Source organism: Streptomyces sp. NPDC006335, assembly GCF_040612795.1.
Lineage (GTDB): Bacteria > Actinomycetota > Actinomycetes > Streptomycetales > Streptomycetaceae > Streptomyces.
The window spans coordinates 167677-277341 of the sequence record NZ_JBEXQX010000002.1; the positions used below are offsets into that span (position 1 = coordinate 167677).

The window sequence follows — 109665 nt, forward strand, 5'->3', positions numbered from 1 at the left end:
CCGGCCCCGGTGCCGGTGACCGCGTGCCAGTAGGCGGCCGCGTCACCGGGGTGGCGGACGAGGATGCCGGGGGCGGTGAGGTCGGGACGGGGGGAGGCGGGTCGGCCGGGGTCGGCGCCCTCACCGGTACCGATGGCGGCGCCCGCACCGCCGCTACCGGTGGGGGCGCGGTCCGCGCCTCCGTGGCCGGCGTTCGTGGTCTTGAGACCGATCACCCCGCACCAGGCCGCCGGGAGCCGTACCGACCCCGCCCCGTCGCTCCCCGTCGCCATCGGGACGAGTCCCGCGGCCACCGCGGCCGCGGAGCCCGCCGAGGAACCGCCCGGGGTGCGGTCGGCGCGCCAGGGGTTGACGGTACGGCCGTGGGCGCCGAGTCCCCAGGTCTGCCAGGGCGTTCCGGGACCGGGCACGGAGGTCGCGCCGACCGGTACGCACCCGGCCGCGAGGAGCGGTGCCGCAGCGCGCAGCCCGTGCCGCCCCTTCACCCCGATCGGCACCCCGGCGAGCGGCGGCCGCTCACCCGCGGCGACACGGACGTCGATCTCGCGGGCCCGCCGCAGCCCCTCCTCCTCCCACACCTCGGCGAACGCGCACAGCTCCCGGTCCACGCGCCGGATCCGTTCCAGGGCTTGGGCGACGACGTCGACGGCCCGCAGCGAACGCGAACGCACCGCCGCGGCCAGGTCCACGGCGGACAGGTCGGCGGTGGCCGTCACGGGGCGGTGGCGCGGGTGAGCCGGGCCAGTGCCCCGGTGGCCCGCGGGGGCGTCCCGGCCAGGTCGCCGAGGCGCCACGCGGGCACCCAGGGCACGCGGTACACGTCGACCGTGGACTCGATCTCCTTGACCTGCTGGGCGAGCGGGCGCGGGAGCCGGCCGGGAGCGTCCGCGACGAGGACGACGGCGTCGAGGTCGAGCCCCCGCGGGTGCTCCCCGCGCCGGAACAGCTCCAGGGCGCGACGGGCGGCGCGCAGGCCCGTGGCGTGCGTACGGGCGACCAGGAGGACGGAGGTCGGGGCGCCGGGACCGGGCCAGTCGCGTCCGCAGTCGTGACCGCCGTAGACGGCGGCCAGGGTGGAGACGCCGGCGCCGCCGTGCGTGCCGACCCACGCGAACCGCCTCCCGGTCGGGGCCACCGGCCCGCGGATCCAGATCTCCGGCCCCTGCTGCACGCTCTCCGCCTTTCTCCGCACGGCAGTTCGCCTGCCCGTGCTCCGACCCTGTCATCCCACCCGCCCACCGCCTCCTGGAACAGGCCTGTGACATCACGGTGACGTGAGAACCGGGGGCGAGCGGAGAGACTCGACAGTACGTGCACGACCGTGAGGGATGAGATGTCTCGACTGAGCCGCGACAAGAAGCGGGACCACCAGCGGGGGGCCGCCCCGATCGACGTCCACGTCCCCCTGGCGGGTGAGTCGGCGACGGTGGCCGGAACACCGGTCACCGCGCCGCCCGGCGAGGAACTCCACCAGACCGTCCTGACCCACCTCCACGACCTCGCCCGCACCAGCGGCCACCCCGTCCACGCCACGATCCACGACGCCCGCATCGGCTATGTGGTCCCGCTGGAAGTCGCGACGGACGGCGCCAGCCGCTTCACGGCGGAGCCGGTGCGGATGGCTCCGCGGGGGCCCGCCGAGCAGGGGGACCGTCCGGAGCCGTCCGGCGAGGGTGAGGAGCCGGTGGTGCGGCCCTGGCCGCCCGCTGCCCCCGCCGCCCCGGAGGGCACCGGCTATGTGGTCCCCCTCGATGTAGCGCCGAGCGCCGGCCGCTTCACGGCGGAGCCGGTACGGAAGGCCTCGCAGGGGCCCGCCGAGCAGGGGGACCGTCCGGAGCCGTCCGGCGCGGGCGAGGAGCCGGTGGCGCGGCCCTGGCCGCCCGCTGCCCCCGCCGCCCCGCACGAGCGGCCCACCCGTCTCCTGCGGCGACTCGACGACCCCGCGCAGGACCCCGCCCCCGCCTTCCGGCCGCCGAACCCGCCCGAGCCGCAGCCGACGGACACCGAAGCGCCCCCGACCCAGGTCCTGCGGAAGCTGCCGGACCCGCAGGCCACCGGCCCGGCTCCGGCTCAGGCCCCCGGGACGGTCGTACCCCCGACGGGCGAGTTCGGCCCACCGCCCGTGATGGACTCGATCCCGTCCTCCACCCCGGCCCCGCAGCCACCCACCGACCTCGCCTGCACGTCCGGGCCCCTGCCGCCGACCGGCCCTGTCCGGACACCGTCCGGGCCGCAGTCCGGTCCGGTCCACACCCCCGCGACGCCGGCGTCGGGCACCCCTGCGTCGCCTCCTCCGTCCGACCCCGGCCCTGGTCGCGAGGCCGAGGCCGAGCCCGCGCCCACACCCATGCCGACGTCCGGTTTCGCCGCCGTCGTGCCCCAGCCGCTGCCGTCGGCCGCGCCCGCCCCGCGGACCACCGCGCCCCTCATCGATCCGGTCCCGCTCCTGGACGACCCCGGCCGCGAGCCGACCCCCGTGCGGGGGTTCGACGCCGTGGCCGAGGCCCTCCTGGGGGAGGGTCTGGTGGTCGAGGAGAGCGCGGTGCTCGCGGAACCGGTCGGCCGGATCAGCGAGGCCGTACGGGAGGGGCGGACCGACGTGGCCGCGGAGCTGGCGGAGCAGGTGGTCGGCGAGGCGTCCGAGACCCTGGGCGCCGAGCACCCCGACGTGCTGCGGGTGCGTGAACTCGCCGCGTACATCGCCTACTTGGGCGGAGAGCCGGTCCAGGCCGCGGAGATCTCCCTCGACCTGGCCGGCATCCTCCACCGCGCCGGGGACGCCGAGGCGGCCTACGGCAACGTGCAGAGCGCGGCCACCGCGTGGAAGGCCGTACGGGATCCGCTGCGCGGCCTGGCCCTCGGGCGCGAACTGCTCACCCTGTGGACGGAAATGGCCGCCGGGGAGGGCCCGGCGGCCGAGGACCTGGACAAGCTGGAGTCGGCCCGCACCCGGATGCTGCGCCTCGCGGAACGCGCCCGGAAGGCCGATCAGTAGCCGGGGGCCCGTTCAAGTAGCCGGGAGGGCCGTTCAGTAGCCGGGAGGGCCCGTTACCGCGACAGCTCCCACACCGCGTACGCCACCGCGTCGCTGTTGCGGTCCAGGGCCGTGTCGTTGATGTTGGCCGTGGTGTCGCACGACGAGTGGTAGCAGCGGTCGAAGGCCAGCCCCGAGGTACCGCCCCACTTGGCGGCCTGCGCCGCCGTCTTGACGTAGTCGGCGCCACTGAACAGGCCGCCCACCGGCACGCCCGCGTTCTTGAACGGCGCGTGGTCGGAGCGGCCGTCGCCCTCGGTCTCGATCTCGGTCGGGACGCCGAGGCCGGCGTAGTACGTCTTGAAGGTCTTCTCGATGGCCGGGTCGTCGTCGTAGACGAAGTAGCCGGGGTTCGGCGAGCCGATCATGTCGAAGTTGAGGTAGCCGCTGATCCGCGAACGGTCCGTGGTGGACAGGCGGTTGACGTAGTACCGGGAGCCGACCAGGCCCAGCTCCTCGGCGCCCCACCACGCGAACCGGAGGTGCTTGGCGGGGTGGTAGCCGGCCCGTGACACGGCGAGCGCGGTCTCCAGGACGGCCGCCGAACCGGACCCGTTGTCGTTGATGCCGGCGCCCGCGGTCACGCTGTCGAGGTGCGAGCCGGCCATGACCACCTGGCCGGTGTCGCCGCCCGGCCAGTCGGCGATCAGGTTGTAGCCGGTGCGTCCGGAGGACGTGAACTGCTGGACCGTGGTGGTGAATCCGGCGGCGTCCAGCTTGGCCTTCACATAGTCGAGCGAGGCCTTGTAGCCGGCGCGGCCGTGCGCGCGGTTGCCGCCGTTGGCGGTGGCGATGGACTGGAGCTGGGTCAGGTGCGCCTTCACGTTGGCCACCGGGATGTCCGGGGCCGCGGCCACCGCGGGCTGTCCCGCGGGGGCCGCGCCGGCTATGGATCCGCCGGCCAGGAGGGAGACGGTGGCGACGACGGCGGTGGCCGTGACGCGTCCGGGAACCGAGAGCTTCATGTGGGGGGCTCCGAATTCCGTGGGAACCCCTGAAGTCACAGGGATTCCACAGCGAATGGGTGCCTGGATCGTGAAGCTGAGGTTGACTCACCGTCAAGGGCGGAATCCGGTCAGCCCGTTCGTATAGCGGACCCCTGGGCCCGCCCGCGCTCACTGCACGCAGAACTCGTTCCCCTCAGGGTCCGCCATCACGACCCACTCGCCGCCCCTCTCCCTCACCTCGCGCAGCACGCTCGCCCCGAGCTCCGTCAGCCGCTCGACCTCGGCCGCCCGCCGCCCCTCCGGCGCGTGCACGTCCAGATGGAGCCGGTTCTTGACGGTCTTCGCCTCCGGCACCCGCTGGAACAGCAGCCGCCGCCCCAGCCCGGTCCCGGTGTCCTTGTCGTACGGGTCGTCGGGATGCCGTACGGCCACCAGGTCCCGGAAGGCCAGCCGCGCGTGGTACTCCACGGTCGCCTCGCGCGGCAGCGCGCCGAGCTCCAGCAGCCGCTGGATCAGGGCGTCGTTGTCCTCGGTCTCGTAGTGCAGCGCGGCGGCCCAGAAGTCGGCCTGGGCGTGCGGGTCGCCGGCGTCGACGACCAGTTTCCAGTGCAGGGGTGCGGGTGCGGTCTGCGTCATGGAGCCACTTATAGCGGCGAAAGAGGTCACGTGCCGTCCTAAAGGGCGCGGTCGCCGAGTCCGAGCAGGGCTCCGCTTCGAGCGGGCTGCCGCATACGGCGACCCCGTACGGCCCGGCGGTGGGGATCTCGGCGGTGGGATCTAGACGGTTGGGATCGGCGGTTGGGATCGGCGGTCGGAGCTCGGCGGCGGGATCTAGGCGGTCGTGAGCTCGGCGGCGGGATCTCGGCGGTGGGATCTCGGCCGTTGGGATCGGCGGTCGGGGCTCGGCGGTCGGGAGCTCCGTGGTTGGGATCGGCGGTCGGGAGCTCTGCGATCGGTTCCTGCGGCGCTCGCGATCCACGGCGATCGGGATCCACGGCGCTCGGTATCCGCGGCGATCGGGATCAGAGGGCGACCGCGGTCTACGGCCGGGCGGCGGGCGAGTCCAGCGGCTCCGGCTCCGCACCCGAGGCCAGGCTCTCCGCCTTCCGTACGGGGCCGACCGTGCCTGTGGGCATGGTGGTGCCGGGCCTGCCGATCTCCCTCCTGTGCGTCCGCGCGGTGCGCAGGGCGTCCCAGGTGAGCAGCGTCAGCGCCAGCCAGACCAGCGCGAACCCGGCCCAGCGCTCGGGCGGCATGGCCTCGTGGAAGTAGAAGATGCCGAGCAGGAACTGGAAGACCGGGGCCAGGTACTGGAGCAGTCCCAGCGTGGACAGCGGCACCCGGATCGCGGCGGCGCCGAAGCAGACCAGGGGGAGCGCGGTGACCACGCCGGTCGAGGCGAGCAGGGCCGCGTGCCCCGGGCCCTCCGCGGCGAAGCTGAGGTCACCCCGGCTGCTCAGCCACAGCAGATACGCGAGGGCGGGCAGGAACTGGATCGCGGTCTCGGCGGCCAGCGACTCGACTCCGCCCAGGTTGACCTTCTTCTTGACCAGGCCGTAGGTGGCGAAGGAGAAGGCGAGCGTGAGGGAGATCCACGGCGGTCGCCCGTACCCGACGGTGAGGACGACCACCGCGGCGGCGCCGATCCCGACCGCCAGCCACTGCACGCGCCGCAAGCGCTCCTTCAGCAGCAGGACGCCCATCGCGATGGTGACCAGCGGATTGATGAAGTACCCGAGCGAGGCCTCGACCACATGGCCGCTGTTGACGGCCCAGATGTAGACGCCCCAGTTCACGGTGATGACGGCGGCGGCCACGGTGACGAGCGCCAGCCTGCGGGGCTGCCGCAGCAGCTCACCGGCCCAGGCCCAGCGCCGTACGACGACGAGCGCGACGGCCACGAAGACCAGCGACCACACCATCCGGTGGGCGAGGATCTCGGCGGCTCCGGCCGGCTTGAGCAGGGGCCAGAACAGGGGCACGAGCCCCCACATCCCGTACGCGGCGAAGCCGTTCAGCAGACCTATGTGCCGCTCGCCTCTCGACTTCACGGGCTCTCCTCCTCGCACTGTGCTCGCCTGCACGAAGGTAACGCCGAGCACCCCCGACTGTCATGCCCGTATCGCCATACGGTCATGACAGTCGGGGGTGGGGCGCCCAGGGCCCGCCGGGGGAGTGTCAGCCCTTGAGCGCGGCCTCGATGGAAGCGGCGATCGGAGTGGCGGGACGGCCGGTCAGCCGGGCCAGGTCGCCGGAGGAGATGACGAGCTCGCCCTTCTCGATGGAGGCGTCGACACCGGCGAGGATCCCGGCGAAGGGCGCGGGCAGCCCGGCACCGGTCAGGATCTCGATGTAGGCCTCGACGGGGACGGCGTTGTAGACGATCTCCTTGCCGGTCTGCCGGCTCAGCTCGGCCGCGTACTCGGCGAAGCCCCAGGGCTCGTCGCCGCCGAGCTCGTACGTCGTGTTCTCGTGGCCCTCGCCGGTCAGTACGGCGACGGCGGCGGCCGCGTAGTCGGCGCGCGAGGCGGTGGAGACACGGCCGTCACCGGCGGCCTGGACGACCGCGTTGTACTGCAGGACGGGGGCGAGGTTCTCGGTGTAGTTCTCGTTGTACCAGCCGTTGCGCAGCAGCGAGTACGGCAGACCGGAGGCGAGCAGCGCCTTCTCGGTGGCCCGGTGGTCGTCGGCGAGCGCGGCGGTCAGGGCGCCGGGGGCGCTGGTGTACGCGAGGAGCGCCACGCCCGCGGCCTTGGCGGCGTCGATGACGACCTGGTGCTGGGCGGGACGGCCCTTGTCGAACTCGTTGCCGGAGATCAGCAGCACCTTGTCGCCGGCCGCGAAGACGCTGTCGAAGGTCTCGGGGCTGTTGTAGTCGGCGACCGCTATCTTCACGCCCTTGGCCGCGAAGTCGGCGGCCTTCTCCGGGGTGCGGACGACGGCGGTGACCTGCTCGGCCGGAACCTTCTCGAGCAACTGCTCGATGACGTGACGGCCGAGGTTTCCGGTGGCTCCGGTGACGACGATGCTCATGGTGTGCGATCTCCTTGTGGGGTGCGTTGGCACTAACCCTAGAGGAGGCGCTAACTCTGCGAAAGTACCCACTTTGAAGTAAGGTACTGGCATGACGGTAAGTGTTGAGCGGATTCCGGTGGACGCGGCGGCGACGGAGGCGGCGGGCGAGGCGATGTGCCCCCACCGTCTGGTCCTGGAACACGTGACGAGCCGCTGGGGCGTCCTGGTCCTGATCCACCTCCTGGACCGTCCCCACCGCTTCAGCGAGCTCCGCCGGGCGATCGGCCGGGTGAGCGAGAAGATGCTGACCCAGACCCTCCAGACCCTGGAACGCGACGGCCTGGTCCACCGTGACGCCAAGCCGGTGATCCCGCCTCGGGTGGACTATTCGCTGACGGACCTGGGGCGCGAGGCTGCCGAGCAGGTGCGGGGGCTGGCGGAGTGGACCGCGCGGCGGATGGCGGCGGTGCAGGAGGCGCGGGAGGCGTACGACGCGCAGAAGGGGGACGCCGGGCAGGGGTGAACGCGAGCGGCGCGGCCTGACACCTCTTCCTCGTCACCGGTGGAAGTGAACCGACACCCTCCACGTGCCCACGCGTCGGGGGCGTCCCGCGGGGAAAGGGCCCGGAAGCAGAAGTCGCCTCCGGGCCCTCCGTGTGCCGCGCGCCGCTCAGCCCAAGACCGTCCAGGTGTCGCCCCCGGCCAGCAGCGCCCCCAGATCCCCCTTGCCGTTCTGTTCGATCGCCGCGTCGAGCTGATCCGACATCTGCGTGTCGTACACCGGCCGGTCCACCGACCGCAGCACCCCGATCGGCGTGTGGTGCAGCGTGTCCGGGTCGGCCAGGCGGGACAGGGCGAACGCGGTGGTCGGGGAGGCCGCGTGGGCGTCGTGGACGAGGACCTGGTGCTCGTTGTCCGGCGTCACCTGCACCACCTTCAGGTCCCCCGTCGCCGGATCCCGCACGACCCCCTTGGACAGCTCCGCCCCGAAGCGGATCGGCTGCCCGTGCTCCAGGCGGATCACCGCCTCCTCGGCCTGCTGCTTGTCCTTCAACGCCTCGAAGGCACCGTCGTTGAAGATGTTGCAGTTCTGGTAGATCTCGATCAGGGCCGTGCCGGGGTGGGCGGCCGCCTCCCGCAGCACCGACGTGAGGTGCTTGCGGTCCGAGTCCACCGTCCGCGCCACGAAGGACGCCTCCGCGCCGAGGGCGAGGGACACCGGGTTGAACGGGGCGTCCAGGGACCCCATCGGCGTCGACTTCGTGATCTTGCCGACCTCGGAGGTCGGGGAGTACTGCCCCTTCGTGAGGCCGTAGATCCGGTTGTTGAAGAGCAGGATCTTCAGGTTCACGTTCCGGCGCAGGGCGTGGATCAGGTGGTTGCCGCCGATGGACAGGGCGTCACCGTCACCCGTGACCACCCACACCGACAGGTCGCGCCGCGAGGCCGCGAGGCCCGTCGCGATCGCCGGCGCCCGCCCGTGGATGGAGTGCATGCCGTACGTGTTCATGTAGTACGGGAACCGCGACGAGCAGCCGATGCCCGAGACGAAGACGATGTTCTCCTTGGCCAGCCCCAGCTCCGGCATGAAGCCCTGGACGGCCGCGAGGATCGCGTAGTCACCGCAGCCGGGGCACCAGCGGACTTCCTGGTCGCTCTTGAAGTCCTTCATGCTCTGGCGCGCCTCGGCCTTGGGGACGAGTGAGAGTGCCTCGATCGTGCCCGTGCCTTCCGTGGACGTCTCAGCCATCGATGGCCTCCTTCAGAGCCGTGGCGAGCTGTTCGGCCTTGAACGGCATGCCGTTGACCTGGTTGTAGCTGTGCGCGTCGACCAGGTACTTCGCCCGCACCAGAGTGGCGAGCTGCCCGAGGTTCATCTCGGGGATCACGACCTTGTCGTACGCCTTCAGCACCGCGCCCAGGTTGCGCGGGAAGGGGTTGAGGTGGCGCAGATGGGCCTGCGCGATCGACTCACCGGCCGTCCGCAGCCGCCGTACCGCCGCCGTGATGGGCCCGTACGTCGATCCCCAGCCCAGCACCAGCGTGCGCGCCTCGTGCGGATCGTCTACCTCGAGATCCGGTACGTCGATCCCGTCGATCTTGGCCTGGCGGGTGCGGACCATGAAGTCGTGGTTGGCCGGGGCGTAGGAGATGTTGCCCGTCCCGTCCTCCTTCTCGATGCCGCCGATGCGGTGTTCGAGACCGGGTGTGCCGGGAACGGCCCACGGGCGGGCCAGGGTCTGCGGGTCGCGCTTGTACGGCCAGAAGACCTCGGTGCCGTCCTCCAGGGTGTGGTTCGGGCCCTGCGCGAACTGCACGGTCAGGTCCGGGAGTTCGTCGAGCTCGGGGATGCGCCAGGGCTCCGAGCCGTTGGCCAGGTAGCCGTCGGAGAGCAGCATCACCGGGGTGCGGTACGTCAGCGCGATCCGGGCCGCCTCCAGCGCCGCGTCGAAGCAGTCGGCCGGGGTGCGCGGGGCGACGATCGGCACCGGCGCCTCGCCGTTGCGCCCGAACATCGCCTGCAACAGGTCGGCCTGCTCGGTCTTGGTCGGCAGACCGGTCGACGGCCCGCCTCTCTGGATGTCGATCACGAGGAGCGGCAGCTCCAGGGAGACCGCGAGGCCGATGGTCTCCGACTTCAGCGCCACGCCGGGACCGGACGTGGTCGTCACGGCCAGCGAACCGCCGAAGGCGGCCCCCAGCGCCGCGCCGATGCCCGCGATCTCGTCCTCGGCCTGGAAGGTCCGCACGCCGAAGTTCTTGTGCTTGCTCAGCTCGTGCAGGATGTCCGAGGCCGGGGTGATCGGGTACGAGCCCAGGAACAGCGGCAGGTCCGCCTGGCGAGACGCGGCGACCAGCCCGTAGGACAGCGCGAGGTTCCCGGAGATGTTGCGGTAGGTCCCGACCGGGAAGGCCTTCGTCGCCGGGGCGATCTCGTAGGAGACGGCGAAGTCCTCGGTCGTCTCGCCGAAGTTCCAGCCCGCCCGGTAGGCCGCGAGGTTCGCCTCGGCGATCTCCGGCTTCTTCGCGAACTTCGTCCGCAGGAACTTCTCCGTGCCCTCGGTGGGCCGGTGGTACATCCACGACAAGAGGCCGAGCGCGAACATGTTCTTGCTGCGCTCGGCCTCCTTGCGACTGAGGTCGAAATCCTTGAGGGCCTCGACGGTCAGCGTGGTCAGGGGGACCGGATGAAGGCTGTAACCGTCGAGCGATCCATCCTCCAGCGGCGAGGCCGCGTACCCCACTTTCTGCATCGCCCGTTTGGTGAACTCGTCCGTGTTGACGATGATCTCCGCACCCCGCGGCAGATCGGCGATGTTGGCCTTGAGAGCGGCCGGGTTCATGGCCACCAGCACGTTCGGCGCGTCGCCCGGCGTGAGGATGTCGTGGTCGGCGAAGTGGAGCTGGAAGGAGGAGACACCCGGCAGGGTTCCGGCAGGGGCCCGGATCTCGGCGGGGAAGTTGGGAAGGGTGGACAGGTCGTTGCCGAAGGACGCGGTCTCCGAGGTGAAACGGTCCCCGGTGAGCTGCATCCCGTCACCGGAGTCGCCCGCGAAACGAATGATCACCCGGTCGAGGCGGCGGACGTCCTTCGCGCCGGCCCCTTTGCGCTGCTCTCCCACGACGGCTTCGTCGGCCTGCTCCGCTGGGCTGCTGACCTGACTGGTCACTGAACTGGACCTCCCTCTGGGCGGCTGTTCGGGAGCGGCCTTCCCGCAGGCCTTCCCAGGATCAACCCTACGACCGCAAGGGTCGCCTTCCCTCGGCCATTCGCATGATGGACGTGGATTTGAGACGGTACGACGCCCTGACTTGTCACCATTTGCTCGCCCCCCGGCGCTTTCCTCGAAGACGCTCCCTCGTCGTGCTCTGGTTCTCGGTCCGTCCTGATCGTCTGGACCGATCGTCGTCTGGCGCGGTGTCGGACGATCAGGAGTTCAGGTAGGTCAGCACCGCCAGCACCCGCCGGTGGTCCCCGTCGCTCGGTGACAGCCCGAGCTTCGAGAAGATGTTGCTGACATGCTTCTCCACGGCCCCGTCGCTCACGACGAGCTGCCGCGCGATCGCCGAATTGGTACGCCCCTCGGCCATCAGTCCCAGGACCTCCCGCTCCCGGGGCGTGAGATGGGCGAGCACATCCTGCTTACGGCTGCGCCCCAGCAGCTGGGCGACCACCTCGGGGTCGAGGGCCGTGCCGCCCTCGGCCACCCGCACCACCGCGTCCACGAACTCACGCACCTCCGCGACCCGGTCCTTGAGCAGGTACCCCACCCCGCGACTGGACCCGGCCAGCAACTCGGTGGCGTACCGCTCCTCCACGTACTGCGACAGTACGAGTACCCCGAGTCCGGGATGTGCCTTGCGCAGTTGTACGGCGGCTCGCACGCCCTCGTCCGTGTGCGTCGGAGGCATCCGCACATCGGCGACCACGACGTCGGGCAGCTCGCCCCCGGCGTCCAGCTCGGCGATGGTCTTGATCAGTGCCTCCCCGTCGCCCACCCCGGCCACGACGTCGTGCCCGCGGTCGGTCAGCAACCGGGTCAGGCCCTCCCTCAGCAGCACTGAATCCTCGGCGATGACCACCCGCACCCTGTCCTCCACGACTCTCGGCCCCCCAGCCCACTGCCTGCCCACCCGCTGGACAAGTCCAGCATTCCAGCATTCGGATGCGGAGGGGCGCGGGCAACGGGATTAGGGGGCCGCAGATACGAACAAAGGCCCGAGAACGGCGGCTGGACCACGAAATCCAGCCACGTCTTGGTGCCGGGCTCAGGCGAAGTCAGCCCGTCCGGCGTTGGTCAGCCCGTCCGGCGTTCGAGGACGAGGCCCCTTCAGGGCTGGTGGGGGTCTGGGGGGGCGCAGCCCCCAGGGGCCGGCCGGCCGGGGTCGAAGGGGTGGCAGCCCCTGGGGAGGAGACGGGTAGGGGCGGCGGGGCGAAAACCCCCACCGCCCGCTCACACCCGCCGGCTCAAACGCCCCGGCTCAAACGCGCCCCGTCATACCCGCTCCCCCCGCCACGGCAACTCCGCCGTCACCCGGGTAGGCCCCCCGACCGGCGAATCCACCACCAGGATCCCGTCCACCGCGTCCAACCGCTCCGCAAGACCCGCCAGCCCCGACCCGCCGGACACATCGGCCCCACCCACACCGTTGTCCACGACCTGGAGCAGAAGCCGGTCCTCCACCCGCCACACATCCACCCCGGCCCACGTCGCCCGAGAGTGCTTGCTGATGTTCTGGAGCAGCTCGGAGACGGTGAAGTACGCGATCCCCTCGATCGCCGGCGCCGGCCGCGACGGCAGATCCACCTCCACCTGCACCGGCACCGTGCACCGGGAAGCCACCGCCGACAGCGCCGCGTCCAGCCCCCGGTCGGTCAGCACCGCCGGATGGATGCCCCGCGCCAGATCCCGCAGTTCCTGAAGCGCCGTCTTCACCTCACCGTGCGCCTCGTCCACCATCCGAGCCGCCGCCTGCGGATCCTCCGAGAGCTTCTCCTTCGCCAGCCCCAGATCCATCGCCAGCGCCACCAGCCGGGCCTGCGCACCATCGTGCAGATCACGCTCGATCCGACGCAGATCCGCAGCGGCCGTGTCCACCACGACCCCCCGGTCCGACTCCAGCTCCACCACCCGCGCCGACAGCCGGGTCGGCCCCAGCAGCCCGTGCACCATCACCCGGTCCACCGTCGTCAGCGCCCGTACGATCCACGGCGTGGCCAGCGTGAACAACAGTCCCACCAGCGCGGTCACGCCGATCTCGAACGGGTTGTCCAGATAGACGTGGTGGGTCTCGTCACCGTAGAGCTGGAGCCCGTCCTGACCGACGTAGGCCGGGAAGACCCAGAACCACAGCGGATACGTCAGCAGCGCCCAGCCGTACACCCAGAAGTTCACGGCGACGACGAACGAGAACAGGGCCCACGGCAGGTGCACCACGGAGTACAGCAGCGTCCGCCAGGACGTGCCGCTCTTGAGGACCGCCCCGATCCACGCCATGAAGCCGGACTTCCGCATCCTGAGCGGTTCCGGATCGCCGATCTCGAGACCCAGCAGACCCCGCGCCCGGGCCCGCTCCAGCGCTCCGAGCCCCCGGCACCCGGCGAGCCCGGCCGCGAAGACCGGGATCCCCAGGAAGGTCACGAGGAGGCCGGCCCCCAGCGAGATCATCGTGATGGCGTAGGTGAACATCAGGACACTGATCGGCAGGCTCAGCAGCACATAGCCGAACTCCCGCCACGTCCGCCCCTCGAACGGCGCCCGCAGTCCGGCCGGCACCCGGTGCCGCCGTACCGCCTCGGGGAACCCGAGCCCACTGTCGTACCCGTAGTCCGTGGCCATCGACGTCGTCCTTCTTCTCTCGTCCCGCGCCTGTGGTGTCGTACCTCCACCCTGCTGGGCCGCAGCTCAGCGGACCATGGAGGCCGTCGGCCTCTTGGAAGGGGGGTTTTCCCTACCTCCTGTCCGCGGCCCGGTCCCGCCACGGCAGCTCCGCAGTGACGACCGTCGGGCCGCCCGGCGGCGAGTCGATGACGAACAGCCCGTCGACCGCGTCGAGACGCTCCGCGAGCCCGCGCATACCGGTGCCGCCGTCGAGCCGGGCGCCGCCGCGGCCGTCGTCCCACACCTGGATGAGCAGCCGGTCCTCCGACCGCCACACGTCGACGGAGGCCGACCGCGCCCCGCTGTGCTTGCTGACGTTCTGGAGCAGCTCGGAGACGGTGAAGTACGCGATCCCCTCGATCGCCGCGACCGGCCGCGCGTCGAGGTCGGCGGTCACCTTCACCGGCACCGTGCAGCGCGAGGCCACCGACGAGAGGGCGGCGTCGAGCCCGCGGTCGGTCAGGACGGCCGGATGGATGCCCCGAGCCAGGTCCCGCAGCTCCTGAAGCGCCAGCTTCACCTCGCCGTGCGCCTCCTCGACCATCGCCTGCGCGTACTCCGGGTCCTCCAGGAGCTTCTCCTTCGCGAGGCCGAGCCCCATGGCCAGGTTGACGAGCCGGGCCTGCGCCCCGTCGTGCAGGTCCCGCTCGATGCGGCGCAGGTCGGAGGCGGCCGCGTCGACCACGACCCCCCGGTCCGACTCCAGTTCGGCGATACGGCGTTCCAGCTCGTCGGAGGGCGACAGCAGACCGCGCACCATCGCCCGGTCGACGTTGGCGAGGCCCCGCGCGATGAACGGCAGCACCGGCCACAGCACGAACAGCGACGTCAACGTGATGGTGAAGGTGAGCACCCCCCACGGCAGCCGGATGAAGTCGTACAGCGCGGTCCGCCAGCCCACGGGGTCCTTCACCCCCAGCCACAGCTGCGCGAAGAAGCCGTTGCCGCCGTTCTTGGCGCGCCACGGCAGGGGGCTCGGCTCGTCCACCCGCACACCGAGCAGCGCCCGGGCGCGCGCCCGCTCCAGCTTGCCGAGTTGCCGCGCGCCCAGCAGACCCGCCGCGAGCAGCGGGAACCCGATCACCGTGACGGTCATCCAGAAGCCGATGGACAGCACTGTCACGACGTAGGTGAAGCCGAGGAGGGACACCGGAAGGTTCGCCAGGAGATGTGCGATCTCCTTCCAGGTGTGCGCGTCGTAGGCGAGACGTGCCGGCGGCGGCCGGCCGTCGTCGGATGTGCCGTCTCTGCCGCTGATCACGGCACGGCTCGGGGACGAGTGGCGTTCGGTCATACGGGTTAGCGTGCCGGGCGAGACCGCCGCGCGCCATGAGGCGGACCGCCGCGGTGTGCTGGGGAAAACCCCACCCCGGGCTTTCGGATGGTTTTCCTCGGGTGACGGGCTGCTTACCGTCCCTTTATCAGGGCCTAGACTCCCGTGCGTACAGATCGAACAGTGGTGTTCAGCGTGGCCATGGTGTTCAACGTGTCCAGCACGTGCAGCGTGTCCAGCACGTGCAACGTGCTCAGCATGTTCAGCGTGTTCACAGGGAGCGAGGGGCGGACGTGCCGGAACCGATCGTCGTCGATGCAGCCGTCGTCGATCCGACCGTCGTCGCGGCGGACTACTTCCAGTCGTACTCGGTCGTCGGACTGCTCGCCGTCGTCGGCGTGCTGTTCGTCGCGGTCGCCTTCGGCGCCGGACGACTGCTGCGACCCGTGGTCCCCACCCCCGAGAAGCTGCTGACGTACGAGTGCGGAGTCGACCCCGTCGGCGAGGGCTGGGCCCACACCCAGGTCCGCTACTACGTCTACGCCTTCCTCTACGTCATCTTCGCCGTCGACTCGATCTTCCTGTTCCCGTGGGCCACGATCTTCGCCGCCCCCGGCTACGGCGCGACGACCCTCGTCGAGATGTTCATCTTCCTCGGCTTCCTCGCCGTGGGACTGCTGTACGCGTACAAGAAGGGTGTCCTGGCATGGACGTGAACCCCACGGCCGACTCCCGTACGACCTCCGCCGCCGGTTCCGCCGGTTCGGCTGCGAGCTTCGCCGCCACGGAGCCCGTTCTGCTCCCGGAGCCGAAACGGCTGGGCGCCCTCGCCCGCCTGGCCCCCGAGCCGATGAAGGTGATCCTCAACTGGGGCCGCCGGTACTCCCTCTGGGTCTTCAACTTCGGCCTCGCCTGCTGCGCCATCGAGTTCATCGCCGCGTCCATGGCCCGCCACGACTTCATCCGCCTCGGCGTCATCCCCTTCGCCCCGGGCCCCCGCCAGGCCGACCTGATGGTCGTCTCCGGCACGGTCACCGACAAGATGGCACCGGCGGTGAAACGCCTGTACGAACAGATGCCGGAGCCGAAGTACGTCATCTCCTTCGGCGCGTGCAGCAACTGCGGTGGCCCGTACTGGGACTCCTACTCCGTCACCAAGGGCGTCGACCAGATCATCCCCGTCGACGTCTACGTCCCCGGCTGCCCGCCCCGCCCCGAGGCGCTGCTCCAGGGAATCCTGAAGCTCCAGGAGAAGATCGCGAGGGAGTCGCTGGGGGAGCGGTACGGCACTCCCGCGACCCGCCCCTCGACGGCCGCGCTGCAGAGCGGGCTGGTCAGGCCGCCGGCGCCGGTCTCGGACGAGGGGGACGCACAGTGACCGCCGTCGGCTGGCTCCCCGCCCCCGCCGAGGAACTCTTCGGCCCCGAGGCCACCGCCGAGGAGTCCTACGAGGTCCTGACGGTCGACGTCCCGCCCACCACCTGGCTCACCGCCCTGCGCGCCGCCCGCGACGAACTGGGCTGCACCTACTTCGACTGGCTCAGCGCCGTCGACGAGCCCGGCACCGGCTTCCGCGTGGCCGCCCACGTGGCAGCCCTCGCCCCGGTACGGCGCCTGCTCCTGCGCACGACGATCTCCCACGAGACCCCGGTGCTGCCCTCCGCGGTCGACATCTACGCGGGCGCCGCCTGGCACGAGCGCGAGACCCACGAGATGTTCGGCGTCACCTTCGAGGGCCACCCCTGCCTGGACCACCTCCTCCTGCCGGAAACCTTCGAGGGCCACCCCCTCCGCAAGGACTTCGTCCTGGCCGCCCGCGTAGCCAAGGCCTGGCCCGGCGCCAAGGAACCGGGCGAGTCCGAACACGGCGGCCCCAAACGCCGCCAGATGCTCCCCCCAGGCGTCCCCGACCCGAACGAATGGGGCCCCCTGAAGGGCCAACTCCCCCCCGCCCCCACCCGCGGCCCGGCCCGCACACCGGCAGAACGCCCACCCCGAGCCACAGGCGACCGCCCAACCCGCCGCACCCGCACGGCCGGCCAGGGCTCAGCGAGCCAGACGGAGAGTGCCGGTGCGTCGGGTCCGGCGGGTGCGTCCGGTACCTCGGGTGCGGCGGGTGCGGCGGCTGCCTCGGGTACGGCGGCTGCCTCGGGTACGGCGGGTGCCTCGGGCACGGCGGGTGCGGCGGGCGCTGGCCCGCGTCGGGCACGTTCGGCTGCGGAGGGGTCGGTGAGCCAGGCGGAGTCGTCTGCCGCGTCCGCCGGGGCTGGGGCTGCGGCTGGGGCTGGGGGCAGCGGTCCGCGTCGGGCACGTTCGGCAGCTCAGGGCTCGGCGAGTCAGACGAGGGCGTCCGGGAGCGCGGGCGCGGAGGGCTCGGCGAGTCAGACGGAGGTGTCCGGGAGCGCGGGCGCGTCTGAGGCTGGTCCGCGTCGAGCGGGCGCGGCGGGCGCGGCGGGCGAAGGCTCGGCGAGCGAGACCGCACCCGGGGCCACCGAGGATGCTGCCGCAACCCCCTCGACGAAGGGGCCCCGTCGGGCACGTACGGCCTCGGGCGGTTCCGCGAGTCAGAGGGCCACCACGACCGGCTCCGATCCGTCGACCGACGACACGAGCACGAACCCCGCGTCCCCGAAAGCCCCCGTGGCTCCGCGCAGCCCAGACGCGCCGTGGCACCACGCCCGCCCGGCCTTCGACGACCCGGAACCCAAGCGGACGGCCACACCCGAGGACACCGGAGCCTTCGAACACCCCGCCGAGCTCACGGACACCGGAGCTTCCGAACGCCCCTCCACGCCCAAGGACAGCGGAACCTCCGAACGTCCTGAGGAACCCGGCGCTCGCAAGACCTCCGGGGAGCCAACGGCGTCAGGAGCCTCGGCCCCCGCAGAACTCGCGCCCGCCGAAGAACCCACGGGCGCCGAAGAACCCACGGGCGCCGAAGAACCCACGGGCGCCGAAGGCCAACAGGTTCGGGAGGAGCCAACGGCTCTCAATGAGCTGCCCCCCGGAGACTCCGCGACCCCTGATCCCACCGCCCCGACCCCTGTAAACCCGGCTCCCGAGAACCCGGCTCCCGAGGACCCCACCCCGGACCAGCCCTCCACACCCGAAACCCCCACCCCCGACAAGCCCGCAGGAGGCCCGCAGTGAACGACGCTCTCGACGTCGCCCTGCGACTCCTGATCGTCTTCGTCGTCTTCCTCACCTTCCCCCTGATCATCGGTCAGACCGAGCACAAGGTGATGGCCCACATGCAGGGCCGCCTGGGCCCGATGTACGCCGGCGGCTTCCACGGCTGGGCCCAACTCGTCGCGGACGGCGTGAAGTTCGCCCAGAAGGAAGACGTCGTACCGGCGGGCGCGGACCGCCGTGTCTTCCAACTCGCCCCCGCCGTCGCCCTCCTGCCCTACCTCATCGTCCTCCTCGCCATCCCCATCGGCCCCGGCGAGGGCGCCGTCGGCGAGGTCGTCGACGCCGGCGTGTTCTTCGTGCTCGCCGTGATGGGCGTGGGCGTCCTCGGCTCCCTCATGGCAGGCTGGGCCTCCGCCAACAAGTTCTCCCTCCTCGGGGGCCTGCGCACCGCCGCACAGCTCCTCGCCTACGAACTCCCGATGCTCCTCACCGCCGCCTCGGTGGCGATGGCGGCCGGAACCGTCTCCCTCCCCGGCATCCTCGACGCCTTCGAGTGGTGGTGGCTGCCCTGGCAGATCGTCGGCGCGATCGTCTTCTTCGTGGCCGGACTCGCCGAACTCCAGCGCCCTCCCTTCGACATGCCGGTCGCCGACTCGGAGATCATCTTCGGTGCCTACACCGAGTACACCGGCCTGCGCTTCGCCCTGTTCCTCCTCGCCGAGTACGCCGGAATCGTCGTGCTGTGCGGCCTGACCACCGTCCTCTTCCTGGGCGGCTGGCACGGCCCCTGGGGCGCCGACGGTCTCGGCTGGGTCTGGACCCTCCTCAAGACGGCCGTGCTCGCCTTCGTCGTCATCTGGCTCCGCGTGACCTACCCCCGCCTGCGCGAGGACCAGCTCCAGAAACTCTCCTGGACCCTCCTCGTCCCCCTCTCCCTCGCCCAGATCGCCCTCACCGGCATCGTCAAGGTGGTGATCCAGTAGCTATGGCCCCGATTCCCGGCAGTGGCCTCGCCAAGGGCCTGGCCGTCACCCTGCGCACGATGACGAAGAAGACCGTCACCGAGCAGTACCCCGACGCCCAGCCCGACCTCCCGCCCCGCACCCGCGGGGTGATCGGCCTGTTCGAGGAGAACTGCACGGTCTGCATGCTCTGCGCCCGTGAGTGCCCCGACTGGTGCATCTACATCGACTCCCACAAGGAGACGGTCCCGGCGGCGACCCCTGGTGGCCGCGAACGCAGCCGCAACGTCCTCGACCGCTTCGCCATCGACTTCTCCCTCTGCATGTACTGCGGTATCTGCATCGAGGTGTGTCCTTTCGACGCCCTGTTCTGGTCACCGGAGTTCGAGTACGCCGAGACCGACATCCGCGACCTCACCCACGAGCGGGACAAGCTCCGGGAGTGGATGTGGACCGTCCCGGCCCCACCGGCCCTCGACCCCGGCGCCGAGGAACCGAAGGAGATCGCCACCGCCCGCAAGACCGCCGAGAAGCTGGCGGCGGCCCGGGCCGAACCGACCGCGCCGGCCGACCCGCAGGGGGACGAGTCGTGAACCTCGCCCAGGAGGCGCACGGCTTCCTCTCCCCTACCGGCGTCGAGATCGCCTTCCTCCTCGTCGGCCTGGTCACCTTCGGTGCCGCGATCGTCACCGTCACCACCAAGCAGCTCGTGCACGCCGCCCTGTGGCTGGTGGTGGCCCTCGGTGGCCTCGCCGTCGAATACCTCCTGCTCACCGCCGAGTTCATCGCCTGGGTGCAGGTCCTCATCTATGTGGGTTCCGTCGTCGTCCTCCTCCTGTTCGGTCTGATGCTCACCAGGGCCCCCATCGGCCGCTCCCCGGACGCCGACTCCGGCAACCGATGGGCCGCCCTCGTTGTGGCCCTAGCCGCAGCGGCCGCTCTGGTCTGGGTGGTCGTCGACGCCTTCCGCACCACCTGGATCGATCTGGACGGACCCGCCGCCGGCTCCACCGAGGCCACCGGCGCGAGCCTCTTCCAGAACTGGGTCCTCCCCTTCGAAGCCCTCTCCGTCCTCCTCCTCGCGGCACTGGTCGGCGCGATCGTCCTGTCCCGCAAGGCGAAGGCCGAGTCGAGCTCTCCCCCTGTGAACTCCCGAGCTGCGACCGGTGGTTCCCCATCCGTCCCGGATTCCCGTAATCACCCGATAGGGCGAAATGGGTCGGTCGCGGGAACCGAGACGGCCAAGGAGAGCGAGACGGCCGAGGAAACGCCCTCGAAGGGCACGGCCTCGAAGGGAACGGCCTCGGCCGACGGAACCGAGTCCGCCGAGCAGGAAGGCGCCCGCTGATGCACCTCGCCTATCCCGCCGTACTCTCCGCCCTCCTCTTCTGCACCGGCCTCTACGGCGTCCTCGCCCGCCGCAACGCGATCCTCGTCCTGATGTCGGTCGAGCTGATGCTCAACGCCGTCAACCTGAACCTGGTCGCCTTCGACGTCTGGCTCAGCAAGGCCGCCGAGGAGACCCTGCACTCCGGCCAGGCCCTCACCCTGTTCACCATCGCCATCGCCGCCGCCGAGATCGGTATCGGCCTGGCGATCGTCCTCGCCGTCCACCGCAACGGCGGCACCGCCGACATCGACAAACTCCGCGACACGGCCGAGGGCCACGACCTCGACGACCGCGACGACTCCGACAGCGAAGCCCCCCGGGCCGAGCAGGCCGCACGATCCGGGCGGACCGGGAAGGCTGAGGCCAGCGCGTGACCACGACCACCCTCGCCGTCCTCGTCCCGCTCCTTCCCTTCCTGGGCGCCGCGGCCGGCCTGCTCCTGGGCCGTACGGCCCCCGGCTTCGTCCGCCCGCTCGCCGTCCTGCCTCCCCTGGCCGCCCTCGCGCTCGCCGCGGTGGTCGCCGTACGCCAGGGCGGCGACCAGGCGGTGAACGCCGCCACCGAACTCACCCCGACCGGCTCGGTCCCGATCGAACTCGCCCTGCACATCGACGGCTTCGCCGCCCTCGTCGCCATCCTGGTCGGCCTCGTCGCCACCTGCGTGCAGATCTACTCGACGGGCTATCTGCGCGACGACCCGCGCTACCCCTCGTACGCCGCTCTCGTCTCCCTTTTCACCTCAGCGATGCTGCTCGTCGTCTACTCCGGCGACCTGATCGTGCTGCTGGTCGGCTGGGAGATCATGGGCATCTGCTCGTACTTCCTGGTCGGCCACTACTGGGAGACCCCGGAGGCCCGCGCCGCCTCCCTCAAGGCCTTCCTGGTGACCAAGCTCGGTGACGTCCCCTTCCTGATCGGCCTGTTCGCGCTGGCCACGGACGCCGGCTCGTTCCGGATCACGAAGGTTCTCGACGCCGTCGCGCACGGCGGACTCGACCACCCGACCCTGATCGCCCTGCTGCTCCTCGCCGGCGTGGCCGGCAAGTCGGCGCAGTTCCCCCTGCACACCTGGCTGCCGGACGCGATGGCCGGCCCCACGCCCGTCTCCGCGCTGATCCACGCCGCGACGATGGTCGCCGCCGGTGTCTACTTCATCGCCCGTCTCCTCCCTGTCTTCGAGGCGTCCCGGGCCGCGATGGTGGTCCTCGCCGTCATGGCCGCCGTCACGATGCTCGGCTCCGGTGTCGCCGCGCTCGCCCAGGACGACATCAAGCGCGTCCTCGCCTACTCGACGATCGGCCAGCTCGGCTACATGACCGGCGCCCTCGCCGTCGGCGACCGCGGTGCCGCCGTCTTCCACCTCCTGTCCCACGGTGCCTTCAAGGCGCTCCTGTTCCTCGCGGCAGGCGTGATCATCCACGCCTCCGGCACCAACTCGCTGGCCGCCATGTCCCGCATGAAGGACCTGCGCGCCCGCGTCCCCGACGCCTTCTGGACGATGACCGTGGCGCTCCTCGCGCTCGCCGCGATCCCGCCCTTCAGCGGCTTCTTCTCCAAGGAGTCCGTCCTCGGCGCCGCCGAACACGTCGCCACCGGCCACACCGAGCACGCTCCCGGAGCCGCGGGCTGGATCACCCTGGTCGCCGGCCTCCTCACGGCCCTGCTGACCGCCGCGTACGCGACCCGCCTGTGGCTGCTCGCCTTCCACGGACGCGGCGCCGAGGCCCCCGACCACGGCCGTCAGCCGCTGACGATGAACGTGGTGCTGTGGGTCCTCGCGGCCCCCTCCCTGGCCCTCGGTGCCTTCGCCTACCGCGTGCTGCCCGACTGGTTCGACGGCCGTGACCTCACCCCGACCCTCACCACGTCCGTCGTCGGCACGGGCGTGGCCCTGATCGGTGGCATCGTCACCTACGCCGCCTGGCGGCACACCAGCGCGGTCGCGGCCCGCGTCCCGCTCGGTGCGGTCGCCGCCCACCCCGAGGGCGACGCCGGACTGGTCGAGGCCGAGGCCATCGCCACCCACGAGCCCGCCTACGGAGACGTGGCCCACGCGCCCGACCCCGCCGACCCCGGACGACTGATGCTCGGCCCGCTGCACCGCCACGCGGCCGCCGGCTTCCACCTGGACGCCCTGTACACGGCCCTGTTCGTCCGCCCGGTCCAGTCCGGAGCCACCCTCGTCCGGTTCCTGGACCGCGAGGTCGTCGAGACCTACGTACGCGGCGCGGGAGCACTGCCCCGCTGGCTCGGCACGGCCGTACGACGCGCCCAGACCGGAAATCTCCAGACCTATGTGAGCGCGCTGCTCGCCGGCACCGTCGTCCTCGCGGTCGCCGTCGTCCTCGTCGCCACGGGAGCGTGAGCAGGCGTGATCGATATCAACGAGTCCGTGATGCAGTTCCTTCTGGCGTTCGTCGTGGCCGGCCCGCTCCTCGGCGCCGTCACGGCCCTGCTGCCCGCCCCGCCCGGGCTGAAGGGGAAGTCACCCGACCAGGCCGTACTGCGGCACGGCGTGACCGTCACCGGCGTGATCCTCATCGCCGCGATCGTCCTGGCGCTCGGTTTCGACCACGACCATCCGTCGAAGATGCAGGCCACGACCGACATCAGCTGGATCCCCGCACTCGACGTGCGCATCCACCTCGGCATCGACGGCATCTCCCTCCCCCTTCTGGTCCTGACCGCGCTGCTGACCTTCCTCTGCGCGCTCTACTCCTATTTCAAGATGCCGTCGGGCCCCTCCCCGAAGGCCTTCGTCGCGCTGCTGCTGGTCCTCGAGTCCGGCACCCTCGCGACCTTCGCCGTCCTCGATCTGCTGCTGTTCTTCCTCGCGTTCGAGATGGTGCTCATCCCGATGTACTTCCTCATCGCCCGCTGGGGCGGCGCGGACCGCCAGGCCGCCGCCTGGCGCTTCATCCTCTACACACTGCTCGGCTCGGTCGTCATGCTGCTCGGCCTGCTCCTGATCGGGATCAAGGCGGGCACATTCGACATGGTGGCACTCGCCACTGACAACGGCCGGTCGCTGACCACATCCGTGCAGGTCATCGCCGTTCTGGCGATCGGGATCGGCCTCGCGGTCAAGACCCCGATGTGGCCCCTGCACAGTTGGCTGCCCGATGCCCACACCGCCGCCCCGACCGTCGGCTCGGTCCTGCTGGCCGGCGTCCTGCTGAAGATGGGCACGTACGGGTTCGTCCGCATTCTGCTGCCGATCGCGCCCGACGGCTTCCGCGACTTCGCGCCCTATCTCGCCGCCTTCGCCGTGGTCGGGATCATCTACGGATCACTGGCCTGCCTCGCCCTCGCCAAGCGGGGCGCGAAGGGTGACCTCAAACGCCTCATCGCCTACTCCTCCGTCGGCCACATGGGCTTCGTCCTGCTCGGCATCGCCACCATGACCCCGACCGGCGTGAACGGCGCCCTGTTCGCCAACATCGCCCACGGCCTCATCACCGGACTCCTGTTCTTCCTGGTGGGCGCCCTGAAGGACCGCACCGGCACCACCGACCTCGACACCCTGGCCGAGGAGACCGGCGCCGCCCTGTACGGCAAGGCCCCCCGCCTCGGCGGTCTGCTGGCCTTCGGCGCGGTCGCCTCGCTCGGCCTGCCCGGTCTCGCCGGATTCTGGGGCGAGATGCTGGCGCTCTTCGGCGCCTTCAAGCCCGCCGACGAGCTCAGCCGCCCCGCCTTCCTCACCTTCATGGCGATCGGCGCGTTCGGCACCCTCCTCACGGCCGCCTACATGCTCGTCGTGGTCCGCCGCGTCTGCATGGGCGCCGTACCCCAGGACGCCCCCCGGCTCGCCGACGTCCACACATACGAATTCGCGGCATGGACGCCGCTCGTCGCCCTCACCGTCGTGGCGGGCCTGTGGCCGAAGGCCCTCCTCGGCCTCACCGACCCGGCCGTCCAGCAGCTCCTCGCAGGAGGCAACCGATGAGCACCCTGGCCGCCATGGCCCCGCCATTGGCTTCGTCGGCCGAGCCGCTGACCACGACAGCCGCGAACCTCGTCCAGTCCGTCGACTGGCTCGCGATCGCCCCGCCGACCGTCGTGGCGGTCGTCGGACTCGTCGTTCTCGTGGCCGACCTGTTCGTCGGTGAACACAAGAAGGCCCTGCTCGGGTGGGTCTCGGTCGCGGGCCTGGCCGCCTCCGCACTCCTGCTGCTGCCTCTCCTGGACGGCGACCGCAGCACGTTCTGCCTGACCGGCGACGACGGCGTCTGCAGCTACACGGCCGACCGCTTCACGCTCGTCATCCAGGTCCTCGTCCTCGGCGGAGCCCTCCTGGCCGCCCTCCTGTCGGTCACCACCCTCAAGGACGCCGAGAAGAGGCTCCCCGAAGGGGAGTACTGGTTCCTGCTGCTCTCCTCCGCGGCCGGTGCCGCCCTCCTGCCCGCCTCCCGCGACCTGGCCACCCTGATCGTCGCCCTGGAAGTCGCCTCCCTGCCCGCCTTCGCCCTCGTCGGCATCCGGCACGGCGACAGGAAGTCCTCCGAAGCGGCCCTCAAGTTCTTCCTGTCCTCGGTCACCGCGACCGCGGTCAGCCTCATGGGCATCAGCTTCGTGTACGCCTCCACGGGCACCCTCTACCTCACCCAGGTCGCCGACCGCATCCAGCACGTCGACGGACAGCTTGAGACCCTGGCCCAGACCGGCGTCGTCCTCACGCTGGTCGGCTTCGCCTTCAAGACCGCCGCCGTGCCCTTCCACTTCTGGGTGCCCGACACCTACGTAGGCGCGCCCCTCCCGATCGCCGCCTACTTGTCGGTCGTCGGCAAGGCGGTCGGCTTCTCCGGCCTGATCCTCGTCACCGTCGTCGCCCTGCCGTCGTACGCCGACGTCTGGGGCCCCGCGCTCGCCGCGCTGGCCGCCCTCACCATGACCGTCGGCAATGTCGGCGCCCTCCGACAGCAGGCCACGCGCGCGTACAGCGCGGTACGGCTGCTCGCCTGGTCCTCCGTCGGCCAGGCAGGCTACCTCCTCGTCCCGATCGCCGCCGCCGCGTACTCCGACGACGCCGAGCGGTCCATCGGCTCCACCGTCGCCTACGCCCTCATGTACGCCGCCGTGAACCTCGGCGCCTTCGCGGTGGCCGCGCTGGTGGGCCGTACGAAGACCGCGAACCGCATCTCCGACTACCGGGGCCTCTACGCGACCAACCCCCTCGCAGCCCTCCTCCTGGCTTTCTTCCTGCTCTGCCTGGCCGGCCTGCCGCCGGGCATCATCGGTCTGTTCGCCAAGGTCACCGTCTTCTCGGTGGCCGTCGACGCGGGCCTCGGCTGGCTCGCCGTGGTCATGGCCGTCAACGTCGTGATCGCGCTGTTCTACTACCTCCAGTGGACGACCCTGCTGTTCCGGGCCCCGGAGGGCGAACCCGCCGCGCACCGCGTCCCCGCCCCCCTCACGATCGCGCTCACCCTGACCGGCGTCCTGGGCGTCGCCCTCTCGGGCGCGCCCCAACTCGTGCTGCGCTTCGCCGACACCGGACTCTTCTGAACCCGCCCCTTCCCGAACTGAACCGCCTCCCCGAACCCTCACCCGGACGGCCCACCTGGGCCTCCGTACGCACAAGGGAACTAGTGGCACTCGCCTGGCGTTGAGCAAGACGGGAAGGTCCACTGGACGTGACACCACGGACCGGTGACACCGGAAGACATCGGAGACCAGCAAGCAAAGGGTTCCCCTGCTGCACCACTTGGAGGGCGTACCGTGCACCGCCGGCACAACGGGCTCAGGACCGCAGTCCTCCTCGGGGGACTGTCCGCACTCATCATCGTCATCGGCAGCTTCTTCGGCCGTATGGGATTGGTCGTGGCCGTCCTGATCGCGCTGGGCACCAACGCGTACGCGTACTGGAACAGCGACAAGCTGGCTCTACGCGCGATGCGTGCCCGCCCGGTGAGCGAGTTCGAGGCACCGGCCCTGTACCGCATGGTCCGCGAACTCTCCACCCAGGCCCGTCAGCCCATGCCGCGCCTGTACATCTCGCCCACCGAGGCACCCAACGCCTTCGCGACCGGCCGCAACCCGCGCAACGCCGCCGTGTGCTGCACCGACGGCATCCTGCGCATGCTGGACGAACGCGAACTGCGCGGTGTCATCGGCCACGAGCTCAGCCATGTCTACAACCGCGACATCCTGATCTCGTCGGTCGCCGGCGCCCTCGCCTCCGTGATCATGTTCCTGGTCAACTTCGCCTGGCTCATCCCGATCGGCCGCTCCGACGACGATGACGGCCCGGGGCTCCTCGGCATGCTGATGATCATGATCCTCGGACCGCTGGCGGCCACTCTCATCCAGATGGCCATCAGCCGCTCCAGGGAGTACGAGGCGGACGCGTCCGGCGCCCAGCTCACCGGCGACCCCCTCGCGCTCGCCAGCGCTCTGCGCAAGCTCGAAATGGGCACCAAGCAGCTGCCGTTGCCTCCCGAGCCGCGCATCGAGACCGCGAGCCATATGATGATCGCCAACCCGTTTCGCCCTGGCCAGGGACTGTCCAAGATGTTCTCGACGCACCCGCCGATGGCGGAGCGCATCGCCCGGCTCGAGAAGATGGCAGGTCGCTCCCAGTGAAAACGATCCTGAACGTCATTTGGCTCGTCCTGAGCGGCTTCTGGCTGTTCCTCGGCTATCTGGCAGCGGGCGCGCTGCTCTGCATCACGATCATCGGCATCCCGTTCGGCATAGCGGCCTTCCGTATCGGCGTCTACGCCCTGTGGCCCTTCGGGTACACCACGATCGAGCGTCGCGACGCGGGCGCGCCCTCCTGCGTGGGCAACGTCCTGTGGCTGGTCCTCGCCGGCTGGTGGCTGGCCCTGGGTCATATCGCCACGGGTCTCGTCCTGTGCATCACGATCATCGGAATCCCGTTCGGCATCGCCAACTTCAAGCTGATCCCCGTGTCCCTGTTCCCACTGGGCCGCGAGATCGTCCCCACGGACGAGCCGTTCGCGACCCGCTGACTTACGCGCCGGGGGAGCGGGGCGCCGAAGTACGCCCCGCTGCCCTGGGCGAAACCGTGAAGGGCCCGGCGGCTGCTTCGGCCGGGCCCTCGCCGCCCTGGACGACTGTCCGGCGGGCCACCGAGGCGCCGCCCCACCCCTCAGCCTGGTCCGGCACGACTCCGAGGCCGTCCGCAGAAGCCTTGGCGTCACCCCGCAGGCCCCTCACCGCCCTTCGGCCTACGAGGAACTCCTCGCCTCTCTCACCGAGGGCGGACGCGTCGGCATCCACCTCGTCCGAGCCGAGGTGAGCCCGGAGTTTTCCACAACTCGGAGGTTGTCCACAGGCCTGCCCCGCTGTCAGTGCCGCCCTGCATCATGAATGCATGACCGAGAGCGAGCAGTTGCTGGCACGGGTGGCGGACAAGGCCCGCAACACCCGTCCGTGGGGCTGGCCTTCCCTCCCCGAGCCGGTGGACCCGGACACCCTGGCCCGTGCAGAGGCCGCGTTGGGCTTCCGCCTGCCCCGGCTGCTCGCCGACCTCTACCTGCGGATAGGAGACGGCGGATTCGGCCCGGAGTACGGCCTGTTGCCCCTGCTCGACAGTCCTCCGGCAGGCGAGCCCGCAGCCGTCGTGCAGTACCTGGCCAACCGCAAGAGCGGCCGCAAGGACCCCGACTGGCCCTGGCCCGAGGGTGTCCTGCCGATATCCCACTGGGGCTGTGCGATGTACGCGTGTGTGGACTGCCACAGCCCGGAAGCCACCGTCCTCCTCTTCGAGCCGAACGGCGGCGACCGGGACCACTCCTGGTTCGTGGACGCCCGCTCCCTCACCGACTGGCTGCGCGCCTGGGTCGACGGCACGGGCTGGTACGAGGAGATGAACGAGGAGCTGGAGATGGCTCCTTGGGCGGAGTTCCGCATACGCACGGCACCGCCGACCCACGCGACCTGATTGCCCCTTCCGGGGCGCGACCTACCGCCCCGCCAACACCTTCCGCACCCCGTACGCCACCACCCCGACCGCCAGCACTCCCGCGCCCACGACGACGGAAACGCCCGGCAGGGCGAACGCCAGCACCACGCACCCCAGCAGTCCCACGACCGGCACCACTCGGGCCGCCGGAGCCGAACCGAGTGTCCAGGCCGACGCGTTGGCCACCGCGTAGTACGCGAGCACACCGAAGGAGGAGAAGCCGATCGCGCCCCGTACGTCCACCGTGGCGGCGAGGACCGCGACCACCGCACCCACGGCCAGCTCCGCCCGGTGCGGCACCTGGAACCGGGGATGCACGGCGGACAGAGCGCCCGGCAGATGCCGGTCCCGGGCCATCGCCAGCGTCGTCCGGGAGACGCCCAGAATCAGGGCGAGCAGCGAGCCGAGCGCGGCCACGGCGGCACCCACCCGCACCACCGGCACGAGTCCCGGCACCCCGGCCGCCCGCACCGCCTCGGCCAGCGGCGCGTCCGCACGGCCCAGAGCACCGGCGCCCAGCACGGAAAGGACAGCCACAGCCACACCCGCGTACACGACCAGCGTGATGCCCAGAGCAAGGGGGATCGCGCGGGGGATGGTGCGCGCGGGGTCCCGTACCTCCTCACCGAGGGTCGCGATACGCGCGTAGCCCGCGAACGCGAAGAACAGCAGACCGGCCGCCTGCAACACCCCGCCCGCACCGCCGGAGACCCCGGCGTCCAGCCGCCCGGCCTCAGAGGCCCCGGACCCCAGACACACGACCACCACGGAAGCGAGGACAGCGAGAACCACCGCCACGATCGCCCGGGTCAGCCAGGCGGACTTCTGGATCCCGCCGTAGTTCACCGCGGTCAGCGCCACCACGGCCGCGACGGCCACGGCATGGGCCTGCCCCGGCCAGACGTACGTGCCCACCGTCAGCGCCATCGCGGCACAGGATGCCGTCTTCCCGACCACGAACGACCAGCCCGCGAGATAACCCCAGAAGGGTCCGAGTCGCTCCCGCCCGTACACGTAGGTGCCGCCGGAGGCCGGGTAGAGGGCCGCCAGCCGGGCCGAGGACGTGGCGTTGCAGTAGGCGACCACGGCGGCGACCGCGAGTCCGAGCAGCAGCCCCGATCCGGCCGCGCGCGCTGCCGGCCCGAGGGCGGCGAAGATCCCCGCGCCGATCATCGAGCCGAGCCCGATGACGACGGCGTCCCCTACCCCCAGCGTGCGCCGCAGTTCGGCACCGGAATGCGTCATGTGCCGCACCCTACTGATCCCGTGCAACCGCGGGACGCGCGCCTGACGTCCTGTTCAGCAACAAGACGCGAACACTCGCTCGACGAACACCGCACAAGCCGCACACGAACGATGTACGACCCACGTGCACGAGCGCGAGTCCGGACTGCCGGGACGTAGATCACAGTTCTCGGACAGTACGGGCACAGCGCGGAAGGGCAGGTTCAGGGCATGAGCATCATCGGCTGGATCATCCTGGGGCTGTTGGCCGGAGCCATCGCCAAGTTCCTGCTGCCGGGCCGCGACCCGGGCGGCTTGATCGGGACGACCCTCATCGGCATCGCCGGCGCGTTCACCGGCGGCTGGATATCGGCCCGCTGGCTGGACCACCCGGTCACCAAGAGCTTCTACGACGGGCCGACCTGGGCCGCCGCGATCGGCGGCTCCCTCGTGCTCCTGATCGCCTACCGTCTCGTGTTCGGCAACTCGCGCGACTGACCCTGAACCGCAGCCAGCAGGCGAGAAGGGTGGGCACCGGCCAGGTGCCCACCCTTCCTCGTGGATCGGTGCCGATCGGTGAATCAGCAGCTCACCGGTAGTTCACGAACTGGATCGCGAAGTCGAAGTCCTTGCCCTTGAGCAGGGCGATGACGGACTGCAGGTCGTCACGGCTCTTCGAGCTGACCCGCAGCTCGTCGCCCTGGACCTGGGCCTTCACGCCCTTCGGGCCCTCGTCACGGATGATCTTCGCGACCTTCTTGGCGTTGTCCTGGGAGATGCCCTCCTCGATCGACGCGAAGATCTTGTACTCCTTGCCGGAGAGCTGCGGCTCGCCCGCGTCGAGTGCCTTCAGCGAGATCCCACGCTTGATCAGCTTGGACTGGAAGACGTCGAGGACGGCGTTGACCCGGTCCTCGGAGTTCGCCTCCATCAGGATCTTGTCGCCGGACCACGAGATCGAGGCACCCACGCCCTTGAAGTCGTAGCGCTGGGAGATCTCCTTGGCGGCCTGGTTGAGGGCGTTGTCGACCTCCTGCCGCTCGACCTTCGAGACGATGTCGAAACTGGAGTCGGCCATGTCCTGTGGCTCCTTGTATCGGGGTGCGTATCGGCGTGCGTACGGATGCGTATCGGCGTACGTGGGGGCGGCGCCGAGCCCGGCGTGAACCCGGGCCGCATCCGCCCAAGCCTAGTCACCCCATGCCCCCAGGGCGCAGATCAATCGGGTGGCGAAGCACCCCTCGGCATCGGGTATTGTTTACGTCGTTGCCACGGAGCACCGCCGAAAGACGGTTCGAAGGGCAGCAACCCCGGCGGTGTGCCCGAGCGGCCAAAGGGAGCAGACTGTAAATCTGCCGGCTCAGCCTTCCCAGGTTCGAATCCTGGCGCCGCCACGCTGAGAGAGACCCCCTCCGAACTGCGGAAACGCAGAGCGGAGGGGGTCTCTTCGTGTGTTCACTCGTCGGTGCGGCGGAGTCAGGGCACGCGTTCGTGTTCCTCCCGCAGTGCTGTGCGCATGAAGTGGAAGCGGTCCAGGGCCCGCCGTCGCAGCCAGGCGACCCTGCCGCAGAAGCCGATCATGCCGACCGCGAAGACGAGCGGGAAGACCACTGATCCTTGGCCACCCCGAGGGCGAGCAGGGCTGCCGCAACCAGGCCCACGAAGCCCAGCCAGTACGGCAGCCATCGACCCTTGCGTTCCAGCAGGTTCAGCTGGTCGTCGACCAGCCGGCGCATGGACTCCCGTTCCTCGGGGTCGCGCGGCACGTCGTGATGCCGGATCCTGCGGCTGAGCTCGACGAGTCCGCGCGGGTCGGTGCCTGCCGCACGGTTCGCCCGACGACGCTGCACGGCCACGAACGTGACGCGATGACGGTGCAGAAGTCAGCGCTTGAAGGAGCGCACGGCGCGTACCTCCTCGGCGCGGCGGAAACCGCTGTTGCCTTCGAGTACCCCTTCGGCAGCGGCGTATTGGCGGCGGCCAGAGTCGGCAGAAAGCCCCTGCGCACAGCCCGCTCCCATGGACCGCGACGGCATCAACCCGCCCCGGCCCCCCACGCCCCGTCGGCCCAACCGCCCACTTCAGACGCACGAACCCCGTCCGTCCGGGGCACACTGACTGCATGTCCAGTCGCCGCAGGCTCTGCCCCGAATGCCGTCGCGAGATCGCCGTCGTCGCCGGCCGCTTCGCCCGGCACGACCCGCCCGGCGCGCGCGAGAGAGGCCAGCTCGTCTCGTGCCCGGGTTCTCGCAGACAGGCGGAACTCGGGGCCGTGCAACCGTCGTTGGACGGGTACGCAGCCCCTGTCGTGCCCGGCCAGTTGCCGCTGTTCTGACGCACCTACGCGCCCATACGCACCCCTACGCCCCCGCCCGCACGTCCATTCGCGTGACCAGCCCGTCCGCCCCGAACGTGTACACGTGCTCGACCGTTTCCTCGGCCCACTGCTCGCCCGACGTGTCGCGCAGCCCGAGTCGTACGGTCACCACCACCGTCCCGGCAGAGCCGCCAGGCCGCAGCCCCTCCAGTCGTACGAGGGGGTGACCCGCCGCGAACTGCCGTGCCCAGTAAGCCCGTACTGCTTCGTGTCCGTGCAGCCGGCCGCCGTCCAGCATGTTCGGCCAGTCCACGTCCGGAGCCAGGCAGTGCGGTACGAAGGCGTCCCGTTCGTCCGTCGCGAAGACCTCGTACATCCGCCGCAACAGAGCCTCCCGCGCGGCCGGCACACCCTCGCTCGGCACCCCCTCGACAGACATCCTCAGTTGCCCGCCACCGACTTCACCGCCACCGACACCGGCACGGAGCCGCTCACCAGCTCCAGCGTCAGCCCGGCCGTCGCGGGCGTGTCCAGCAACTCCGCCAGTACGGCGGCCACGTCGTCGCGCGGGATCGGACCACGGCCGGTGTGCGCCTCCAGGCGGACGAGGCCCTGGCCGGCGTCGTCCGTGAGCGCGCCGGGACGCAGGATCGTCCAGTCCAGGGCGTCCAGGCCGCTCACATGGGCGTCGGCCTCGCCCTTGGCACGCAGATACGCGTCGAAGATCTCGTCGCCCTCGTGCCCCGGGTCCGCGCCCATGGAGGACACGATCACGAAGCGTCGTACGCCCGCCCGGACCGCCGCGTCCGCGAACAGCACCGCGGCGGCCTTGTCCACGGTCTCCTTGCGGGACGCGCCGCTACCGGGGCCCGCGCCCGCCGCGAAGACCGCAGCGTCCGCGCCCCGCAGAGCCTCCGCGACCTCTTCGACCGAGGCCGACTCCAGGTCCAGCAGGACCGGTTCGGCACCGGCGTCCCGCAGGTCGTCGCCCTGTTCCGGGCGGCGGATGATCCCCGCGACCTCGTCCCCGCGCGCGGCGAGCAGCCGCTCCAGCCGCAGCGCGATCTGACCATGACCACCAGCGATGACAATGCGCATGCCTTCGACCGTACGCCGGAACGCCCGCGAACGCCGTGTCGGAGGAGCACCCTGAGTCAGAAGGGGCCCCTACGACACGTCCCCCCTCCCCTGCCGAGGCAACCCCAACTCCTCGGCCGCCGCAGAGTTGCAGTACTCGCGCACCGCGCTCGTCCGTGCCACCACGCGCCCCCGGTGCACCACGATCCGGCTGTACGCCAGGGACAGCGCGCCGGCCAGGCGGTCGCCGCGTACCGCGAGTAACTCGGCCGGAAAGCCTGCCTCCACGCGGACTTCGGGCAACCCGAGGACGGCTCGCGCCGACGTGCTCACCGCGTCGTAGGCGTCCTCCGGCCGCAGTCCGTACCGGGAGGCCAGCAGGTACGCGGCCTCCAGCGGGTCCCCGCGGCCCACCGGGTTGCAGGCGTCCCGCAGCGCGCCGCTGCCGGCGGCCACCCGGACCCCGGCCGCGCGCAGCAGCCGTACCGGAGCCGTGCCCCGCCCGTCCACGCCCGCGCAGCCGCCCTGCGGCAGGCACACCACGGCGACCCCGGCCGCGGCGAGTTGGTCGGCGGTGCGGGAGACGACCTCCGAGGGGAGCCGGTCGAGGCCCGCGCAGGGGCCAAGGGTCACCCCGGGCCGCAGCCCCCCGGCCATGGCGGCGAGGCGGGCGAGCCGGGCCGGGTCGGTGGCGTCGGTGTGCAGGTCGACGGGGCAGCCGTGCTCCGAGGCGACCTCCAGGACCGCCTCCGCGTACCCGGTCGGATCGGGGTCGAGATCCGGACAGCCGCCGACCACCGACGCGCCCATCTTCAGCGCGTCCCGCACCATGGCGAGCCCCTCCGCCCCGGCCGTCCCGGTCAGCACCCTGGGCATCGCCACGGCCGTCAGCTCGGTGAGCCCGCGCAGCGACCGCCGCGCCTGGAGTACGGCGGCCAGCGCGCCCAGCCCTTGGACGTCACCCACGCGCACGTGTGCCCGCAGCGCGGTCGCCCCGTGCCCGAGCTGGAGGAGAGCGGCCTCCGTGGCCCGGCGCTGGATGTCCCGGGGGTCGGGGGAGACCGGCCCCTCGGCGTCGGCCGACAGCGCGGTGTCGCCGTGGGCGTGCGGCTCGGCCGGGGCCGGCAGGAGCAGGTAGCCGCTGAGGTCCACGCGCGCACCGCACGCGCGTGTGCCGCCCCCGGCCGGGGTCCCGGCCAGGCTCCCGGCCGTACCGACTGCCTCGATGCGCCCGCCGCCCAGCCGTACGTCCACGGTCCTGCCGTCGGTGAGCCGGGCCCCGCACAGCAGGACACCGGCCCCCTCGGCGCGGCCCGACGACGCGGCACCCGACGAGGACGAGGAGTGGGGCGGCTGCGGCTGGCTGTCGGGCATCGCGCTCCAGGGGCTCGGGGCTGCGCAAGCCCGGAGCCGCCGGAACCGCGCAAGGGACGAAAGATCACGCAGAGTGAGTCGAGCCTAGGGTGGCAGCGCGGCCGTGACGGGGAGGAGCGCAATAGTCGTACCGGTGTGGCCCGCCGTACGGGAGGGGCTGTCGAGGCCTCGGAGAACCCCGTCGATCAAGGCACCCAGGGCGCCACGAAACGGATTTGGGTGAACGGCGGCGGAGCGTGTAATGTCTTCATCGCTCGCCCCAATAGCTCAGTCGGCAGAGCGTCTCCATGGTAAGGAGAAGGTCTACGGTTCGATTCCGTATTGGGGCTCTGGTGTGTGAGGTTCCCGTCGCGAGGCGGGAACGGATCGCATCACAGCGGTGTAGCTCAGTCGGTAGAGCAAGCGGCTCATAATCGCTGTGTCACCGGTTCAAGTCCGGTCACCGCTACAGACAGTAGCCGATTGTGGGGTCGGTCCTTCGATCGGCTACTCTTCTATGCGTTAATCGTCCCATCCGTTCGTCAAGGAGCACTCCTGTGGCTGCCACCGACGTCCGCCCGAAGATCACGCTGGCCTGCGTGGAGTGCAAGGAGCGGAACTACATCACCAAGAAGAACCGGCGTAACAACCCGGACCGACTGGAGATGAAGAAGCACTGCCCGCGTTGCAACGCGCACACCGCGCACCGCGAAACGCGATAAATCAGGCTCGTACACGAGGCCGTCCCCGAGAGATCGGGGGCGGCCTCGCGTCGTTGAGAGACCCGATACCGGTCAGTAAAACAGCGCAGAGCTACCAGGAGGTGCCGAGGCCCATGGCGCTCGACCAGTCCTTCGTGGGGCGGACCTACCCGCCCACCGACCCCTATGAGGTGGGCCGGGAGAAGATCCGTGAGTTCGCCGAGGCGGTGGGGGACACCAACCCCGCGTACACGGACCCGGAGGCCGCCAAGGCACTCGGCCACCCCGATGTCGTCGCCCCGCCGACCTTCGTGTTCTCCATCACCTTCAAGGCCGCGGGACAGGTCGTGCAGGACCCGCAGCTCGGCCTGGACTACAGCCGCGTGGTGCACGGCGACCAGAAGTTCGCCTACGTCCGCCCCGTGCGCGCCGGTGACCGTCTGACCGTCACCTCCACCATCGAGGCGATCAAGTCCATGGCGGGCAACGACATCGTGGACATTCGCGGCGAGGTCCACGACGAGGCCGGCGAGCACGTCGTGACCGCCTGGACCAAGCTCGTCGCGCGCGCGGCCGAGGGGGCGTGAGAAGAAGATGACGGCGAAGATCGCATACGACGACGTCGAGGTCGGCACCGAGCTGCCGGCCGGGACCTTTCCCGTGACCCGCGCCACGCTCGTCCAGTACGCGGGCGCCTCCGGGGACTTCAACCCCATCCACTGGAACGAGAAGTTCGCCAAGGAGGTGGGTCTCCCGGACGTCATCGCGCACGGCATGTTCACCATGGCCGAGGCGATCCGCGTGGTCACCGACTGGGTCGGCGACCCGGGCGCGGTCGTCGAGTACGGCGTCCGCTTCACCAAGCCCGTCGTCGTCCCGAACGACGACCAGGGCGCCACGATCGAGGTCAGCGGCAAGGTCGCCGCCAAGCTCGACGACAACACCGTGCGCGTCGACCTCACGGCGACCAGTGCCGGCCAGAAGGTGCTGGGGATGTCGCGGGCGGTCGTTCGACTGGCCTGACCGCCGGATACGGCTGTCGAGGTAAGGGGCGCCCTCCATGGTGGGGCGCCCCTTACTAGTCGCAGGCTTGTTCCACCGCATCTCGGTGCAGCCCATGACGGCCTAACCGCACGCGCTGCACAAACCCCCACCGAACCGCACCGCCCGCAGGCGCCCCCGCCCCACCGCCGAAGGCCCCCGTAGGCTGTACCGCGTGCAGGAACGACACGACGCCCCCCTCGCCCCGCTGACCACCTTCCGCCTCGGCGGCCCCGCCACCCGGCTCGTCACGGCGACGACCGACGCCGAGGTGATCGAGGTCGTCCGTGAGGCCGACGCCGCCGGCACGCCGCTGCTGGTCATCGGCGGCGGGTCCAACCTCGTCATCGGGGACAAGGGCTTCGAGGGCACCGCGCTCGTCGTCGCCACCAAGGGCTACGAGCTCACCGGCACCCACCTCGCCCTCGCCGCCGGCGAAGTGTGGAGCGACGCCGTCGCCCGCACCGTGGACGCCGGGCTCGCCGGGATCGAGTGCCTCGCCGGCATTCCCGGCAGCGCGGGCGCGACCCCCATCCAGAACGTAGGCGCCTACGGCCAGGAGGTGTCCTCCACCATCACCGAGGTCATCGCCTACGACCGCCGCGACGGCGAGACCGTCACCCTCACCAACGACGACTGCGCCTTCTCCTACCGCCACAGCCGCTTCAAGGAAGACCCCGCCCGCTACGTCGTCCTGCGCGTCCACTTCGAGCTGGAGGACGCCGACGGCCTCTCCGCGCCGATCAAGTACGCCGAGACCGCCCGCGCCCTGGGCGTGGAACCCGGCGACCGCGTTCCCCTCACCGACGCCCGCGCGACCGTCCTGAAGCTGCGCGCCGGCAAAGGTATGGTCCTGGACCCCGACGACCACGACACCTGGTCGGCGGGCTCCTTCTTCACCAACCCGATCCTCACGGCCGCCCAGTTCGCGGAGTTCCACGCGCGCGTGAAGCAGCACCTCGGCGAGGACGCCGAGCCCCCCGCCTTCCCCGCGGGCGAGGGTCACACCAAGACCTCCGCGGCCTGGCTCATCGACAAGGCAGGCTTCACCAAGGGCTACGGCACGGGCCCGGCCCGCATCTCCACCAAGCACACCCTGGCCCTGACCAACCGGGGCCACGCCACCACGGAGGACCTGCTCGTCCTGGCCCGAGAGGTCGTGGCGGGCGTACGGGACACGTTCGGGATCACGTTGGTCAACGAGCCGGTGACGGTGGGCGTAAGCCTGTAGCCGACCGGGCCCGAAAGGCTCAGTAGGCCACTCCCACCCCCTGCTTCACCACCCCCGCGTCCCCGACCATCCCCAACATCGCGTGCGCCACGTCCGCCCGCGAGATGAACCGGCCCCGTGCCGGGAACCCGCCGGTCACCACCCGGTACACGCCGGTCACCGGCTTGTCCTGAAGGCGCGGCGGACGTACGGCCGTCCAGTCCGTACCGCTCGCCGCCAACTCCGCCTCCATCTCGCTCAGGTCGGCGTAGACGTCCTTCAGCACGGCGGACACGAGCCCCCGCATCCACCGGTCCAGGACCCCTTCGGGCACCGGCGGCGGCCCGACCGGCCCCGCGCTGACCACCAGCACCCGCCGCACCTGCTCCGCCTCCATCGCGGCCAGCAGGACCCGGGTCAGCCGTGCCGCGATCCCGGCGTCCTTGCGGGCACGCGGACCGAGCCCGGACAGCACCGCGTCCCGCCCGGCCACGGCGGGCCGGAGCACCTCCGGGTCGGTGAGATCGGCACGGACCACCTCCAGCCGCTCACCCGTGACGGTCAGCCGGGCAGGGTCCCGTACGACCGCCGTGACCTCGTGTCCCGCCGCGAGGCCCTGTCGAACCAGCTCCCGCCCTATGCCCCCGGTGGCGCCGAAAACGGTCAGTCTCATGGGCACTCCCACACATGAAGAGGGGTGGGTGAGTATTCACTCACCCTGCTTTCCTCTAGGGTGGGTAAGCACTCACCCACTCGTCAAGCCCGCCGCCCGACCCAAGGGGACGAACCAGCGATGGAGCCCAAGCCCGCCCCGGCCCGCGTCCGCATCCTCGACGCCGCCCACGAGCTGATGCTCACCGTGGGGCTGGCGCGGACCACGACCAAGGAGATCGCCAGGGCGGCCGGATGTTCCGAGGCCGCGCTGTACAAGCACTTCGAGAGCAAGGAGGAGGTGTTCATCCGCGTCCTGACGGAACGCCTCCCGAGACTCGCCCCGCTCCTGCACGCCCTCGCCGCCGAACCGGGCCGTCACACCCTGGAGCACAACCTCACCGAGATCGCCCGCCAGGCCGCCCTCTTCTACGAGCAGAGCTTCCCGATCGCCGCCTCGCTGTACGCCGAGACCCAGCTCAAACGGCGCCACGACGACGCGATGCGCGAGCTGGAGTCCGGCCCGCACAAGCCCATCGAGTGGCTCGACGCCTACCTGCGCGCCGAGCAGTCCACCGGCCGCGTGGCCCCCGACGCCGACACCTTCGCCGCCGCCTCCCTGCTGCTCGGCGCCTGCGCGCAGCGCGCGTTCGCGTACGACGCCACACAGGACGGCGTCCGGCCCCCGGTGGACGACTTCGCCGCCCGGCTGGCCCGGACCCTGCTGGGCGGAATCTCGGTTGCCGGGGAATCGCCGGGCCCGACACCCTGAACCCATGACGACCTGGGCGCCCGCATGCGGCTGAGACTCACCGAGTTCAGACCCCGCAGCGGCCCCCACGAACACCGCGTCGTCCAGCCCCGCCACACCCTGCGCCACACCTCGCTGACCGCACCGGAACCGATCGGCCTGCTCCTCGGCGACCACGAAGGACTGAACCGGCTCGCCGGCCTGTTCTCCTTCGCCGCCTACTCGCGCCACACCATCGTCCACATACCGCTACGGGACGGGGTCCCGCCGGACGAGGGCTGGGGTGAGCGCGTCGACCTGGTCCTCGCACACCACTCGTACGGCCTACGCCCCAGCAAGTGGCCCGAGCTGCGGCGCGCGCTCAAGGCCGGCGCCCCCCTGTCCGTGGGGACGGACGAATCCCGTACCCGGAGAGACGCCGACGCCTGGCGGCAGCGACAGACGCACGCGGACTTCCGGGACGAGCTGCGGCACGCCACGCACGCGCGTACGGTCTTCCTCTTCGGCAGCCGGGACGCGTTCGCCCTGACGGCTGTGAACCTCTCCTACGCGGCCGGCTGGGGACCGCGGCAGAAGGGCGTCACCGAAGGACGCTCGGCGATGATGACGGGCATCTGGCTGAAGGACAGGCCCCGCGGCGGACACCCCGACGAGATCCTCATCTGCTTCAAGCCCCATCCGCCCTACGTCCACTTCAGGAGGCCAGGCGTCAGGAGACCGGGCCGTTGAGCCAGTCGTCCACGCCCGACAACAGCTTGGTCTTCACGTCCTCCGGGGCCGCCGAGGCCCGTACCGACTGCCGGGCCAGCTCCGCGAGCTCCGCGTCCGTGAAGCCGTGATACCGCCGGGCGATCTCGTACTGCGCGGCCAGCCGGGACCCGAACAGCAGCGGGTCGTCGGCGCCCAGCGCCATCGGCACCCCCGCCTCGAAGAGCTTCCGCAGCGGCACGTCCTCATGCTTCTCGTACACGCCGAGGGCCACGTTCGAGGCCGGGCACACCTCGCACGTCACCTGCCGGTCCGCCAGCCGCTTCAGCAGCCGAGGGTCGTCGGCCGCGCGGACCCCGTGCCCGATGCGGTTCGCGTCCAGGTCGTCGAGACAGTCCCGTACCGACGACGGTCCGGCCAGCTCACCGCCGTGCGGCGCCGACAGCAGCCCCCCCTCACGCGCGATGTTGAAGGCCCGGTCGAAGTCCCGCGCCATGCCCCGGCGTTCGTCGTTGGAGAGTCCGAAGCCGACCACGCCCTTGTCCGCGTACCGCACCGCGAGCCGGGCCAGGGTGCGCGCGTCCAGAGGGTGCTTCATCCGGTTCGCGGCCACCAGCACCCGCATCCCGAGCCCCGTCTCGCGCGAGGTCGTCTCCACCGCGTCCAGGATGATCTCCAGCGCCGGGATCAGCCCACCGAGCCGGGGCGCGTACGACGTCGGGTCGACCTGGATCTCCAGCCACCCCGAACCGTCGCGCACGTCCTCCTCGGCGGCCTCCCGCACCAGTCGGCGGATGTCGTCGGGCTCCCTGAGACACGAGCGCGCGGCGTCGTACAGCCGCTGGAACCGGAACCAGCCCCGCTCGTCCGTCGCCCGCAGCCTCGGCGGCTCCCCGCTGGTCAGCGCGTCGACCAGCGCCTCGGGCAGTCGTACACCGTACTTGTCGGCCAGTTCCAGAACCGTCCCCGGGCGCATCGAGCCGGTGAAGTGCAGATGCAGATGGGCTTTCGGCAGCTCAGAGACATCACGTACACGCTCCATTCCGGAATCCTGCCGTACGCCACTGCCGTCCCGGTACCACTTTCCCCTTTAGTGGTCTTGCTCGCACAGAAAAAGCACCCCCTCACGGGAGGGGGTGCTTCCGGTGCTTGCGGTACGGCGACCTCAGTCGCGCGCCTCCGCCAGCAGCTTCTGGATCCGGCTGACGCCCTCGACGAGATCCTCGTCACCCAGCGCGTACGACAGCCGCAGGTAGCCCGGCGTGCCGAAGGCCTCGCCGGGGACGACCGCGACCTCGGCCTCCTCCAGGATCAGCGCGGCCAGCTCGACGGTGTCCTGCGGGCGCTTGCCGCGGATCTCCTTGCCGAGGAGGTCCTTGACGGAGGGGTAGGCGTAGAAGGCGCCCTCGGGCTCGGGGCAGAGCACGCCGTCGATCTCGTTGAGCATGCGGACGATCGTCTTGCGGCGGCGGTCGAAGGCGGTGCGCATCTCCGCCACCGCGTCCAGGTTCCCGGAGACCGCGGCGAGGGCGGCGACCTGGGCGACGTTCGACACGTTGGACGTGGCGTGCGACTGGAGGTTGGTCGCGGCCTTGACGACGTCCTTCGGGCCGATGATCCAGCCCACCCGCCAGCCCGTCATGGCGTACGTCTTCGCGACACCGTTGACCACGACGCACTTGTCGCGCAGCTCGGGCACGAGCGCGGGCAGCGAGGTGAACTTCGCGTCGCCGTAGACGAGGTGCTCGTAGATCTCGTCGGTCAGCACCCACAGGCCGTGCTCGACGGCCCAGCGGCCGATCGCCTCGGCGTCGGCCTGGCTGTAGACGGCACCGGTCGGGTTGGAGGGGGAGACGAAGAGGACGACCTTCGTCTTCTCGGTGCGGGCCGCCTCCAACTGCTCGACGGAGACCCGGTAGCCGGTCGTCTCGTCGGCGACCACCTCCACCGGGACACCGCCGGCCAGCCGGATCGACTCCGGGTACGTCGTCCAGTACGGCGCCGGGACGATGACCTCGTCGCCCGGGTCGAGGATCGCGGCGAACGCCTCGTAGATCGCCTGCTTGCCGCCGTTGGTGACGAGGATCTGGGACGCGTCGACCTCGTAGCCGGAGTCGCGCAGCGTCTTGGCGGCGATCGCGGCCTTCAGCTCGGGGAGGCCGCCGGCCGGCGTGTAGCGGTGGTACTTCGGGTTCGAGCAGGCCTCGATCGCGGCCTGGACGATGTAGTCCGGGGTCGGGAAGTCGGGCTCACCGGCGCCGAAGCCGATCACCGGACGACCTGCGGCCTTGAGGGCCTTGGCCTTGGCGTCCACGGCGAGGGTGGCGGACTCGGAGATCGCGCCGACTCGGGCGGAGACCCGGCGCTCGGTGGGAGGGGTTGCAGCGCTCATGGGGCCCATCGTTCCAGACCGGAAACTTCCCCGGCACACGGGTTTCACGGACTGAACAACCGCTGAACAACCGTCCGGATTCGCCCCGCACGCTGGGCGATCTTGCGTCCCCAAGGCCCCTACGGGCGCTTTCTGTTCGACGAGGGGCCGTGGACCACGTACACTCTCACCTCGTTGGCCTTCAGCAGCCGCCCGCCCAGGTGCACACCGAGCACCCGGTTGGATGCGGTACGTTGGGGGACACACAAAGGGTCGTAGCTCAATTGGTAGAGCACCGGTCTCCAAAACCGGCGGTTGGGGGTTCAAGTCCCTCCGGCCCTGCTACACACACCTTCGCCAGGATGTGTGCGCATGTACGTACAGCAATGCACCGCCGTGCGGCTCCAACCGGGCGCGGCACGGCCACGACCCGGGAACAGGTGAGGACGAATGGCGGATGCCGTGGGCTCCATCGACACGCCTGGCGCCCAGGACGAAGTGCCGGAGTCCAAGAAGAAGGCCCGTAAGGGCGGCAAGCGTGCCAAGAAGGGCCCGCTGAAGCGTCTTGCGACCTTCTACCGGCAGATCGTCGCAGAACTCCGCAAGGTCGTATGGCCGTCGCGGAACCAACTGACGACGTACACGACCGTGGTGATCGTCTTCGTCCTCGTCATGATCGGCCTGGTGACCGTGATTGACTATGGACTCAACCACGCCGCCAAGTACGTATTCGGCTGAGCACAGAGCGAAGGGCGCCGAGGTTACCGGCGCCCCTTTTCGCATGTTCCACCCCATGTATCCAGGAAGAAGCAGCCACCGTGTCTGACCAGAACCTGAACGACGCCATCGAGCCCGACGAGTCTGTCGACGACGAGCTCGACATCGTCGAGGGCGCGGACGAGGACCTGGACGAGGTCGAGGCTGCCGACGCCGAGGCGGGCGAGCCCGCCGAGGAAGCCGCGCTCCACACCGAGGACGAGTCCGAGACCGAGTCCGGCGGCGACATCGAGGCCGTCGAGGACGAGGACGAGGAAGAGCTCGTCGAGGAGGAGCCGGCCGAGCCGGTCGACCCCGTCGCCGCCCTGCGCGAGGAGCTGCGGACCCTTCCCGGCGAGTGGTACGTCATCCACACCTACGCCGGTTACGAGAACCGCGTGAAGACCAACCTCGAACAGCGTGCCGTCTCGCTGAACGTCGAGGACTTCATCTTCCAGGCCGAGGTGCCGCAGGAAGAGGTCGCGCAGATCAAGAACGGCGAGCGCAAGACCATTCGCCAGAACAAACTCCCCGGCTACGTGCTGGTGCGCATGGACCTGACGAACGAGTCCTGGGGCGTCGTCCGCAACACCCCCGGCGTCACCGGCTTCGTGGGCAACGCCTACGACCCGTACCCGCTGACCCTGGACGAGATCGTCAAGATGCTCGCCCCCGAGGCCGAGGAGAAGGCCGCCCGCGAGGCCGCCGAGGCCGAGGGCAAGCCGGCTCCGGCCCGCAAGGTCGAGGTCCAGGTCCTGGACTTCGAGGTCGGCGACTCGGTCACCGTCACCGACGGCCCCTTCGCCACGCTCCAGGCCACGATCAACGAGATCAACGCCGACTCGAAGAAGGTCAAGGGCCTCGTCGAGATCTTCGGCCGCGAGACCCCGGTCGAGCTGAGCTTCGACCAGATCCAGAAGAACTAGTTCTTCGCAGAAGGCTTCCGACCAGGTCAGGCGGGCTGTTCCTAGCTTGCCTGACCTGCTCGGTTTTTGGCCGCGCATCTATACCCGCTATCGTTGTGCGGTATGCCTGCGTTCGGGTGGTCCCCGTACGCGGGCAGGACCCGAATCGAAAGGACCCGGAGAGCTATGCCTCCCAAGAAGAAGAAGGTCACGGGGCTCATCAAGCTCCAGATCCAGGCCGGTGCCGCCAACCCGGCTCCGCCGGTCGGCCCCGCGCTGGGTCAGCACGGCGTCAACATCATGGAGTTCTGCAAGGCCTACAACGCGGCCACCGAGTCGCAGCGTGGCTGGGTGATCCCGGTGGAGATCACGGTCTACGAGGACCGCTCCTTCACCTTCATCACCAAGACCCCGCCGGCCGCGAAGATGATCCTCAAGGCCGCGGGTGTGGAGAAGGGCTCCGGCGAGCCGCACAAGACCAAGGTCGCCAAGATCACCCAGGCGCAGGTCCGCGAGATCGCCACCACCAAGATGCCCGACCTCAACGCCAACGACCTGGACGCCGCCGCGAAGATCATCGCCGGTACCGCGCGTTCCATGGGCGTCACGGTCGAGGGCTGAGCCCCACCCCCCCGTACACCAAGCAGAAGTGGCAGGGCCTGCTCGGCCCGTACCACGACTCCTTTCAGAACACACAGGAGCAGTTGTGAGCAAGCGCAGCAAGGCCCTTCGCGCTGCGGACGAGAAGATCGACCGGGAGAAGCTGTACGCCCCGCTCGAGGCCGTCCGTCTCGCCAAGGAGACCTCCACGTCCAAGTTCGACGGCACCGTCGAGGTCGCCTTCCGTCTGGGTGTCGACCCGCGCAAGGCCGACCAGATGGTCCGTGGCACCGTGAACCTCCCGCACGGCACCGGTAAGACCGCCCGGGTCCTGGTCTTCGCGACCGGTGACCGTGCCGAGGCCGCTCGTGCCGCGGGCGCCGACATCGTCGGCGCCGACGAGCTCATCGACGAGGTGGCGAAGGGCCGTCTGGACTTCGACGCCGTCGTCGCCACCCCGGACCTCATGGGCAAGGTCGGCCGCCTCGGCCGCGTGCTCGGTCCCCGTGGTCTCATGCCGAACCCCAAGACCGGCACCGTCACCCCCGATGTCACCAAGGCTGTCAACGACATCAAGGGCGGCAAGATCGAGTTCCGCGTCGACAAGCACTCGAACCTGCACTTCATCATCGGCAAGACGTCGTTCGACGACACCAAGCTGGTGGAGAACTACGGCGCCGCGCTGGAGGAGATCCTCCGTCTGAAGCCGTCCGCCGCCAAGGGCCGCTACATCAAGAAGGCCGCCATCAGCACCACGATGGGCCCCGGCATTCCGCTGGACTCCAACCGCACCCGCAACCTCCTCGTCGAGGAGGACCCGGCCGCGGTCTGAGCCACCGGCAGGTTCACGGGCCCCACACCTTTCGAGGTGCGGGGCCCGTTCCCATGTGCGGGGACTGTGCTCTGAGTTAGCGTGCGAGCAGGGCACTTGCACCAGGGGGACGCATGAAGAGGACGACGGTCTGGCTCACCACGGCCGCCGCACTGGCGGGACTCGCCGCCTGTACGTCCTCCGGCTCCTCCGACCGGTCGGGCAAGGAGACGCCCACGGCCTCGGCCCCCGCCTCCCTCCCGGCCCTGCGCAGCGCCGAGCACGCCACCGAGCGGGCCCGGAGCGCCCGGGTGAGGTCCACCACCGTGATGGGCACCCAGCTCTCCCTCACCGCCGACGGCGTCCTCGCCTGGCGCGACGGCCTCTCCGGCGCCCTCACCATCCACTACACCGGCGGCACCGCCGCCGAGACGATGCGCGACCTCGGCGTCACGTCCATGGAGGCCCGCTACCTCTCCGACGCCTACTACGCGCGCATGGGCGACACCTTCGCCGCCAAGACCGGCGGCAAGCACTGGCTCAGGTACGCCTACGACGACCTGAAGACCCTCGGCGGGGGCGCCGACCTCGCCGACCAGATGCGCTCCACCACCCCCGGCCAGTCGGTGCGGCTGCTGCTGGACTCCGACGACGTGCGCGAGCTCGGCCAGGAGACCGTGGACGGCCAGAGGACCACGCACTACGCCGGCACCGTGGACGTCCAGGACGTCACCGACAGCGAGCTCCGGCAGCGCCTGCAGGCCGCCGACGTCACCGCGGAGACCGTCGACATCTGGATCAACGAGAAGAACCTGCTGGTCAAGAAGGTCGAGAAGACCAGCACGGCGAACGGCAGGGTGACCCAGACCGCCCACTACGGCGACTACGGCGTCAAGGTGGCCGTACAGAAGCCGCCGGCCGCCGACACGACGGACTTCAAGACCCTCCTGTCACAGTCGGGCACCAACTCCTCCTGAGCCCCCAGGAATTCAGGGACCGCTCCCGTCCCTCTCGGTTAAGCTCGCGGTCTTGCTGTGAATCGACCATGTGTTCCTTGGGGGGAATCAATGGCTACTTCTGTACGACGTTCCGCGCACCGCCGTGTCATGGGCGCCGGCCTCGCCGCCGTGGCGCTCGCCGCGGGTGCGGTGAGCTGTTCCAAGGGGGGCGAGGAATCGCCGAAGATGACCCCCGCGGCGGCGGTCGCCAAGGCGGCGAAGAACACGGAGGACATCACCTCCTTCCACTACCGCATGAAGGGCGAGATGCCCGGCCAGGGCAAGGTCCAGGCCGAGGCCGCCATGCGCACCAAGCCCGACATCGCGATGAGCATGAAGATGACCGCGGCCGGCCAGGGCTCCGCGGAGATCCGCCTCGTCGACAAGGCCATGTACATCGGCGGCAACGCCGAGATGGCCAAGGAGATGGACGGCAAGAAGTGGATGAAGTTCGACCTGTCCTCGCTCGGCAAGGACGGGGACCTCGGCGCGGCCGCGTCCGGCGCCGGCCAGGCCGACCAGAACCCGGCCTCCATGTCCTCCTTCCTCAACGGCGCCAAGGACGTGAAGAAGGTCGGCACCGAGACCGTCGACGGGGTCGAGACGACCCACTACGCGGGCGACGTCACGCTGGCCGAGCTCAAGGCCTCCTTCAAGGACGCCGACAAGTCGGTCCGTGAGCAGCGCGAGAAGAGCACCGAGCAGCTCGAGAAGCTGGGCCTGGACAAGTTCACGATGGACATGTGGGTCGACGGCGAGGACCACGCCAAGCAGTTCCGCATGCAGGGCGACGCCGACAAGGGCAAGTTCGACATGACCTTCACCTTCCTCGACTACAACAAGCCGGTGACCGTCACCGCGCCGCCCGCCAAGGAGACCGCGGACCTGGCCGCGATGATGAAGGAACTCCAGAGCAGCTGAGCGTCGTGAGGACCGGATTTGCTTGACAGGGATCCGGTCACGTACGCTCCTACAGAAGCCAAAGACCGCTGGTCGTTGCCGTGTCCTCGTTGGAGGGGGCGGTGGCCGAAGGATCCGCTGAAGACTGCGGACGACCCGCGCAGGTGACTGTGGATGTGCTCCCGGAACACGTGCCTCGTGTATGTGACTGCGGTCGAGCTACGCCCCGTGCGCCTGCGCCGGGGCGTTTCGTTTTGTGCAGCCCCTTCTGAGCGGTCCTCATCACCCGGAAGGAGGCCGACGCTCTATGGCAAGGCCCGACAAGGCTGCCGCGGTAGCCGAGCTGACGGAGCAGTTCCGCAGCTCGAACGCCGCCGTGCTGACCGAGTACCGGGGTCTCACCGTGGCGCAGCTCAAGACGCTGCGTCGTTCGCTCGGTGAAGACGCCCAGTACGCCGTGGTGAAGAACACGCTGACCAAGATCGCGGCCAACGAGGCCGGGATCTCGACGCTCGACGACCTGTTCAACGGTCCGACGGCGGTTGCCTTCATCACCGGTGACCCGGTGACGTCGGCGAAGGGTCTTCGTGACTTCGCCAAGGACAACCCGAACCTCGTCATCAAGGGCGGTGTCCTTGACGGCAAGGCGCTGTCCGCCGACGAGATCAAGAAGCTTGCGGACCTCGAGTCCCGCGAGGTTCTGCTCGCCAAGCTGGCGGGTGCCTTCAAGGGCAAGCAGACTCAGGCTGCTCAGGTCTTCCAGGCGCTCCCGTCGAAGCTCGTCCGCACCGTGGACGCGCTCCGTGCCAAGCAGGGCGAACAGGGCGGTGCCGAGTAACTCGGCTCGCATCATGACCGCCGCCTGAGGCAGCCCGCCCCAGGAAGCGGTCGTAGCGGGCCGAACGTACGCCCGCCAGACATGTACATCCGGCACCAGCCGAATTAGTGGAAGGATCGCCCTCATGGCGAAGCTCAGCCAGGAAGACCTGCTCGCGCAGTTCGAGGAGATGACCCTCATCGAGCTCTCCGAGTTCGTGAAGGCCTTCGAGGAGAAGTTCGACGTCACCGCCGCCGCCGCGGTCGCCGTGGCCGCCCCCGCCGCCGGCGGTGCCGCCGGTGGTGCCGAGGCCGCTGAGGAGCAGGACGAGTTCGACGTCATCCTCACGGGTGCCGGCGACAAGAAGATCCAGGTCATCAAGGTCGTGCGTGAGCTGACCTCCCTGGGTCTGAAGGAGGCCAAGGACCTCGTGGACGGCGCCCCGAAGCCCGTTCTCGAGAAGGTCGCCAAGGAGGCCGCCGAGAAGGCCGCCGAGTCCCTCAAGGGCGCCGGCGCCTCGGTCGAGGTCAAGTAACACCTCACAGGTCCCGCTGGACCTGTAACGCGCAAGCACCGAAGAGCGATCATCCATCCGGGTGGTCGCTCTTCGGCGTTCCTGGAGGCGCGCTCACGGTTGCCTTGCGGCCTCGAGGGCGAGGGGTATGGTGATCTTCGTCGTGTCTCCCGGAACCTACGGTTCCGGCAGGGGGGCCTTGACGAACCGCACGCAGCGCGCAATTCTCAGGACGCGTCGCCAGAACGGTCCGAATCCGAGGCATGGATCGGCGACGAAGAGGGCAGTATCAACGTGCGTTGAGGGCACCATGCCGAGGACGTTGAGGGCAGCGAGAGTTTTTGAAGACTGGGCAGAAAAGCAGGGCTGGACATCAGTGCGCCAAGTGGCTACACTGACCCTTTGCGCTGCCTGTTAGCTGTCCCCTGCCCGTCACCAGGGGTCTGCCCTCGCCTCAGCATCGACGACCGGATCATCTTCGACCTGGCCTTTTGGCCAAATCGGAGAGACCTGTCCTCTGTGCCGCGGAGGAGGGCCCGGGGAGCGCGTAGTGAGTCCGAGCCCTCGGAAGGACCCCCTCTTGGCCGCCTCGCGCACTGCCTCGACCGCGAATACGAACAACGCCGCCAGCACCGCCCCGCTGCGCATCTCTTTTGCAAAGATCAAGGAGCCTCTCGAGGTTCCCAACCTGCTCGCGCTGCAGACCGAGAGCTTTGACTGGCTGCTCGGGAACACCGCCTGGCAGAGTCGGGTCGAGGAGGCTCTGGAGTCCGGTCAGGACGTCCCCACCAAGTCCGGTCTGGAGGAGATCTTCGAGGAGATCTCCCCGATCGAGGACTTCTCCGGGTCGATGTCGCTGACGTTCCGCGACCACCGTTTCGAGCCGCCGAAGAACAGCATCGACGAGTGCAAGGACCGCGACTTCACGTACGCGGCCCCGCTCTTCGTGACGGCCGAGTTCACCAACAACGAGACCGGCGAGATCAAGTCCCAGACGGTCTTCATGGGCGACTTCCCGCTCATGACCCACAAGGGCACCTTCGTCATCAACGGCACCGAGCGTGTCGTGGTGTCGCAGCTGGTCCGCTCGCCGGGCGTCTACTTCGACTCCTCCATCGACAAGACGTCCGACAAGGACATCTTCTCGGCCAAGATCATCCCGTCCCGGGGTGCCTGGCTGGAGATGGAGATCGACAAGCGCGACATGGTCGGTGTCCGCATCGACCGCAAGCGCAAGCAGTCCGTCACCGTGCTCCTGAAGGCTCTCGGCTGGACCACCGAGCAGATCCTGGAGGAGTTCGGCGAGTACGAGTCGATGCGCGCCACCCTGGAGAAGGACCACACCCAGGGCCAGGACGACGCGCTGCTCGACATCTACCGCAAGCTGCGTCCGGGCGAGCCCCCCACGCGTGAGGCCGCGCAGACGCTTCTTGAGAACCTGTACTTCAACCCGAAGCGCTACGACCTCGCCAAGGTCGGCCGCTACAAGGTCAACAAGAAGCTGGGTGCGGAGGCTCCGCTCGACGCGGGCATCCTGACCGTCGAGGACATCATCTCGACGATCAAGTACCTGGTGAAGCTGCACGCGGGCGAGACCGAGACGGTCGGCGACAGCGGCACGAACATCGTCGTCGAGACCGACGACATCGACCACTTCGGCAACCGTCGTCTGCGCAGCGTCGGCGAGCTCATCCAGAACCAGGTCCGCACGGGTCTGGCTCGTATGGAGCGCGTCGTCCGCGAGCGCATGACGACCCAGGACGTCGAGGCGATCACGCCGCAGACCCTGATCAACATCCGGCCGGTCGTCGCCTCCATCAAGGAGTTCTTCGGCACCAGCCAGCTGTCGCAGTTCATGGACCAGAACAACCCGCTGTCGGGTCTCACCCACAAGCGCCGTCTGTCGGCTCTTGGCCCGGGTGGTCTCTCCCGTGAGCGGGCCGGCTTCGAGGTCCGTGACGTGCACCCCTCGCACTACGGCCGCATGTGCCCGATCGAGACGCCCGAAGGCCCGAACATCGGTCTGATCGGTTCGCTCGCCTCCTACGGCCGCGTCAACGCGTTCGGTTTCGTGGAGACGCCGTACCGCAAGGTCGTCAACGGTCAGGTCACCGACGAGGTGGACTACCTCACGGCCGACGAGGAGGACCGCTTCGTCATCGCGCAGGCCAACGCCACGCTCAACGACGACATGCGGTTCGAGGAGTCCCGGGTCCTGGTCCGCCGTCGTGGCGGCGAGGTCGACTACGTCCCCGGTGACGACGTCGACTACATGGACGTCTCGCCGCGCCAGATGGTGTCGGTCGCGACCGCCATGATCCCGTTCCTCGAGCACGACGACGCCAACCGTGCCCTCATGGGCGCGAACATGATGCGTCAGGCCGTGCCGCTGATCAAGTCCGAGGCCCCGCTCGTCGGCACCGGCATGGAGTACCGCTCCGCCGTCGACGCCGGTGACGTGGTCAAGGCCGAGAAGGCGGGTGTGGTCCAGGAGGTCTCCGCGGACTACATCACCACCGCCAACGACGACGGCACGTACATCACGTACCGCCTGGCCAAGTTCGCCCGCTCCAACCAGGGCACCTCGGTCAACCAGAAGGTCATCGTCAACGAGGGCGACCGGATCATCGAGGGCCAGGTCCTGGCCGACGGTCCGGCCACCGAGAACGGCGAGATGGCGCTGGGCAAGAACCTGCTCGTGGCGTTCATGCCGTGGGAGGGTCACAACTACGAGGACGCGATCATCCTGTCGCAGCGCCTCGTGCAGGACGACGTCCTCTCCTCGATCCACATCGAGGAGCACGAGGTCGACGCCCGTGACACCAAGCTCGGCCCCGAGGAGATCACCCGGGACATCCCGAACGTCTCCGAGGAGGTCCTCGCCGACCTCGACGAGCGCGGCATCATCCGTATCGGCGCCGAGGTCGTCGCCGGCGACATCCTCGTCGGCAAGGTCACGCCCAAGGGTGAGACCGAGCTGACGCCGGAGGAGCGCCTGCTGCGCGCGATCTTCGGTGAGAAGGCCCGTGAGGTCCGTGACACCTCGCTGAAGGTCCCGCACGGCGAGATCGGCAAGGTCATCGGCGTCCGCGTCTTCGACCGCGAGGAGGGCGACGAGCTTCCCCCCGGTGTGAACCAGCTGGTGCGCGTGTACGTGGCGCAGAAGCGCAAGATCACCGACGGTGACAAGCTCGCCGGCCGGCACGGCAACAAGGGTGTCATCTCCAAGATCCTGCCCATCGAGGACATGCCGTTCCTCGAGGACGGGACCCCGGTCGACATCATCCTCAACCCGCTCGGTGTCCCGTCCCGAATGAACCCGGGACAGGTCCTGGAGATCCATCTCGGCTGGCTCGCCAGCCGCGGCTGGGACGTCTCCGGTCTCGCCGAGGACTGGGCGCAGCGCCTCCAGGTGATCGGCGCCGACTCCGTCGCCCCGGGCACCAACGTCGCGACCCCGGTCTTCGACGGTGCCCGCGAGGACGAGCTGGCCGGTCTGCTCCAGCACACCATCCCGAACCGGGACGGCGAGCGCATGGTGCAGCCGACCGGTAAGGCGAGGCTGTTCGACGGCCGCTCCGGTGAGCCGTTCCCGGACCCGATCTCGATCGGGTACATGTACATCCTCAAGCTGCACCACCTGGTCGACGACAAGCTGCACGCCCGCTCGACCGGTCCGTACTCGATGATCACCCAGCAGCCGCTGGGTGGTAAGGCCCAGTTCGGTGGCCAGCGCTTCGGTGAGATGGAGGTGTGGGCGCTGGAGGCATACGGCGCCGCGTACGCCCTCCAGGAGCTGCTGACCATCAAGTCCGACGACGTCACCGGCCGCGTAAAGGTCTACGAGGCCATCGTCAAGGGCGAGAACATCCCCGAGCCCGGCATCCCCGAGTCCTTCAAGGTGCTCATCAAGGAGATGCAGTCTCTCTGCCTGAACGTGGAGGTGCTGTCCAGCGACGGTATGTCCATCGAAATGCGTGACACCGACGAGGACGTCTTCCGCGCGGCGGAGGAGCTCGGCATCGACCTGTCCCGGCGCGAGCCGAGCAGCGTCGAAGAGGTCTGACGGGAGTCCGGCCGGAGGCCCTGGTGAGGAACCTCCGGCCGGCCCCAGGACCCCCGTATCAGACCCCTAAGACTTACAACCCTGAGAGGGATTGACGCATAGTGCTCGACGTCAACTTCTTCGATGAGCTCCGGATCGGTCTGGCCACCGCTGACGACATCCGTCAGTGGAGCCACGGCGAGGTCAAGAAGCCCGAGACCATCAACTACCGCACCCTCAAGCCCGAAAAGGACGGACTCTTCTGCGAGAAGATCTTCGGTCCGACCCGGGACTGGGAGTGCTACTGCGGCAAGTACAAGCGTGTCCGGTTCAAGGGCATCATCTGCGAGCGCTGCGGCGTCGAGGTCACTCGCGCCAAGGTGCGGCGTGAGCGGATGGGCCACATCGAACTGGCCGCCCCCGTCACGCACATCTGGTACTTCAAGGGCGTCCCGTCGCGTCTGGGCTACCTGCTCGACCTGGCTCCCAAGGACCTCGAGAAGGTCATCTACTTCGCGGCGTACATGATCACGTACGTCGACGAGGAGCGCCGCACGCGTGACCTGCCCTCCCTGGAGGCGCACGTCTCCGTGGAGCGTCAGCAGGTCGAGAACCGTCGCGACGCCGACCTCGAGGCCCGCGCCAAGAAGCTGGAAAGCGACCTGGCCGAGCTGGAGGCCGAGGGTGCCAAGGCCGACGTGCGCCGCAAGGTGCGCGAGGGTGCCGAGCGTGAGATGAAGCAGCTGCGCGACCGTGCGCAGCGCGAGATCGACCGTCTCGACGAGGTGTGGACCCGCTTCAAGAACCTCAAGGTCCAGGACCTCGAAGGTGACGAGCTGCTCTACCGCGAGCTGCGTGACCGCTTCGGCACGTACTTCGACGGTTCGATGGGTGCCGCGGCGCTGCAGAAGCGCCTGGAGTCCTTCGACCTCGACGAGGAGGCCGAGCGCCTCCGCGAGATCATCCGTACCGGCAAGGGCCAGAAGAAGACCCGTGCGCTGAAGCGGCTGAAGGTCGTGTCTGCCTTCCTGCAGACCTCCAACAGCCCCAAGGGCATGGTTCTCGACTGCGTCCCGGTCATCCCGCCGGACCTTCGCCCGATGGTGCAGCTGGACGGTGGCCGCTTCGCGACCTCCGATCTGAACGACCTGTACCGCCGTGTGATCAACCGCAACAACCGTCTCAAGAGGCTCCTCGACCTCGGCGCTCCCGAGATCATCGTCAACAACGAGAAGCGCATGCTTCAGGAGGCTGTTGACGCCCTCTTCGACAACGGTCGTCGCGGCCGTCCGGTCACCGGTCCCGGTAACCGCCCGCTGAAGTCCCTCAGCGACATGCTGAAGGGCAAGCAGGGTCGATTCCGTCAGAACCTGCTCGGCAAGCGTGTGGACTACTCCGCGCGTTCCGTGATCGTCGTCGGTCCGCAGCTCAAGCTGCACCAGTGCGGTCTGCCGAAGGCGATGGCGCTGGAGCTCTTCAAGCCGTTCGTGATGAAGCGCCTGGTCGACCTGAACCACGCGCAGAACATCAAGAGCGCCAAGCGCATGGTGGAGCGCGGCCGCACGGTCGTGTACGACGTCCTCGAAGAGGTCATCGCCGAGCACCCGGTTCTCCTGAACCGTGCTCCCACCCTGCACCGCCTCGGCATCCAGGCCTTCGAGCCGCAGCTGGTCGAGGGCAAGGCCATCCAGATCCACCCGCTCGTCTGCACCGCGTTCAACGCGGACTTCGACGGTGACCAGATGGCCGTACACCTGCCGCTGTCCGCGGAGGCGCAGGCCGAGGCGCGCATCCTGATGCTGTCCTCGAACAACATCCTCAAGCCCGCCGACGGCCGTCCGGTGACGATGCCGACCCAGGACATGGTTCTCGGTCTGTTCTTCCTCACCACCGACGGCGAACTGCGTGACACCAAGGGCGAGGGCCGCGCGTTCGGCTCCACGGCCGAGGCGATCATGGCGTTCGACGCCGGCGAGCTGGCGCTCCAGTCGCCGATCGACATCCGCTTCCCGGTGGGCACCATCCCGCCGCGTGGCTGGACGCCGCCGGCGCAGGAGGAGGGCGAGCCGGAGTGGCAGCAGGGGGACACCTTCCGCCTGCGCACCACCCTGGGCCGCGCGCTCTTCAACGAGCTGCTGCCCGAGGACTACCCGTTCGTCGACTACTCGGTGGGCAAGAAGCAGCTCTCCGAGATCGTCAACGACCTGGCCGAGCGCTACCCCAAGGTCATCGTGGCGGCGACGCTCGACAACCTGAAGGCGGCCGGCTTCTACTGGGCGACCCGTTCCGGTGTCACCGTGGCCATCTCCGACGTCGTCGTTCCCGAGGCGAAGAAGGAGATCGTCAAGGGCTACGAGGCGCAGGACGAGAAGGTCCAGAAGCAGTACGAGCGCGGTCTGATCACCAAGGAAGAGCGCACTCAGGAGCTCATCGCGATCTGGACCAAGGCGACCAACGAGGTCGCCGAGGCGATGAACGAGAACTTCCCCAAGACGAACCCCATCTTCATGATGGTTGACTCGGGTGCCCGAGGAAACATGATGCAGATGCGGCAGATCGCCGGTATGCGTGGTCTGGTGTCGAACGCCAAGAACGAGACGATCCCGCGTCCGATCAAGGCGTCCTTCCGTGAGGGCCTGTCCGTGCTGGAGTACTTCATCTCCACGCACGGTGCCCGTAAGGGTCTCGCTGACACCGCCCTGCGTACCGCCGACTCGGGTTACCTGACCCGTCGTCTGGTGGACGTCTCGCAGGACGTCATCATCCGCGAGGAGGACTGCGGCACCGACCGCGGCCTCAAGCTCGCGATCGCCGAGCGCGGCGCCGACGGCGTCCTGCGCAAGGCGGACGACGTCGAGACCTCCGTGTACGCGCGCTGCCTCGCCGAGGACATCGTCGTCGACGGCAAGGTGCTGGCCCCGGCCGGTACCGACCTCGGTGACGTGCTCATCGACGAGCTGGTCAGGCACGGTGTCGAGACGGTCAAGACCCGCTCGGTCCTGACCTGCGAGTCCGCCGTCGGCACCTGCGCCATGTGCTACGGCCGCTCGCTGGCCACCGGCAAGCTGGTCGACATCGGTGAGGCGGTCGGCATCATCGCCGCCCAGTCCATCGGTGAACCCGGTACCCAGCTGACGATGCGTACCTTCCACACCGGTGGTGTGGCCGGTGACGACATCACCCAGGGTCTGCCGCGTGTCGTCGAGCTCTTCGAGGCCCGTACCCCGAAGGGTGTCGCCCCGATCTCCGAGGCCCAGGGCCGCGTGCGGATCGAGGAGACCGAGAAGACCAAGAAGATCGTCATCACGCCGGACGACGGCAGCGACGAGACGGCGTTCCCGATCTCGAAGCGCGCCCGACTCCTGGTCAGCGAGGGCGAGCACGTCGAGGTGGGCCAGAAGCTCACCGTGGGTGCCACCAACCCGCACGACGTGCTGCGCATCCTGGGCCAGCGTGCCGTCCAGGTCCACCTGGTCGGCGAGGTCCAGAAGGTCTACAACTCGCAGGGTGTGTCGATCCACGACAAGCACATCGAGATCATCATCCGGCAGATGCTGCGCCGCGTGACGATCATCGAGTCCGGCGACGCCGAGCTGCTGCCCGGCGAGCTGGTCGAGCGCTCGAAGTTCGAGACCGAGAACCGTCGTGTGGTCCAGGAGGGCGGTCACCCGGCCTCCGGTCGTCCGCAGCTCATGGGTATCACCAAGGCCTCGCTGGCCACGGAGTCCTGGCTGTCGGCGGCGTCCTTCCAGGAGACGACGCGAGTCCTCACGGACGCGGCGATCAACGCCAAGTCCGACTCGCTCATCGGCCTCAAGGAGAACGTCATCATCGGTAAGCTCATCCCGGCCGGTACGGGCCTGTCCCGCTACCGCAACATCCGGGTCGAGCCGACCGAGGAGGCCAAGGCCGCGATGTACTCGGCCGTCGGCTACGACGACATCGACTACTCGCCGTTCGGCACGGGCTCCGGCCAGGCCGTTCCGCTGGAGGACTACGACTACGGTCCGTACAACCAGTAAGCGGGTTGCTTGAGTTGGAGGGCGGTCACCTTTGGGTGGCCGCCCTTCGGCGTGCTCGCACGTGGTGATCCGACGGGATCGTCCGCGAACTGCCTGGCAGGCGAAAGGTGTTGCTCACCGCTCGCCGGTATCGCAGGCTTGGGCTCCTTCACCTCGTGTTCTCTGGGAGACCTCTTGGAGCTGAGCGAACACCCCCTGATGCGCAAGTTGTTGTCCCTGGACCTGCCGCCCACGGACTACGTGACGGCCGGGAGCGGCCCGCTCCTCGCGCACGGTCTCCGGGACACGATCGGCGATCTGGACCTGGTCGCCAGGGGGGCCGCCTGGGAGATCGCCGCAGGGCTCGCGGACCCGGTGGTCGCGTCCTCGGGCTGCGGCCGCGTGGTGTCCCTCTTTCAGGGGGACATCGAGGTCTTCGACCGCTGGGTGCCCGGGACGCGTGAGCCGGACGCGATGATCGACGGCGCCGAGTGGATCCAGGGCATCCCGTTCAGTCCGCTGTCCGAGGTGCTGGCCTGCAAGGAAAGGCTCGGCCGCGAGAAGGATCAGGAGGACATCCGGCTGATCCGGCGGCATCTGCGCGCGGCCCGTGAGACCTGATGTGCCGAACCCACCTCGGGGCCGATCCGCCCGGGCGGCTCCGGTTGGGGATGCGGGAACCTGTCCCGGTATCGCAGCGTTGGAGCATCATGGAGGCATTCGACCGCCCAGGGGGTGCTCCTGTGTCGCAACCGTCGTGGCAGCCGTGGCAGGGCAATGACGAGTCGTCGTCAGGGCCGGGCAGGGACGGCCCGGCAGCGGGGCCCTGGTCCGGCGCGCACGCGCCCGTCGCCCGCCCGTGGCCCGGGTACGCCGCCCCGCAGCCCGTGGGCTCCGCCATGCTCGCCTCCCACGCCGACCGTGAGCGCGCCGTGGACGTGCTGCGGGCCGGGTACGGGGAGGGGCGGCTGGAGAAGGGCGAGTTCGACAAGCGCGTGGAGCGGGCGTACGGCGCGCGTACGGTCGGGGAGCTGGCGCTGCTCGTGTCCGACCTGCCGCTCGGCCCTGTGCCGCAGCCGGCGCCCGTCACGGCCGTACCGCGGACGTTCCTGCCCGCCCCGCGGCCGCGGGCGAACGGGAAGGCGGTCGGAGCCGCGGTGTGCGGGCTGCTGTGCGTGCCGACCTTCGGGTTCACCGGGATTCCGGCGGTGATCCTCGGGCACGCGGCGCGGGCGGAGATGGAGCGGACCGGAGAGAGCGGCGATGGGTTGGCGCTGACCGGGCTGGTGTTCGGCTGGCTGTCCATCGCTGCCTGGTCGGTCCTGGTGACGCTGCTGGTCGCGGTGGGGCTCGCCTCGGGGTGAGCGCCGCAAGAGGCCGCGCCCAGGGGCCTCTTGAGCGTGTGCGCCGTGTGAAATCGAAGATCGTCCACGGCGTAGGGGCTTGACATCGACCGCTCCGCGAGGGTGCCGTCGTCCATCTGTTTTGACCGCAGCGAATGAGCTGGGTACGCTCAGACCTTGTGCCTGGGGTGTGCCCTGGCTTCCGTGCGTGCCTTGAACCGCACTAGGGGAGCCTTGAGCGGCCACCGTAATCTGCGCCCTTTTCGCCTTGCGGCGGGAGTCCGCCGGATTCGACACACCCGACCGCGTGGGTCGGCGACGTTCCAGGTTAGCTTCACCATTCGGCACACAGAAACCGGAGAAGTAGTGCCTACGATCCAGCAGCTGGTCCGCAAGGGCCGGCAGGACAAGGTCGAGAAGAACAAGACGCCCGCACTCGAGGGTTCTCCTCAGCGCCGTGGCGTCTGCACGCGTGTGTTCACGACCACCCCGAAGAAGCCGAACTCGGCCCTGCGTAAGGTCGCGCGTGTGCGTCTGACCAGCGGGATCGAGGTCACTGCTTACATTCCGGGTGAGGGACACAACCTGCAGGAGCACTCCATCGTGCTCGTGCGCGGCGGCCGTGTGAAGGACCTGCCCGGTGTTCGCTACAAGATCATCCGCGGTTCCCTCGACACCCAGGGTGTCAAGAACCGCAAGCAGGCCCGCAGCCGCTACGGCGCCAAGAAGGAGAAGTAAGAATGCCTCGTAAGGGCCCCGCCCCGAAGCGCCCGGTCATCATCGACCCGGTCTACGGTTCTCCTCTTGTCACCTCCCTGATCAACAAGGTGCTGCTGAACGGCAAGCGCTCCACCGCCGAGCGCATCGTGTACGGCGCCATGGAGGGCCTGCGCGAGAAGACCAGCAACGACCCGGTCATCACGCTGAAGCGCGCGCTGGAGAACATCAAGCCCACGCTTGAGGTCAAGTCCCGCCGTGTCGGTGGCGCCACCTACCAGGTGCCGGTCGAGGTCAAGCCCGGCCGCGCCAACACGCTGGCGCTGCGCTGGCTGGTCGGTTACTCCCGCGCCCGTCGCGAGAAGACCATGACCGAGCGTCTGCTCAACGAGCTTCTCGACGCCTCGAACGGCCTCGGTGCGGCCGTCAAGAAGCGCGAGGACACGCACAAGATGGCCGAGTCCAACAAGGCCTTCGCGCACTACCGCTGGTAGTCGCAGACCCCATCGAGACCGAGAGAAGACTGAAGCCTTATGGCTACCACTTCGCTTGACCTGGCCAGGGTCCGCAACATTGGGATCATGGCCCACATCGACGCGGGCAAGACGACCACCACCGAGCGGATCCTGTTCTACACCGGCGTTTCGTACAAGATCGGTGAGGTCCACGACGGCGCCGCCACCATGGACTGGATGGAGCAGGAGCAGGAGCGTGGCATCACGATCACCTCTGCTGCCACCACCTGTCACTGGCCGCTTGAGGGCGTCGACCACACCATCAACATCATCGACACCCCGGGTCACGTCGACTTCACCGTCGAGGTGGAGCGTTCGCTCCGCGTCCTCGACGGTGCCGTGACGGTGTTCGACGGCGTCGCCGGCGTGGAGCCGCAGTCCGAGACGGTGTGGCGTCAGGCCGACCGTTACGGCGTGCCCCGCATCTGCTTCGTCAACAAGCTGGACCGTACCGGCGCCGAGTTCCACCGCTGCGTGGACATGATCTCGGACCGTCTGGGCGCCCAGCCGCTCGTCATGCAGCTGCCGATCGGCGCCGAGGCCGACTTCAAGGGTGTCGTCGACCTCGTCACCATGAAGGCGCTCGTGTGGTCCGCCGAGGCCGCCAAGGGCGAGATGTACGACACCGTCGACATCCCGGCCACGCACACCGAGGCTGCCGAGGAGTACCGCGGCAAGCTCATCGAGGCCGTCGCGGAGAACGACGAAGAGATCATGGAGCTGTACCTGGAGGGCGAGGAGCCTTCCGTGGAGCAGCTGTACGCCGCGATCCGTCGCATCACCATCGCGTCCGGCAAGTCGAAGGACACCACGGTCACCCCGGTGTTCTGTGGCACCGCGTTCAAGAACAAGGGCGTCCAGCCCCTGCTCGACGCGGTCGTGCGCTACCTGCCGACCCCGCTCGACGTCGAGGCCATCGAGGGCCACGACGTCAAGGACCCCGAGGTCGTCGTCAAGCGCAAGCCGTCCGACGACGAGCCGCTGTCCGCGCTGGCGTTCAAGATCATGAGCGACCCGCACCTCGGCAAGCTCACCTTCGTCCGGATTTACTCCGGTCGCCTGGAGTCCGGCACCGCGGTGCTGAACTCCGTCAAGGGCAAGAAGGAGCGCATCGGCAAGATCTACCGCATGCACGCGAACAAGCGTGAGGAGATCGAGTCGGTGGGCGCCGGCGACATCGTCGCCGTCATGGGCCTGAAGCAGACCACCACCGGTGAGACGCTGTCCGACGACAAGCAGCCGGTGATCCTGGAGTCCATGGACTTCCCGGCGCCGGTCATCCAGGTCGCCATCGAGCCCAAGTCCAAGGGTGACCAGGAGAAGCTGGGTGTCGCCATCCAGCGTCTCGCGGAGGAGGACCCCTCCTTCCAGGTCCACTCGGACGAGGAGACCGGCCAGACCATCATCGGTGGTATGGGCGAGCTGCACCTCGAGGTGCTGGTCGACCGTATGCGCCGTGAGTTCAAGGTCGAGGCCAACGTCGGCAAGCCGCAGGTCGCCTACCGTGAGACGATCCGCAAGGCCGTCGAGCGCGTCGACTACACGCACAAGAAGCAGACTGGTGGTACCGGCCAGTTCGCCAAGGTGCAGATCGCGATCGAGCCGATCGAGGGCGGCGACGCCTCGTACGAGTTCGTGAACAAGGTGACCGGTGGCCGTATCCCGAAGGAGTACATCCCTTCGGTGGACGCCGGTGCGCAGGAGGCCATGCAGTTCGGCATCCTCGCCGGGTACGAGATGACGGGCGTTCGCGTCACGCTTCTCGACGGCGCCTACCACGAGGTCGACTCCTCCGAGCTCGCGTTCAAGATCGCCGGATCGCAGGCCTTCAAGGAGGCCGCGCGCAAGGCGTCCCCCGTGCTGCTCGAGCCGATGATGGCCGTCGAGGTCACCACGCCCGAGGACTACATGGGTGAGGTCATCGGCGACATCAACTCCCGCCGTGGTCAGATCCAGGCCATGGAGGAGCGGGCCGGTGCCCGCGTCGTGAAGGGCCTCGTGCCCCTCTCGGAGATGTTCGGCTACGTCGGAGACCTCCGCAGCAAGACGTCGGGTCGCGCAAGCTACTCGATGCAGTTCGACTCCTACGCCGAGGTTCCGCGGAACGTCGCCGAGGAGATCATCGCGAAGGCCAAGGGCGAGTAACGCACCGCGTTCGCACGCTTTAGGCTTGACTCCGGAGCCCGGAGGGGCATTCACCCGCATTCGTGGGGGAGTGCCCCCGGGCCGAGGCTTTCCAGCAAAGATCACCTGGCGCCGATGAAGCAAGGCGTTCAGAACCACTCCACAGGAGGACCCCGTGGCGAAGGCGAAGTTCGAGCGGACTAAGCCCCACGTCAACATCGGCACCATCGGTCACATCGACCACGGTAAGACGACCCTCACGGCCGCCATTACCAAGGTGCTGCACGACGCGTACCCCGACCTGAACGAGGCCTCGGCGTTCGACCAGATCGACAAGGCTCCCGAGGAGCGCCAGCGCGGTATCACCATCTCGATCGCGCACGTCGAGTACCAGACCGAGACGCGTCACTACGCCCACGTCGACTGCCCCGGTCACGCGGACTACATCAAGAACATGATCACGGGTGCGGCGCAGATGGACGGCGCCATCCTCGTGGTCGCCGCCACCGACGGCCCGATGCCGCAGACCAAGGAGCACGTGCTCCTGGCCCGCCAGGTCGGCGTTCCCTACATCGTCGTCGCCCTGAACAAGGCCGACATGGTGGACGACGAGGAGATCCTGGAGCTCGTCGAGCTCGAGGTGCGTGAGCTCCTCTCCGAGTACGAGTTCCCGGGCGACGACGTTCCCGTCGTCAAGGTCTCGGCGCTCAAGGCGCTCGAGGGCGACAAGGAGTGGGGCCAGTCGGTCCTGGACCTGATGGCCGCCGTCGACGAGGCGATCCCGCAGCCCGAGCGTGACGTCGACAAGCCGTTCCTGATGCCGATCGAGGACGTCTTCACGATCACCGGTCGTGGCACCGTCGTCACCGGTCGTATCGAGCGTGGTGTCCTCAAGGTCAACGAGACCGTCGACATCATCGGCATCAAGACCGAGAAGACCACCACCACGGTCACCGGCATCGAGATGTTCCGCAAGCTGCTCGACGAGGGCCAGGCCGGTGAGAACGTCGGTCTGCTCCTCCGTGGCATCAAGCGCGAGGACGTCGAGCGCGGCCAGGTCATCATCAAGCCGGGTTCGGTCACGCCGCACACCCAGTTCGAGGCCCAGGCCTACATCCTCTCCAAGGACGAGGGTGGCCGCCACACGCCGTTCTTCAACAACTACCGTCCGCAGTTCTACTTCCGTACGACGGACGTGACCGGCGTCGTGACCCTCCCCGAGGGCACCGAGATGGTCATGCCGGGTGACAACACCGAGATGAAGGTGGAGCTCATCCAGCCCGTCGCCATGGAAGAGGGCCTGAAGTTCGCCATCCGTGAGGGTGGCCGGACGGTCGGCGCCGGCCAGGTCACCAAGATCACCGCCTGATCTTGACCTGACAGGTCTCCGAGACCCGTAGGTCTCTGAAGGGGCCCGTACGACTTCGGTCGTACGGGCCCTTTCGCCCGTCCGGCCTCGGATGTGGGCTTCGCCTGTCGGCCTCAGATACGGGCGCGGATCTGCCGGACGGGATGCCCGAGGACCTCACCGACGGCGGCCAACTCCCGCTCGTCGAAAGGCTCCCGGGCCGGATTCCACACGGCGATCTCGAACCGGGCGAACCCGCAGGGCCAGTCGTACTCCAGGGCGTCCAGCGAGGTGGCCGCCCCGCAGCAGGGGACCGTGACGGCGAGGGTGGCGAAGCCGTCGTCGCCGTGGGCCTCGATCAGATCCCGGTACCACTCGGGGTCGATCGGCGCCCCGCAGGCCGGGCAGCTGATCCGTGTCAGGTTCTCGCCGCAGTCGACGGCGGTGACCGTGTCGTACCAGTCGGTCTCGATCTCGGTATCGAACCCGCCGTCGTCCTCGGGGGCGAGGCGGGTCACGAGCGCCGTGGCGCGGTCGCCGGCATCGCGGTCGGGCAGCCAGTGGGGGTCGGTCGGGATGACCGAGTAGACGGTGTCACTCATGGCCGTGATCATCGGGGCGGACGTGGCGCCGAGGCAAGACGTCAAGTGAAGCCCCGGGGAACTCTTCGAAGCGGTGCGGCGAGCGTTGTGGCAACTCCCCGGCGCCGGTGGGGGAAATGTTCCTGTCCGGTCGCTGTGGGGTGGTTGTGAGGGTCGTAGCCTGAGGCGTCCGGTGGCCACTCCCGGCCCGGGACTCCCCTCGCGAGGACGGACGGACCCGCAGGTGTCGATGCAGGACGCGGAGAGCAGAAGGTCGATACCGCGACGGGTCGTCGGCGGCCTCCAGCAGCCGCTGCCGCCGCTCGCCGCTCCCGTCCCGCCGGGACAGCCCGCGCACGCCGCCCGGCGGTCCGCCGTACGGGACCGCGCCGGCCGTCGGCTGTACGCCATCGACGGCATCCGGCTCCTGGCCGCCCTGATGGTCGCCGTGCACCACTACGCCGGCACGAACCGCGTCGACCAGCCCGGCAACCGCGTCTGGGACCGCCCGGTCTCCGACATCATGCCGACGGTGTTCCGGTTCGCCTCCTACGGCTGGATCGGCGTCGAGATCTTCTTCGTGATCAGCGGCTTCGTGATCTGCATGTCCTGCTGGGGCCGTACCCCCCGGCAGTTCTTCACCTCACGGGTGATCCGGTTGTACCCGGCGTACTGGTTCGCCGTCGTCTTCACCACGGTCGTCCTGGTGGCCCTGCCGGGCGTGTGGGACCGCCTGCGCACCCGCGACGTCCTCCTCAACTTCACGATGCTCCAGTCGGGTTCGGGCGTCATGAACGTCGACGGCGTCTACTGGACCCTGTGGTCGGAGCTCCGCTTCTACCTCCTCTTCCTGGTGGTCGTGTGGAGCGGCCTGACCTACCGCAAGGTCGTCGTCTTCTGCTGCGTGTGGGGCGCCGCGGCCATGCTCGCCCCGATCTCCAAGCTCCCGCTGCTGGAACTGGTCGCCAACCCGGAGGGCGCCTGGTACTTCATCGCGGGACTCTCCCTCTACCTGATGCACCGCTTCGGCCAGGACCTGCTGCTGTGGGGCATCCTCGCGATGGCCTGGCTGATGGGCCAGCGCGAGCTGGGCCTCCGGATCGACGAGGTCGAGCACGTGTCGGGGTGGCGGGGGAGTGTCCTGATCTTCACGGTCTTCCTGCTGGCCATGGTCGCCATCGCCCTCGGCGCGACGGACCGCGTCCGCTGGAAGTGGCTGGTGACGGCGGGCGCGCTGACGTACCCCCTCTACCTGACGCACTACGCGGCCGGCACGGCGGTCATCAACCGCCTGCGCGACACGATGGACGCCCGCCTGCTGGTGGTGTCCGTCATCGCCGCGTTCATGCTGCTGAGCTGGCTGGTGCACCGGTTCGTGGAGCGGCCGGCGGCACGGCTGCTGAAACGGGGCCTGGACACGTCGTTCGCGCGGCTGCGGAACGCGAGCGGCTGACGTCCGTACGGCGACCGTGCTGTCTGAGCGTGCTTTCTGAGTACGAACGCCCATGCGGCCGCGGATGCCCGCGCGCTGTGATGGACCCATGCCGGACCTCACACTCGACGACGACCGCGCGACCGGTGCCTGGGTCGCCCCGCTGCTCTCGACGCTCCTCACCCTGCCCGCGGGTCTGCTGGCCTACGTCCTGGGCGGCCTCTCCGTGATGGCCTGCGACTCCTGCGCGGGCCCCGAGGCCGACCGCTTCGAGTCGAGCTTCGACACCGCCTTCCCGGTGCTGCTCGGAGGCCTGGGCATCGCCCTGTTCCTGCTGGCCGCCGGATGGGCCCTGCCGTGGGAGCGCCGCAACTCGGCCCGCCGGGTGGGGCTCGCCCTCGCCGCGCCGCTGATGGTGGCGTGCGTGTACGTCGTGTTCACGGTGCTGGTCGACTGGCCGTAGCTCAAGTGACGGTCATGTTCAGGTCATGGGATAGTCTGCCCGCTTCTTTCCCGCACCACGAAAGAGTGTCACCGGGAACGCCTCACCGGAGCCGACGACGGGCGGCGCGTCAAGTGGTGGGGATCACGTGGACGTGCGCTGACGAGGGGCTGGCCGCCACGGTCCGGTGCGGCCATGTGTTTGACCTGCGTCACTCTCGGGGTATTGTCTCCGGCTCGATTGGCCAGGCCCCTGCCCCGTATGGCAGACTAGCGGGGTTGCTCGGTCGAGTGTTGATGCTGCGCGCCTCCCGCCGGGAGGACCGGAAGCGAGTCCCACAGTACTCGTCGTTCCAACTGCCGTAAGGCAGCGCTGGGGCGGACGTACGGGAATCTTTCGGGAAGTGTCAGTGCGGCACCGGCCAGGCACCCGGTGGGCTTCTGCCCCCGGCCTGCGGTTCCGGAAGGGCCGTGTTCATTCCCAGCAGGGATGTTCGAACAAGGGACATCTGTGTCAGTGGAAGTGCGACACGCCCGACCGCGTGGGTCGGAAGAAGTGAACGGAACACCGGGTTCCAGAGCTGTAGAGAGACAGGACTACTGAGTAGCCATGGCGGGACAGAAGATCCGCATCCGGCTCAAGGCCTACGACCACGAGGTCATCGACTCCTCGGCGAAGAAGATCGTCGAGACGGTGACGCGCACTGGTGCGTCGGTCGCGGGCCCGGTGCCGCTGCCCACTGAGAAGAACGTGTACTGCGTCATCAAGTCGCCGCACAAGTACAAGGACTCGCGCGAGCACTTCGAGATGCGCACGCACAAGCGCCTGATCGACATCCTCGACCCGACCCCCAAGACCGTTGACTCTCTGATGCGACTCGACCTCCCGGCCGGTGTCGACATCGAGATCAAGCTCTGAGGCCGGTGATCTGAACGATGGCTAAGCAGATCAAGGGCATCCTGGGCGAGAAGCTCGGCATGACGCAGGTGTGGGACGAGAACAACCGTGTTGTTCCGGTCACCGTCGTCAAGGCCGGCCCCAATGTCGTGACCCAGGTCCGTACGAACGACGTCGACGGCTACGAGTCCGTCCAGATCGCGTTCGGCGAGATCGACCCGCGCAAGGTGAACAAGCCCCTCAAGGGCCACTTCGCCAAGGCCGACGTCACTCCCCGCCGCCACCTCGTCGAGATCCGTACCGCTGACGCCAGCGAGTACACCCTCGGCCAGGAGATCACCGCCGAGGTGTTCGAGGCCGGCATCAAGGTCGACGTGACCGGCAAGAGCAAGGGCAAGGGCTTCGCCGGTGTCATGAAGCGTCACAACTTCAAGGGCCTCGGCGCCGGTCACGGCACCCAGCGCAAGCACCGCTCTCCCGGTTCCATCGGTGGCTGCGCCACCCCGGGCCGCGTGTTCAAGGGCCTCCGCATGGCGGGTCGCATGGGCAACGAGCGGGTCACCACCCAGAACCTGACCGTTCACGCCGTTGACGCGGAGAAGGGCCTGCTGCTCATCAAGGGCGCGGTTCCTGGTCCGAACGGCGGCCTCGTCCTGGTCCGCACCGCGGCCAAGGGGGCCTGAGGACTATGAGCACCATTGACATTCTGTCGCCCTCCGGCGACACCGCCGGGACCGTCGAGCTCCCGGCCGAGATCTTCGACGTCGAGAAGGTCAGCATCCCGCTGATCCACCAGGTCGTCGTCGCGCAGCTGGCCGCCGCCCGTCAGGGCACGCACAAGGTCAAGACGCGTGGCGAGGTCCGTGGTGGCGGCAAGAAGCCGTACCGCCAGAAGGGCACCGGCCGCGCCCGTCAGGGTTCGACCCGTGCGCCGCAGTTCGCCGGCGGTGGCGTCGTCCACGGCCCCGTGCCGCGTGACTACTCGCAGCGGACCCCGAAGAAGATGAAGGCCGCGGCCCTGCGCCACGCCCTCACCGACCGGGCCCGCCACAACCGCATCCACGTCGTCTCCGGCGTGGTCGAGGGCGCGACCCCCTCCACGAAGGCCGCCAAGTCGCTGTTCGGCAAGATCTCGGAGCGCAAGAACCTGCTCCTGGTCGTCGACCGCGCCGACGAGGCCGCGTGGCTGTCCGCCCGCAACCTGCCCCAGGTCCACATCCTGGAGCCGGGCCAGCTGAACACGTACGACGTTCTCGTCTCGGACGACGTGGTCTTCACCCAGGCCGCCTTCGAGTCCTTCGTGTCCGGCCCGAAGGCCAACGACACCGAAGGGAGCGAGGCCTGATGGCTACGCGTCACCCGAGCATCGCCTCCAAGGCTGCGAAGGCCGCCAAGGCCGCGCGCGTCGCCAAGGCGCGCCGCCACGCCGCCGAGGGCAAGAACACCGTCGTCACGCCGGCGAGCAAGGCCTTCACGGACCCCCGTGACGTCCTGCTGAAGCCGGTCGTGTCCGAGAAGAGCTACGCGCTTCTCGACGAGGGCAAGTACACGTTCATCGTGGCCCCCGGCGCCAACAAGACCCAGATCAAGCAGGCCGTCCAGGCGGTCTTCTCGGTCAAGGTCACCGGGGTGAACACGATCAACCGCCAGGGCAAGCGCAAGCGGACCCGCACCGGCTTCGGCAAGCGTGCCGACAGCAAGCGCGCGATCGTGACCCTTGCCGAGGGCGACCGTATCGACATCTTCGGCGGTCCGACCGCGTAAGCGGGTCGGATCGTCCGATATCGGACGAGGACTGAGAAATGGGAATCCGCAAGTACAAGCCGACTACGCCGGGCCGTCGCGGCTCCAGCGTCGCCGACTTCGTCGAGGTCACGCGGTCCACGCCGGAGAAGTCGCTGGTCCGCCCGCTGCACAGCAAGGGCGGCCGTAACAACGCCGGTCGTGTGACCGTTCGCCACCAGGGTGGCGGACACAAGCGCGCCTACCGTGTCATCGACTTCCGTCGCCATGACAAGGACGGCGTGCCGGCGAAGGTCGCGCACATCGAGTACGACCCCAACCGCACCGCGCGCATCGCGCTGCTGCACTACGCGGACGGCGAGAAGCGCTACATCCTCGCCCCGCGCAACCTGCAGCAGGGTGACCGCGTCGAGAACGGTCCCGGGGCCGACATCAAGCCGGGCAACAACCTGGCGCTCCGCAACATCCCGGTCGGTACCACGATCCACGCGATCGAGATCCGTCCCGGTGGCGGCGCCAAGTTCGCCCGCTCCGCCGGTGCCTCCGTGCAGCTGCTGGCGAAGGAGGGCACGATGGCCCACCTTCGTATGCCGTCCGGTGAGATCCGCCTGGTCGACCAGCGCTGCCGCGCCACGGTCGGCGAGGTCGGCAACGCCGAGCAGAGCAACATCAACTGGGGCAAGGCCGGCCGCAAGCGCTGGCTGGGCGTCCGCCCGACCGTTCGCGGTGTGGCGATGAACCCGGTTGACCACCCCCACGGTGGTGGTGAGGGCAAGACCTCCGGTGGTCGCCACCCGGTCAGCCCCTGGGGTCAGAAGGAGGGTCGTACTCGTTCGCCGAAGAAGGCTTCGAACAAGTACATCGTCCGCCGCCGCAAGACGAACAAGAAGCGCTAGGAGCGGGTTTAGATGCCGCGCAGTCTCAAGAAGGGGCCCTTCGTCGACGACCACCTGATCAAGAAGGTGGACGCCCAGAACGAAGCCGGCACCAAGAACGTCATCAAGACCTGGTCCCGTCGCTCCATGATCGTGCCGGCCATGCTCGGCCACACGCTCGCGGTGCACAACGGCAAGACCCACATCCCGGTGTTCGTCACCGAGTCGATGGTCGGCCACAAGCTCGGCGAGTTCTCGCCGACGCGCACCTTCCGGGGTCACGTCAAGGACGACCGGAAGTCGAAGCGCCGCTAAACGCGGATCGCATTCAGACACGTAAGTAACTGAGAGGGACAACCATGGAAGCCAGGGCCCAGGCGCGGTACATCCGCGTTACGCCCATGAAGGCCCGCCGCGTGGTGGACCTTATCCGTGGCATGGACGCCACGGAGGCTCAGGCGGTCCTGCGATTCGCTCCGCAGGCCGCCTCAGTGCCCGTCGGCAAGGTGCTGGACAGCGCCATCGCCAACGCCGCGCACAACTACGACCACACCGACGCCGACAGCCTCTTCATCTCCGAGGCGTACGTCGACGAGGGCCCGACCCTGAAGCGGTTCCGGCCGCGCGCCCAGGGCCGTGCCTACCGGATCCGCAAGCGGACCAGCCACATCACCGTGGTCGTCAGCAGCAAGGAAGGAACCCGGTAATGGGCCAGAAGGTTAACCCGCATGGGTTCCGGCTCGGTGTCACCACGGACTTCAAGTCCCGGTGGTACGCCGACAAGCTGTACAAGGACTACGTCAAGGAAGACGTCGCCATCCGTCGGATGATGACGTCCGGCATGGAGCGCGCCGGCATCTCGAAGGTGGAGATCGAGCGCACCCGTGACCGTGTGCGTGTGGACATCCACACCGCTCGTCCGGGCATCGTCATCGGCCGCCGTGGCGCCGAGGCCGACCGCATCCGCGGTGACCTCGAGAAGCTCACGGGCAAGCAGGTCCAGCTGAACATCCTCGAGGTCAAGAACCCCGAGACCGACGCTCAGCTGGTTGCCCAGGCCGTCGCCGAGCAGCTCTCCTCCCGCGTCTCCTTCCGTCGCGCCATGCGTAAGAGCATGCAGTCGGCGATGAAGGCCGGCGCCAAGGGCATCAAGATCCAGTGCGGTGGCCGCCTCGGTGGCGCCGAGATGTCCCGCTCGGAGTTCTACCGCGAGGGCCGCGTGCCCCTGCACACGCTCCGCGCGAACGTGGACTACGGCTTCTTCGAGGCCAAGACGACCTTCGGCCGCATCGGTGTGAAGGTCTGGATCTACAAGGGCGACGTCAAGAACATCGCCGAGGTTCGCGCCGAGAACGCTGCCGCCCGTGCGGGTAACCGCCCGGCTCGCGGTGGCGGCGCCGACCGCCCGGCCCGTGGTGGCCGTGGTGGCGGCGGCGAGCGGCGCGGTCGCAAGCCGCAGCAGGCTGCCGGCGCCGAGGCCCCCAAGGCCGAGGCTCCCGCCGCCGCCGCTCCGGCTGAGAGCACCGGAACGGAGGCCTGACCGACATGCTGATCCCCCGTAGGGTCAAGCACCGCAAGCAGCACCACCCGAAGCGCCGCGGTCAGGCCAAGGGCGGTACGACGGTCGCGTTCGGCGAGTACGGCATTCAGGCCCTCACGCCGGCGTACGTGACCAACCGCCAGATCGAGGCGGCCCGTATCGCGATGACCCGCCACATCAAGCGTGGCGGCAAGGTCTGGATCAACATCTACCCGGACCGCCCGCTCACGAAGAAGCCTGCCGAGACCCGCATGGGTTCCGGTAAGGGTTCGCCGGAGTGGTGGATCGCGAACGTGCACCCGGGCCGGGTCATGTTCGAGCTGTCCTACCCCAACGAGAAGATCGCCCGTGAGGCCCTGACTCGCGCAGCCCACAAGCTGCCGATGAAGTGCCGGATCGTCAAGCGCGAGGCAGGTGAAGCGTGATGTCGGCCGGTACCAAGGCGTCCGAGCTGCGCGAACTGGGTGACGAGGAGCTTCTCAACAAGCTCCGCGAAGCCAAGGAAGAGCTGTTCAACCTCCGCTTCCAGGCGGCGACGGGTCAGCTCGAGAACCACGGTCGGCTCAAGGCCGTCCGTAAGGACATCGCGCGGATCTACACCCTGATGCGTGAGCGCGAGCTGGGCATCGAGACGGTGGAGAGCGCCTGATGAGTGAGAGCAACGTGACTGAGCAGACTGCAGAGGCCCGCGGCTTCCGCAAGACCCGTGAGGGTCTCGTCGTCAGCGACAAGATGGACAAGACCGTCGTCGTCGCCGTCGAGGACCGCGTCAAGCACGCGCTGTACGGCAAGGTCATCCGCCGTACCAACAAGCTCAAGGCGCACGACGAGCAGAACGCTGCCGGCGTCGGCGACCGGGTCCTCCTCGCGGAGACCCGCCCGCTGTCGGCGACCAAGCGCTGGCGCGTCGTCGAGATCCTCGAGAAGGCCAAGTAATTCCTGCGGCCAACCCCGCAGGTCAGTTCCGCCAGGCTCGGCGAGCTCCGTAAGTCACTTACGGAGCTCGCCGGGAACCGGCAGACAAACAGGAGATAGACGTGATCCAGCAGGAGTCGCGACTGCGTGTCGCCGACAACACTGGTGCGAAGGAGATCCTTTGCATCCGTGTGCTCGGTGGCTCCGGTCGCCGCTACGCGGGCATCGGTGACGTCATCGTCGCCACCGTCAAGGACGCGATCCCCGGTGGCAACGTGAAGAAGGGTGACGTCGTCAAGGCGGTCATCGTTCGCACCGTCAAGGAGCGCCGCCGTCCGGACGGCTCGTACATCCGCTTCGACGAGAACGCCGCCGTCATTCTGAAGAACGACGGCGACCCTCGCGGCACCCGTATCTTCGGCCCCGTCGGCCGTGAGCTGCGCGAGAAGAAGTTCATGAAGATCATCTCGCTCGCGCCGGAGGTGCTGTAAGCATGAAGATCAAGAAGGGCGACCTGGTCCAGGTCATCACCGGTAAGGACAAGGGCAAGCAGGGCAAGGTCATCGCGGCCTTCCCCCGCGAGGACCGCGTCCTGGTCGAGGGTGTCAACCGGGTCAAGAAGCACACCAAGGCCGGCCCGACCGCTCGCGGTTCGCAGGCCGGTGGCATCGTCACGACCGAGGCGCCGATCCACGTCTCCAACGTCCAGCTGGTCGTTGAGAAGGACGGCAACAAGGTCGTCACGCGTGTCGGTTACCGCTTCGACGACGAGGGCAACAAGATCCGCGTTGCCAAGCGGACGGGTGAGGACATCTGATGGCTACCACCACCACTCCGCGTCTCAAGACGAAGTACCGCGAGGAGATCGCGGGCAAGCTGCGTGACGAGTTCAAGTACGAGAACGTCATGCAGATCCCCGGCCTCGTCAAGATCGTGGTCAACATGGGTGTGGGCGACGCCGCCCGCGACTCCAAGCTGATCGAGGGCGCCATCCGCGACCTCACCACGATCACCGGTCAGAAGCCGGCCGTCACCAAGGCCCGCAAGTCCATCGCGCAGTTCAAGCTGCGTGAGGGCCAGCCGATCGGTGCCCACGTCACGCTTCGTGGCGACCGCATGTGGGAGTTCCTGGACCGCACCCTGTCGCTCGCGCTGCCGCGCATCCGCGACTTCCGTGGTCTGTCCCCCAAGCAGTTCGACGGCCGTGGCAACTACACCTTCGGTCTCACCGAGCAGGTCATGTTCCACGAGATCGACCAGGACAAGATCGACCGCACCCGGGGCATGGACATCACCGTGGTCACCACGGCGACCAACGACGCTGAGGGCCGCGCGCTCCTTCGTCACCTCGGCTTCCCCTTCAAGGAGGCGTGAGCGAGATGGCGAAGAAGGCTCTGATTGCCAAGGCTGCTCGCAAGCCCAAGTTCGGCGTACGTGGCTACACGCGCTGCCAGCGCTGCGGCCGTCCGCACTCCGTGTACCGCAAGTTCGGCCTGTGCCGCGTATGCCTTCGTGAGATGGCTCACCGTGGCGAGCTGCCGGGCGTGACCAAGAGCTCCTGGTAATCCCCTACTTGGGGATACCCGAAGCTCTCGGTAAGTAAAGGGTGGTGTCAGGTGCCCACCCCTCCATGGCTTAGGCTAGGAGGGTTGGGCGCCTGGACGCCCATACGACTTACTACGCCGTAGGTCCACCGCACCGCACCCGCCTCGTCTCGGATCGAGGAGAGGGATGGGCACCTGGAAACCCCGGCGAGAGAGGCCGAAGGCCAATTCATGACCATGACTGATCCGATCGCAGACATGCTTACGCGTCTGCGGAACGCGAACTCGGCGTACCACGACTCCGTGACGATGCCGGCGTCCAAGATCAAGTCTCACATCGCGGAGATCCTCCAGCAGGAGGGCTTCATCACGGGCTGGAAGGTCGAGGACGCCGAGGTCGGCAAGAACCTCGTCCTCGAGCTGAAGTTCGGCCCGAACCGTGAGCGCTCCATCGCGGGCATCAAGCGGATCTCCAAGCCCGGTCTCCGGGTTTACGCGAAGTCCACCAACCTGCCGAAGGTGCTCGGCGGCCTGGGCGTGGCGATCATCTCCACGTCGCACGGGCTCCTCACCGACAAGCAGGCCGGCAAGAAGGGCGTGGGTGGGGAAGTCCTCGCCTACGTCTGGTAGCGGAAGGGAACGGAGGAAACAGCTATGTCGCGTATTGGCAAGCTCCCCATCACGGTTCCCGCCGGCGTGGACGTCACCATCGACGGCCGTACGGTCTCGGTCAAGGGCCCCAAGGGCGAACTGACCCACACCGTCGCTGCGCCGATCGACATCGCCAAGGGTGAGGACGGCGTTCTCAACGTCACCCGCCCCAACGACGAGCGTCAGAACAAGGCCCTGCACGGCCTGTCCCGCACGCTGGTGGCGAACATGATCACCGGCGTGACCCAGGGTTACGTGAAGAAGCTCGAGATCAGCGGTGTCGGTTACCGCGTGACGGCCAAGGGTTCGAACCTCGAGTTCGCTCTCGGCTACAGCCACCCGATCACCGTCGAGGCCCCCGAGGGCATCACCTTCAAGGTGGAGGCCCCCACCCGGTTCTCGGTCGAGGGCATCGACAAGCAGAAGGTCGGCGAGGTTGCGGCCAACATCCGCAAGCTGCGCAAGCCCGACCCGTACAAGGCCAAGGGCGTCAAGTACGAGGGCGAAGTCATCCGCCGCAAGGTCGGAAAGGCGGGTAAGTAAGCCATGGCATACGGACAGAAGATCCTCAAGGGCGACGCCTACAAGCGCGCCGCGATCAAGCGCCGTCACATCCGGATCCGGAAGAACATCTCCGGTACGGCGGAGCGTCCCCGTCTGGTCGTTACCCGCTCCAACCGCCACATCGTGGCCCAGGTGATCGACGACATCAAGGGTCACACCCTGGCGTCGGCGTCCACCCTGGACACCACGGTCCGCGGTGGCGAGGGCGACAAGTCCGCGCAGGCCAAGCAGGTCGGTGCCCTGGTCGCCGAGCGCGCCAAGGCCGCCGGTGTCGAGGCCGTCGTATTCGACCGTGGTGGCAACCAGTACGCCGGGCGCATCGCTGCCCTGGCGGACGCCGCCCGCGAAGCCGGGCTCAAGTTCTGAGCCGCTCGAAGCTAGCGGAAAGAGAGAGGTAATCCAATGGCTGGACCCCAGCGCCGCGGTGGCGGTGCCGGTGGCGGCGAGCGGCGGGACCGTAAGGGTCGTGACGGTGGCGCAGCCGCCGCCGAGAAGACCGCTTACGTTGAGCGTGTCGTCGCGATCAACCGTGTCGCCAAGGTTGTGAAGGGTGGTCGTCGCTTCAGCTTCACCGCGCTGGTCGTGGTGGGCGACGGTGACGGCACCGTGGGTGTCGGTTACGGCAAGGCCAAGGAGGTGCCGGCCGCCATCGCCAAGGGTGTTGAGGAGGCCAAGAAGCACTTCTTCAAGGTCCCCCGTATCCAGGGCACCATCCCGCACCCGATCACGGGTGAGAAGGCTGCCGGCGTCGTTCTCCTCAAGCCGGCTTCGCCGGGTACCGGTGTTATCGCCGGTGGTCCCGTGCGTGCCGTCCTGGAGTGCGCCGGTATCCACGACGTGCTGTCGAAGTCGCTCGGCTCGTCGAACGCGATCAACATCGTGCACGCGACCGTGGAGGCCCTCAAGGGCCTGCAGCGTCCCGAGGAGATCGCGGCCCGCCGCGGTCTGCCCCTCGAGGACGTCGCTCCCGCGGCTCTGCTGCGTGCGCGTGCCGGGGCTGGTGCTGCGTAATGGCTCAGCTCAAGATCACGCAGACGAAGTCGTACATCGGCAGCAAGCAGAACCACCGTGACACCCTGCGCTCCCTTGGTCTCAAGGGCATCAACACGCAGGTCGTCAAGGAGGATCGTCCCGAGTTCCGCGGCATGGTGCACACCGTCCGCCACCTCGTGACGGTCGAGGAGGTCGACTGATCATGGCGGAGAACAACCCGCTCAAGATCCACAACCTCCGTCCCGCCCCGGGCGCCAAGACCGCCAAGACCCGTGTGGGTCGTGGTGAGGCGTCGAAGGGTAAGACGGCCGGTCGTGGTACCAAGGGCACGAAGGCCCGTTACCAGGTTCCGGAGCGCTTCGAGGGTGGCCAGATGCCCCTCCACATGCGTCTCCCGAAGCTGAAGGGCTTCAAGAACCCGTTCAAGACCGAGTTCCAGGTCGTGAACCTCGACAAGCTGGCCGCGCTCTACCCCGAGGGTGGCGAGGTCACCGTCGAGGGTCTGGTGGCCAAGGGTGCCGTTCGCAAGAACAGCCTCGTCAAGGTCCTCGGCCAGGGCGAGATCTCCGTGGCGCTGCAGGTGACGGTCGACGCCGTCTCCGGCTCCGCCAAGGAGAAGATCACCGCCGCCGGCGGCACGGTCACCGAGCTCGTCTGAGCACGATGACCTGAAGCAGTACCCACCGGGGATACCTCACAACGAGGTATCCCCGGTTGGTCGTTCCACGGCAGGCGGCGGCCCGGGTAAGGTGGCCTGCACTGCTTTCCCACATATTCGTCGAACCTCAAGACCGTCACCCTTGACGCAGTAGCGCGGGGGTCGCAGGAGGCACCGTGCTCACCGCGTTCGCCCGGGCGTTCAAGACGCCCGACCTGCGCAAGAAGCTGCTCTTCACGCTCGCCATCATCGTGGTGTACCGCGTGGGTACCCACATCCCGATCCCCGGCGTCGACTACAAGTCGGTCCAGGAGTGCGTGGACCAGGCGTCCGGCAACCAGGGACTCTTCGGTCTGGTCAACATGTTCAGCGGCGGCGCGCTGCTGCAGATCACGGTCTTCGCGCTCGGCATCATGCCGTACATCACGGCGAGCATCATCCTTCAGCTGCTCACCGTGGTCATCCCGCGTCTGGAAGCCCTCAAGAAGGAGGGCCAGGCCGGTACGGCGAAGATCACGCAGTACACGCGTTACCTCACGGTGGCGCTCGCCATCCTGCAGGGCACCGGCCTGGTGGCCACCGCCCGCAGCGGCGCCCTCTTCTCCGGCTGCACCGTCGCGTCGAGCATCGTCCCGGACCGCGCGATCTTCACCACGATCGTCATGGTCATCACGATGACCGCCGGTACGGCCGTCGTCATGTGGCTCGGTGAGCTCATCACCGACCGCGGCATCGGCAACGGCATGTCGATCCTGATGTTCATCTCGATCGCCGCCACCTTCCCGTCCGCGCTGTGGGCCATCAAGAAGCAGGGCACCCTGGCGGACGGCTGGATCGAGTTCGGCACGGTCATCGCGGTCGGCCTGGTCATGGTCGGTCTGGTGGTCTTCGTCGAGCAGGCCCAGCGCCGCATCCCGGTGCAGTACGCGAAGCGCATGATCGGCCGCCGGTCCTACGGCGGTACGTCGACGTACATCCCGCTGAAGGTCAACCAGGCCGGTGTGATTCCCGTCATCTTCGCGTCGTCGCTGCTCTACATCCCGGCTCTGATCGCGCAGTTCTCGAGCGGCAACTCGGGCTGGAAGACCTGGATCGAGGCCAACCTCGTCAAGGGCGACCACCCGATCTACATCACGCTGTACTTCTTGCTCATCGTTTTCTTCGCGTTCTTCTACGTGGCGATCTCCTTCAACCCCGAGGAAGTCGCCGACAACATGAAGAAGTATGGTGGCTTCATCCCGGGCATCCGGGCTGGCCGACCGACCGCTGAGTACCTCTCCTACGTACTCAACCGGATCACCTGGCCGGGTTCGCTGTACTTGGGTCTGATCGCTCTTGTGCCAACGATGGCGTTGGTCGGCTTCGGGGCAAGCCAGAACTTCCCGTTCGGTGGCACCAGCATCCTGATCATCGTGGGTGTGGGTCTCGAGACGGTGAAGCAGATCGAGAGCCAGCTCCAGCAGCGCAATTACGAAGGGTTCCTCCGCTGATGCGTATCGTCCTCGTCGGGCCGCCGGGTGCCGGCAAGGGAACGCAGGCCGCGTTCCTCGCCTCGAACCTGTCGATCCCGCACATCTCCACGGGCGACCTGTTCCGCGCCAACATCAGCCAGCAGACGGACCTCGGCAAGCTCGCGAAGTCCTACATGGACGCGGGCAACCTGGTTCCGGACGAGGTCACCATCGGGATGGCCAAGGACCGCATGGAGCAGCCCGACGCCGAGAACGGCTTCCTGCTCGACGGCTTCCCGCGCAACGTCTCGCAGGCCGAGTCGCTCGACGAGATGCTCCAGACCGAGGGCATGAAGCTGGACGCGGTGCTGGACCTCGAGGTACCCGAGGAGGAGGTCGTCAAGCGCATCGCCGGCCGCCGCATCTGCCGCAACGACTCGGCGCACGTCTTCCACGTCTCGTACAAGGCGCCGAAGCAGGACGGCGTCTGTGACGTCTGCGGCGGCGAGCTGTACCAGCGCGACGACGACTCCGAGGAGACGGTCCGCAAGCGCCTGGAGGTCTACCACACCCAGACCGAGCCGATCATCGACTACTACAAGGCCCAGGGCCTGGTGGTCACGATCTCGGCGCTCGGCAAGGTGGAGGACGTCACCGGCCGTGCCATGGAGGCCCTCCAGCACGAGGACGACGCCGCGTAGCGGTTTCACCGAGTACGACAGCCGCGGTTCCCTTCCGAGGGGGCCGCGGCTGCTGTGTGGGTGCACGTATCGTTGATGGCACCCGTCCCCTCCTCCTTCGAAAGGCTCCCGCCGCATGGTGCAGATCAAGACCCCCGAGCAGATCGCCAAGATGCGCGAGGCGGGGCTGGTCGTCGCCGCCATCCACGCGGCGACCCGAGAGGCCGCGGTGCCCGGGGCCACGACCAGGGATCTCGACCAGGTCGCGCGCAAGGTCCTCGCGGAGCACGACGCCAAGCCGAACTTCCTGGGCTACGGCGGCTTCCCGGCGACGATCTGCACCTCGGTGAACGAGGTCGTCGTCCACGGCATCCCGTCCGACGAGGTCGTCCTCAAGGACGGCGACATCATCTCCATCGACTGCGGCGCGATCATCGACGGCTGGCACGGGGACGCGGCCTACACGGCGTTCGTGGGCTCGGGCCACGCCCCCGAACTGATCGAGCTCTCCCGGGTCACCGAGGAGTCGATGTGGGCCGGCATCGCGGCGATGAAGCAGGGCAACCGGCTCGTCGACGTCTCCCGGGCCATCGAGACGTACATCCGCCGCCAGCCGAAGCCGGGCGGCGGCCGCTACGGGATCATCGAGGACTACGGCGGCCACGGCATCGGCACCGAGATGCACATGGACCCGCACCTGCTGAACTACGTCGACCGGCGCCGTGGGAAGGGGCCGAAGCTGGTCACCGGGTTCTGCCTGGCGATCGAGCCGATGGTGTCCCTGGGCACGCCCAGGACGGAGGTCCTGTCGGACGACTGGACGGTCATCACGACGGACGGCACGTGGTCCTCCCACTGGGAGCACTCGGTGGCGCTGACCGACGAGGGCCCGCTGGTGCTCACGGCTCCCGACGGCGGCAAGGCGAAACTCGCGGAGCACGGGGTCGTCGCGGCTCCGGACCCGTTGGCTTAAGGATCTCCTTCTCGGGGCATGAATCCTCGATTCGTGTTTCTGAGGCCCCTGACGTAGACTGACTCGTCGGCTCTCGTGCACCCGCATGTCCGCATGCGCCCTTCAGGGAAATGCAGGGGAGTCGATCAAGGTAGTCGATTCGAAGGGCGAAGCGTGGCCAAGAAGCAAGGTGCCATCGAGATCGAGGGCACTGTCGTCGAGTCTCTTCCGAACGCCATGTTCAAGGTCGAGCTCCAGAACGGCCACCAGGTCCTGGCTCACATCAGCGGAAAGATGCGTATGCACTACATCCGTATCCTCCCTGACGACCGGGTCGTGGTGGAGCTGTCTCCGTACGACCTGACGCGTGGCCGGATCGTCTACCGGTACAAGTAGATCTTGCCCGCATCCCGTTGCGGCGGGGTGGTGGCACTGACCCGGAGAACCTCAATCCCATGAAGGTCAAGCCGAGCGTCAAGAAGATCTGCGACAAGTGCAGGGTGATCCGCCGTCACGGTCGGGTCATGGTCATCTGCGAGAACCCGCGCCACAAGCAGCGCCAGGGCTGACGCAGGACCGAACCCTCTGCTCTCGCAGGGATTCGCGCGACGCAAGCTGAATATGTTCATACGCAGAGCCCAGACGTGCTTCGTCTGACACCCCCGGTTCGGAGGCCGGGGACCCAGTTCGTACCTGGTACGGCGGCTGGGAACCGGTTCTGCGGAAGACCTCCGAAGATCACCAGGAGCCATTGAAGTGGCACGCGTTTCCGGTGTTGACATCCCGCGCGACAAGCGCGTGGAGGTCGCCCTGACCTACGTGTTCGGCATCGGCCGGACCCTTTCTCAGCAGACGCTGGCCGAGACCGGCATCAACCCGAACACCCGCGTTCGCGACCTCTCCGAGGAGGAGCTCGTCGCGATTCGTGAGTACGTGGACGCCAACCTCAAGACCGAGGGTGACCTCCGTCGCGAGGTCCAGGCCGACATCCGCCGCAAGGTCGAGATCGGCTGCTACCAGGGTCTGCGCCACCGCCGTGGGCTGCCCGTCCGCGGTCAGCGCACCAGCACGAACGCTCGTACCCGCAAGGGCCCGCGTCGCGCCATCGCCGGCAAGAAGAAGCCGGGCAAGAAGTAGTCCTCAGCGGACAACGCTTCATCAGCGGTCTTCGCTGTAGGACCGACCACCTCCCCGTAGGAGTTTGTAGATGCCCCCCAAGGGTCGTCAGGGCGCTGCCAAGAAGGTGCGCCGCAAGGAAAAGAAGAACGTCGCTCACGGGCACGCCCACATCAAGAGCACGTTCAACAACACGATCGTCTCGATCACGGACCCCTCGGGCAACGTGATCTCCTGGGCCTCCGCCGGCCACGTCGGCTTCAAGGGCTCGCGCAAGTCCACCCCCTTCGCCGCGCAGATGGCCGCCGAGTCGGCCGCCCGCCGCGCGCAGGAGCACGGCATGCGCAAGGTGGACGTGTTCGTCAAGGGTCCCGGCTCCGGCCGTGAGACCGCGATCCGCTCCCTCCAGGCCACCGGCCTCGAGGTCGGCTCGATCCAGGACGTCACGCCCACCCCGCACAACGGCTGCCGTCCGCCGAAGCGTCGTCGCGTCTGACGTCACGGTCGCTTCGACCGGCTGCGGTTTCGGGCGGTACGGCTCTGTAAAGGGCCGTACCGCCCGTACCCTTGAAACACCACCGTCAGGCTCTGCCTGACGGCCTCAGGGCATCAAATAGTGGGTGCCCCTGAACTGAAGGATTCACATGCTGATCGCTCAGCGTCCCTCGTTGACCGAAGAGGTCGTCGACGAGTTCCGCTCCCGGTTCGTGATCGAGCCGCTGGAGCCGGGCTTCGGCTACACCCTCGGCAACTCCCTCCGCCGCACCCTCCTGTCGTCGATCCCCGGCGCTGCTGTCACCAGCATCCGCATCGACGGCGTCCTGCACGAGTTCACCACCGTGCCGGGCGTCAAGGAGGACGTCACCGACCTGATCCTCAACATCAAGCAGCTGGTCGTCTCCTCGGAGCACGACGAGCCGGTCGTGATGTACCTGCGCAAGCAGGGCCCGGGTCTGGTCACCGCCGCCGACATCGCGCCCCCGGCCGGTGTCGAGGTGCACAACCCCGACCTCGTCCTCGCCACGCTCAACGGCAAGGGCAAGCTGGAGATGGAGCTCACGGTCGAGCGTGGCCGCGGTTACGTCTCCGCCGTGCAGAACAAGCAGGTGGGCCAGGAGATCGGCCGTATCCCGGTCGACTCCATCTACAGCCCCGTGCTCAAGGTCACGTACAAGGTCGAGGCGACCCGTGTCGAGCAGCGCACCGACTTCGACAAGCTGATCGTCGACGTCGAGACCAAGCAGGCGATGCGTCCCCGTGACGCCATGGCCTCCGCCGGTAAGACCCTGGTCGAGCTGTTCGGTCTCGCCCGTGAGCTGAACATCGACGCCGAGGGCATCGACATGGGCCCGTCCCCCACGGACGCCGCTCTCGCCGCCGATCTGGCGCTGCCGATCGAGGAGCTGGAGCTCACCGTTCGGTCGTACAACTGCCTCAAGCGTGAGGGCATCCACTCCGTGGGTGAGCTCGTGGCGCGCTCCGAGGCCGACCTCCTGGACATCCGCAACTTCGGCGCGAAGTCCATCGACGAGGTCAAGGCGAAGCTGGCCGGCATGGGCCTGGCCCTGAAGGACAGCCCGCCCGGATTCGACCCGACCGCCGCCGCGGATGCCTTCGGCGCGGATGACGACGCCGATGCCGGGTTCGTCGAGACCGAGCAGTACTAAGAGCTCGGGACCGACTGCCGGTTCCTGGCTGCCGGCCCGCTGTGGCTGGTCGCGCAGTTCCCCGCGCCCCTTGGGGCGCGGGGTCTCCGACGAGCAAACCCGCTCGCTCGGATACTGACCCCGGTACCTGATACGGCCGGGGCAGACATCTAGGAGAAACACCATGCCGAAGCCCACCAAGGGTGCCCGTCTGGGCGGCAGCGCCGCGCACGAGAAGCTGCTCCTCGCGAACCTCGCGAAGAGCCTCTTCGAGCACGGCCGCATCACCACCACCGAGGCGAAGGCGCGCAAGCTGCGTCCGTACGCCGAGCGTCTGATCACCAAGGGCAAGAAGGGCGACCTTCACAACCGCCGTCAGGTGCTTCAGGTGATCACGGACAAGAGCGTCGTGCACACGCTCTTCACCGAGATCGGCCCGCGCTACGAGAACCGTCCCGGTGGCTACACCCGCATCACCAAGATCGGTAACCGTCGTGGCGACAACGCGCCCATGGCCGTCATCGAGCTGGTCGAGGCGCTGACGGTCGCGCAGGAGGCCACGGGCGAGGCCGAGGCCGCCACCAAGCGTGCCGCCAAGGACGCCGAGGCCGCCCCGGCCACCGAGGAGACCAAGGTCGACACGACCAAGGACGCCGAGGCGGAGGACGCTGCCGAGGAGTCCAAGGACGCGTAAGCGTTCCGCGCCCCTGGCGTGATTGCGGGCCCGTTCCTTTCGAGGAGCGGGCCCGTTCGCGTTGTGGCGCAAAGGGACCGCAACCTCACAGCGGACTCACAGGTCATGCATACGGCGTCGCCGATCCGGTGCGCCTGATGTCCGAGTCACGGGGGGTTCCATGACCAGTCTCGCCGCCGTGCGGCGTACCGTCTCCGCTCTCGCGCTGGCCGCCCTGGCCGCCGGCGCGCTCGCCGGGCCCGCGCGGGCCCAGGAGGAGCCGTTGCCGGTCTCCGTCACCGGCCCCGACAACGTGAACCTCTCGCTGCAACCGGATCCCGGTGAGCCGGGTGAGCCGCGCGAGCCGCAGATCGAGCTCGGACTGCGGGCGCCCGGCGAGCCCGTGCCGGACGAGAACGGGGTCATCTATCCGATCCACCAGGGCGACTACACGGTCACGGTGGACGCCAGCTCCCTGGCCGGTGTCGCGGCCGTCGACTTCTCCCGCCTCGGCGGGTGGCAGGGCTGCTCCGTCGACGGGCTGGTCGCGACCTGCCACGACTACGAGATCTACGCCGGCCAGGATTACAACGACCTGGGCGGCATCAGACTCGACGTGACCGACGAGAGCGCCGCGGGAGACTTCGGCACCATCGAGGTCACGGCCGCGGGCGAGGGCCTGGCCTTCACCGGGCACACGGTGGACGTGCTGGTCGGCGGTCCCGAGCTGCGGATGAGGCAACTGTCCGAGCCCGAGGGCTTCAAGGCGGGCGACACCTTCCAGGCCCCGCTGGGCTTCCGCAACCTGGGCGGGCTGGGCGGCAAGGGCGTCGTGCTGCGGATCTACGGCAGCCGGGGCCTCTCCTTCCCCAGCACCTTCTCGAACTGCTGGTACGACCCGCGCGACCCCGACGACCTGCGCGGAGGCTCCAAGGCGCTCTGCGTCTTCGACAGCGAGTTCGCCGCGCAGACGGCGTACGGGCTGAGCTCTCCCTTCCCGATCGAGACGGCCGGCTTCGCCCTCTACGACGTGATGTCCTACTCCTTCAGCGCGGTCCCCGCCGACCAGGTCGGGAAGCTGCTGGCGGAGGGCGACTACCGAGCGGGCACCGGGCCCGAGCTGGGGCTGGTGCGGCTGCCGGACGCCGATCCCGCGGGCTACACCCGGAACGCGGAGATGGACTTCCCGACGAAGAACACCTTCGACCTCGACCTGACCGGTGAGCGGCTGCGGGCCCGCAAGGGGCAGACGGTGTCGGTGGACGTCGGCTTCGCCAACCACGGCCCCGCCTGGCTGGCCATCCTCCGCTCCGGCGGCGAGCCGATCTCCTTCTGGGTCGACCTTCCGCCGGGAACCACGACCACCACGGCCCCCGAGAGCTGCCGGGCCGCCGACTGGGAGGGCGCCGAGGGCGACTACCTCTGCTCCATCGACACCCCGATCCTGGAGGACGCCTCCCGCACCTTCACCTTCGGCCTCCGCGTCGACGAGGTGATCAGGAACGCCACCGGCCGGGCGTTCTTCGCGTACACCATGCCGAACGAGGGCAACCCGGCGAACGACTCCGGCACGATCGTGCTGAACCCGAGGGGCCGGCACTGACCGTCCGCAGCGCGGGCCCGCCCCTCGGGGCGGGCCCGTTCCGCGTTCCTGAGAGGATCGGGGGGTGAGCGACGAAGTACAGCCCGGTCAGGTCCGTGTCCGCCTCGACCTCTCCTACGACGGCACCGACTTCTCCGGATGGGCCAAGCAGGCCGGCGGCCGGCGGACCGTACAGGGCGAGATCGAGGACGCGCTGCGGACGGTCACCCGGTCCAAGGACGTGACGTACGAGCTGACCGTGGCGGGACGGACCGACGCGGGGGTGCACGCGCGGGGGCAGGTGGCGCATGTGGATCTGCCCGAGGAGCTGTGGGGGGAGCATCGGGAGAAGCTGCTGAAGCGGTTGGCGGGGCGGCTGCCGAAGGATGTGCGGGTGTGGTCGCTGCGGGAGGCCCCGGCCGGGTTCAACGCGCGGTTCTCCGCGATCTGGCGGCGGTACGCCTATCGCGTCACCGACGATCCCGGGGGCGTCGACCCGCTCCTGCGCGGACACGTCCTGTGGCACGACTGGCCGCTGGACGTCGACGCCATGAACGAGGCGGCGGCCCGGCTGCTCGGGGAGCACGACTTCGCCGCGTACTGCAAGCGGCGTGAGGGTGCGACGACCATCCGCACGCTCCAGGAGCTGAGCCTGGTGCGCGGTGACGACGGGATCGTCACCGCCACCGTGCGGGCCGACGCCTTCTGCCACAACATGGTGCGCTCGCTGATCGGGGCGCTGCTGTTCGTGGGGGACGGGCACCGGGGCCCGGACTGGCCGGGCAAGGTGCTGGCCGCCGGCGTACGGGACTCGGCGGTCCATGTCGTACGGCCGCACGGGCTGACCCTGGAGGAGGTCGGGTATCCGGCCGACGACTTGCTGGCGGCGCGGAACAAGGAGGCGCGGAACCGGCGGACGCTGCCTACCGCGGGATGCTGCGGTTGACGAGCCTGGCGGTGGGAGTGGGCCAGAGGTTCTGCGCGGCAGTGCCTCTGGCCCCGTGCGCCGGTGACGTCACGAAACGGCCCGTCGGGACCTGCTCCGTCCTTGGGCCGCCCGGCGGTCGTGGCGGCGCCGCTTGAGGGACAGCAGATAGGTGATCACACTGGCGGTGACGATGGTGACCGTGATGGCCAGCACGAACTGGTCGAAGTCCGTCACCTTGGTCACGGCGTAGGCGATGCCGGCGAGAATCGCGCAGGCACCCAACCCCCTGAGGGTGTTCATTTTTCTCCCCCGCCTACTTCCAGGCGGACACGCGAGTCACATAGGACTTCAGAATGGACGAAACGAGCCAGTATCCCCGCACGACGGTGTAGACGAGCTCGGGGATCAGCACGGCCTCGACGAGCATCGCCTTCCAACCGAGGTTTCGTACGCGCAATGCGGGATAGACGATCCAGAACGCGAAGAGGGACAACAGCAGGGGGTGCTGGGAGAAGCCGTGCTGAGCCGCCACGGCGAGCTGCGGAGCGCCCCAGACGCAGATGTACGCGATGCCGATGAGCCCCATGATCATCGTGCTGATCGAGTGCCAGGTGAACTTCGTCCAGCCGCGGCGACGCAGTGTGTCGACGGTTCCCCGGCTCCACCGCTCCCGCTGCTGGATGAGCTCGCGCAGCGTGGGCATGAGGTCGGTGTAGGCGATGCAGAGCTGGTTGGCGGTCACCTTCCAGCCGGACTCCTTGAGCGCCAGCGTGGTCTCGTAGTCCTCGACCAGGTTGCGGTGGTCCTCCCAGAAGACCTCGCCCCGCCAGTCGATCAGGCCCTGAAGGGCCTCGGCGCGGTAGAAGGAGCCGGCGCCGGACATCGTGTGGACGTCCTTGCGGTAGCGCGCGTTGGCGGCCCGGCCGTACTCGATGATCTGCATGCCGAGCAGGTACCGCTGCCAGGGATTGCGCCACAGGTCGGTACGGCCGAGGCAGGCGGCGCTGACGCCGCCGAGCTCGGGGTCGGACGCGATGACGTTGCGGGCCCGCTCGATGAACCTCGGGTGCAGTTCGGTGTCGGCGTCCATGACGAGGACATGGCCCACCCGGCCGTTGAGCCGGCCGCCCACGTGCTCCCGGAGCCGGTGCAGACCGTAGTTGAGGGCACCGGCCTTTTTGTGCGGGTTGTCGTCGAGGGTCAGGACGACGGTCGCCGGAGTGCGCGGGTCGTCGGCGAAGGTGCGGGCGAAGTCCTCGGTGCGGTCGGTCGAGTTGTTGACGACCACGATGATGAGGTCCGGCCGCCGAGTCTGCCCGGCCAGCGATTCCAGGGAAGTGAGTACCCCGACCTCCTCGTTCCGCGCGGGAACGAGGACGACGGTCTCGTAGAGCATCGTGTCCGTGGTCGCGACGGCGCCTTCGTAGGCACCGCGGCCTCTTCGATGGCGGCTGCGCGCAGCGCGCGCCGAATCCGCGCGCTCTTCGCGCGCAATCGTGCCTGACAAAACGATTCTCCCCACCCCAAGCGTCTCCACAACGACCCCACCGTTGTGCGAGCACCGCGAAACTCTGGGGAAGATACCGCACGAATGTCCGCCCGACCCATGGTCATCCAGGCAGTGAACGCGCCCGCGTGGGCGCGCGAGATGGCGCCCGAGGGCTCTCTCGCGCCCTCTTCGTGTGGTAAAGGCTGATAATTCCGGCAATCGGTAGCGATGGCTCCGATGGTGGTCGTGTTCAAGGTCACACATGAAGCTGCAGAAAAGAACATCTGGTGAAGATGTGCCTAGGATGCGCTGCGATGTTCACCGATAGACTCTGGGGCCTTTCGTGACCCGCCGCCGCCGCTCATCGTCCCCTCGGGGACGCAACGCGCTCGTACTTGTTCTCGTGGTGGGCCTGCTCGTCGCAGGTGGCACCGTGCTCTACTCCTGGTGGCGGTCGGCCGAATCCTCTCCCGTCCTCACCGTCCGCTACCGGACGGACGCTCCCGCCAGGACGGGCGTGGCGAAACCCTGGCTGGAAGTCATCAACACGTCCGACCGGACCGTGAAGCTCAGTGACGTCACCCTGCGGTACTACTACACGGCGGACGGTGACACCGCGTACGGGTCCAACTGCGTCCAGACGTCCCTCGGCTGTTCCCGCATCACCGGGAGGACCGTCGCCGCGGAGGACCCCGCGCCCAAGGCCGACCACTACCTGCTCATCGGCTTCACCGAGGCGGCCGGCACCCTGAAGCCCGGCGGGACGACCGAGGGCATCGGGATCCAGCTCTACCGCGTCGACCACGAGAAGCTGAACCAGGCGGACGACCGCTCCTTCGATGCCGAGGACACCACCTACCAGGAGTCCAAGCTGGTGACCGCCTATCTGGGCGGCACGCACGTCTGGGGTGAGGAACCGGACGGCGACACCCCGTCCTCCGGACAGACCTCGCCCGGCACCCCCGGCGCGTCCGCGTCGCCGGTGGCCGCGCCGCCCGCCGGAGTCCTCTTCGACGACTTCGACTACACCGGTCCCGACGATCCCGCCCTCGCCGCCAACGGCTGGGCGGCCCGCTCCGGTGAAGGCGGCCCGGGCATCGAGGACAGCTGGTCGGCACAGGGCGTCGACTTCCCCGCCGCGGGGGACGGCGGCACGGGACAGGCGCTCCGGTTGCGAGCCAGCACGGACGGCACCGAGTCAGGCACCCGGCAGGCCGAGTTCCACAGCTCCCGGCCGACGTTCTTCACCGGCACCCTCGTCGCCCGCGTGCACCTCAGTGACAAGCCCGTGAGCGGCGCCGACGGCGACCACGTCTCCCAGTCCTTCTTCACCATCTCGCCCGACCACGAGTCGCCGAAGTACAGCGAACTCGACTACGAGTACCTGCCCAACGGAGGCTGGGGCCGGTACGGGCCGCTGCTCGACACCACCAGCTGGCGCAGCAGCGACCAGGGGGACCGGGTCACCAGCTCCCAGAACCAGAAGCTCGGCGGCTGGCACACCATGGTCATCACCGCGACCGACGACAAGGTCGTCTACTCGCTGGACGGCCGCAAGCTCTTCACCAGCGGCAAGAAGTACTTCCCGCGCGAGCGGATGACCATCAACTTCAGCGCATGGTTCATCGATCTCCCCTTCAAGGGGTCGCGCGCCTGGGAGATGAAGGTCGACTGGCTGTACTACCAGGCCGACAAGGCGGTCTCCGCCAAGGACGCGGAGAAGGCCGTGACCGGCTTCGCGGCCGACGGGACGCCCTACGTGAACACCCTGCCGAAGGCGTGAGGGCGGGGCACCGGCGAGCGCCCGGCACGGTGCCCCGAGAAGACGGCAGGCGGTGCCGCTACTCGCTCGCGGCCGCCGAAGCCTGGGCCTCGCCGCGACGGTGGATCTGGCGGAAGGTGAACTCGGCCAGGTTGTTGCCGATGCTGAAGACCGGGGTGTCCTGCTCCGTGACGTTCTTGCCGCTCGCGAAGCCGGCGATGGTGAAGTAGGCGTAGCGGCCGTAGGAGTTCGAGGTCGTGCGGCAGATCGCGGAGTTGCAGAAGGGCTTGACCGCACCGCCGGACAGCGACTTGACGATGTCCCTCTTGGTGTTGACCTGCCCCTTCGCCTTCGCCGCCTGGGCCTCCGTGTCGAAGACGGCCACGCCGACCGTCACCGAGACACCGTTCTTGGTGTAGCTGACGCGCATGAACTGGGTGCAGCCGTTGGCGTTGAGGATCTTGCCGAGGCTGGCCTGGACGGTGTCCGCGGCGGCGCAGTTCTTCGTGTCGGAGGTCGTGCCCTTCTTGTACACGGTCGAGCCCATGGTGAGCTGGGTGCCCGGGTACAGGATCCGCGCGCTGAGCGGGGCCGAGTCCTTGGCCTTGCTGGCGATGAAGTCCTTCGGGTCCAGCGGCGGCGGGACGCTGGTGGGTGCGAACGACGGGGCGGTTCCGGTGGCGCTGGGGATCGCGGCGGACGACAGCGAGGACGTCGGCTTGTTCGCCTCGTCGCCACTGCCGTTCGCCGACACGACGGCCATCGCCACGGCCGTGCCGATCCCGACCGTGGCGAGCGCGCCGCCCACGATGAAGAACAGCCGACGCCGTTTGTTGCGGATCTCGGAGGCCTCGGCGAGCGCGGCCCAGTCCGGAGTCTGCTCGCCCCCGCCGCTGCTCCACGGCTGCTGCGACTGCGGTTTCCAGGGATCCCACTGGGACGGGGGTCCCCCCTGCTGCCCAAAGCTCATGGGGCGCATCTTAGACGGGGCACACGGGGTACTGCTCCGTCCCAACAAGCCCCTCAGCCCCCGGCGTTCAGGGAAGAAGCACGGCCAAACATGACATCTCCGGGTGATTGGTGTGGCGTTCTGCCTGGCCGTCGGTTTCGAGCCGGTGAGGATGTGGGGCGCGCCCATGGCACATGTGGCGCCGGCCACGCCGGGGGCGTACCGGACGACCTGTGACATGTCCGCGACCGCCGGGGGCACCGGCGGTTCGGCTGCCCAGGTGGATGGCGGGGCCGTACGCTGGAGGGCTCGTTTTGACCCGCCCGTGGGGGCGTGGGTATCCTGCTTCTTCGTTGTGTATTGGCTCGCTCGTTCTCATGCGAGAGGCCTCTACCTAGGTTCCCTGGAGCAGTTACCAGTGGGCGGCATACGGGCAGTGCCCCGGCCATTGTCGTCCCCAGCTGCACGATCGCTTCAGTGATGCCATGTGTCAGCACCCATCCACTGAAGAAGAAGGCTGCGAAGTGCGTACGTACAGCCCCAAGCCCGGCGATGTGACTCGCCAGTGGCACGTCATTGACGCTCAGGACGTCGTCCTGGGTCGTCTGGCTACCACTGCCGCGAACCTCCTCCGTGGCAAGCACAAGCCGACCTATGCCCCGCACATGGACATGGGCGACTTCGTCATCATCATCAACGCCGACAAGGTTCACCTGTCCGGCAACAAGAAGACCCAGAAGCTGGCGTACCGCCACTCCGGTTACCCGGGTGGTCTGCGCTCCGTCCGCTACGACGAGCTGCTGGCGAAGAACCCCGAGAAGGCCGTCGAGAAGGCCATCAAGGGCATGATCCCCAAGAACAGCCTGGGCCGTCAGATGCTCACGAAGCTGAAGGTCTACTCGGGCGACCAGCACCCGCACGCTGCCCAGCAGCCGGTGCCGTTCGAGATCACCCAGGTCGCGCAGTAAGTCCGGCCACCCCCTAAGACTGAACAGAATCTGAGGAGAATCGTGGCCGAGACCACCGTCGAGACGCCCGTCGAGGGCGAAGAGATCGTCGACATCGACAGCTACACCACCGAGTCCGAGGTCCCCGTCGAGGGCGAGTACACCTCGGAGTCGCTCGCGTCCCGCTTCGGCGACCCGCAGCCGGCCGCCGGCCTGGGCCGTCGCAAGAACGCCATCGCCCGCGTCCGGATCGTCCCGGGCACCGGCAAGTGGAAGATCAACGGTCGCACCCTCGAGGACTACTTCCCGAACAAGGTGCACCAGCAGGAAGTCAACGAGCCCTTCAAGGTGCTCGAGCTCGAGGGCCGCTACGACGTCATCGCCCGCATCGCGGGTGGCGGTGTCTCCGGCCAGGCCGGTGCGCTCCGTCTCGGTGTCGCCCGCGCGCTGAACGAGGCCGACGTGGACAACAACCGCGGCGCCCTCAAGAAGGCCGGCTTCCTCCGTCGCGACGACCGTGCGGTCGAGCGCAAGAAGGCCGGTCTCAAGAAGGCCCGCAAGGCTCCGCAGTACAGCAAGCGTTAATCTTCGCTGCCTGTTCTGCTCGTACCTGCTCGTTCCCGCGAGTCAGTAGTACGTCCGTTCGCCCCGGCGGCACGCCACAGTGCCGCCGGGGCGTTCGTTTATCACAGCCCTGGGCGTATAACGGCACAAGGCGCTCAAAGGCTCATGTGATCGGATGATCTCCGTAACTGACGCTTCCTCAGGAGGACAAGTGGGACGACTCTTCGGCACGGACGGCGTGCGCGGCGTCGCCAACGCGGATCTGACGGCCGAGATGGCGCTCGGTCTGTCCGTCGCGGCGGCACACGTGCTGGCCGAGGCGGGTACGTTCCAGGGCCACCGGCCGACGGCGGTGGTGGGACGGGACCCGCGCGCGTCCGGGGAGTTCCTGGAGGCCGCCGTCGTCGCGGGCCTCGCGAGCGCCGGCGTGGACGTCCTGCGCGTCGGAGTGCTGCCCACGCCCGCGGTGGCGTACCTCACCGGTGTGCTCGGCGCCGACCTCGGCGTCATGCTCTCCGCCAGCCACAACGCCATGCCCGACAACGGCATCAAGTTCCTCGCGCGCGGCGGGCACAAGCTCGACGACGAGCTGGAGGAGCGCATCGAGGCCGTCTACGAGGAGCACAAGGGCGGCGAGCCCTGGGAGCGGCCGACCGGCGGCGGTGTCGGCCGGGTCCGTGAGTACACCGAGGGCTTCGACAAGTACGTGGCGCATCTGATCGCCGTACTGCCGAACCGCCTCGACGGGCTGAAGATCGTCCTCGACGAGGCGCACGGCGCCGCCGCCCGGGTGTCGCCGGAGGCGTTCTCGCGGGCCGGTGCCGAGGTGATCACCATCGGTGCCCAGCCGGACGGGCTCAACATCAACGAGGGCTGCGGCTCCACGCACCTCGGGCTGCTGAAGGCCGCCGTCGTCGAGCACGGTGCGCATTTCGGCATCGCGCACGACGGGGACGCGGACCGGTGCCTGGCCGTTGACCACACCGGTGAGGAGGTGGACGGCGACCAGATCATGGCCGTGCTCGCGCTGGCGATGAAGGAGCGGGGCGCGCTGCGGGCGGACACCGTGGTGGCCACCGTCATGTCCAACCTCGGGTTCAAGCTGGCGCTGGAGCGGGAGGGGCTGCGGCTCGTCCAGACCGCGGTGGGCGACCGGTATGTGCTGGAGGAGATGAAGGCGCACGGGTACGCCCTCGGGGGCGAGCAGTCCGGGCACGTCATCATCCTGGATCACGCCACCACCGGCGACGGGACGCTGACCGGGCTGATGCTGGCGGCTCGCGTCGCGCAGAGCGGGCGGTCGCTGAAGGAGCTGGCTTCCGTGATGGAGCGGCTTCCGCAGGTGCTGATCAACGTGCCCGACGTGGACCGCTCGCGGGTCGCCACGTCCGGGGAGCTGGCGGCGGCGGTCACTGAGGCCGAGCGTGAACTCGGGGCCACCGGGCGGGTGTTGCTGCGGCCGTCGGGTACCGAGCCGTTGGTTCGGGTGATGGTTGAGGCGGCGGATATCGATCAGGCTCGGTCTGTCGCGGGGCGGCTCGCGGATGCTGTGAAGTCGGCGTTGGGCTGATGTCCGGGTTCGGGGTGGGGGTCCTGTGCGTTGGGGCTGCGGGTCCGTTGTGCCTGGTCGCGCCCACGCGGCGGAGCCGCCTGTCGGACAGAGCCCCGCGCCCCTAGGCTCGTTTCCAGAGCCACTTCTGAAAGAGCAGCGTAAGAGTGCCTGCCAGCACGATGCCCAGTAGGTTCAGCAGGAGCTGTTCAGTCGAACCCCAGGCCTGCTTGTACTCGCTGTAGCTGAAGGCCACGGCGGCGTTCGCGGCAGCGGGGACCGTGGTCACCGAGATCGCCACGCCCACCAGGGCGCCCGACTTGGCCGAGGTCAGGGAGAGGGTGCCCGCGCAGCCCGCGAGGACGGCCACGACGAAGGAGAACCAGTCGGGCCGGTAGATGAAGTTGGTGTTGGGGCGTTCGGCGTCGAGTTGTGCCGCGCTGAACAGGTGCACCGCGTCCATGAAGTAGCTGAACCCCACCGTGACGACCATTGCCGCCACGAAACCCACCAAGAGCGCGATCACCGAGCGGCCCGCCAGACGCGGGTTGCGCTGGACGATCGCCGTGCTGAAGGCCGCCAGGGGGCCGAACTCCGGGCCCACCGCCATCGCGCCCACGATCAGGATCGCGTTGTCGAGGACCACACCGCAGGCCGCGATCATCGTGGCCAGCGTGATGAACGCGAGATAGGTGATGGAGAGGGTCGACTCCTCGTGCGTCGCCTCCGTCAGGTGCTCCCACAGGACCGCGTCCACGCCCTCGCCGGGTGCGTCGTCCTCGGCCTTGTCGGCGCGCTCGGAGAGCGACAGGTCGATGTTCTCGACGGCGATGGAGCCGGTCTTGTCGAGGTCCAACTTCCGCAGCTCGTCGATGAGTTCGTCACCCGCCTCCCGCGCCACGTCGCACATCACCACGTCGCCGGCCGGATCGCGGGCGGCGCCCGGCATCACGACGAGGTGGGTGGTGCCGACCGTCCTCTCGATCAGGCGGACCACGTCGTCGGTCTTCTCGGCCGGGGCGATCAGGCGCAGATGCAGCATGACGCCTTTCTAACAGGCGCCGTCGCTCAGAGTTTGCGGAGGCTGAGCTTGCGCACCTTGTGGTCCTGGCCCTTGCGGATGACGAGGGTGGCGCGGCCACGGGTGGGGGCGATGTTCTCCACCAGGTTGGGCTTGTTGATGGTGCGCCAGAGGGTGCGGGCGTAGTCGACGGCCTCCTCCTCCGAGACCTGGGTGTACTTCCTGAAGTACGAGTCGGGGTCCTGGAAGGCGGTCTGCCGGAGCTTCTTGAACCGGCTGAGGTACCAGCGCTCGATGTCCTCGGCGCTCGCGTCGACGTACACGCTGAAGTCGAAGTAGTCGGCGAGACCGACGCGGGTGCGGCCGTCCGTGCCGGGGAGGGCGGGCTGCAGGACGTTGAGGCCCTCGACGATCAGGATGTCGGGGCGGCGCACGGTGAGCCGCTGGTCCGGGACGATGTCGTAGATCAGGTGGGAGTAGACGGGGGCGGTGACCTCGTCCTTGCCCGCCTTGATGTCGGCGACGAAACGGGTCAGCGCGCGGCGGTCGTACGACTCCGGGAAACCCTTGCGGGACATCAGCCCGCGCGCCTCCAGCTCCCGGGTGGGCAGCAGGAAGCCGTCGGTGGTGACCAGCTCCACGCGCGGGTGCTCGGGCCAGCGGGAGAGCAGGGCCTGGAGGAGACGGGCGACGGTCGACTTTCCCACGGCGACCGATCCCGCGACCCCTATGACGAACGGGGTGCCCGCCTGGGAGCCCTGCTCGCCGAGGAAGGTGTTCAGGGCGCCTCTGAGGCCGTCGGTGGCGCCGACGTAGAGATTGAGCAGCCGGGACAGCGGGAGGTAGATGTCCCGCACCTCGTCGAGGTCGATGACGTCACCGAGGCCGCGCAGCTTCTCGACCTCTTCGGCGTTCAGCGGGAGCGGCGTCTTCTCGCGCAGAGCGCTCCACTCGGTGCGGGTGAGGTCGACGTAGGGAGTCGCCTCCGGCTTGTGCCGGTGGGCGCTCCGGGGCATCGGGGAGACCGGAGAGATCACAGTCCATTGTTAACGGAGTTTGAACGGGGTGGGGGGTGGGGTGCGTCACGCGGGCTTCGGGCGCGGGCTCGGCGGCGGGGCTCGGTACGGCACTCGTCAGGTGGAGTCGGCGTAGGCGAGGTGGGTGGCGCAGCGGCGGCAGCGGAAGAGGTACGCGGTGGGCTGGTCGTCCTTGTCGAGGGAGCCGAGGACGTCCTCGACCTCGTCCGGCGGCAAGGTCCGCGCGGCGCAGCGCCGGCGGAGGTCCTCGACGGCGTCCGGGTACCTCTCGAGCTCCCGCGCTCCGGCGAGACCGAGGAACTCGGCGCCGTCGCCGCAGTGGGTGAGCCAGGTCGGGGACTGCCAGGCGAGGAACCCCGGTGTGTGCCGCAGGATCGCGGTCACGACGGCTTCGGGTACGTCCCCCTCGACGCCGTCGGCGAAGGTGGCGTCGTAGCGCTCGGCGGCCTTGCCGAAGGCGACGCAGTACGGGCAGACGCCGCTGGCCGGGGCGTCGGCGGCGTAGAGGGGGCCGGTGTAGACCCAGCCGCGTTCCTGTCCGCAGCATGCGCAGAGCTCGTCGGAGACGGTGACGGAGCCGGTGGCGACGGGGTCGGGGTGGTAGGGGAACCGGGGGAGGGCGGGGCGTCGGCGGGGCTCCGGCTGCGGGGAGATCAGGAGCTGGATCGCCTGGCCGGTCAGGGCCTCCGGGGCCACGACGACCGCTTCCGCGCGCAGGCTCTCCGGGAGGTGTCTCCGGTCGGCCTCGTTCGTGAGGACGGTCGGGCACTCAAGAGGGAGGACGGCGGCGCCGGTACGGCGGGCGAGGTCGGCGACGCGGTCCATGATCTGCCCGGGAGAGAAGCGGTTGAAAGTGAGCCCGAGGGCGTCACCGTAGACCTCCGATCCTCCACCGTCCCCGGCTTCGAGGTCCCAGGACTCCGGGAGGCCGGTGGGTGGCAGTCCGCCCACGGTGACGGGGCCGAGGACGTCGCGTATCGCGGATACGTCCATGGGGGCGGGGTGTCCGCCGGCGAAACGGCAGACGTACATGCTGTGACTCATGGGGTTCCTAGGGATGCGGTAGGCCTGCTCGGATTCGGCGGGCCCGACCAGGGGGTGATCAGGGCTGGAATCCCCTCACCTGGATCATGCTCCTGTGCCCGTGCCCGTGCCTGCCCGGCTCGGACACCTCGAATGGGGTTGGCTCGTTCTCACCGATGCTCCGATATCCGAATTCGGGCACGAAGTGCCGTGTTCCGGTGCCCCTCGCCCCCTAGGCTGCCGCGCATGTGCGGAATCGTGGGATACGTGGGGTCGCAGTCGGCGCTCGATGTCGTGATGGCCGGGCTGAAGAGGCTGGAGTACCGGGGGTACGACTCGGCAGGCGTCGCCGTGCTGGCGGACGGCGGGCTGGCGGCGGCGAAGAAGGCCGGGAAGCTGGTCAATCTGGAGAAGGAGCTGCTGGACCGGCCGCTCCCGAGCGGACTCACCGGTATCGGGCACACACGCTGGGCCACGCACGGCGGGCCGACGGACGCCAACGCGCACCCCCATCTGGACAACGCGGGCCGGGTGTCGGTCGTCCACAACGGCATCATCGAGAACTTCGCCGCGCTGCGGGCCGAGTTGGAGGACCGGGGGCACGCGCTCGCCTCCGAGACCGACACCGAGGTCGTCGCGCACCTGCTCGCCGAGGAGTTCTCGGCGACGGCCGACCTCGCGGAGGCGATGCGGCTGGTGTGCCGGCGGCTGGAGGGGGCGTTCACGCTGGTGGCCGTCCACGCGGACGACCCGGACGTGGTCGTGGGCGCGCGCCGGAACTCGCCGCTCGTGGTGGGCGTGGGGGAGGGGGAGGCGTTTTTGGCCTCGGACGTGGCGGCCTTCATCGCCCACACCCGCTCCGCGATCGAGCTCGGCCAGGACCAGGTCGTGGAGCTGCGGCGCGACGGCGTGACCGTCACCGGGTTCGACGGGCGCCCCGCCGACGTCCGCTCCTTCCACATCGACTGGGACGCCTCCGCCGCCGAGAAGGGCGGCTACGACTACTTCATGCTCAAGGAGATCGCCGAGCAGCCGAAGGCGGTCGCCGACACCCTGCTCGGCCGCATCGACGCGGCCGGCTCCCTGACGCTGGACGAGGTCCGGATCTCCGACGCCGAGCTGCGGGAGGTGGACAAGGTCGTCATCGTGGCCTGCGGTACGGCCTTCCACGCGGGGATGATCGCCAAGTACGCCATCGAGCACTGGACCCGGATTCCGTGTGAGGTGGAGCTGGCCAGTGAGTTCCGCTACCGGGACCCGATCCTCGGACCGCGCTCCCTCGTCATCGCCATCTCCCAGTCCGGGGAGACCATGGACACGCTCATGGCGCTGCGGCACGCCCGCGAGCAGGGTTCCAAGGTGCTCGCGATCTGCAACACCAACGGGTCGACGATCCCCCGGGAATCGGACGCGGTCCTCTACACGCACGCGGGGCCCGAGGTCGCCGTGGCGTCGACGAAGGCGTTCCTCACGCAGCTCGTGGCGTGTTACCTGGTGGCGCTGTACCTGGGGCAGGTGCGCGGGACCAAGTGGGGCGACGAGATCTCCGCCGTCATCCGGGACCTGTCGCACATCTCCGGTGAGGTGGAGCGGGTGCTGGAGACGATGGAGCCGGTGCGGGCGCTGGCCCGGTCACTGGCCGACCACTTCCTTGGGCGGCACGTCGGTTATCCGGTCGCGCTGGAGGGCGCGCTGAAGCTGAAGGAACTCGCCTACATGCACGCCGAGGGCTTCGCGGCGGGGGAGTTGAAGCACGGGCCCATCGCGCTCATCGAGCAGGACCTGCCCGTCGTGGTGGTCGTGCCGTCGCCGCGGGGGCGCTCGGTGATCCACGACAAGATCGTGTCCAACATCCAGGAGATCCGGGCCCGGGGTGCGCGGACCATCGTGATCGCGGAGGAGGGGGACGAGGCGGTGGCGCCGTACGCCGACCATCTGATCCGGATCCCGGCCACGCCGACGCTTCTCCAGCCACTGGTGGCGACCGTGCCGTTGCAGGTCTTCGCGTGCGAGCTGGCGACGGCTCGCGGGAACGAGGTGGATCAGCCTCGGAACCTGGCGAAGTCGGTCACGGTGGAGTAGCGGCGGGCACCGACGTTACACGGGGTTACGGCCGCTCTTGAGGGTGTCGAGGAAGGCGGTGAAGGAGGCGAGGGGGAAGGTGAGGGTGGCGGTGGTGGGGGTCTTGGAGTCGCGGATGGATATGTGGGTGCGGGAGTTGGCTATCTCGACACATTCGTTACCGTCGCCGCCGCCGGAGTGGGACGACTTCCGCCAGTTGTCCATGAGGTCCCTCACAGCTCCTTCGCCAGCCCGTGGATGAAGTCACGAGTCTGGTCCGGTTCGAGTGATACGGCCTCCACCATATGGAAGCGCGTTCGATAACTGCCGAGCTGGGCCTCGGCGTCGATGAAGATTGAGCCATGGGGCGTGTCCCGGACCACCGTGTCCAGCTTGGGCAGAGGGCCGCCCACGTACGTCATGGTGCTTGAGGCTCTGGCGAAGCCGTCCAGGTCGAAGGGGATGGCACGCAACGTGATGTGGTCCGCCTCGGACATCTCAAGGAGCCGGGCGAGTTGGGCCTTCGATGCGGTGCGGTCGCTGACTCTGATCCGAAGCGCGGCCTCATGGATCACCGCTTTGTACGGGATGGTGATCTGCTGCCGTGCCTTCCGGTGCTGGATGCGCACCTCCATCTCGTCATCGGTGAGTTCGGGCAGTCTGTCCGAGAAGACGGCGCGGGCGTAGTCCTCCGTCTGTAGCAGCCCCGGCACGTACAGGACGGCAACGTGGTGCTGGAACCGGGCATGGTGCTCCAGCTCGGACAAGTCCAGGAAAGACGTGGGCAGGCGGCCCCGATACTCCTCCCACCAGCCACGGGTCCGGTCGGTGGCCATCGCGACCAACGCTTCGATGAACTCCTTGTCCGTACAGGCGTAGTGGCTCGCGAGGCGGCGTAGACGATCCTCGCTCACGCCTGCGAGCCCGGATTCGATGTGGCTCATCTGGGCGCGGTTCGCCCCGAGCAGTGCTGCGGCCTCGATAGCGGTGAGTCCCGCCGCTTCGCGGAGTCTGCGCAGTTCGGTCCCCAGCCGCACCTGGCGTGCGGTGGGTTCGCGCCTCAGGACCATGGGTTGCTCCTCGTTCGGGGGCGGCTCACGTGATCCGCTTGCTACGGTCCACATGTTAGCCCTACCGTCGGTGACGCAGCCGTCACTCTGCGGAAGAGCACCGCTCCGTCATGCCATCACGGATGCGACACCGCCACCGCAACCAACCCTCATCTGAACGGAGTTCTTCGCATGCCCGAAAACGATCCCTGGGAGTACACCCTGTACATCCCGAACGACGTCAGAGCCGTCACCGTCGCCCGCCGTACCCTCCGGCTCATCCTCACGATGCACGGCCTGATCCGCCTGACCGACACCGCGGAGCTCCTCGCGGCGGAGTTGGTCTCGAACGCCGTACGGCACACGAAAGGGCCGGCCGCGCTGCGGGTGCGCTGGTCGGTGGGAGTGCTGCGGATCGGGGCGTGGGACGCGGAGCCCGAACCTCCCGAGCCGCCAGGGGAGTTGGATCTACTGGAGGAGGCTGGGAGAGGGCTGGCGTTGGTGAAGGCGTGTGCCGACCTGTGGGGGTGGCAGCCGTTGGCCAGACACGGCAACCGGGGGAAGTACGTGTGGTGCGAGCTCGCCGCGGCCTGACCGGCGCGGTCAGACGTGCAGCTCCCGAGGGAAGCCCGTCCAGCGCAGTTCCGTGGGCAGGTGTCGCATGTCGTTGGAGACGAGGACGGAGGCCGCTCGGCCGGGCGCGTAACGGATGACCGTGAGCGCCGCGTTGGCGTGGTTGAGGCCGAGCCAGCGCCACTTCGGGGCGTGCAGGGCATCCCGGACGAGCCAGGCGACGAGGAAGTTGTGGGTCACGACCAGCTCGTGCCGGTCCTCCTCGCCGTCCACCGGGCCGGTGAACAGGTCGAGTGCACGGCGGGCCAGCGCGGCGCCCTGTTCCCGTTCCTCGTCGGTGGTGTCGGCGAGGAAGCGGAGGTAGAAGTCGGCTGAATCGGGCGGGAGTTCGGCCTTCTGGGGGACGTAAGGCACGTAGTCGCCCGCCGCCTCCGAGACGCGCAGGGGGACGTTCTTCAACTGGTCGTGGATCAGACGGGCGGTCTGTGCCGCCCGCGGCAGCGGGCCATGGTGAACGGCCGTGAACGGGATGTCCTGGAGGCGTCGACCGAGCAGAGTGGCCTGCTGACGGCCGGCCCCGGACAGTTCGCTCTCGTCCGGCAACGCCTCGCCGTGCCGTACGAGATAGAGGTAGCGGGTGGCTGTGCCGGTCGTCTCAAGCTGCACGGTGAGCGGTCTCCTCGACATGGACATCTGGCGTGATCATGGTCACTTCGGCCTGTGTGAGTCATGAGGCTCTTGTGGACGGTGTAAAGACGGCTTAAAACTCTCCTTGCTCTGGTTCATGAACATGGGGGTCCCGTGCGTCCGGCACGTCCACTTGGTGTCTTCGCCGCCTTCGGGCCGGCCACGGTCCTGACCGTCCTGTGCGTGGGCGGATGCTCGGCCGACTCGGAGGGCGCGGAGCGTTCGCCGGTGAGCTCGGCGTCCCCGACCGCGGATGCCCTCAAGGCCAAGCCCTCGGCGTCCCCCTCCCCTGGTGAATCCCCCTCCGCGTCCCCCACGCCTTCGAAAACCCCGACGTCCGCGCCGACGCGCAAGGCGCAGACCTCCTCGTCCCAGGGGGGGTGGGTCCGTGGGATCGACCCGTACCGGTGGTTCCAGTGGCTCCAGTACGACCGCGGGCGGCTCGGGCGGCGGATCCGGCACCCTCCCCCAGAACCCCAACCGCGGCCCGACGCCTCCCCCCGCACCGCCCCGGCCGACCCCCACCCCGGAGTGGACATCGGGTGCCTGGAAGCCCGGTGATCCCGTGCAGACGACCGCTCCGGTGATGACGCCCGGTCAGAGCTGACCGCGACGGTGCCGAGAGGATCGTAAAGTGCCCGGATGAGCATCATCGGGGTCGGAATCGACGTCGCCGAGATCGAGCGGTTCGCGGCGTCGCTGGAGCGTACGCCGGGGATGGCCCGGCGGCTGTTCCTGGACAGTGAGTTGACGCTGCCCAGCGGGGAACGGCGGGGGGTCGCCTCGCTCGCCGCCCGGTTCGCCGCGAAGGAGGCCCTGGCCAAGGCCCTCGGGGCTCCGGCCGGGCTGCACTGGACCGATGCCGAGGTGTACGTCGAGGACAGCGGGCAGCCGCGGCTGCGGGTCACCGGGACCGTCGCCGCGCGGGCTGCCGCGCTCGGGGTGCGGTCGTGGCACGTGTCGCTCAGCCATGACGCCGGGGTCGCGTCGGCCGTGGTGATCGCGGAGGGGTGACCAGGGAGGTCACCGAGGTCACCGACGCCTCCCCGTGTCGGCCGTGGTGATCACGGAGGGGTGACCACCGACTTAACCGAGGTCACCGAAACCTCCCCGCGTCGGCTCTCAGGCCGCCTGGTCCCAGTCCGTGTGGACGTCCTGTTCGCTCAGGGGATCGCGGCGACCGCCGCCGGTCGACTTCTCGCGAGCGCGCAGCGCGGCCCAGGCGACGGCTGACGCGCAGGTGAGGTACCAGGGCAGCGGCCAGAGGGTGTGCCACCAGCCGGCGTGCGGGGAGGCGGTGACGTCGACCGCGGCCGTGGCCATGGCGGCGGCCAGGCTCCAGCACAGCAGGCGCCCGGCCCAGCGGACGGCCAGGGCGAGGGGCCCGTCGGGTCTGTCCGGATCGATCATCGCGGGAACGTCCTCCACGGGATGGGCGACGGCCGCCGCCAGGGATGCGGATGCGGCTGCGCTCGCCGAAACGCCCTCAGTGTGCGGTTTGTAGGGCGTTCCGCACAGGGGTGGGATGGGGCGGCCGTGACGTCTGAGACGACCTCAGGTCCGGGCATATGCCCACAAGTACGTGAAGGTGCCAGGTGAGCGCTTTCGTTTCGGGTGGGGAACGGGACTGAATTTGGCCGGAAGTGAACGCCCTGGGCCTTCTTTCCTGGCCTGACCTGGCCTGAGCCTGGCCAAGATTGCGCTTTCGGACAAGCGCGCTGCCCCCTCACGGGCCGGAGCTGATCGTTCCTCGCCACTTCCCGGCCCGACGAGGTGCTTTCGTCCCGGTATTCCGCACCGAAGAGGTGGGACTGATTCCACCCCGCATGCACAGGACCTTCCGGGGCACGGCGGGCCGACCTGTGTGCTCCTTACGCACAACGCGGACGGCGAGGTCACCAAGGTCACCGACCCGCTCCAGCACTCCCGCCACAGCAAGTACGTCAACCACCTGGTGCAGACCGCCACGGACGCGATGGGCAGCGGCAGCGACGGCACCGGCGGCAACACCACCACCTACGGCTGGGACTCCCGCAACAACGCCACCTCCGCCAAGCTCCCGCTGGGCGCGACCGCGTCGGTGACGGCGTACCAGACCACCTCCGGCACCGCGGGCGCCACCCCGACAACTCCGAGCGCGCCAAGCTCGGTTCGCCCTGGTTCCACCAGACGGCACTGGGGCTCGCGTCCACGACCGCCAACGGCGTCGACACCGGATTCATCCGGGAACCGGCGGGCACCTGGAACTCCATGACGACTGGGGGAAGTCCTACTACTACCTCACCGACGGCACCGGCAACGTCACGGGCCTGGTCGACGACGCGGGCAAGCGCACCCACACCTACGCCTACGGCCCCACCGGCCTGCCCCGCGGCACGACCACCGAGGCAGCCCCGCAGTCGTGCCGCTACAGCGGCGCCTACCTCGACCCCACGGGCCTGTACAAGATGGGCGCCCGCTACTACGACCCCCAGCTCGGCCGCTTCACCCAGCCCGACCCCTCCGGAGAGGAGACCAAGTCCGGGGGCGCCGGCGCTGTCACCAAGAGTTTGAAGGCGGCCCGCACCGGGGCGTGACCGTTGCCTCCCCGGACCCGGTGCCGTCGGCTCCTGGGAGGTCCCCGCAACGCCTCACCGGGAGGTCCGCATGAACTCTTACCGTGGTCGCCTGACGGTGGTCCTGGCAGGAATCGCCGCCTTCTGCGTGGTGCTCTTCGTGTTCGTGCCCTGGGCTCAGGACAGCATGAACGGCGCCGCACGCACCGTTCTCGGCATCGTGCTCCTGGTGGCGCTCCTCGTCCCCCTCTTCTTCGGATGGTCCTGGGCGAACCGGGCTCGCCACGGTCGACCGGACCCGCGGTGACGATCGGCCGCACGAACGCGAGGCTCGGCCGTTCCCGACCCTCACGACATCGACATCGCCTCCCCCGGCAAAGGAGGAACAGGTGAACCAATTCGGCCTCGTCGTACTCATCGTCGTCGTGGCAGCGGTGGCGGTACTGGGCATGTGGTTGCAGGGCACGGGATTCCGGGACTATCTGCGCCGCAGGCGAGGGGAGAGGTGAGGAGCCGACGCGGGTGCGGGGCGATCTGCTGGTGCGTCAGGCGCAGGGGCCATGGGACCGGGCCAAGAGGGAAGTCGGCTGTATGGCGGCACGTCCCGCCGGGCCGGTTCGCCCTTGCTGAGGAGGTATTCCATGGCGGCTGCGACAGACGGCGTCGCCCTGGCCTACAAGGGCCTGGGCGGAGTTCCCACCTGGGTGATCGTCGCGGTGATCGTGTTCGTCGTGGTCTGGATGCTGGTGACCGCCGCCCGCCGCAAGCGCTCCCGGTGACAGACATCGACCGGTGACAGACATCGACATCGACGGGGGAGACTCGACCCCATGCGTACTGCGTACAACGTGGAGACGGTCAGGGCCGCCGAGCGGGAGCTGATGGCACGGCTGCCGGAGGGCACGCTGATGCAGCGGGCGGCCGCCGGGCTCGCCGCCGCCTGCGCGGACTTGCTGGGGCGGGTGTACGGCCGCAGGGTCGTGCTGCTCGTCGGGAGCGGGGACAACGGCGGGGACGCCCTCTACGCGGGGGCCCGCCTGGCGCGCCGGGGCGCCGGGGTCGCCGCCGTGCTGCTCGCGCCCGAACGCGCCCACTCCGCGGGGCTGGCCGCGCTGCGGCGGGCCGGGGGGCGGGCCGTGGGGGTCGACGGCGCCGAGCGGCTGATCGAGCAGGCCGACCTCCTCCTCGACGGGATCGTGGGGATCGGCGGCAAGGGCGGACTGCGACCCGACGCGGCCCGGCTGGCCGAGGCGGCCGAGCGGTCCCGCGCCGCCGTCGTCGCCGTGGACCTGCCCAGCGGGGTCGACGCGGACACCGGGGAGGTGCGCGGCGCGGCCGTGCGGGCCGACCTGACCGTCACGTTCGGGACGCACAAGCCGGGGCTGCTGATCGATCCCGCGCGGGAGTACGCCGGATCGGTGCGGCTCGTCGACATCGGGCTCGCCCTCCCGGCCCAGGCCGAGCTGGAAGCCCTCCAACACGTCGATGTACGGCGGCTGTTGCCCGTGCCGAGCGGCGAGAGCGACAAGTACCGGCGGGGCGTCGTCGGGATCGCGGCCGGGTCCGCGCGGTATCCGGGAGCCGCCGTGCTCGCCGTGTACGGGGCGCTGCGGGGCGGCGCCGGCGCCGTACGGTACGTCGGGCCCGCCGCGGACGCCGTGATCGCCCGCTTCCCCGAGACCCTCGTCTCCGACCGGGGGCCGAAGCAGGCCGGGCGGGTGCAGGCGTGGGTCGTCGGACCGGGGGCCGGGGACGACGCCTCCGCCGTGGGGGAGGTGCTGGCGTCGGACGTGCCGGTGCTCGTCGACGCCGACGGGCTGCGGCTCGCCGACCGGGACGCCGTACGCGCGCGTACCGCGCCGACCCTCATGACCCCGCACGCCGGAGAGGCCGCCGCGCTCCTCGGGGTGCCGCGCGAGGAGGTCGAGGGGGCCCGGCTCGCCTCGGCTCGAGAACTCGCCGGGCGCTACGAGGCGACCGTGCTGCTCAAGGGCTCGACCACGCTGGTCGCCGACGCGGGCGGCGGGGCCGTACGCGTGAACCCGACCGGCACGGCATGGCTGGCCACCGCCGGCAGCGGGGACGTCCTCTCGGGTCTCGCGGGGTCCCTGCTCGCGTCCGGGCTGAGCGCTCTGGACGCCGGCAGCGTGGGCGCCTACCTGCACGGGCTCGCCGGACGGTTCGCGGCGGACGGGGCCCCGGTGGGCGCGCACGACGTGGCCGAGGCCGTACCGGCGGCCTGGCGGGACGTGACGGACGCCTGACCGCGCCCGGCAGACGGGTGCATGGGCGCGAACTAGTACCTGATGGGACCAATACCGGTCGGTCGAATATGCGGAGCCGAAAGGGCGATGTTTCGCTGGCCGCATGGATGAGCCAAATATACGCGGCACCACCCGGCGTGAATTGCTGGGAGGAGCGGCAGTCGTTCTGGGGAGTCCCGTTCTCGGTTTCCGCGGGGACGACCCGGAACCATTAGAGGAAGAGTCCGGCGGCAACTGCGGCAGCGACTTCGACGAGGAATTCGAGGAACTGCTGGCGGCCGCCGAGGACGTCGAGGTCAGCGACCGCTCCCTCGCACCGGCCAAGTGGTGCCGCCCCATCCGGAAGCGGGCCAGGGTGACCATGCGCTACCGGGTGCGGGGGAACTGGCTGGCCGGTTACCACACCGGAGTGGATCTTGCGGTGCCGAAGGGCACCCCGGTTTACGCGGTGGGCACCGGCGTCGTGGTCCTCGCCAGCTGGTCGGGGTCGTACGGAAAGGCCGTGACGATCAAGCTGAGCGACTCCCGGTACGTCGTCTACGCCCACCTGTCGCGCATCTCGGTCGCGCGGGGCGCCAAGGTCAAGGCCGGCACCCGGCTCGGGAGCAGCGGCGCCACCGGGCGCGCCACCGGCCCGCACCTGCACTTCGAGGTGCGCTCCCGGCGCCCGTACGGCTCCGACATCGATCCGGTGAAGTACCTGGCCCGGCACGGTCTGATCCTTTGACCCGTGTGACACACGCACGCGTGGAGGCGTCCCGGGACGTGCTCATCGGCGGTGTCGGTCGCCTCTGAGACACTGGGGGCGCCATGAACGAGACAGCAACCGCCCCGACCGCACCGCTGCGCGCCCGCGCCGAGATCGACCTGGCCGCGCTGCGGGCCAATGTGCGGACCCTGCGCGCCCGCGCGTCGGGATCCGAGCTCATGGCCGTGGTCAAGTCCGACGCGTACGGCCACGGCGCGGTGCCCTGTGCCCGCGCCGCGGTCGAGGCGGGCGCGCGGTGGCTCGGGACCGCCACGCCGGAGGAGGCTCTGGCGCTGCGGAAGGCAGGGCTGCCGGGGCGGATCATGTGCTGGCTGTGGACGCCCGGCGGCCCCTGGCGGGAGGCGATCGAGGCCGACCTCGACGTGTCCGTCAGCGGGATGTGGGCGCTGCGCGAGCTCGTCGCGGCGGCCCGCGACGCCGGCGTCCCCGCGCGCGTGCAGCTCAAGGCCGACACCGGCCTCGGGCGGGGCGGCTGCCAGCCGGGCGAGGACTGGGCCGAACTGGTCGCCGAGGCCCTGCGCGCCGAGTCCGAGGGGCTCCTGCGCGTCACCGGGCTCTGGTCGCACTTCGCCTGCGCCGACGAGCCCGGGCATCCCTCCATCACCGCCCAGCTCGCCCTCTTCCGGGAGATGCTGGCGTACGCCGAGGACCGGGGCGTGCGCCCCGAGGTGCGGCACATCGCCAACTCGCCCGCCACGCTCACCCTCCCGGAGAGCCACTTCGACCTCGTCCGCACCGGCATCGCGACCTACGGCATCTCGCCCAGCCCCGAGCTCGGCGTCCCCGCCGACTTCGGACTGCGCCCGGTGATGACGCTGTCGGCGTCGATCGCGCTGGTCAAGCGGGTCCCGGGCGGCCATGGCGTCAGCTACGGCCACCGCTACGTCACCCCCGGCGAGACGACCCTCGGCCTGGTGCCCGTCGGCTACGCGGACGGCATCCCGCGGCACGCCTCCGGCGCCGGACCGGTGCTGGTCGACGGCAAGTGGCGCACGGTGGCCGGGCGGATCGCCATGGACCAGTTCGTCGTGGACCTCGGCGGCGACGAGCCCTCCGCCGGCACCCGGGCCGTGCTCTTCGGCCCCGGTGACCGGGGCGAGCCCACCGCCGAGGACTGGGCGCAGGCCGCGGGCACCATCGCGTACGAGATCGTGACCCGCATCGGAACACGCGTTCCGCGCGTCTACGTGAACGAGCAACAAGCGGGGTAACCGCACAGTGCGTGCGAGAACAGCGAGTCCCGCGACACCGGTATGACCTGACCGTCACCCGACCCAGCGAACAGGAGCGGTACGTGAGCGAGAGCAGTGCGGAGGCCGTCGTCGACGCCGCCGCGTCGGTGGCCCTCGCCTCCGCCGCGGCGGCGGGGGGCGGCTGGCGCCGGGCGACCGGCATCGCGGGCGCCGCGATAGGCGTGGTCGCCGCCGGAGCCGCGGCCGGGGTGGCCATCGAGCGGCTCACCGTCGGACGCGGAATGCGGCAGCGGGCGCGGCTCGCCCTCGACGCGACCGGGCCGTACGGCGCCCTGCGCGGCACCCCCGGCAAGGCGTACGCCGACGACGGCACCGAGCTGTACTACGAGGTCGACGACGTCGACCCGGAGGCCGCGCCCGCGCTGTCACCGCGCCGGCGCCGGCTGTTCGGACGCAAGGCCCCGGCTCCCGTCACGGTCGTCTTCAGCCACGGCTACTGCCTCAGCCAGGACTCCTGGCACTTCCAGCGCGCGGCGCTCAGGGGGGTCGTACGGACCGTGCACTGGGACCAGCGCAGCCACGGGCGGTCCGGGCGGGGGGTGCGGCAGGTGCAGGACGGGGTGCCGGTCGACATCGAGCAGCTCGGGCAGGACCTGAAGGCCGTCATCGACGCGGCCGTGCCGCAGGGGCCGATCGTGCTCGTCGGGCACTCCATGGGCGGGATGACCGTCATGGCCCTGGCCGACCAGTACCCCGACCTGATCCGCGACCGGGTGGTCGCGGTCGCCCTGGTCGGGACGTCGTCCGGGCGGCTCGGCGAGGTCAACTTCGGGCTGCCCGTCGCCGGCGTCAACGCCGTACGGCGGGTGCTGCCGGGCGTCCTCAAGGCGCTGGGGCAGCGGGCCGACCTGGTGGAGAAGGGGCGGCGGGCCACCGCCGACCTGTTCGCCGGGATCATCAAGCGGTACTCCTTCGCCTCCCGGGACGTGGACCCGGCCGTCGTCCGGTTCGCCGAGCGGATGATCGAGGGCACCCCCATCGACGTCGTCGCCGAGTACTACCCGGCGTTCGACAACCACGACAAGACCGCCGCCCTCGCCCACTTCGCGGACAAGCCGGTGCTCGTGCTGGCCGGCGTGGGCGACATGGTCACGCCCAGCGAGCACAGCGAGGCGATCGCCTCCCTGCTGCCGGAGGCGGAGCTGGTGCTGGTGCCCGACGCCGGGCACCTCGTCATGCTGGAACACCCGGAAGTGGTCACCGACCGCCTCGCCGACCTGCTCACCCGCGCGGGTGCCGTGCCCGCAGGGGCTACCGTTGGCGGTTATGGAAGCAGTACCGCGCAACCCGGTTGAGACCGAGCTGACCGTCACCTCCCCCGAGCAGATGCGCGAGCTGGGCCTGAAGCTCGCCAAGCTGCTGCGCGCCGGGGACCTCGTGATGCTCAGCGGGGAGCTCGGCGCGGGCAAGACGACGCTGACCCGCGGACTCGGTGAGGGGCTCGGGGTGCGGGGTGCCGTCACCTCGCCGACCTTCGTGATCGCCCGCGTGCACCCGCCCCTGGGGGACGGTCCGCCGCTGGTCCACGTGGACGCGTACCGCCTGGGCGGCGGGCTCGACGAGATGGAGGACCTCGATCTCGACGTCTCGCTGCCGGAGTCGGTGATCGTCGTGGAGTGGGGCGAGGGCAAGGTCGAGGAGCTGACCGAGGACCGGCTCCAGGTGCGGATCCACCGGGCGGTCGGCGACACGACCGACGAGGTGCGGCACGTGACGCTGACGCCGGTCGGGGAGCGGTGGGCCGCTGCGGACCTCGGCGTGCTCACGGCCTGAGAGCCCGGTGCCCCGTCCGGCGGGCGGTTTCCGTGAACGTTCCGACAATCGGTCGGCAAGATATTGCATTGGACGTGTCGTGCGTGGTCACATGGTACCCAGCTCGTAGTTAGGTCTACCTAACTACGCCGCCCCCGAACTTCAGGAGGCGTCCATGTCGGCCACCGGGAACCGGCCCCAGCCGCAGCCGTACGCGATCGTCGGCGGCGTGTCCATGCGCGATCTGCTGGCGTCCTGCGCCGCGGCGGAAGCCGTCTCCACACCGCCTCGGGTGCCCGACCCGGGGACCGCGCGGGCGGCTGCCACCGGCACGGCGCGGGAGGCCGCCGCCGAGCGCCCGAAGGCGGCCTGAGCGGGGTCGGTGGATGACCGGCGGGGTCAGTGGATGACCGCGACCTTCGCGCCGATCGTCGCGAAGGCCCACATCGCGTCGCCGTCCTCGCGTGACTCCCGGATGCCGCCCGTCGGTACGGCGGTCATGGGGGCGGGAGGCCCCGCCTTCTCCACGGCCGCGCTGAACCCGATCGCCACACCGTCGACGCTGGTGAAGCGGACCACGTGCTCGATGGGCGTGCCGTCGGTGCCGGTCACCGAGTTCGAACGGGACGTCACCGTGTAGACGCCGGGGGCGGGGTCGATGGTGCCGGGAATGACCTTGAAGGTGCGGGTGACCCGGTCGCCCGGGCCGACCAGCCAGACGCGGTTGTCGTCGAGGGAGTACACGACGCGCTCGCCGGCGCCCGAGCCCGGCGGCAGGGCGGCGGGGTCGCGCTGGTCGCGGGGGACCTTCGAGGCGACGGCCGCGGGGGTGCCACCGGTGTGGGCCCTGCCGGGGACCGTCGCGGACGCCTGGTAGGCGAGGAAGCCGACCGTCGCGAGGGCCGCCGCGGTGAGGGCGGTCACGAAAGCCGCGTTGCTGGTTGCCACCGGTCACCTCTGGAGTGCTTGGTCCTGATTTGTGGCGACCGTAGCAGCTCGCCGGGTGCGTTCCGCGCCGTCGCGCCCGGCCGCGCGCGAGCGGACGGGCCGGGTGCCGCCGGTACACCCCCGAGTGCCTCTGGCGGCCTGCGGCCACCCGGGACCTCCCGGAGCCGTAGGCTGTTTGCGTGCTCTTGCTCGCTCTGGATACCGCCACCCCCGCCGTGACCGTCGCCCTGCATGACGGGCGGGACGTCGTCGCCTCGTTCAGTCAGGTGGACGCGCGTCGGCACGGGGAGCTGTTGTTGCCGGCCGTCGACCGGGTGCTCGCCGACGCGGGGGTGAAGCTGGACGCGGTCACCGGGATCGCCGTGGGAATCGGACCCGGGCCCTACACCGGGCTGCGCGTCGGCCTCATGACCGCCGACACCTTCGGGCTCGCGCTCGGCATCCCCGTGCACGGGGTGTGCACCCTGGACGGACTCGCCTACGCGGCCGACGTCGAGGGCCCCTTCGTCGTGGCGACCGACGCGCGGCGCAAGGAGGTCTACTGGGCCACCTACTCCGACCCCCGCACCCGCGTCGGCGATCCCGCGGTCGACCGACCCGCCGACATCGCCGAGCGGGTGCAGGGGCTGCCCGCCCTCGGCGCCGGGGCGCTGCTCTACCCGGACACCTTCCCCGACGCCCGCGAGCCCGAGCACGTGTCCGCCGCCGCGCTCGCCGCCCTGGCCGCCGAGCGGATCGAGGCCGGGGAGGAGCTGCCCGCCCCGCGGCCGCTGTATCTGCGGCGGCCCGACGCGCAGGTCCCCAAGAACTACAAGGTGGTCACCCCCAAGTGACCGCACCCGTGAGTCCCGTACTGCGCGAGATGCGCTGGTGGGACATCGACCCCGTCCTGGAGCTGGAGAAGGACCTCTTCCCGGAGGACGCCTGGTCCCGGGGCATGTTCTGGTCCGAACTCGCCCACTCCCGCGGGCCCGAGGCCACCCGGCGGTACGTGGTGGCCGAGGAGGGCGAGCGGATCGTCGGGTACGCCGGGCTCGCCTCCGCCGGTGAGCTGGCCGACGTCCAGACCATCGCCGTCGCCCGCGACCACTGGGGCACCGGACTCGGGGCGACCCTGCTGACCGAGCTGCTGAGGGCCGCGACCGCCTTCGAGTGCGCCGAGGTGATGCTGGAGTGCCGGATCGACAACATCCGCGCCCAGAAGCTCTACGAGCGCTTCGGCTTCGAGGCCATCGGGTTCCGGCGCGGCTACTACCAGCCGGGCAACGTGGACGCCCTGGTCATGCGACTGACCACTGCATCCGACAGCGGCTCCGCCGCGGGTTCGACATCCGAACGAGGAACTGAGATCAATGGCTGATGAACCGCTTGTCCTGGGTATCGAGACCTCCTGTGACGAGACCGGCGTCGGCATCGTCCGGGGGACCACCCTGCTGGCCGACGCCATCGCGTCCAGCGTCGACGAGCACGCCCGGTTCGGCGGTGTGGTGCCGGAGGTCGCGAGCAGGGCGCACCTGGAGGCCATGGTCCCCACCATCGACCGGGCGCTGAAGGAAGCCGGGGTGAGCGCGCGCGACCTCGACGGCATCGCCGTCACCGCGGGCCCCGGGCTCGCCGGCGCGCTCCTCGTCGGGGTCTCCGCCGCGAAGGCGTACGCCTACGCCCTCGGCAAGCCCCTCTACGGCGTCA

At 69.3% G+C, this 109665-nt stretch carries 126 protein-coding genes and 4 tRNA genes (2 of these 130 cut by a window edge); 97 read left to right on the forward strand and 33 right to left on the reverse strand.

From position 1 onward, the window contains the following. Positions 1-716 carry the 5' portion of an amidase gene (locus ABZ098_RS06625; RefSeq protein WP_356587936.1) on the reverse strand. The gene continues 595 nt to the left of window position 1, outside the view, so 716 of the gene's 1311 nt are visible here — the first part of the coding sequence; the start codon lies at positions 714-716; its stop codon lies beyond the left edge, outside the window. Then, positions 713-1171, reverse strand: coding sequence for a DUF6668 family protein (locus tag ABZ098_RS06630; RefSeq protein ID WP_356587938.1), 459 nt, complete (start codon positions 1169-1171; stop codon positions 713-715). The genes ABZ098_RS06625 and ABZ098_RS06630 overlap by 4 nt, the downstream gene beginning before the upstream one ends. Before the next feature lie 162 nt (positions 1172-1333). Here ABZ098_RS06630 and ABZ098_RS06635 point away from each other — a divergent pair, with 162 nt between their 5' ends. Beyond that, positions 1334-2995 carry a hypothetical protein gene (locus ABZ098_RS06635; protein ID WP_356587940.1) on the forward strand — a complete coding sequence of 554 codons (1662 nt, stop codon included), beginning with the start codon at positions 1334-1336 and terminating at the stop codon, positions 2993-2995. Positions 2996-3048: 53 nt separating this feature from the next. On the opposite strand, the gene ABZ098_RS06640 is transcribed toward ABZ098_RS06635, so the two are convergent. From ABZ098_RS06640 to ABZ098_RS06655, 4 genes are all read right to left on the reverse strand, one after another. Next, positions 3049-3999: a M28 family metallopeptidase gene (locus ABZ098_RS06640; protein ID WP_356587942.1), complete on the reverse strand. Its 951-nt coding sequence runs from the start codon at positions 3997-3999 to the stop codon at positions 3049-3051. 150 nt (positions 4000-4149) lie between these two features. Beyond that, positions 4150-4617: a VOC family protein gene (locus tag ABZ098_RS06645; RefSeq protein ID WP_356587944.1), complete on the reverse strand. Its 468-nt coding sequence runs from the start codon at positions 4615-4617 to the stop codon at positions 4150-4152. 404 nt (positions 4618-5021) lie between these two features. Beyond that, positions 5022-6032, reverse strand: coding sequence for an EamA family transporter RarD (gene rarD / locus ABZ098_RS06650; RefSeq protein ID WP_356587946.1), 1011 nt, complete (start codon positions 6030-6032; stop codon positions 5022-5024). Between the two features lie 127 nt (positions 6033-6159). Continuing rightward, positions 6160-7014, reverse strand: a complete 855-nt coding sequence (locus tag ABZ098_RS06655; RefSeq protein ID WP_356587948.1) for an SDR family oxidoreductase — start codon at positions 7012-7014, stop codon at positions 6160-6162. 91 nt (positions 7015-7105) lie between these two features. Between ABZ098_RS06655 and ABZ098_RS06660 the strand changes: the two genes are divergently transcribed. Then, positions 7106-7519, forward strand: coding sequence for a helix-turn-helix domain-containing protein (locus ABZ098_RS06660; protein WP_356587950.1), 414 nt, complete (start codon positions 7106-7108; stop codon positions 7517-7519). Positions 7520-7666: 147 nt separating this feature from the next. On the opposite strand, the gene ABZ098_RS06665 is transcribed toward ABZ098_RS06660, so the two are convergent. The 5 genes from ABZ098_RS06665 to ABZ098_RS06685 form a co-directional block, all read right to left on the reverse strand. After that, on the reverse strand, positions 7667-8746 hold the full coding sequence (locus ABZ098_RS06665; protein ID WP_356587952.1) for a 2-oxoacid:ferredoxin oxidoreductase subunit beta: 1080 nt from the start codon (positions 8744-8746) through the stop codon (positions 7667-7669). Further along, positions 8739-10667: a 2-oxoacid:acceptor oxidoreductase subunit alpha gene (locus ABZ098_RS06670; RefSeq protein WP_356587954.1), complete on the reverse strand. Its 1929-nt coding sequence runs from the start codon at positions 10665-10667 to the stop codon at positions 8739-8741. The genes ABZ098_RS06665 and ABZ098_RS06670 overlap by 8 nt, the downstream gene beginning before the upstream one ends. Positions 10668-10926: 259 nt before the next feature. Then, positions 10927-11598: a response regulator transcription factor gene (locus tag ABZ098_RS06675; protein WP_356587956.1), complete on the reverse strand. Its 672-nt coding sequence runs from the start codon at positions 11596-11598 to the stop codon at positions 10927-10929. Positions 11599-11993: 395 nt separating this feature from the next. Beyond that, on the reverse strand, positions 11994-13337 hold the full coding sequence (locus ABZ098_RS06680) for a sensor domain-containing protein (protein ID WP_356587958.1): 1344 nt from the start codon (positions 13335-13337) through the stop codon (positions 11994-11996). Positions 13338-13449: 112 nt separating this feature from the next. Continuing rightward, a complete protein-coding gene (locus ABZ098_RS06685; protein ID WP_356587960.1) occupies positions 13450-14673 on the reverse strand; it encodes a sensor domain-containing protein in 1224 nt (407 codons plus the stop codon). 272 nt (positions 14674-14945) lie between these two features. On the opposite strand from ABZ098_RS06685, the gene ABZ098_RS06690 reads away from it, so the two are divergent. The 13 genes from ABZ098_RS06690 (at position 14946) to ABZ098_RS06750 (ending at position 28042) form a co-directional block, all read left to right on the forward strand. Continuing rightward, on the forward strand, positions 14946-15368 hold the full coding sequence (locus ABZ098_RS06690; RefSeq protein WP_356587962.1) for an NADH-quinone oxidoreductase subunit A: 423 nt from the start codon (positions 14946-14948) through the stop codon (positions 15366-15368). Continuing rightward, the gene (locus ABZ098_RS06695) at positions 15359-16030 is read left to right on the forward strand and encodes an NADH-quinone oxidoreductase subunit B family protein (RefSeq protein WP_356587964.1); all 672 of its coding nucleotides are present in this window, start codon (positions 15359-15361) and stop codon (positions 16028-16030) included. Before ABZ098_RS06690 ends, ABZ098_RS06695 begins: the two co-directional genes overlap by 10 nt. Continuing rightward, entirely contained in the window at positions 16027-17802 is a 1776-nt protein-coding gene (locus ABZ098_RS06700) for an NADH-quinone oxidoreductase subunit C (protein ID WP_356587966.1), read from the forward strand. The genes ABZ098_RS06695 and ABZ098_RS06700 overlap by 4 nt, the downstream gene beginning before the upstream one ends. Further along, complete coding sequence (locus ABZ098_RS06705) at positions 17799-18767, forward strand: complex I subunit 1 family protein (RefSeq protein WP_356587968.1); 969 nt, start codon at positions 17799-17801, stop codon at positions 18765-18767. Before ABZ098_RS06700 ends, ABZ098_RS06705 begins: the two co-directional genes overlap by 4 nt. Before the next feature lie 2 nt (positions 18768-18769). Then, entirely contained in the window at positions 18770-19339 is a 570-nt protein-coding gene (locus ABZ098_RS06710) for an NADH-quinone oxidoreductase subunit I (RefSeq protein WP_356587970.1), read from the forward strand. Next, positions 19336-20094: an NADH-quinone oxidoreductase subunit J gene (locus ABZ098_RS06715; protein ID WP_356587972.1), complete on the forward strand. Its 759-nt coding sequence runs from the start codon at positions 19336-19338 to the stop codon at positions 20092-20094. The genes ABZ098_RS06710 and ABZ098_RS06715 overlap by 4 nt, the downstream gene beginning before the upstream one ends. Then, complete coding sequence (gene nuoK, locus ABZ098_RS06720) at positions 20094-20510, forward strand: NADH-quinone oxidoreductase subunit NuoK (RefSeq protein ID WP_356587973.1); 417 nt, start codon at positions 20094-20096, stop codon at positions 20508-20510. Before ABZ098_RS06715 ends, nuoK begins: the two co-directional genes overlap by 1 nt. Then, a complete protein-coding gene (locus ABZ098_RS06725) occupies positions 20507-22501 on the forward strand; it encodes an NADH-quinone oxidoreductase subunit L (protein ID WP_356587975.1) in 1995 nt (664 codons plus the stop codon). The genes nuoK and ABZ098_RS06725 overlap by 4 nt, the downstream gene beginning before the upstream one ends. 6 nt (positions 22502-22507) lie before the next feature. Then, positions 22508-24082 carry an NADH-quinone oxidoreductase subunit M gene (locus ABZ098_RS06730; RefSeq protein ID WP_356587977.1) on the forward strand — a complete coding sequence of 525 codons (1575 nt, stop codon included), beginning with the start codon at positions 22508-22510 and terminating at the stop codon, positions 24080-24082. Positions 24083-24096: 14 nt separating this feature from the next. Beyond that, a complete protein-coding gene (locus ABZ098_RS06735) occupies positions 24097-25641 on the forward strand; it encodes an NADH-quinone oxidoreductase subunit N (RefSeq protein WP_356589327.1) in 1545 nt (514 codons plus the stop codon). A 213-nt stretch (positions 25642-25854) separates the two neighbouring features. Beyond that, the gene (htpX, locus tag ABZ098_RS06740; RefSeq protein ID WP_356587979.1) at positions 25855-26718 is read left to right on the forward strand and encodes a zinc metalloprotease HtpX; all 864 of its coding nucleotides are present in this window, start codon (positions 25855-25857) and stop codon (positions 26716-26718) included. After that, a complete protein-coding gene (locus ABZ098_RS06745; RefSeq protein ID WP_356587981.1) occupies positions 26715-27107 on the forward strand; it encodes a YccF domain-containing protein in 393 nt (130 codons plus the stop codon). The genes htpX and ABZ098_RS06745 overlap by 4 nt, the downstream gene beginning before the upstream one ends. 365 nt (positions 27108-27472) lie before the next feature. Continuing rightward, a complete protein-coding gene (locus ABZ098_RS06750; RefSeq protein WP_356587983.1) occupies positions 27473-28042 on the forward strand; it encodes an SMI1/KNR4 family protein in 570 nt (189 codons plus the stop codon). A 21-nt stretch (positions 28043-28063) separates the two neighbouring features. On the opposite strand, the gene ABZ098_RS06755 is transcribed toward ABZ098_RS06750, so the two are convergent. Beyond that, complete coding sequence (locus ABZ098_RS06755; protein WP_356587985.1) at positions 28064-29308, reverse strand: APC family permease; 1245 nt, start codon at positions 29306-29308, stop codon at positions 28064-28066. A gap of 210 nt (positions 29309-29518) precedes the next feature. On the opposite strand from ABZ098_RS06755, the gene ABZ098_RS06760 reads away from it, so the two are divergent. Next, positions 29519-29785 carry a GlsB/YeaQ/YmgE family stress response membrane protein gene (locus tag ABZ098_RS06760; protein WP_356587987.1) on the forward strand — a complete coding sequence of 89 codons (267 nt, stop codon included), beginning with the start codon at positions 29519-29521 and terminating at the stop codon, positions 29783-29785. Between the two features lie 91 nt (positions 29786-29876). Here ABZ098_RS06760 and ABZ098_RS06765 read toward each other — a convergent pair whose 3' ends face one another. After that, a complete protein-coding gene (locus ABZ098_RS06765) occupies positions 29877-30365 on the reverse strand; it encodes a YajQ family cyclic di-GMP-binding protein (RefSeq protein ID WP_007384029.1) in 489 nt (162 codons plus the stop codon). Between the two features lie 234 nt (positions 30366-30599). Between ABZ098_RS06765 and ABZ098_RS06770 the strand changes: the two genes are divergently transcribed. Beyond that, a tRNA-Tyr gene (locus ABZ098_RS06770) sits at positions 30600-30681 on the forward strand. Positions 30682-30763: 82 nt separating this feature from the next. Here ABZ098_RS06770 and ABZ098_RS06775 read toward each other — a convergent pair. Continuing rightward, on the reverse strand, positions 30764-30898 hold the full coding sequence (locus ABZ098_RS06775; protein WP_356587989.1) for a hypothetical protein: 135 nt from the start codon (positions 30896-30898) through the stop codon (positions 30764-30766). Next, positions 30865-31137, reverse strand: a complete 273-nt coding sequence (locus ABZ098_RS06780; RefSeq protein ID WP_356587991.1) for a hypothetical protein — start codon at positions 31135-31137, stop codon at positions 30865-30867. Before ABZ098_RS06780 ends, ABZ098_RS06775 begins: the two co-directional genes overlap by 34 nt. Positions 31138-31409: 272 nt before the next feature. On the opposite strand from ABZ098_RS06780, the gene ABZ098_RS06785 reads away from it, so the two are divergent. Continuing rightward, positions 31410-31622, forward strand: coding sequence for a hypothetical protein (locus ABZ098_RS06785; protein ID WP_356587993.1), 213 nt, complete (start codon positions 31410-31412; stop codon positions 31620-31622). Positions 31623-31647: 25 nt separating this feature from the next. Here ABZ098_RS06785 and ABZ098_RS06790 read toward each other — a convergent pair whose 3' ends face one another. From ABZ098_RS06790 to ABZ098_RS06800, 3 genes are all read right to left on the reverse strand, one after another. Continuing rightward, the gene (locus ABZ098_RS06790; protein ID WP_356587995.1) at positions 31648-32043 is read right to left on the reverse strand and encodes a nuclear transport factor 2 family protein; all 396 of its coding nucleotides are present in this window, start codon (positions 32041-32043) and stop codon (positions 31648-31650) included. Positions 32044-32045: 2 nt separating this feature from the next. Beyond that, positions 32046-32702 carry an NAD(P)H-binding protein gene (locus tag ABZ098_RS06795; protein ID WP_356587997.1) on the reverse strand — a complete coding sequence of 219 codons (657 nt, stop codon included), beginning with the start codon at positions 32700-32702 and terminating at the stop codon, positions 32046-32048. Between the two features lie 69 nt (positions 32703-32771). Continuing rightward, entirely contained in the window at positions 32772-34055 is a 1284-nt protein-coding gene (locus ABZ098_RS06800; protein WP_356587999.1) for an amidohydrolase family protein, read from the reverse strand. Positions 34056-34311: 256 nt separating this feature from the next. Between ABZ098_RS06800 and ABZ098_RS06805 the strand changes: the two genes are divergently transcribed. The 6 genes from ABZ098_RS06805 to ABZ098_RS06830 all read left to right on the forward strand — a co-directional run bounded on the left by ABZ098_RS06805 (position 34312) and on the right by ABZ098_RS06830 (position 37007). After that, positions 34312-34384: transfer RNA gene (locus ABZ098_RS06805), tRNA-Thr, on the forward strand. A 46-nt stretch (positions 34385-34430) separates the two neighbouring features. After that, positions 34431-34503, forward strand: a tRNA-Met gene (locus ABZ098_RS06810). Between the two features lie 88 nt (positions 34504-34591). Then, the gene (gene rpmG / locus ABZ098_RS06815; protein WP_003948671.1) at positions 34592-34756 is read left to right on the forward strand and encodes a 50S ribosomal protein L33; all 165 of its coding nucleotides are present in this window, start codon (positions 34592-34594) and stop codon (positions 34754-34756) included. A 113-nt stretch (positions 34757-34869) separates the two neighbouring features. Then, complete coding sequence (locus ABZ098_RS06820; protein WP_356588001.1) at positions 34870-35322, forward strand: MaoC family dehydratase N-terminal domain-containing protein; 453 nt, start codon at positions 34870-34872, stop codon at positions 35320-35322. A gap of 7 nt (positions 35323-35329) precedes the next feature. Then, complete coding sequence (locus ABZ098_RS06825) at positions 35330-35758, forward strand: MaoC family dehydratase (RefSeq protein ID WP_356588003.1); 429 nt, start codon at positions 35330-35332, stop codon at positions 35756-35758. Positions 35759-35951: 193 nt separating this feature from the next. Beyond that, a complete protein-coding gene (locus ABZ098_RS06830) occupies positions 35952-37007 on the forward strand; it encodes a UDP-N-acetylmuramate dehydrogenase (RefSeq protein WP_356588005.1) in 1056 nt (351 codons plus the stop codon). Between the two features lie 19 nt (positions 37008-37026). Here the strand turns inward: ABZ098_RS06830 and ABZ098_RS06835 are convergent, their stop codons facing one another. Continuing rightward, positions 37027-37659, reverse strand: coding sequence for an NAD(P)H-binding protein (locus ABZ098_RS06835; protein WP_356588007.1), 633 nt, complete (start codon positions 37657-37659; stop codon positions 37027-37029). A gap of 120 nt (positions 37660-37779) precedes the next feature. Here ABZ098_RS06835 and ABZ098_RS06840 point away from each other — a divergent pair, with 120 nt between their 5' ends. Together ABZ098_RS06840 and ABZ098_RS06845 are read left to right on the forward strand one after the other, a co-directional pair. After that, positions 37780-38409, forward strand: coding sequence for a helix-turn-helix domain-containing protein (locus ABZ098_RS06840; protein WP_356588009.1), 630 nt, complete (start codon positions 37780-37782; stop codon positions 38407-38409). Between the two features lie 24 nt (positions 38410-38433). Next, the gene (locus ABZ098_RS06845; protein ID WP_356588011.1) at positions 38434-39117 is read left to right on the forward strand and encodes a hypothetical protein; all 684 of its coding nucleotides are present in this window, start codon (positions 38434-38436) and stop codon (positions 39115-39117) included. Here ABZ098_RS06845 and ABZ098_RS06850 read toward each other — a convergent pair. Beyond that, the gene (locus ABZ098_RS06850) at positions 39098-40138 is read right to left on the reverse strand and encodes an adenosine deaminase (protein ID WP_356588013.1); all 1041 of its coding nucleotides are present in this window, start codon (positions 40136-40138) and stop codon (positions 39098-39100) included. The two genes, ABZ098_RS06845 and ABZ098_RS06850, sit on opposite strands and share 20 nt — an antisense overlap. A gap of 123 nt (positions 40139-40261) precedes the next feature. After that, on the reverse strand, positions 40262-41488 hold the full coding sequence (locus tag ABZ098_RS06855) for a pyridoxal phosphate-dependent aminotransferase (RefSeq protein WP_356588015.1): 1227 nt from the start codon (positions 41486-41488) through the stop codon (positions 40262-40264). Positions 41489-41736: 248 nt separating this feature from the next. Here ABZ098_RS06855 and ABZ098_RS06860 point away from each other — a divergent pair. From ABZ098_RS06860 to tuf, 17 genes are all read left to right on the forward strand, one after another. Beyond that, positions 41737-41809, forward strand: a tRNA-Trp gene (locus ABZ098_RS06860). Between the two features lie 108 nt (positions 41810-41917). Continuing rightward, on the forward strand, positions 41918-42205 hold the full coding sequence (secE, locus tag ABZ098_RS06865; RefSeq protein ID WP_123991094.1) for a preprotein translocase subunit SecE: 288 nt from the start codon (positions 41918-41920) through the stop codon (positions 42203-42205). An 80-nt stretch (positions 42206-42285) separates the two neighbouring features. After that, positions 42286-43149, forward strand: coding sequence for a transcription termination/antitermination protein NusG (gene nusG / locus ABZ098_RS06870; protein ID WP_356588017.1), 864 nt, complete (start codon positions 42286-42288; stop codon positions 43147-43149). A 165-nt stretch (positions 43150-43314) separates the two neighbouring features. Further along, on the forward strand, positions 43315-43749 hold the full coding sequence (gene rplK / locus ABZ098_RS06875) for a 50S ribosomal protein L11 (protein WP_007384044.1): 435 nt from the start codon (positions 43315-43317) through the stop codon (positions 43747-43749). 85 nt (positions 43750-43834) lie between these two features. Next, entirely contained in the window at positions 43835-44560 is a 726-nt protein-coding gene (gene rplA / locus ABZ098_RS06880; protein WP_356588019.1) for a 50S ribosomal protein L1, read from the forward strand. Positions 44561-44673: 113 nt separating this feature from the next. Further along, complete coding sequence (locus ABZ098_RS06885; protein ID WP_356588021.1) at positions 44674-45516, forward strand: hypothetical protein; 843 nt, start codon at positions 44674-44676, stop codon at positions 45514-45516. Positions 45517-45606: 90 nt separating this feature from the next. Beyond that, on the forward strand, positions 45607-46458 hold the full coding sequence (locus ABZ098_RS06890; protein WP_356588023.1) for a DUF1396 domain-containing protein: 852 nt from the start codon (positions 45607-45609) through the stop codon (positions 46456-46458). 286 nt (positions 46459-46744) lie between these two features. Beyond that, complete coding sequence (rplJ, locus tag ABZ098_RS06895) at positions 46745-47275, forward strand: 50S ribosomal protein L10 (protein WP_356588025.1); 531 nt, start codon at positions 46745-46747, stop codon at positions 47273-47275. A 124-nt stretch (positions 47276-47399) separates the two neighbouring features. After that, positions 47400-47789: a 50S ribosomal protein L7/L12 gene (rplL, locus tag ABZ098_RS06900; RefSeq protein WP_062023368.1), complete on the forward strand. Its 390-nt coding sequence runs from the start codon at positions 47400-47402 to the stop codon at positions 47787-47789. A 559-nt stretch (positions 47790-48348) separates the two neighbouring features. Beyond that, on the forward strand, positions 48349-51834 hold the full coding sequence (gene rpoB / locus ABZ098_RS06905; RefSeq protein WP_356588027.1) for a DNA-directed RNA polymerase subunit beta: 3486 nt from the start codon (positions 48349-48351) through the stop codon (positions 51832-51834). A 101-nt stretch (positions 51835-51935) separates the two neighbouring features. Beyond that, positions 51936-55835, forward strand: coding sequence for a DNA-directed RNA polymerase subunit beta' (locus ABZ098_RS06910; RefSeq protein WP_356588029.1), 3900 nt, complete (start codon positions 51936-51938; stop codon positions 55833-55835). 174 nt (positions 55836-56009) lie between these two features. Then, a complete protein-coding gene (locus ABZ098_RS06915) occupies positions 56010-56435 on the forward strand; it encodes a hypothetical protein (protein ID WP_356588031.1) in 426 nt (141 codons plus the stop codon). Between the two features lie 278 nt (positions 56436-56713). After that, on the forward strand, positions 56714-57178 hold the full coding sequence (locus ABZ098_RS06920; RefSeq protein WP_356589329.1) for a DUF1707 and DUF4190 domain-containing protein: 465 nt from the start codon (positions 56714-56716) through the stop codon (positions 57176-57178). A gap of 345 nt (positions 57179-57523) precedes the next feature. Next, a complete protein-coding gene (gene rpsL, locus ABZ098_RS06925) occupies positions 57524-57895 on the forward strand; it encodes a 30S ribosomal protein S12 (protein ID WP_003948652.1) in 372 nt (123 codons plus the stop codon). A gap of 2 nt (positions 57896-57897) precedes the next feature. Continuing rightward, on the forward strand, positions 57898-58368 hold the full coding sequence (gene rpsG / locus ABZ098_RS06930; protein ID WP_007384059.1) for a 30S ribosomal protein S7: 471 nt from the start codon (positions 57898-57900) through the stop codon (positions 58366-58368). 39 nt (positions 58369-58407) lie between these two features. After that, positions 58408-60534, forward strand: a complete 2127-nt coding sequence (gene fusA / locus ABZ098_RS06935) for an elongation factor G (protein WP_356588033.1) — start codon at positions 58408-58410, stop codon at positions 60532-60534. 154 nt (positions 60535-60688) lie between these two features. Further along, positions 60689-61882 (forward strand): elongation factor Tu, encoded by a 1194-nt coding sequence (tuf, locus tag ABZ098_RS06940; RefSeq protein ID WP_007384061.1) that lies wholly within the window; start codon positions 60689-60691, stop codon positions 61880-61882. 113 nt (positions 61883-61995) lie between these two features. Here tuf and ABZ098_RS06945 read toward each other — a convergent pair whose 3' ends face one another. Beyond that, positions 61996-62463, reverse strand: coding sequence for a zinc ribbon domain-containing protein (locus tag ABZ098_RS06945; protein ID WP_356588036.1), 468 nt, complete (start codon positions 62461-62463; stop codon positions 61996-61998). Between the two features lie 223 nt (positions 62464-62686). Here ABZ098_RS06945 and ABZ098_RS06950 point away from each other — a divergent pair, with 223 nt between their 5' ends. From ABZ098_RS06950 to truA, 34 genes are all read left to right on the forward strand, one after another. Next, positions 62687-63895 carry an acyltransferase gene (locus tag ABZ098_RS06950; RefSeq protein WP_356588038.1) on the forward strand — a complete coding sequence of 403 codons (1209 nt, stop codon included), beginning with the start codon at positions 62687-62689 and terminating at the stop codon, positions 63893-63895. An 88-nt stretch (positions 63896-63983) separates the two neighbouring features. Then, positions 63984-64337 carry a hypothetical protein gene (locus ABZ098_RS06955; RefSeq protein ID WP_356588040.1) on the forward strand — a complete coding sequence of 118 codons (354 nt, stop codon included), beginning with the start codon at positions 63984-63986 and terminating at the stop codon, positions 64335-64337. Positions 64338-64925: 588 nt separating this feature from the next. Beyond that, a complete protein-coding gene (gene rpsJ, locus ABZ098_RS06960) occupies positions 64926-65234 on the forward strand; it encodes a 30S ribosomal protein S10 (RefSeq protein ID WP_003948644.1) in 309 nt (102 codons plus the stop codon). A gap of 17 nt (positions 65235-65251) precedes the next feature. After that, complete coding sequence (gene rplC / locus ABZ098_RS06965; protein ID WP_020135811.1) at positions 65252-65896, forward strand: 50S ribosomal protein L3; 645 nt, start codon at positions 65252-65254, stop codon at positions 65894-65896. A 5-nt stretch (positions 65897-65901) separates the two neighbouring features. Continuing rightward, positions 65902-66558 (forward strand): 50S ribosomal protein L4, encoded by a 657-nt coding sequence (gene rplD, locus ABZ098_RS06970; protein WP_356588042.1) that lies wholly within the window; start codon positions 65902-65904, stop codon positions 66556-66558. Next, a complete protein-coding gene (gene rplW / locus ABZ098_RS06975; RefSeq protein ID WP_053846787.1) occupies positions 66558-66977 on the forward strand; it encodes a 50S ribosomal protein L23 in 420 nt (139 codons plus the stop codon). The genes rplD and rplW overlap by 1 nt, the downstream gene beginning before the upstream one ends. Positions 66978-67015: 38 nt before the next feature. Continuing rightward, positions 67016-67852 (forward strand): 50S ribosomal protein L2, encoded by an 837-nt coding sequence (gene rplB, locus ABZ098_RS06980; protein WP_030039757.1) that lies wholly within the window; start codon positions 67016-67018, stop codon positions 67850-67852. Between the two features lie 12 nt (positions 67853-67864). Continuing rightward, on the forward strand, positions 67865-68146 hold the full coding sequence (gene rpsS / locus ABZ098_RS06985) for a 30S ribosomal protein S19 (RefSeq protein WP_003992359.1): 282 nt from the start codon (positions 67865-67867) through the stop codon (positions 68144-68146). Positions 68147-68190: 44 nt separating this feature from the next. Then, a complete protein-coding gene (rplV, locus tag ABZ098_RS06990; protein ID WP_003974262.1) occupies positions 68191-68538 on the forward strand; it encodes a 50S ribosomal protein L22 in 348 nt (115 codons plus the stop codon). Then, the gene (gene rpsC, locus ABZ098_RS06995; RefSeq protein WP_356588045.1) at positions 68538-69371 is read left to right on the forward strand and encodes a 30S ribosomal protein S3; all 834 of its coding nucleotides are present in this window, start codon (positions 68538-68540) and stop codon (positions 69369-69371) included. The genes rplV and rpsC overlap by 1 nt, the downstream gene beginning before the upstream one ends. Positions 69372-69376: 5 nt before the next feature. Next, on the forward strand, positions 69377-69796 hold the full coding sequence (rplP, locus tag ABZ098_RS07000; protein ID WP_004927269.1) for a 50S ribosomal protein L16: 420 nt from the start codon (positions 69377-69379) through the stop codon (positions 69794-69796). After that, positions 69796-70020: a 50S ribosomal protein L29 gene (gene rpmC / locus ABZ098_RS07005; protein WP_005481220.1), complete on the forward strand. Its 225-nt coding sequence runs from the start codon at positions 69796-69798 to the stop codon at positions 70018-70020. The genes rplP and rpmC overlap by 1 nt, the downstream gene beginning before the upstream one ends. Continuing rightward, positions 70020-70307 (forward strand): 30S ribosomal protein S17, encoded by a 288-nt coding sequence (rpsQ, locus tag ABZ098_RS07010; protein WP_007384073.1) that lies wholly within the window; start codon positions 70020-70022, stop codon positions 70305-70307. The genes rpmC and rpsQ overlap by 1 nt, the downstream gene beginning before the upstream one ends. Before the next feature lie 101 nt (positions 70308-70408). Beyond that, complete coding sequence (gene rplN, locus ABZ098_RS07015; protein ID WP_003998823.1) at positions 70409-70777, forward strand: 50S ribosomal protein L14; 369 nt, start codon at positions 70409-70411, stop codon at positions 70775-70777. Between the two features lie 2 nt (positions 70778-70779). Then, entirely contained in the window at positions 70780-71103 is a 324-nt protein-coding gene (rplX, locus tag ABZ098_RS07020) for a 50S ribosomal protein L24 (protein ID WP_003992365.1), read from the forward strand. After that, positions 71103-71660 (forward strand): 50S ribosomal protein L5, encoded by a 558-nt coding sequence (rplE, locus tag ABZ098_RS07025; RefSeq protein WP_020135807.1) that lies wholly within the window; start codon positions 71103-71105, stop codon positions 71658-71660. Before rplX ends, rplE begins: the two co-directional genes overlap by 1 nt. 5 nt (positions 71661-71665) lie before the next feature. Then, entirely contained in the window at positions 71666-71851 is a 186-nt protein-coding gene (locus ABZ098_RS07030; protein WP_003948630.1) for a type Z 30S ribosomal protein S14, read from the forward strand. A 210-nt stretch (positions 71852-72061) separates the two neighbouring features. Beyond that, positions 72062-72460: a 30S ribosomal protein S8 gene (gene rpsH / locus ABZ098_RS07035; RefSeq protein WP_007384075.1), complete on the forward strand. Its 399-nt coding sequence runs from the start codon at positions 72062-72064 to the stop codon at positions 72458-72460. A gap of 24 nt (positions 72461-72484) precedes the next feature. Next, entirely contained in the window at positions 72485-73024 is a 540-nt protein-coding gene (rplF, locus tag ABZ098_RS07040; protein WP_053846786.1) for a 50S ribosomal protein L6, read from the forward strand. 3 nt (positions 73025-73027) lie between these two features. Continuing rightward, entirely contained in the window at positions 73028-73411 is a 384-nt protein-coding gene (gene rplR, locus ABZ098_RS07045) for a 50S ribosomal protein L18 (RefSeq protein ID WP_007384077.1), read from the forward strand. Between the two features lie 36 nt (positions 73412-73447). After that, positions 73448-74056, forward strand: coding sequence for a 30S ribosomal protein S5 (gene rpsE, locus ABZ098_RS07050; RefSeq protein WP_030671799.1), 609 nt, complete (start codon positions 73448-73450; stop codon positions 74054-74056). After that, a complete protein-coding gene (gene rpmD / locus ABZ098_RS07055) occupies positions 74056-74238 on the forward strand; it encodes a 50S ribosomal protein L30 (RefSeq protein ID WP_005481207.1) in 183 nt (60 codons plus the stop codon). The genes rpsE and rpmD overlap by 1 nt, the downstream gene beginning before the upstream one ends. Positions 74239-74240: 2 nt before the next feature. Beyond that, on the forward strand, positions 74241-74696 hold the full coding sequence (rplO, locus tag ABZ098_RS07060; RefSeq protein ID WP_003974249.1) for a 50S ribosomal protein L15: 456 nt from the start codon (positions 74241-74243) through the stop codon (positions 74694-74696). Positions 74697-74872: 176 nt separating this feature from the next. Further along, entirely contained in the window at positions 74873-76186 is a 1314-nt protein-coding gene (gene secY / locus ABZ098_RS07065; RefSeq protein WP_356588050.1) for a preprotein translocase subunit SecY, read from the forward strand. Further along, complete coding sequence (locus ABZ098_RS07070) at positions 76186-76848, forward strand: adenylate kinase (RefSeq protein ID WP_356588052.1); 663 nt, start codon at positions 76186-76188, stop codon at positions 76846-76848. Before secY ends, ABZ098_RS07070 begins: the two co-directional genes overlap by 1 nt. A gap of 115 nt (positions 76849-76963) precedes the next feature. Next, on the forward strand, positions 76964-77800 hold the full coding sequence (gene map / locus ABZ098_RS07075) for a type I methionyl aminopeptidase (RefSeq protein ID WP_356588054.1): 837 nt from the start codon (positions 76964-76966) through the stop codon (positions 77798-77800). Between the two features lie 153 nt (positions 77801-77953). Beyond that, positions 77954-78175 carry a translation initiation factor IF-1 gene (gene infA / locus ABZ098_RS07080; protein WP_003948620.1) on the forward strand — a complete coding sequence of 74 codons (222 nt, stop codon included), beginning with the start codon at positions 77954-77956 and terminating at the stop codon, positions 78173-78175. A gap of 59 nt (positions 78176-78234) precedes the next feature. Next, on the forward strand, positions 78235-78348 hold the full coding sequence (gene rpmJ, locus ABZ098_RS07085; protein WP_003998809.1) for a 50S ribosomal protein L36: 114 nt from the start codon (positions 78235-78237) through the stop codon (positions 78346-78348). Positions 78349-78535: 187 nt separating this feature from the next. Beyond that, complete coding sequence (rpsM, locus tag ABZ098_RS07090) at positions 78536-78916, forward strand: 30S ribosomal protein S13 (RefSeq protein WP_356588056.1); 381 nt, start codon at positions 78536-78538, stop codon at positions 78914-78916. Positions 78917-78986: 70 nt separating this feature from the next. After that, positions 78987-79391, forward strand: a complete 405-nt coding sequence (gene rpsK, locus ABZ098_RS07095; protein WP_003956432.1) for a 30S ribosomal protein S11 — start codon at positions 78987-78989, stop codon at positions 79389-79391. Between the two features lie 148 nt (positions 79392-79539). After that, positions 79540-80562, forward strand: a complete 1023-nt coding sequence (locus tag ABZ098_RS07100; protein WP_003966937.1) for a DNA-directed RNA polymerase subunit alpha — start codon at positions 79540-79542, stop codon at positions 80560-80562. Between the two features lie 163 nt (positions 80563-80725). After that, the gene (gene rplQ / locus ABZ098_RS07105; RefSeq protein ID WP_356588058.1) at positions 80726-81235 is read left to right on the forward strand and encodes a 50S ribosomal protein L17; all 510 of its coding nucleotides are present in this window, start codon (positions 80726-80728) and stop codon (positions 81233-81235) included. Positions 81236-81395: 160 nt separating this feature from the next. After that, positions 81396-82817: a hypothetical protein gene (locus ABZ098_RS07110; RefSeq protein WP_356588060.1), complete on the forward strand. Its 1422-nt coding sequence runs from the start codon at positions 81396-81398 to the stop codon at positions 82815-82817. A gap of 64 nt (positions 82818-82881) precedes the next feature. After that, positions 82882-83742: a tRNA pseudouridine(38-40) synthase TruA gene (gene truA / locus ABZ098_RS07115; protein WP_356588062.1), complete on the forward strand. Its 861-nt coding sequence runs from the start codon at positions 82882-82884 to the stop codon at positions 83740-83742. Positions 83743-83811: 69 nt separating this feature from the next. On the opposite strand, the gene ABZ098_RS07120 is transcribed toward truA, so the two are convergent. Both ABZ098_RS07120 and ABZ098_RS07125 read right to left on the reverse strand, forming a co-directional pair. Continuing rightward, positions 83812-84024 (reverse strand): hypothetical protein, encoded by a 213-nt coding sequence (locus ABZ098_RS07120; protein ID WP_356588064.1) that lies wholly within the window; start codon positions 84022-84024, stop codon positions 83812-83814. 13 nt (positions 84025-84037) lie between these two features. Next, entirely contained in the window at positions 84038-85120 is a 1083-nt protein-coding gene (locus ABZ098_RS07125; protein ID WP_356588066.1) for a glycosyltransferase family 2 protein, read from the reverse strand. A 496-nt stretch (positions 85121-85616) separates the two neighbouring features. On the opposite strand from ABZ098_RS07125, the gene ABZ098_RS07130 reads away from it, so the two are divergent. Further along, complete coding sequence (locus ABZ098_RS07130) at positions 85617-86996, forward strand: cellulose binding domain-containing protein (RefSeq protein WP_356588068.1); 1380 nt, start codon at positions 85617-85619, stop codon at positions 86994-86996. A gap of 58 nt (positions 86997-87054) precedes the next feature. Here the strand turns inward: ABZ098_RS07130 and ABZ098_RS07135 are convergent, their stop codons facing one another. Further along, complete coding sequence (locus tag ABZ098_RS07135) at positions 87055-87945, reverse strand: hypothetical protein (protein WP_356588070.1); 891 nt, start codon at positions 87943-87945, stop codon at positions 87055-87057. 503 nt (positions 87946-88448) lie between these two features. On the opposite strand from ABZ098_RS07135, the gene rplM reads away from it, so the two are divergent. From rplM to glmM, 3 genes are all read left to right on the forward strand, one after another. Continuing rightward, on the forward strand, positions 88449-88892 hold the full coding sequence (gene rplM / locus ABZ098_RS07140) for a 50S ribosomal protein L13 (protein ID WP_356588072.1): 444 nt from the start codon (positions 88449-88451) through the stop codon (positions 88890-88892). A 42-nt stretch (positions 88893-88934) separates the two neighbouring features. Continuing rightward, positions 88935-89456: a 30S ribosomal protein S9 gene (gene rpsI, locus ABZ098_RS07145; protein ID WP_123762524.1), complete on the forward strand. Its 522-nt coding sequence runs from the start codon at positions 88935-88937 to the stop codon at positions 89454-89456. A gap of 190 nt (positions 89457-89646) precedes the next feature. Beyond that, positions 89647-91005: a phosphoglucosamine mutase gene (gene glmM, locus ABZ098_RS07150; protein WP_356588074.1), complete on the forward strand. Its 1359-nt coding sequence runs from the start codon at positions 89647-89649 to the stop codon at positions 91003-91005. Positions 91006-91108: 103 nt separating this feature from the next. On the opposite strand, the gene ABZ098_RS07155 is transcribed toward glmM, so the two are convergent. From ABZ098_RS07155 to ABZ098_RS07165, 3 genes are all read right to left on the reverse strand, one after another. Next, positions 91109-92026 (reverse strand): DUF389 domain-containing protein, encoded by a 918-nt coding sequence (locus ABZ098_RS07155; RefSeq protein WP_356588076.1) that lies wholly within the window; start codon positions 92024-92026, stop codon positions 91109-91111. Positions 92027-92052: 26 nt separating this feature from the next. After that, positions 92053-93021, reverse strand: a complete 969-nt coding sequence (gene coaA, locus ABZ098_RS07160) for a type I pantothenate kinase (protein WP_356588078.1) — start codon at positions 93019-93021, stop codon at positions 92053-92055. A 117-nt stretch (positions 93022-93138) separates the two neighbouring features. Continuing rightward, the gene (locus ABZ098_RS07165; RefSeq protein WP_356588080.1) at positions 93139-94086 is read right to left on the reverse strand and encodes a CbrC family protein; all 948 of its coding nucleotides are present in this window, start codon (positions 94084-94086) and stop codon (positions 93139-93141) included. A 225-nt stretch (positions 94087-94311) separates the two neighbouring features. On the opposite strand from ABZ098_RS07165, the gene glmS reads away from it, so the two are divergent. Next, complete coding sequence (gene glmS / locus ABZ098_RS07170) at positions 94312-96147, forward strand: glutamine--fructose-6-phosphate transaminase (isomerizing) (RefSeq protein ID WP_356588082.1); 1836 nt, start codon at positions 94312-94314, stop codon at positions 96145-96147. Between the two features lie 15 nt (positions 96148-96162). Here the strand turns inward: glmS and ABZ098_RS07175 are convergent, their stop codons facing one another. Together ABZ098_RS07175 and ABZ098_RS07180 are read right to left on the reverse strand one after the other, a co-directional pair. Continuing rightward, positions 96163-96351 (reverse strand): DUF397 domain-containing protein, encoded by a 189-nt coding sequence (locus tag ABZ098_RS07175; RefSeq protein WP_356588084.1) that lies wholly within the window; start codon positions 96349-96351, stop codon positions 96163-96165. A gap of 8 nt (positions 96352-96359) precedes the next feature. Beyond that, positions 96360-97196: a helix-turn-helix transcriptional regulator gene (locus tag ABZ098_RS07180; RefSeq protein ID WP_356588086.1), complete on the reverse strand. Its 837-nt coding sequence runs from the start codon at positions 97194-97196 to the stop codon at positions 96360-96362. Positions 97197-97367: 171 nt separating this feature from the next. Here ABZ098_RS07180 and ABZ098_RS07185 point away from each other — a divergent pair, with 171 nt between their 5' ends. Beyond that, a complete protein-coding gene (locus ABZ098_RS07185; RefSeq protein WP_356588088.1) occupies positions 97368-97769 on the forward strand; it encodes an ATP-binding protein in 402 nt (133 codons plus the stop codon). 9 nt (positions 97770-97778) lie between these two features. Here ABZ098_RS07185 and ABZ098_RS07190 read toward each other — a convergent pair whose 3' ends face one another. Then, on the reverse strand, positions 97779-98414 hold the full coding sequence (locus ABZ098_RS07190) for a histidine phosphatase family protein (RefSeq protein ID WP_356588090.1): 636 nt from the start codon (positions 98412-98414) through the stop codon (positions 97779-97781). 663 nt (positions 98415-99077) lie between these two features. Here ABZ098_RS07190 and ABZ098_RS07195 point away from each other — a divergent pair. Continuing rightward, positions 99078-99449, forward strand: a complete 372-nt coding sequence (locus tag ABZ098_RS07195; protein WP_053846761.1) for a holo-ACP synthase — start codon at positions 99078-99080, stop codon at positions 99447-99449. Between the two features lie 108 nt (positions 99450-99557). Here ABZ098_RS07195 and ABZ098_RS07200 read toward each other — a convergent pair whose 3' ends face one another. Further along, complete coding sequence (locus ABZ098_RS07200; RefSeq protein WP_356588092.1) at positions 99558-99845, reverse strand: hypothetical protein; 288 nt, start codon at positions 99843-99845, stop codon at positions 99558-99560. Between the two features lie 454 nt (positions 99846-100299). Here ABZ098_RS07200 and ABZ098_RS07205 point away from each other — a divergent pair, with 454 nt between their 5' ends. From ABZ098_RS07205 to ABZ098_RS07250, 10 genes are all read left to right on the forward strand, one after another. Further along, positions 100300-100689, forward strand: a complete 390-nt coding sequence (locus tag ABZ098_RS07205) for a hypothetical protein (protein ID WP_356588094.1) — start codon at positions 100300-100302, stop codon at positions 100687-100689. Between the two features lie 109 nt (positions 100690-100798). Then, the gene (locus ABZ098_RS07210; protein WP_356589331.1) at positions 100799-101011 is read left to right on the forward strand and encodes an RHS repeat-associated core domain-containing protein; all 213 of its coding nucleotides are present in this window, start codon (positions 100799-100801) and stop codon (positions 101009-101011) included. 70 nt (positions 101012-101081) lie between these two features. Continuing rightward, positions 101082-101297 carry a hypothetical protein gene (locus tag ABZ098_RS07215; RefSeq protein WP_356588095.1) on the forward strand — a complete coding sequence of 72 codons (216 nt, stop codon included), beginning with the start codon at positions 101082-101084 and terminating at the stop codon, positions 101295-101297. A gap of 334 nt (positions 101298-101631) precedes the next feature. After that, positions 101632-101769, forward strand: coding sequence for a hypothetical protein (locus ABZ098_RS07220; protein WP_356588097.1), 138 nt, complete (start codon positions 101632-101634; stop codon positions 101767-101769). A 51-nt stretch (positions 101770-101820) separates the two neighbouring features. Beyond that, positions 101821-103254: an NAD(P)H-hydrate dehydratase gene (locus tag ABZ098_RS07225; protein WP_356588099.1), complete on the forward strand. Its 1434-nt coding sequence runs from the start codon at positions 101821-101823 to the stop codon at positions 103252-103254. Positions 103255-103357: 103 nt separating this feature from the next. Continuing rightward, on the forward strand, positions 103358-103981 hold the full coding sequence (locus ABZ098_RS07230; RefSeq protein ID WP_356588101.1) for a M23 family metallopeptidase: 624 nt from the start codon (positions 103358-103360) through the stop codon (positions 103979-103981). 83 nt (positions 103982-104064) lie between these two features. Further along, positions 104065-105234, forward strand: a complete 1170-nt coding sequence (alr, locus tag ABZ098_RS07235; protein ID WP_356588103.1) for an alanine racemase — start codon at positions 104065-104067, stop codon at positions 105232-105234. 83 nt (positions 105235-105317) lie between these two features. Further along, positions 105318-106571, forward strand: a complete 1254-nt coding sequence (locus ABZ098_RS07240; protein ID WP_356588105.1) for an alpha/beta hydrolase — start codon at positions 105318-105320, stop codon at positions 106569-106571. Then, entirely contained in the window at positions 106543-107049 is a 507-nt protein-coding gene (tsaE, locus tag ABZ098_RS07245) for a tRNA (adenosine(37)-N6)-threonylcarbamoyltransferase complex ATPase subunit type 1 TsaE (protein WP_356588107.1), read from the forward strand. The genes ABZ098_RS07240 and tsaE overlap by 29 nt, the downstream gene beginning before the upstream one ends. A 154-nt stretch (positions 107050-107203) precedes the next feature. Beyond that, positions 107204-107401 carry a hypothetical protein gene (locus ABZ098_RS07250; protein WP_356588109.1) on the forward strand — a complete coding sequence of 66 codons (198 nt, stop codon included), beginning with the start codon at positions 107204-107206 and terminating at the stop codon, positions 107399-107401. A gap of 26 nt (positions 107402-107427) precedes the next feature. Here the strand turns inward: ABZ098_RS07250 and ABZ098_RS07255 are convergent, their stop codons facing one another. Further along, positions 107428-107976: a hypothetical protein gene (locus ABZ098_RS07255; protein WP_356588111.1), complete on the reverse strand. Its 549-nt coding sequence runs from the start codon at positions 107974-107976 to the stop codon at positions 107428-107430. Positions 107977-108155: 179 nt separating this feature from the next. On the opposite strand from ABZ098_RS07255, the gene tsaB reads away from it, so the two are divergent. The 3 genes in view from tsaB to tsaD are tightly spaced (each overlapping or abutting the next) and all read left to right on the forward strand, a layout consistent with a single transcriptional unit that may run on beyond the window. Continuing rightward, complete coding sequence (tsaB, locus tag ABZ098_RS07260) at positions 108156-108809, forward strand: tRNA (adenosine(37)-N6)-threonylcarbamoyltransferase complex dimerization subunit type 1 TsaB (RefSeq protein ID WP_356588113.1); 654 nt, start codon at positions 108156-108158, stop codon at positions 108807-108809. Further along, positions 108806-109336: a ribosomal protein S18-alanine N-acetyltransferase gene (gene rimI / locus ABZ098_RS07265; protein ID WP_356588115.1), complete on the forward strand. Its 531-nt coding sequence runs from the start codon at positions 108806-108808 to the stop codon at positions 109334-109336. The genes tsaB and rimI overlap by 4 nt, the downstream gene beginning before the upstream one ends. After that, positions 109329-109665 carry the start of a tRNA (adenosine(37)-N6)-threonylcarbamoyltransferase complex transferase subunit TsaD gene (tsaD, locus tag ABZ098_RS07270; protein ID WP_356588117.1) on the forward strand. It continues 749 nt past the right edge of the window, so 337 of the gene's 1086 nt are visible here — the first part of the coding sequence; it begins with the start codon at positions 109329-109331; its stop codon lies beyond the right edge, outside the window. The genes rimI and tsaD overlap by 8 nt, the downstream gene beginning before the upstream one ends.

Bases quoted from the DNA above. Each gene is read 5' to 3' on its own strand.
- ABZ098_RS06635 (WP_356587940.1), top strand. From the start codon at position 1,334: ATGTCTCGACTGAGCCGCGACAAGAAGCGGGACCACCAGCGGGGGGCC.
- ABZ098_RS06640 (WP_356587942.1), bottom strand. From the start codon at position 3,999: ATGAAGCTCTCGGTTCCCGGACGCGTCACGGCCACCGCCGTCGTCGCC.
- ABZ098_RS06645 (WP_356587944.1), bottom strand. From the start codon at position 4,617: ATGACGCAGACCGCACCCGCACCCCTGCACTGGAAACTGGTCGTCGAC.
- ABZ098_RS06655 (WP_356587948.1), bottom strand. From the start codon at position 7,014: ATGAGCATCGTCGTCACCGGAGCCACCGGAAACCTCGGCCGTCACGTC.
- ABZ098_RS06660 (WP_356587950.1), top strand. From the start codon at position 7,106: ATGACGGTAAGTGTTGAGCGGATTCCGGTGGACGCGGCGGCGACGGAG.
- ABZ098_RS06665 (WP_356587952.1), bottom strand. From the start codon at position 8,746: ATGGCTGAGACGTCCACGGAAGGCACGGGCACGATCGAGGCACTCTCA.
- ABZ098_RS06680 (WP_356587958.1), bottom strand. From the start codon at position 13,337: ATGGCCACGGACTACGGGTACGACAGTGGGCTCGGGTTCCCCGAGGCG.
- ABZ098_RS06685 (WP_356587960.1), bottom strand. From the start codon at position 14,673: ATGACCGAACGCCACTCGTCCCCGAGCCGTGCCGTGATCAGCGGCAGA.
- ABZ098_RS06695 (WP_356587964.1), top strand. From the start codon at position 15,359: ATGGACGTGAACCCCACGGCCGACTCCCGTACGACCTCCGCCGCCGGT.
- ABZ098_RS06710 (WP_356587970.1), top strand. From the start codon at position 18,770: ATGGCCCCGATTCCCGGCAGTGGCCTCGCCAAGGGCCTGGCCGTCACC.
- nuoK (WP_356587973.1), top strand. From the start codon at position 20,094: ATGCACCTCGCCTATCCCGCCGTACTCTCCGCCCTCCTCTTCTGCACC.
- ABZ098_RS06735 (WP_356589327.1), top strand. From the start codon at position 24,097: ATGGCCCCGCCATTGGCTTCGTCGGCCGAGCCGCTGACCACGACAGCC.
- ABZ098_RS06750 (WP_356587983.1), top strand. From the start codon at position 27,473: ATGACCGAGAGCGAGCAGTTGCTGGCACGGGTGGCGGACAAGGCCCGC.
- ABZ098_RS06755 (WP_356587985.1), bottom strand. From the start codon at position 29,308: ATGACGCATTCCGGTGCCGAACTGCGGCGCACGCTGGGGGTAGGGGAC.
- ABZ098_RS06760 (WP_356587987.1), top strand. From the start codon at position 29,519: ATGAGCATCATCGGCTGGATCATCCTGGGGCTGTTGGCCGGAGCCATC.
- ABZ098_RS06765 (WP_007384029.1), bottom strand. From the start codon at position 30,365: ATGGCCGACTCCAGTTTCGACATCGTCTCGAAGGTCGAGCGGCAGGAG.
- ABZ098_RS06785 (WP_356587993.1), top strand. From the start codon at position 31,410: ATGTCCAGTCGCCGCAGGCTCTGCCCCGAATGCCGTCGCGAGATCGCC.
- ABZ098_RS06790 (WP_356587995.1), bottom strand. From the start codon at position 32,043: ATGTCTGTCGAGGGGGTGCCGAGCGAGGGTGTGCCGGCCGCGCGGGAG.
- ABZ098_RS06795 (WP_356587997.1), bottom strand. From the start codon at position 32,702: ATGCGCATTGTCATCGCTGGTGGTCATGGTCAGATCGCGCTGCGGCTG.
- ABZ098_RS06800 (WP_356587999.1), bottom strand. From the start codon at position 34,055: ATGCCCGACAGCCAGCCGCAGCCGCCCCACTCCTCGTCCTCGTCGGGT.
- ABZ098_RS06820 (WP_356588001.1), top strand. From the start codon at position 34,870: ATGGCGCTCGACCAGTCCTTCGTGGGGCGGACCTACCCGCCCACCGAC.
- ABZ098_RS06825 (WP_356588003.1), top strand. From the start codon at position 35,330: ATGACGGCGAAGATCGCATACGACGACGTCGAGGTCGGCACCGAGCTG.
- ABZ098_RS06835 (WP_356588007.1), bottom strand. From the start codon at position 37,659: ATGAGACTGACCGTTTTCGGCGCCACCGGGGGCATAGGGCGGGAGCTG.
- ABZ098_RS06840 (WP_356588009.1), top strand. From the start codon at position 37,780: ATGGAGCCCAAGCCCGCCCCGGCCCGCGTCCGCATCCTCGACGCCGCC.
- ABZ098_RS06845 (WP_356588011.1), top strand. From the start codon at position 38,434: ATGCGGCTGAGACTCACCGAGTTCAGACCCCGCAGCGGCCCCCACGAA.
- ABZ098_RS06850 (WP_356588013.1), bottom strand. From the start codon at position 40,138: ATGGAGCGTGTACGTGATGTCTCTGAGCTGCCGAAAGCCCATCTGCAT.
- ABZ098_RS06855 (WP_356588015.1), bottom strand. From the start codon at position 41,488: ATGAGCGCTGCAACCCCTCCCACCGAGCGCCGGGTCTCCGCCCGAGTC.
- secE (WP_123991094.1), top strand. From the start codon at position 41,918: ATGGCGGATGCCGTGGGCTCCATCGACACGCCTGGCGCCCAGGACGAA.
- rplK (WP_007384044.1), top strand. From the start codon at position 43,315: ATGCCTCCCAAGAAGAAGAAGGTCACGGGGCTCATCAAGCTCCAGATC.
- ABZ098_RS06885 (WP_356588021.1), top strand. From the start codon at position 44,674: ATGAAGAGGACGACGGTCTGGCTCACCACGGCCGCCGCACTGGCGGGA.
- ABZ098_RS06890 (WP_356588023.1), top strand. From the start codon at position 45,607: ATGGCTACTTCTGTACGACGTTCCGCGCACCGCCGTGTCATGGGCGCC.
- rplJ (WP_356588025.1), top strand. From the start codon at position 46,745: ATGGCAAGGCCCGACAAGGCTGCCGCGGTAGCCGAGCTGACGGAGCAG.
- rplL (WP_062023368.1), top strand. From the start codon at position 47,400: ATGGCGAAGCTCAGCCAGGAAGACCTGCTCGCGCAGTTCGAGGAGATG.
- ABZ098_RS06920 (WP_356589329.1), top strand. From the start codon at position 56,714: ATGCTCGCCTCCCACGCCGACCGTGAGCGCGCCGTGGACGTGCTGCGG.
- rpsG (WP_007384059.1), top strand. From the start codon at position 57,898: ATGCCTCGTAAGGGCCCCGCCCCGAAGCGCCCGGTCATCATCGACCCG.
- fusA (WP_356588033.1), top strand. From the start codon at position 58,408: ATGGCTACCACTTCGCTTGACCTGGCCAGGGTCCGCAACATTGGGATC.
- ABZ098_RS06945 (WP_356588036.1), bottom strand. From the start codon at position 62,463: ATGAGTGACACCGTCTACTCGGTCATCCCGACCGACCCCCACTGGCTG.
- ABZ098_RS06955 (WP_356588040.1), top strand. From the start codon at position 63,984: ATGCCGGACCTCACACTCGACGACGACCGCGCGACCGGTGCCTGGGTC.
- rpsJ (WP_003948644.1), top strand. From the start codon at position 64,926: ATGGCGGGACAGAAGATCCGCATCCGGCTCAAGGCCTACGACCACGAG.
- rplC (WP_020135811.1), top strand. From the start codon at position 65,252: ATGGCTAAGCAGATCAAGGGCATCCTGGGCGAGAAGCTCGGCATGACG.
- rplD (WP_356588042.1), top strand. From the start codon at position 65,902: ATGAGCACCATTGACATTCTGTCGCCCTCCGGCGACACCGCCGGGACC.
- rplW (WP_053846787.1), top strand. From the start codon at position 66,558: ATGGCTACGCGTCACCCGAGCATCGCCTCCAAGGCTGCGAAGGCCGCC.
- rplB (WP_030039757.1), top strand. From the start codon at position 67,016: ATGGGAATCCGCAAGTACAAGCCGACTACGCCGGGCCGTCGCGGCTCC.
- rpsS (WP_003992359.1), top strand. From the start codon at position 67,865: ATGCCGCGCAGTCTCAAGAAGGGGCCCTTCGTCGACGACCACCTGATC.
- rplV (WP_003974262.1), top strand. From the start codon at position 68,191: ATGGAAGCCAGGGCCCAGGCGCGGTACATCCGCGTTACGCCCATGAAG.
- rpsC (WP_356588045.1), top strand. From the start codon at position 68,538: ATGGGCCAGAAGGTTAACCCGCATGGGTTCCGGCTCGGTGTCACCACG.
- rplP (WP_004927269.1), top strand. From the start codon at position 69,377: ATGCTGATCCCCCGTAGGGTCAAGCACCGCAAGCAGCACCACCCGAAG.
- rpmC (WP_005481220.1), top strand. From the start codon at position 69,796: ATGTCGGCCGGTACCAAGGCGTCCGAGCTGCGCGAACTGGGTGACGAG.
- rpsQ (WP_007384073.1), top strand. From the start codon at position 70,020: ATGAGTGAGAGCAACGTGACTGAGCAGACTGCAGAGGCCCGCGGCTTC.
- rplX (WP_003992365.1), top strand. From the start codon at position 70,780: ATGAAGATCAAGAAGGGCGACCTGGTCCAGGTCATCACCGGTAAGGAC.
- rplE (WP_020135807.1), top strand. From the start codon at position 71,103: ATGGCTACCACCACCACTCCGCGTCTCAAGACGAAGTACCGCGAGGAG.
- ABZ098_RS07030 (WP_003948630.1), top strand. From the start codon at position 71,666: ATGGCGAAGAAGGCTCTGATTGCCAAGGCTGCTCGCAAGCCCAAGTTC.
- rpsH (WP_007384075.1), top strand. From the start codon at position 72,062: ATGACCATGACTGATCCGATCGCAGACATGCTTACGCGTCTGCGGAAC.
- rplF (WP_053846786.1), top strand. From the start codon at position 72,485: ATGTCGCGTATTGGCAAGCTCCCCATCACGGTTCCCGCCGGCGTGGAC.
- rplR (WP_007384077.1), top strand. From the start codon at position 73,028: ATGGCATACGGACAGAAGATCCTCAAGGGCGACGCCTACAAGCGCGCC.
- rpsE (WP_030671799.1), top strand. From the start codon at position 73,448: ATGGCTGGACCCCAGCGCCGCGGTGGCGGTGCCGGTGGCGGCGAGCGG.
- rpmD (WP_005481207.1), top strand. From the start codon at position 74,056: ATGGCTCAGCTCAAGATCACGCAGACGAAGTCGTACATCGGCAGCAAG.
- rplO (WP_003974249.1), top strand. From the start codon at position 74,241: ATGGCGGAGAACAACCCGCTCAAGATCCACAACCTCCGTCCCGCCCCG.
- ABZ098_RS07070 (WP_356588052.1), top strand. From the start codon at position 76,186: ATGCGTATCGTCCTCGTCGGGCCGCCGGGTGCCGGCAAGGGAACGCAG.
- map (WP_356588054.1), top strand. From the start codon at position 76,964: ATGGTGCAGATCAAGACCCCCGAGCAGATCGCCAAGATGCGCGAGGCG.
- rpmJ (WP_003998809.1), top strand. From the start codon at position 78,235: ATGAAGGTCAAGCCGAGCGTCAAGAAGATCTGCGACAAGTGCAGGGTG.
- rpsK (WP_003956432.1), top strand. From the start codon at position 78,987: ATGCCCCCCAAGGGTCGTCAGGGCGCTGCCAAGAAGGTGCGCCGCAAG.
- ABZ098_RS07100 (WP_003966937.1), top strand. From the start codon at position 79,540: ATGCTGATCGCTCAGCGTCCCTCGTTGACCGAAGAGGTCGTCGACGAG.
- rplQ (WP_356588058.1), top strand. From the start codon at position 80,726: ATGCCGAAGCCCACCAAGGGTGCCCGTCTGGGCGGCAGCGCCGCGCAC.
- ABZ098_RS07110 (WP_356588060.1), top strand. From the start codon at position 81,396: ATGACCAGTCTCGCCGCCGTGCGGCGTACCGTCTCCGCTCTCGCGCTG.
- ABZ098_RS07120 (WP_356588064.1), bottom strand. From the start codon at position 84,024: ATGAACACCCTCAGGGGGTTGGGTGCCTGCGCGATTCTCGCCGGCATC.
- ABZ098_RS07125 (WP_356588066.1), bottom strand. From the start codon at position 85,120: ATGCTCTACGAGACCGTCGTCCTCGTTCCCGCGCGGAACGAGGAGGTC.
- ABZ098_RS07135 (WP_356588070.1), bottom strand. From the start codon at position 87,945: ATGAGCTTTGGGCAGCAGGGGGGACCCCCGTCCCAGTGGGATCCCTGG.
- ABZ098_RS07155 (WP_356588076.1), bottom strand. From the start codon at position 92,026: ATGCTGCATCTGCGCCTGATCGCCCCGGCCGAGAAGACCGACGACGTG.
- coaA (WP_356588078.1), bottom strand. From the start codon at position 93,021: ATGCCCCGGAGCGCCCACCGGCACAAGCCGGAGGCGACTCCCTACGTC.
- ABZ098_RS07165 (WP_356588080.1), bottom strand. From the start codon at position 94,086: ATGAGTCACAGCATGTACGTCTGCCGTTTCGCCGGCGGACACCCCGCC.
- glmS (WP_356588082.1), top strand. From the start codon at position 94,312: ATGTGCGGAATCGTGGGATACGTGGGGTCGCAGTCGGCGCTCGATGTC.
- ABZ098_RS07175 (WP_356588084.1), bottom strand. From the start codon at position 96,351: ATGGACAACTGGCGGAAGTCGTCCCACTCCGGCGGCGGCGACGGTAAC.
- ABZ098_RS07180 (WP_356588086.1), bottom strand. From the start codon at position 97,196: ATGGTCCTGAGGCGCGAACCCACCGCACGCCAGGTGCGGCTGGGGACC.
- ABZ098_RS07185 (WP_356588088.1), top strand. From the start codon at position 97,368: ATGCCCGAAAACGATCCCTGGGAGTACACCCTGTACATCCCGAACGAC.
- ABZ098_RS07195 (WP_053846761.1), top strand. From the start codon at position 99,078: ATGAGCATCATCGGGGTCGGAATCGACGTCGCCGAGATCGAGCGGTTC.
- ABZ098_RS07200 (WP_356588092.1), bottom strand. From the start codon at position 99,845: ATGATCGATCCGGACAGACCCGACGGGCCCCTCGCCCTGGCCGTCCGC.
- ABZ098_RS07215 (WP_356588095.1), top strand. From the start codon at position 101,082: ATGAACTCTTACCGTGGTCGCCTGACGGTGGTCCTGGCAGGAATCGCC.
- ABZ098_RS07220 (WP_356588097.1), top strand. From the start codon at position 101,632: ATGGCGGCTGCGACAGACGGCGTCGCCCTGGCCTACAAGGGCCTGGGC.
- ABZ098_RS07225 (WP_356588099.1), top strand. From the start codon at position 101,821: ATGCGTACTGCGTACAACGTGGAGACGGTCAGGGCCGCCGAGCGGGAG.
- ABZ098_RS07230 (WP_356588101.1), top strand. From the start codon at position 103,358: ATGGATGAGCCAAATATACGCGGCACCACCCGGCGTGAATTGCTGGGA.
- alr (WP_356588103.1), top strand. From the start codon at position 104,065: ATGAACGAGACAGCAACCGCCCCGACCGCACCGCTGCGCGCCCGCGCC.
- tsaE (WP_356588107.1), top strand. From the start codon at position 106,543: ATGGAAGCAGTACCGCGCAACCCGGTTGAGACCGAGCTGACCGTCACC.
- ABZ098_RS07250 (WP_356588109.1), top strand. From the start codon at position 107,204: ATGTCGGCCACCGGGAACCGGCCCCAGCCGCAGCCGTACGCGATCGTC.